118 protein-coding genes and 6 tRNA genes (1 of these 124 running past the window's edge) are annotated in these 115,343 nt (G+C 35.3%); 51 read left to right on the forward strand and 73 right to left on the reverse strand.

Annotated features, from left to right (window positions below):
• The 8 genes from ACMAYS_RS13785 to lpxC all read right to left on the reverse strand — a co-directional run.
• Window positions 1-77 (reverse strand): hypothetical protein (locus ACMAYS_RS13785; protein ID WP_392861555.1); only part of this gene is annotated, 77 nt, incomplete at its 3' end.
• 245 nt (window positions 78-322) lie between these two features.
• Window positions 323-397, reverse strand: a tRNA-Thr gene (locus tag ACMAYS_RS13790).
• Between the two features lie 80 nt (window positions 398-477).
• Window positions 478-553, reverse strand: a tRNA-Gly gene (locus tag ACMAYS_RS13795).
• 57 nt (window positions 554-610) lie between these two features.
• Window positions 611-696: transfer RNA gene (locus ACMAYS_RS13800), tRNA-Tyr, on the reverse strand.
• Between the two features lie 18 nt (window positions 697-714).
• Window positions 715-791: transfer RNA gene (locus tag ACMAYS_RS13805), tRNA-Thr, on the reverse strand.
• 64 nt (window positions 792-855) lie between these two features.
• Window positions 856-1,617, reverse strand: a complete 762-nt coding sequence (locus tag ACMAYS_RS13810; protein WP_392994142.1) for a TrmH family RNA methyltransferase — start codon at window positions 1,615-1,617, stop codon at window positions 856-858.
• Entirely contained in the window at window positions 1,617-3,335 is a 1,719-nt protein-coding gene (locus ACMAYS_RS13815) for a proline--tRNA ligase (RefSeq protein ID WP_412463475.1), read from the reverse strand. The genes ACMAYS_RS13810 and ACMAYS_RS13815 overlap by 1 nt, the downstream gene beginning before the upstream one ends.
• Window positions 3,336-3,428: 93 nt before the next feature.
• Window positions 3,429-4,346, reverse strand: coding sequence for a UDP-3-O-acyl-N-acetylglucosamine deacetylase (lpxC, locus tag ACMAYS_RS13820; RefSeq protein WP_103218704.1), 918 nt, complete (start codon window positions 4,344-4,346; stop codon window positions 3,429-3,431).
• Window positions 4,347-4,571: 225 nt separating this feature from the next.
• On the opposite strand from lpxC, the gene ACMAYS_RS13825 reads away from it, so the two are divergent.
• A complete protein-coding gene (locus ACMAYS_RS13825; RefSeq protein WP_103218703.1) occupies window positions 4,572-4,994 on the forward strand; it encodes a hotdog fold thioesterase in 423 nt (140 codons plus the stop codon).
• A 4-nt stretch (window positions 4,995-4,998) separates the two neighbouring features.
• Here ACMAYS_RS13825 and ACMAYS_RS13830 read toward each other — a convergent pair whose 3' ends face one another.
• From ACMAYS_RS13830 to ACMAYS_RS13855, 6 genes are read right to left on the reverse strand one after another with little or no spacing between them, the layout of a single operon-like run.
• Entirely contained in the window at window positions 4,999-6,222 is a 1,224-nt protein-coding gene (locus ACMAYS_RS13830) for an amidohydrolase family protein (protein ID WP_412463476.1), read from the reverse strand.
• Window positions 6,222-6,971: a hypothetical protein gene (locus ACMAYS_RS13835; protein ID WP_412463477.1), complete on the reverse strand. Its 750-nt coding sequence runs from the start codon at window positions 6,969-6,971 to the stop codon at window positions 6,222-6,224. Before ACMAYS_RS13835 ends, ACMAYS_RS13830 begins: the two co-directional genes overlap by 1 nt.
• A complete protein-coding gene (ruvB, locus tag ACMAYS_RS13840) occupies window positions 6,961-7,953 on the reverse strand; it encodes a Holliday junction branch migration DNA helicase RuvB (RefSeq protein WP_103218700.1) in 993 nt (330 codons plus the stop codon). The genes ACMAYS_RS13835 and ruvB overlap by 11 nt, the downstream gene beginning before the upstream one ends.
• Window positions 7,954-8,607 carry a Holliday junction branch migration protein RuvA gene (ruvA, locus tag ACMAYS_RS13845; RefSeq protein WP_412463478.1) on the reverse strand — a complete coding sequence of 218 codons (654 nt, stop codon included), beginning with the start codon at window positions 8,605-8,607 and terminating at the stop codon, window positions 7,954-7,956. It lies immediately after the preceding gene.
• A 5-nt stretch (window positions 8,608-8,612) separates the two neighbouring features.
• Window positions 8,613-9,158: a crossover junction endodeoxyribonuclease RuvC gene (gene ruvC / locus ACMAYS_RS13850; protein ID WP_392994133.1), complete on the reverse strand. Its 546-nt coding sequence runs from the start codon at window positions 9,156-9,158 to the stop codon at window positions 8,613-8,615.
• Between the two features lie 28 nt (window positions 9,159-9,186).
• Complete coding sequence (locus ACMAYS_RS13855; RefSeq protein WP_021267658.1) at window positions 9,187-9,360, reverse strand: hypothetical protein; 174 nt, start codon at window positions 9,358-9,360, stop codon at window positions 9,187-9,189.
• Between the two features lie 63 nt (window positions 9,361-9,423).
• Between ACMAYS_RS13855 and ACMAYS_RS13860 the strand changes: the two genes are divergently transcribed.
• The 4 genes from ACMAYS_RS13860 to ACMAYS_RS13875 all read left to right on the forward strand — a co-directional run bounded on the left by ACMAYS_RS13860 (window position 9,424) and on the right by ACMAYS_RS13875 (window position 12,235).
• On the forward strand, window positions 9,424-10,287 hold the full coding sequence (locus ACMAYS_RS13860) for a bifunctional 5,10-methylenetetrahydrofolate dehydrogenase/5,10-methenyltetrahydrofolate cyclohydrolase (protein ID WP_412463479.1): 864 nt from the start codon (window positions 9,424-9,426) through the stop codon (window positions 10,285-10,287).
• A gap of 16 nt (window positions 10,288-10,303) precedes the next feature.
• Window positions 10,304-11,374: a glycine cleavage system aminomethyltransferase GcvT gene (gene gcvT / locus ACMAYS_RS13865; RefSeq protein WP_392994128.1), complete on the forward strand. Its 1,071-nt coding sequence runs from the start codon at window positions 10,304-10,306 to the stop codon at window positions 11,372-11,374.
• A complete protein-coding gene (gcvH, locus tag ACMAYS_RS13870) occupies window positions 11,374-11,754 on the forward strand; it encodes a glycine cleavage system protein GcvH (protein ID WP_103218695.1) in 381 nt (126 codons plus the stop codon). Before gcvT ends, gcvH begins: the two co-directional genes overlap by 1 nt.
• 187 nt (window positions 11,755-11,941) lie before the next feature.
• Window positions 11,942-12,235, forward strand: a complete 294-nt coding sequence (locus ACMAYS_RS13875; RefSeq protein WP_021267699.1) for a hypothetical protein — start codon at window positions 11,942-11,944, stop codon at window positions 12,233-12,235.
• Between the two features lie 3 nt (window positions 12,236-12,238).
• Here the strand turns inward: ACMAYS_RS13875 and ACMAYS_RS13880 are convergent, their stop codons facing one another.
• The 4 genes from ACMAYS_RS13880 to xseB form a co-directional block, all read right to left on the reverse strand.
• Complete coding sequence (locus ACMAYS_RS13880) at window positions 12,239-13,129, reverse strand: energy transducer TonB (protein ID WP_103218694.1); 891 nt, start codon at window positions 13,127-13,129, stop codon at window positions 12,239-12,241.
• Between the two features lie 72 nt (window positions 13,130-13,201).
• On the reverse strand, window positions 13,202-15,943 hold the full coding sequence (locus ACMAYS_RS13885) for a penicillin-binding protein 1A (protein WP_103218693.1): 2,742 nt from the start codon (window positions 15,941-15,943) through the stop codon (window positions 13,202-13,204).
• Window positions 15,940-16,719 (reverse strand): hypothetical protein, encoded by a 780-nt coding sequence (locus ACMAYS_RS13890; protein WP_103218692.1) that lies wholly within the window; start codon window positions 16,717-16,719, stop codon window positions 15,940-15,942. Before ACMAYS_RS13890 ends, ACMAYS_RS13885 begins: the two co-directional genes overlap by 4 nt.
• A complete protein-coding gene (gene xseB / locus ACMAYS_RS13895) occupies window positions 16,712-16,921 on the reverse strand; it encodes an exodeoxyribonuclease VII small subunit (RefSeq protein WP_199177562.1) in 210 nt (69 codons plus the stop codon). Before xseB ends, ACMAYS_RS13890 begins: the two co-directional genes overlap by 8 nt.
• A 182-nt stretch (window positions 16,922-17,103) precedes the next feature.
• Here xseB and flgF point away from each other — a divergent pair, with 182 nt between their 5' ends.
• The 12 genes from flgF to fliW all read left to right on the forward strand — a co-directional run bounded on the left by flgF (window position 17,104) and on the right by fliW (window position 26,270).
• Entirely contained in the window at window positions 17,104-17,889 is a 786-nt protein-coding gene (gene flgF / locus ACMAYS_RS13900) for a flagellar basal-body rod protein FlgF (protein ID WP_103218691.1), read from the forward strand.
• 6 nt (window positions 17,890-17,895) lie between these two features.
• Entirely contained in the window at window positions 17,896-18,741 is an 846-nt protein-coding gene (flgG, locus tag ACMAYS_RS13905; RefSeq protein ID WP_233189729.1) for a flagellar basal-body rod protein FlgG, read from the forward strand.
• 17 nt (window positions 18,742-18,758) lie between these two features.
• Window positions 18,759-19,601: a flagellar basal body P-ring formation chaperone FlgA gene (flgA, locus tag ACMAYS_RS13910; RefSeq protein ID WP_103218690.1), complete on the forward strand. Its 843-nt coding sequence runs from the start codon at window positions 18,759-18,761 to the stop codon at window positions 19,599-19,601.
• A complete protein-coding gene (locus ACMAYS_RS13915) occupies window positions 19,598-20,347 on the forward strand; it encodes a flagellar basal body L-ring protein FlgH (RefSeq protein WP_103218689.1) in 750 nt (249 codons plus the stop codon). Before flgA ends, ACMAYS_RS13915 begins: the two co-directional genes overlap by 4 nt.
• A gap of 3 nt (window positions 20,348-20,350) precedes the next feature.
• On the forward strand, window positions 20,351-21,355 hold the full coding sequence (locus ACMAYS_RS13920) for a flagellar basal body P-ring protein FlgI (RefSeq protein ID WP_103218688.1): 1,005 nt from the start codon (window positions 20,351-20,353) through the stop codon (window positions 21,353-21,355).
• A gap of 129 nt (window positions 21,356-21,484) precedes the next feature.
• Window positions 21,485-21,928: a hypothetical protein gene (locus ACMAYS_RS13925; protein WP_103218687.1), complete on the forward strand. Its 444-nt coding sequence runs from the start codon at window positions 21,485-21,487 to the stop codon at window positions 21,926-21,928.
• On the forward strand, window positions 21,921-22,253 hold the full coding sequence (gene flgM / locus ACMAYS_RS13930) for a flagellar biosynthesis anti-sigma factor FlgM (RefSeq protein ID WP_103218686.1): 333 nt from the start codon (window positions 21,921-21,923) through the stop codon (window positions 22,251-22,253). Before ACMAYS_RS13925 ends, flgM begins: the two co-directional genes overlap by 8 nt.
• Window positions 22,253-22,756: a flagellar protein FlgN gene (locus ACMAYS_RS13935; RefSeq protein ID WP_103218685.1), complete on the forward strand. Its 504-nt coding sequence runs from the start codon at window positions 22,253-22,255 to the stop codon at window positions 22,754-22,756. The genes flgM and ACMAYS_RS13935 overlap by 1 nt, the downstream gene beginning before the upstream one ends.
• Before the next feature lie 11 nt (window positions 22,757-22,767).
• Window positions 22,768-24,234, forward strand: coding sequence for a flagellar hook-associated protein FlgK (gene flgK, locus ACMAYS_RS13940; RefSeq protein WP_158246917.1), 1,467 nt, complete (start codon window positions 22,768-22,770; stop codon window positions 24,232-24,234).
• 16 nt (window positions 24,235-24,250) lie between these two features.
• On the forward strand, window positions 24,251-25,288 hold the full coding sequence (gene flgL, locus ACMAYS_RS13945; RefSeq protein ID WP_103218683.1) for a flagellar hook-associated protein FlgL: 1,038 nt from the start codon (window positions 24,251-24,253) through the stop codon (window positions 25,286-25,288).
• Between the two features lie 116 nt (window positions 25,289-25,404).
• Window positions 25,405-25,638: a carbon storage regulator CsrA gene (csrA, locus tag ACMAYS_RS13950; RefSeq protein WP_021267493.1), complete on the forward strand. Its 234-nt coding sequence runs from the start codon at window positions 25,405-25,407 to the stop codon at window positions 25,636-25,638.
• Between the two features lie 77 nt (window positions 25,639-25,715).
• Window positions 25,716-26,270, forward strand: coding sequence for a flagellar assembly protein FliW (fliW, locus tag ACMAYS_RS13955; protein WP_103218682.1), 555 nt, complete (start codon window positions 25,716-25,718; stop codon window positions 26,268-26,270).
• Window positions 26,271-26,349: 79 nt separating this feature from the next.
• Here the strand turns inward: fliW and ACMAYS_RS13960 are convergent, their stop codons facing one another.
• From ACMAYS_RS13960 to ACMAYS_RS13980, 5 genes are read right to left on the reverse strand one after another with little or no spacing between them, the layout of a single operon-like run.
• Window positions 26,350-27,081, reverse strand: coding sequence for a tetratricopeptide repeat protein (locus tag ACMAYS_RS13960; protein ID WP_103218681.1), 732 nt, complete (start codon window positions 27,079-27,081; stop codon window positions 26,350-26,352).
• Between the two features lie 12 nt (window positions 27,082-27,093).
• Window positions 27,094-27,831 carry an outer membrane protein assembly factor BamD gene (gene bamD / locus ACMAYS_RS13965; protein ID WP_103218680.1) on the reverse strand — a complete coding sequence of 246 codons (738 nt, stop codon included), beginning with the start codon at window positions 27,829-27,831 and terminating at the stop codon, window positions 27,094-27,096.
• Window positions 27,832-27,882: 51 nt separating this feature from the next.
• Window positions 27,883-28,914, reverse strand: a complete 1,032-nt coding sequence (locus ACMAYS_RS13970) for an AI-2E family transporter (RefSeq protein WP_392994112.1) — start codon at window positions 28,912-28,914, stop codon at window positions 27,883-27,885.
• Window positions 28,907-29,506 carry a cyclic nucleotide-binding domain-containing protein gene (locus tag ACMAYS_RS13975; protein ID WP_103218678.1) on the reverse strand — a complete coding sequence of 200 codons (600 nt, stop codon included), beginning with the start codon at window positions 29,504-29,506 and terminating at the stop codon, window positions 28,907-28,909. The genes ACMAYS_RS13970 and ACMAYS_RS13975 overlap by 8 nt, the downstream gene beginning before the upstream one ends.
• Before the next feature lie 9 nt (window positions 29,507-29,515).
• Window positions 29,516-30,163 (reverse strand): tetratricopeptide repeat protein, encoded by a 648-nt coding sequence (locus ACMAYS_RS13980; protein ID WP_103218677.1) that lies wholly within the window; start codon window positions 30,161-30,163, stop codon window positions 29,516-29,518.
• A gap of 72 nt (window positions 30,164-30,235) precedes the next feature.
• On the opposite strand from ACMAYS_RS13980, the gene ACMAYS_RS13985 reads away from it, so the two are divergent.
• From ACMAYS_RS13985 to ACMAYS_RS13995, 3 genes are read left to right on the forward strand one after another with little or no spacing between them, the layout of a single operon-like run.
• Window positions 30,236-31,603 carry an aminotransferase class III-fold pyridoxal phosphate-dependent enzyme gene (locus ACMAYS_RS13985; protein WP_103218676.1) on the forward strand — a complete coding sequence of 456 codons (1,368 nt, stop codon included), beginning with the start codon at window positions 30,236-30,238 and terminating at the stop codon, window positions 31,601-31,603.
• Between the two features lie 19 nt (window positions 31,604-31,622).
• Entirely contained in the window at window positions 31,623-32,624 is a 1,002-nt protein-coding gene (locus tag ACMAYS_RS13990; protein WP_392994107.1) for an arginine N-succinyltransferase, read from the forward strand.
• Between the two features lie 8 nt (window positions 32,625-32,632).
• The gene (locus ACMAYS_RS13995) at window positions 32,633-34,144 is read left to right on the forward strand and encodes an aldehyde dehydrogenase family protein (RefSeq protein ID WP_412463480.1); all 1,512 of its coding nucleotides are present in this window, start codon (window positions 32,633-32,635) and stop codon (window positions 34,142-34,144) included.
• Here ACMAYS_RS13995 and ACMAYS_RS14000 read toward each other — a convergent pair.
• Window positions 34,141-34,659 carry a hypothetical protein gene (locus ACMAYS_RS14000; protein WP_103218673.1) on the reverse strand — a complete coding sequence of 173 codons (519 nt, stop codon included), beginning with the start codon at window positions 34,657-34,659 and terminating at the stop codon, window positions 34,141-34,143. The genes ACMAYS_RS13995 and ACMAYS_RS14000 overlap by 4 nt on opposite strands.
• A gap of 179 nt (window positions 34,660-34,838) precedes the next feature.
• Here ACMAYS_RS14000 and ACMAYS_RS14005 point away from each other — a divergent pair.
• Both ACMAYS_RS14005 and ACMAYS_RS14010 read left to right on the forward strand, forming a co-directional pair.
• Window positions 34,839-34,913 (forward strand) — tRNA-Asn (locus tag ACMAYS_RS14005).
• A 120-nt stretch (window positions 34,914-35,033) separates the two neighbouring features.
• Window positions 35,034-36,338, forward strand: coding sequence for an aKG-HExxH-type peptide beta-hydroxylase (locus tag ACMAYS_RS14010; RefSeq protein ID WP_412463481.1), 1,305 nt, complete (start codon window positions 35,034-35,036; stop codon window positions 36,336-36,338).
• Here the strand turns inward: ACMAYS_RS14010 and ACMAYS_RS14015 are convergent, their stop codons facing one another.
• Both ACMAYS_RS14015 and ACMAYS_RS14020 read right to left on the reverse strand, forming a co-directional pair.
• Window positions 36,339-37,847, reverse strand: coding sequence for a CDC27 family protein (locus ACMAYS_RS14015; protein ID WP_412463482.1), 1,509 nt, complete (start codon window positions 37,845-37,847; stop codon window positions 36,339-36,341). It lies immediately after the preceding gene.
• A gap of 3 nt (window positions 37,848-37,850) precedes the next feature.
• Window positions 37,851-38,186, reverse strand: a complete 336-nt coding sequence (locus ACMAYS_RS14020; protein ID WP_392994099.1) for a HesB/IscA family protein — start codon at window positions 38,184-38,186, stop codon at window positions 37,851-37,853.
• 87 nt (window positions 38,187-38,273) lie between these two features.
• Between ACMAYS_RS14020 and ACMAYS_RS14025 the strand changes: the two genes are divergently transcribed.
• Window positions 38,274-38,828, forward strand: a complete 555-nt coding sequence (locus ACMAYS_RS14025; RefSeq protein WP_392994097.1) for an FHA domain-containing protein — start codon at window positions 38,274-38,276, stop codon at window positions 38,826-38,828.
• Between the two features lie 6 nt (window positions 38,829-38,834).
• Here ACMAYS_RS14025 and ACMAYS_RS14030 read toward each other — a convergent pair whose 3' ends face one another.
• Window positions 38,835-39,389 carry a cob(I)yrinic acid a,c-diamide adenosyltransferase gene (locus ACMAYS_RS14030; RefSeq protein ID WP_103218668.1) on the reverse strand — a complete coding sequence of 185 codons (555 nt, stop codon included), beginning with the start codon at window positions 39,387-39,389 and terminating at the stop codon, window positions 38,835-38,837.
• Window positions 39,389-42,538: a fused isobutyryl-CoA mutase/GTPase IcmF gene (gene icmF / locus ACMAYS_RS14035; RefSeq protein WP_412463483.1), complete on the reverse strand. Its 3,150-nt coding sequence runs from the start codon at window positions 42,536-42,538 to the stop codon at window positions 39,389-39,391. Before icmF ends, ACMAYS_RS14030 begins: the two co-directional genes overlap by 1 nt.
• Window positions 42,539-42,709: 171 nt before the next feature.
• Here icmF and ACMAYS_RS14040 point away from each other — a divergent pair, with 171 nt between their 5' ends.
• The gene (locus ACMAYS_RS14040; RefSeq protein ID WP_103218667.1) at window positions 42,710-43,150 is read left to right on the forward strand and encodes an indolepyruvate ferredoxin oxidoreductase subunit alpha; all 441 of its coding nucleotides are present in this window, start codon (window positions 42,710-42,712) and stop codon (window positions 43,148-43,150) included.
• Window positions 43,151-43,152: 2 nt separating this feature from the next.
• On the opposite strand, the gene lspA is transcribed toward ACMAYS_RS14040, so the two are convergent.
• The 4 genes from lspA to ACMAYS_RS14060 are packed head-to-tail and all read right to left on the reverse strand — an operon-like array spanning window position 43,153 to window position 47,526.
• The gene (gene lspA, locus ACMAYS_RS14045; protein WP_103218666.1) at window positions 43,153-43,653 is read right to left on the reverse strand and encodes a signal peptidase II; all 501 of its coding nucleotides are present in this window, start codon (window positions 43,651-43,653) and stop codon (window positions 43,153-43,155) included.
• Window positions 43,650-45,152, reverse strand: coding sequence for a sigma-54-dependent transcriptional regulator (locus ACMAYS_RS14050; protein ID WP_103218665.1), 1,503 nt, complete (start codon window positions 45,150-45,152; stop codon window positions 43,650-43,652). The genes lspA and ACMAYS_RS14050 overlap by 4 nt, the downstream gene beginning before the upstream one ends.
• 11 nt (window positions 45,153-45,163) lie before the next feature.
• Window positions 45,164-47,041 carry an ATP-binding protein gene (locus tag ACMAYS_RS14055; protein WP_103218664.1) on the reverse strand — a complete coding sequence of 626 codons (1,878 nt, stop codon included), beginning with the start codon at window positions 47,039-47,041 and terminating at the stop codon, window positions 45,164-45,166.
• Window positions 47,038-47,526 (reverse strand): hypothetical protein, encoded by a 489-nt coding sequence (locus ACMAYS_RS14060; RefSeq protein ID WP_392994085.1) that lies wholly within the window; start codon window positions 47,524-47,526, stop codon window positions 47,038-47,040. The genes ACMAYS_RS14055 and ACMAYS_RS14060 overlap by 4 nt, the downstream gene beginning before the upstream one ends.
• Before the next feature lie 478 nt (window positions 47,527-48,004).
• Between ACMAYS_RS14060 and ACMAYS_RS14065 the strand changes: the two genes are divergently transcribed.
• Window positions 48,005-48,838 (forward strand): TIM barrel protein, encoded by an 834-nt coding sequence (locus ACMAYS_RS14065; RefSeq protein WP_103218662.1) that lies wholly within the window; start codon window positions 48,005-48,007, stop codon window positions 48,836-48,838.
• 13 nt (window positions 48,839-48,851) lie between these two features.
• Here ACMAYS_RS14065 and ACMAYS_RS14070 read toward each other — a convergent pair whose 3' ends face one another.
• From ACMAYS_RS14070 to ACMAYS_RS14080, 3 genes are read right to left on the reverse strand one after another with little or no spacing between them, the layout of a single operon-like run.
• Window positions 48,852-49,196, reverse strand: coding sequence for a hypothetical protein (locus ACMAYS_RS14070; protein WP_412463484.1), 345 nt, complete (start codon window positions 49,194-49,196; stop codon window positions 48,852-48,854).
• Window positions 49,197-49,226: 30 nt separating this feature from the next.
• Complete coding sequence (locus tag ACMAYS_RS14075) at window positions 49,227-49,664, reverse strand: hypothetical protein (protein WP_103218660.1); 438 nt, start codon at window positions 49,662-49,664, stop codon at window positions 49,227-49,229.
• 18 nt (window positions 49,665-49,682) lie between these two features.
• The gene (locus ACMAYS_RS14080; protein WP_392994079.1) at window positions 49,683-50,339 is read right to left on the reverse strand and encodes a hypothetical protein; all 657 of its coding nucleotides are present in this window, start codon (window positions 50,337-50,339) and stop codon (window positions 49,683-49,685) included.
• A gap of 86 nt (window positions 50,340-50,425) precedes the next feature.
• On the opposite strand from ACMAYS_RS14080, the gene ACMAYS_RS14085 reads away from it, so the two are divergent.
• Window positions 50,426-50,614, forward strand: coding sequence for a DUF362 domain-containing protein (locus ACMAYS_RS14085; protein WP_103218658.1), 189 nt, complete (start codon window positions 50,426-50,428; stop codon window positions 50,612-50,614).
• Here the strand turns inward: ACMAYS_RS14085 and ACMAYS_RS14090 are convergent.
• From ACMAYS_RS14090 to ACMAYS_RS14105, 4 genes are all read right to left on the reverse strand, one after another.
• Window positions 50,602-51,429 (reverse strand): sugar phosphate nucleotidyltransferase, encoded by an 828-nt coding sequence (locus tag ACMAYS_RS14090; RefSeq protein WP_412463485.1) that lies wholly within the window; start codon window positions 51,427-51,429, stop codon window positions 50,602-50,604. The genes ACMAYS_RS14085 and ACMAYS_RS14090 overlap by 13 nt on opposite strands.
• Window positions 51,422-52,363: a phosphotransferase gene (locus ACMAYS_RS14095; protein WP_412463486.1), complete on the reverse strand. Its 942-nt coding sequence runs from the start codon at window positions 52,361-52,363 to the stop codon at window positions 51,422-51,424. The genes ACMAYS_RS14090 and ACMAYS_RS14095 overlap by 8 nt, the downstream gene beginning before the upstream one ends.
• A 12-nt stretch (window positions 52,364-52,375) precedes the next feature.
• Window positions 52,376-53,128 (reverse strand): hypothetical protein, encoded by a 753-nt coding sequence (locus tag ACMAYS_RS14100; protein ID WP_103218655.1) that lies wholly within the window; start codon window positions 53,126-53,128, stop codon window positions 52,376-52,378.
• Between the two features lie 70 nt (window positions 53,129-53,198).
• Complete coding sequence (locus ACMAYS_RS14105) at window positions 53,199-53,858, reverse strand: LysM peptidoglycan-binding domain-containing protein (RefSeq protein WP_103218654.1); 660 nt, start codon at window positions 53,856-53,858, stop codon at window positions 53,199-53,201.
• Between the two features lie 120 nt (window positions 53,859-53,978).
• Between ACMAYS_RS14105 and ACMAYS_RS14110 the strand changes: the two genes are divergently transcribed.
• From ACMAYS_RS14110 to ACMAYS_RS14135, 6 genes are all read left to right on the forward strand, one after another.
• A complete protein-coding gene (locus ACMAYS_RS14110) occupies window positions 53,979-54,926 on the forward strand; it encodes a hypothetical protein (RefSeq protein ID WP_412463487.1) in 948 nt (315 codons plus the stop codon).
• A complete protein-coding gene (locus ACMAYS_RS14115; protein ID WP_158246916.1) occupies window positions 54,916-55,113 on the forward strand; it encodes a hypothetical protein in 198 nt (65 codons plus the stop codon). Before ACMAYS_RS14110 ends, ACMAYS_RS14115 begins: the two co-directional genes overlap by 11 nt.
• Window positions 55,113-55,580: a 2-amino-4-hydroxy-6-hydroxymethyldihydropteridine diphosphokinase gene (gene folK, locus ACMAYS_RS14120; protein WP_103218651.1), complete on the forward strand. Its 468-nt coding sequence runs from the start codon at window positions 55,113-55,115 to the stop codon at window positions 55,578-55,580. The genes ACMAYS_RS14115 and folK overlap by 1 nt, the downstream gene beginning before the upstream one ends.
• Before the next feature lie 111 nt (window positions 55,581-55,691).
• The gene (locus ACMAYS_RS14125; protein WP_368667188.1) at window positions 55,692-56,834 is read left to right on the forward strand and encodes an acyl-CoA dehydrogenase family protein; all 1,143 of its coding nucleotides are present in this window, start codon (window positions 55,692-55,694) and stop codon (window positions 56,832-56,834) included.
• A gap of 2 nt (window positions 56,835-56,836) precedes the next feature.
• On the forward strand, window positions 56,837-57,625 hold the full coding sequence (locus ACMAYS_RS14130) for an electron transfer flavoprotein subunit beta/FixA family protein (RefSeq protein ID WP_103218649.1): 789 nt from the start codon (window positions 56,837-56,839) through the stop codon (window positions 57,623-57,625).
• 13 nt (window positions 57,626-57,638) lie between these two features.
• Complete coding sequence (locus ACMAYS_RS14135) at window positions 57,639-58,592, forward strand: electron transfer flavoprotein subunit alpha/FixB family protein (protein WP_103218648.1); 954 nt, start codon at window positions 57,639-57,641, stop codon at window positions 58,590-58,592.
• Window positions 58,593-58,966: 374 nt separating this feature from the next.
• On the opposite strand, the gene ACMAYS_RS14140 is transcribed toward ACMAYS_RS14135, so the two are convergent.
• The 4 genes from ACMAYS_RS14140 to ACMAYS_RS14155 all read right to left on the reverse strand — a co-directional run bounded on the left by ACMAYS_RS14140 (window position 58,967) and on the right by ACMAYS_RS14155 (window position 62,209).
• On the reverse strand, window positions 58,967-60,121 hold the full coding sequence (locus ACMAYS_RS14140) for a hypothetical protein (protein WP_412463488.1): 1,155 nt from the start codon (window positions 60,119-60,121) through the stop codon (window positions 58,967-58,969).
• Window positions 60,122-60,325: 204 nt separating this feature from the next.
• Window positions 60,326-60,517 carry a hypothetical protein gene (locus ACMAYS_RS14145; RefSeq protein ID WP_021267727.1) on the reverse strand — a complete coding sequence of 64 codons (192 nt, stop codon included), beginning with the start codon at window positions 60,515-60,517 and terminating at the stop codon, window positions 60,326-60,328.
• 9 nt (window positions 60,518-60,526) lie between these two features.
• Window positions 60,527-61,060 carry a hypothetical protein gene (locus tag ACMAYS_RS14150; protein ID WP_103218646.1) on the reverse strand — a complete coding sequence of 178 codons (534 nt, stop codon included), beginning with the start codon at window positions 61,058-61,060 and terminating at the stop codon, window positions 60,527-60,529.
• Window positions 61,061-61,063: 3 nt separating this feature from the next.
• Entirely contained in the window at window positions 61,064-62,209 is a 1,146-nt protein-coding gene (locus tag ACMAYS_RS14155; protein ID WP_412463489.1) for an Mrp/NBP35 family ATP-binding protein, read from the reverse strand.
• A 149-nt stretch (window positions 62,210-62,358) separates the two neighbouring features.
• Between ACMAYS_RS14155 and ACMAYS_RS14160 the strand changes: the two genes are divergently transcribed.
• Together ACMAYS_RS14160 and ACMAYS_RS14165 are read left to right on the forward strand one after the other, a co-directional pair.
• The gene (locus ACMAYS_RS14160; protein ID WP_103218644.1) at window positions 62,359-62,922 is read left to right on the forward strand and encodes a hypothetical protein; all 564 of its coding nucleotides are present in this window, start codon (window positions 62,359-62,361) and stop codon (window positions 62,920-62,922) included.
• Entirely contained in the window at window positions 62,906-64,963 is a 2,058-nt protein-coding gene (locus ACMAYS_RS14165; protein ID WP_103218643.1) for a lytic transglycosylase domain-containing protein, read from the forward strand. Before ACMAYS_RS14160 ends, ACMAYS_RS14165 begins: the two co-directional genes overlap by 17 nt.
• Before the next feature lie 158 nt (window positions 64,964-65,121).
• On the opposite strand, the gene ychF is transcribed toward ACMAYS_RS14165, so the two are convergent.
• The 5 genes from ychF to ACMAYS_RS14190 form a co-directional block, all read right to left on the reverse strand.
• Window positions 65,122-66,231 carry a redox-regulated ATPase YchF gene (gene ychF, locus ACMAYS_RS14170; RefSeq protein ID WP_103218642.1) on the reverse strand — a complete coding sequence of 370 codons (1,110 nt, stop codon included), beginning with the start codon at window positions 66,229-66,231 and terminating at the stop codon, window positions 65,122-65,124.
• A 16-nt stretch (window positions 66,232-66,247) separates the two neighbouring features.
• On the reverse strand, window positions 66,248-66,829 hold the full coding sequence (gene pth / locus ACMAYS_RS14175; protein ID WP_392994059.1) for an aminoacyl-tRNA hydrolase: 582 nt from the start codon (window positions 66,827-66,829) through the stop codon (window positions 66,248-66,250).
• Between the two features lie 11 nt (window positions 66,830-66,840).
• The gene (locus tag ACMAYS_RS14180) at window positions 66,841-67,788 is read right to left on the reverse strand and encodes a ribose-phosphate diphosphokinase (RefSeq protein WP_368667187.1); all 948 of its coding nucleotides are present in this window, start codon (window positions 67,786-67,788) and stop codon (window positions 66,841-66,843) included.
• Window positions 67,789-67,817: 29 nt separating this feature from the next.
• Window positions 67,818-67,893, reverse strand: a tRNA-Gln gene (locus tag ACMAYS_RS14185).
• Window positions 67,894-67,964: 71 nt separating this feature from the next.
• Window positions 67,965-69,767: a transglycosylase domain-containing protein gene (locus ACMAYS_RS14190; protein ID WP_103218639.1), complete on the reverse strand. Its 1,803-nt coding sequence runs from the start codon at window positions 69,765-69,767 to the stop codon at window positions 67,965-67,967.
• A 127-nt stretch (window positions 69,768-69,894) separates the two neighbouring features.
• Here ACMAYS_RS14190 and ACMAYS_RS14195 point away from each other — a divergent pair, with 127 nt between their 5' ends.
• Entirely contained in the window at window positions 69,895-71,355 is a 1,461-nt protein-coding gene (locus ACMAYS_RS14195; RefSeq protein WP_412463490.1) for a hypothetical protein, read from the forward strand.
• A 36-nt stretch (window positions 71,356-71,391) separates the two neighbouring features.
• Here ACMAYS_RS14195 and ACMAYS_RS14200 read toward each other — a convergent pair whose 3' ends face one another.
• Window positions 71,392-73,377 carry a hypothetical protein gene (locus tag ACMAYS_RS14200; protein WP_103218637.1) on the reverse strand — a complete coding sequence of 662 codons (1,986 nt, stop codon included), beginning with the start codon at window positions 73,375-73,377 and terminating at the stop codon, window positions 71,392-71,394.
• 96 nt (window positions 73,378-73,473) lie between these two features.
• Complete coding sequence (locus ACMAYS_RS14205) at window positions 73,474-74,499, reverse strand: hypothetical protein (RefSeq protein WP_103218636.1); 1,026 nt, start codon at window positions 74,497-74,499, stop codon at window positions 73,474-73,476.
• 140 nt (window positions 74,500-74,639) lie between these two features.
• Here ACMAYS_RS14205 and ACMAYS_RS14210 point away from each other — a divergent pair, with 140 nt between their 5' ends.
• The 8 genes from ACMAYS_RS14210 to hutI are packed head-to-tail and all read left to right on the forward strand — an operon-like array spanning window position 74,640 to window position 82,388.
• Window positions 74,640-75,518, forward strand: a complete 879-nt coding sequence (locus tag ACMAYS_RS14210; protein WP_103218635.1) for a hypothetical protein — start codon at window positions 74,640-74,642, stop codon at window positions 75,516-75,518.
• Window positions 75,519-75,528: 10 nt separating this feature from the next.
• Complete coding sequence (locus ACMAYS_RS14215) at window positions 75,529-76,236, forward strand: hypothetical protein (RefSeq protein ID WP_412463491.1); 708 nt, start codon at window positions 75,529-75,531, stop codon at window positions 76,234-76,236.
• A complete protein-coding gene (locus ACMAYS_RS14220) occupies window positions 76,233-77,339 on the forward strand; it encodes an LptF/LptG family permease (protein WP_103218633.1) in 1,107 nt (368 codons plus the stop codon). The genes ACMAYS_RS14215 and ACMAYS_RS14220 overlap by 4 nt, the downstream gene beginning before the upstream one ends.
• 55 nt (window positions 77,340-77,394) lie before the next feature.
• Window positions 77,395-77,985 (forward strand): peptide deformylase, encoded by a 591-nt coding sequence (def, locus tag ACMAYS_RS14225; RefSeq protein WP_103218632.1) that lies wholly within the window; start codon window positions 77,395-77,397, stop codon window positions 77,983-77,985.
• The gene (gene fmt, locus ACMAYS_RS14230; RefSeq protein ID WP_158246915.1) at window positions 77,985-78,929 is read left to right on the forward strand and encodes a methionyl-tRNA formyltransferase; all 945 of its coding nucleotides are present in this window, start codon (window positions 77,985-77,987) and stop codon (window positions 78,927-78,929) included. The genes def and fmt overlap by 1 nt, the downstream gene beginning before the upstream one ends.
• 23 nt (window positions 78,930-78,952) lie before the next feature.
• Entirely contained in the window at window positions 78,953-79,606 is a 654-nt protein-coding gene (gene rpe / locus ACMAYS_RS14235) for a ribulose-phosphate 3-epimerase (RefSeq protein WP_412463492.1), read from the forward strand.
• Window positions 79,607-79,623: 17 nt separating this feature from the next.
• Window positions 79,624-81,162 (forward strand): histidine ammonia-lyase, encoded by a 1,539-nt coding sequence (hutH, locus tag ACMAYS_RS14240; protein WP_103218629.1) that lies wholly within the window; start codon window positions 79,624-79,626, stop codon window positions 81,160-81,162.
• Window positions 81,162-82,388 carry an imidazolonepropionase gene (gene hutI, locus ACMAYS_RS14245; RefSeq protein WP_412463493.1) on the forward strand — a complete coding sequence of 409 codons (1,227 nt, stop codon included), beginning with the start codon at window positions 81,162-81,164 and terminating at the stop codon, window positions 82,386-82,388. The genes hutH and hutI overlap by 1 nt, the downstream gene beginning before the upstream one ends.
• Here hutI and ACMAYS_RS14250 read toward each other — a convergent pair.
• Complete coding sequence (locus ACMAYS_RS14250) at window positions 82,381-82,944, reverse strand: TlpA family protein disulfide reductase (RefSeq protein WP_103218627.1); 564 nt, start codon at window positions 82,942-82,944, stop codon at window positions 82,381-82,383. The two genes, hutI and ACMAYS_RS14250, sit on opposite strands and share 8 nt — an antisense overlap.
• Window positions 82,945-82,997: 53 nt before the next feature.
• Between ACMAYS_RS14250 and ACMAYS_RS14255 the strand changes: the two genes are divergently transcribed.
• Both ACMAYS_RS14255 and glpK read left to right on the forward strand, forming a co-directional pair.
• Window positions 82,998-83,216 (forward strand): hypothetical protein, encoded by a 219-nt coding sequence (locus ACMAYS_RS14255; RefSeq protein ID WP_103218626.1) that lies wholly within the window; start codon window positions 82,998-83,000, stop codon window positions 83,214-83,216.
• 38 nt (window positions 83,217-83,254) lie between these two features.
• Complete coding sequence (gene glpK / locus ACMAYS_RS14260; RefSeq protein ID WP_103218625.1) at window positions 83,255-84,733, forward strand: glycerol kinase GlpK; 1,479 nt, start codon at window positions 83,255-83,257, stop codon at window positions 84,731-84,733.
• Window positions 84,734-84,744: 11 nt separating this feature from the next.
• Here the strand turns inward: glpK and radA are convergent, their stop codons facing one another.
• The 4 genes from radA to ACMAYS_RS14280 are packed head-to-tail and all read right to left on the reverse strand — an operon-like array spanning window position 84,745 to window position 89,796.
• Window positions 84,745-86,115 (reverse strand): DNA repair protein RadA, encoded by a 1,371-nt coding sequence (gene radA / locus ACMAYS_RS14265; protein WP_103218624.1) that lies wholly within the window; start codon window positions 86,113-86,115, stop codon window positions 84,745-84,747.
• Window positions 86,115-87,992 carry an NAD-dependent DNA ligase LigA gene (gene ligA / locus ACMAYS_RS14270; RefSeq protein WP_412463494.1) on the reverse strand — a complete coding sequence of 626 codons (1,878 nt, stop codon included), beginning with the start codon at window positions 87,990-87,992 and terminating at the stop codon, window positions 86,115-86,117. Before ligA ends, radA begins: the two co-directional genes overlap by 1 nt.
• A gap of 30 nt (window positions 87,993-88,022) precedes the next feature.
• Window positions 88,023-89,510: a hypothetical protein gene (locus ACMAYS_RS14275; protein WP_103218622.1), complete on the reverse strand. Its 1,488-nt coding sequence runs from the start codon at window positions 89,508-89,510 to the stop codon at window positions 88,023-88,025.
• Entirely contained in the window at window positions 89,482-89,796 is a 315-nt protein-coding gene (locus ACMAYS_RS14280; RefSeq protein ID WP_146037886.1) for a hypothetical protein, read from the reverse strand. The genes ACMAYS_RS14275 and ACMAYS_RS14280 overlap by 29 nt, the downstream gene beginning before the upstream one ends.
• 78 nt (window positions 89,797-89,874) lie before the next feature.
• Between ACMAYS_RS14280 and ACMAYS_RS14285 the strand changes: the two genes are divergently transcribed.
• Window positions 89,875-91,053 carry a patatin-like phospholipase family protein gene (locus ACMAYS_RS14285; protein WP_103218621.1) on the forward strand — a complete coding sequence of 393 codons (1,179 nt, stop codon included), beginning with the start codon at window positions 89,875-89,877 and terminating at the stop codon, window positions 91,051-91,053.
• Between the two features lie 63 nt (window positions 91,054-91,116).
• On the opposite strand, the gene ACMAYS_RS14290 is transcribed toward ACMAYS_RS14285, so the two are convergent.
• From ACMAYS_RS14290 to rpmH, 18 genes are all read right to left on the reverse strand, one after another.
• Complete coding sequence (locus ACMAYS_RS14290) at window positions 91,117-91,620, reverse strand: outer membrane beta-barrel protein (RefSeq protein WP_103218620.1); 504 nt, start codon at window positions 91,618-91,620, stop codon at window positions 91,117-91,119.
• Between the two features lie 41 nt (window positions 91,621-91,661).
• Window positions 91,662-93,218, reverse strand: a complete 1,557-nt coding sequence (locus ACMAYS_RS14295; RefSeq protein WP_412463495.1) for a hypothetical protein — start codon at window positions 93,216-93,218, stop codon at window positions 91,662-91,664.
• Between the two features lie 99 nt (window positions 93,219-93,317).
• Complete coding sequence (atpC, locus tag ACMAYS_RS14300; protein ID WP_158246914.1) at window positions 93,318-93,728, reverse strand: ATP synthase F1 subunit epsilon; 411 nt, start codon at window positions 93,726-93,728, stop codon at window positions 93,318-93,320.
• Between the two features lie 52 nt (window positions 93,729-93,780).
• On the reverse strand, window positions 93,781-95,199 hold the full coding sequence (atpD, locus tag ACMAYS_RS14305) for a F0F1 ATP synthase subunit beta (protein ID WP_103218617.1): 1,419 nt from the start codon (window positions 95,197-95,199) through the stop codon (window positions 93,781-93,783).
• A 10-nt stretch (window positions 95,200-95,209) separates the two neighbouring features.
• Window positions 95,210-96,082 (reverse strand): ATP synthase F1 subunit gamma, encoded by an 873-nt coding sequence (gene atpG / locus ACMAYS_RS14310; RefSeq protein ID WP_412463496.1) that lies wholly within the window; start codon window positions 96,080-96,082, stop codon window positions 95,210-95,212.
• A 17-nt stretch (window positions 96,083-96,099) separates the two neighbouring features.
• Complete coding sequence (gene atpA / locus ACMAYS_RS14315) at window positions 96,100-97,608, reverse strand: F0F1 ATP synthase subunit alpha (protein WP_103218615.1); 1,509 nt, start codon at window positions 97,606-97,608, stop codon at window positions 96,100-96,102.
• Window positions 97,609-97,633: 25 nt separating this feature from the next.
• Entirely contained in the window at window positions 97,634-98,173 is a 540-nt protein-coding gene (atpH, locus tag ACMAYS_RS14320; RefSeq protein ID WP_103218614.1) for an ATP synthase F1 subunit delta, read from the reverse strand.
• A gap of 16 nt (window positions 98,174-98,189) precedes the next feature.
• Window positions 98,190-98,717, reverse strand: coding sequence for an ATP synthase F0 subunit B (locus ACMAYS_RS14325; protein ID WP_103218613.1), 528 nt, complete (start codon window positions 98,715-98,717; stop codon window positions 98,190-98,192).
• Between the two features lie 24 nt (window positions 98,718-98,741).
• Window positions 98,742-99,185 carry a hypothetical protein gene (locus ACMAYS_RS14330; protein WP_103218612.1) on the reverse strand — a complete coding sequence of 148 codons (444 nt, stop codon included), beginning with the start codon at window positions 99,183-99,185 and terminating at the stop codon, window positions 98,742-98,744.
• A 144-nt stretch (window positions 99,186-99,329) separates the two neighbouring features.
• On the reverse strand, window positions 99,330-99,662 hold the full coding sequence (locus tag ACMAYS_RS14335; RefSeq protein WP_103218611.1) for a bactofilin family protein: 333 nt from the start codon (window positions 99,660-99,662) through the stop codon (window positions 99,330-99,332).
• A 104-nt stretch (window positions 99,663-99,766) separates the two neighbouring features.
• On the reverse strand, window positions 99,767-100,732 hold the full coding sequence (locus ACMAYS_RS14340; RefSeq protein WP_103218610.1) for a ParB/RepB/Spo0J family partition protein: 966 nt from the start codon (window positions 100,730-100,732) through the stop codon (window positions 99,767-99,769).
• A 16-nt stretch (window positions 100,733-100,748) separates the two neighbouring features.
• Window positions 100,749-101,600, reverse strand: a complete 852-nt coding sequence (locus ACMAYS_RS14345) for a ParA family protein (protein ID WP_103218609.1) — start codon at window positions 101,598-101,600, stop codon at window positions 100,749-100,751.
• A 36-nt stretch (window positions 101,601-101,636) separates the two neighbouring features.
• Window positions 101,637-102,302, reverse strand: coding sequence for a 16S rRNA (guanine(527)-N(7))-methyltransferase RsmG (locus ACMAYS_RS14350; protein WP_412463497.1), 666 nt, complete (start codon window positions 102,300-102,302; stop codon window positions 101,637-101,639).
• Window positions 102,299-104,140 (reverse strand): tRNA uridine-5-carboxymethylaminomethyl(34) synthesis enzyme MnmG, encoded by a 1,842-nt coding sequence (mnmG, locus tag ACMAYS_RS14355; RefSeq protein WP_412463498.1) that lies wholly within the window; start codon window positions 104,138-104,140, stop codon window positions 102,299-102,301. Before mnmG ends, ACMAYS_RS14350 begins: the two co-directional genes overlap by 4 nt.
• 134 nt (window positions 104,141-104,274) lie before the next feature.
• Entirely contained in the window at window positions 104,275-105,771 is a 1,497-nt protein-coding gene (locus tag ACMAYS_RS14360) for a tRNA modification GTPase (RefSeq protein WP_412463499.1), read from the reverse strand.
• A 6-nt stretch (window positions 105,772-105,777) separates the two neighbouring features.
• On the reverse strand, window positions 105,778-107,238 hold the full coding sequence (gene yidC, locus ACMAYS_RS14365; RefSeq protein WP_103218605.1) for a membrane protein insertase YidC: 1,461 nt from the start codon (window positions 107,236-107,238) through the stop codon (window positions 105,778-105,780).
• 81 nt (window positions 107,239-107,319) lie between these two features.
• Complete coding sequence (gene rnpA / locus ACMAYS_RS14370; RefSeq protein ID WP_103218604.1) at window positions 107,320-107,679, reverse strand: ribonuclease P protein component; 360 nt, start codon at window positions 107,677-107,679, stop codon at window positions 107,320-107,322.
• Entirely contained in the window at window positions 107,679-107,831 is a 153-nt protein-coding gene (rpmH, locus tag ACMAYS_RS14375) for a 50S ribosomal protein L34 (protein WP_103218603.1), read from the reverse strand. The genes rnpA and rpmH overlap by 1 nt, the downstream gene beginning before the upstream one ends.
• A gap of 243 nt (window positions 107,832-108,074) precedes the next feature.
• Here rpmH and dnaA point away from each other — a divergent pair, with 243 nt between their 5' ends.
• The 5 genes from dnaA to gyrA form a co-directional block, all read left to right on the forward strand.
• A complete protein-coding gene (gene dnaA / locus ACMAYS_RS14380; RefSeq protein ID WP_392994010.1) occupies window positions 108,075-109,703 on the forward strand; it encodes a chromosomal replication initiator protein DnaA in 1,629 nt (542 codons plus the stop codon).
• Window positions 109,704-110,482: 779 nt separating this feature from the next.
• Complete coding sequence (dnaN, locus tag ACMAYS_RS14385; RefSeq protein WP_103218601.1) at window positions 110,483-111,595, forward strand: DNA polymerase III subunit beta; 1,113 nt, start codon at window positions 110,483-110,485, stop codon at window positions 111,593-111,595.
• 12 nt (window positions 111,596-111,607) lie between these two features.
• Complete coding sequence (gene recF, locus ACMAYS_RS14390; protein WP_103218600.1) at window positions 111,608-112,690, forward strand: DNA replication/repair protein RecF; 1,083 nt, start codon at window positions 111,608-111,610, stop codon at window positions 112,688-112,690.
• A 64-nt stretch (window positions 112,691-112,754) separates the two neighbouring features.
• Window positions 112,755-115,217, forward strand: a complete 2,463-nt coding sequence (gene gyrB, locus ACMAYS_RS14395; RefSeq protein ID WP_103218599.1) for a DNA topoisomerase (ATP-hydrolyzing) subunit B — start codon at window positions 112,755-112,757, stop codon at window positions 115,215-115,217.
• Between the two features lie 9 nt (window positions 115,218-115,226).
• A protein-coding gene (gene gyrA / locus ACMAYS_RS14400) for a DNA gyrase subunit A (protein ID WP_233189727.1) crosses the window boundary here: on the forward strand, window positions 115,227-115,343 show its 5' portion. The gene runs 2,397 nt beyond the window's last position; the window shows 117 of its 2,514 coding nt (coding positions 1-117); its start codon is at window positions 115,227-115,229; its stop codon lies off the right edge, out of view.

Below are 115,343 nucleotides of genomic sequence, written 5' to 3' on the forward strand. Positions count from 1 at the left end.
GTCTTACCGTGGTCAACGTGCCCGATCGTACCAATGTTTACGTGGGGCTTACTTCTGTCAAAAGATTCTTTTGCCATGACTTAAGTCTCCTTAAAAAAGTTAAACAAAACATTATGTTTGTCTTAATAACTATATACCTAAAAGCTAATTTGAGTTGTAAGTATCGACTATATTCATCTTAGATTCAACATAAAAAAAATGCCATCCAAGCTAAAATCTAACCCACAAATTACATAGTGCCATTTTGATAACATAAAAAACTTGAATTGCCAGTAAAATCTATACTTAAGGGCACAAAAAAGTTTATTAATAGAAAACAAAATGGAGCTCACGACGGGATTTGAACCCGTGACCTCTTCCTTACCAAGGAAGTACTCTACCCCTGAGCCACGCGAGCAAAAAAATAAGATTAGTGTATTTTAATAATGAGTTTGGATTTTTGGCAAAAAAAAAGATCCTCTAAGAGGATCTTTTTAATGGAGCGGGCGACAAGGTTCGAACTTGCGACATTCAGCTTGGAAGGCTGACACTCTACCAACTGAGTTACGCCCGCATAAGATTTAATTTTTATAACCTTTCAAAAACAATCTGTAAAGATTTATTTTTAAAATGGTGGCGAGAGATGGATTCGAACCATCGAAGGGATACCCCGACAGATTTACAGTCTGTTGCCTTTGGCCACTCGGCAACCTCGCCACAACCGCTGTAAAAAAATGGAGCTGGCAATAGGACTCGAACCTACGACCTGCGGTTTACAAAACCGCTGCTCTAGCCAACTGAGCTATGCCAGCAAACATTCTTGCGATGGAAATAAGTTATAAAGTAGAATTAAAAACCTGGCAAGCTTTTTTTAACTTATTTTTTAGAAAAAACTTTTTCCATTGCAATTGCCGCAGCAACCGATACATTCAGAGACTCAATTTTACCCATTGGCTCTAAACGGATTTTCTTTTCCAGTAGACGAACTGTTGCATGTGACAGTCCTCTATCTTCTGCCCCAAGTACAAGGCACTTAATTCCATTAATTTCACCAAGCTCATTATCATCAGTATGTTCTGTAAGCCCTATAGGAGTTACATTACGCTTAATTAGTGCAGATAAAAACTTAGGTAAAGAATTGCATTTAACGATGTCAATATACTCAAGAGCACCAGAAGCAATACGGGCCATCGAAGGTCCAATATTGAAATTATTTTTTACTGCAAAAACAATATGAGTAACATTGTAAAACGCTGCTGTACGCATGATTGCACCAGCGTTGTGGACATCTGTTACTCCATCTAGACATAAGATTTTAACTTCTTCACCATTATCAATAGAATCAAATAATGGCTTTGTTTCTAAAATTTCTTTTTGACTTGTTAACAAGAAAACACCTGACGGAACTCTTGAGTATTGAAATTCCTGCTCAGTATAAAGTTCCTTAGCAAGCTCTTGAACTTTGTGAGAAGAAACTAATTTAACTTTGATTCCATCAAGTTCTTGTTTCTTAATCCCACCCATTTTGTATAGCTTATCAATTCCCTCTTCACAGGCAACAAGCTCAATTGTTTTACGTTTAGGATTACGAATTGCATGTACAATCGAATGTACTCCTACAATGATATCTTGTTCCATTACAGGTCCTTTAAAAGCTCATTAACTTTCGAAATAAGTTGGTCTTGAGCTACTTTTATTTTTTCACCAGTACGTCTAACTCTGATTTCTAGAAGGCCATCTTCTTTGTGATCTCTTTCTCCAAGTACAACTTGAAGAGGTAACCCTAGAAGATCTGCATCCTTAAATTTGAATCCAGGTCCAGCCTTTCTATCATCATAAATAACTTCTAACCCTGCTGATATAAGCTCTTTATGAAGTTCATCAGCTTTGGCTTTGTATTCATCAGACTTAGTAATTGCAACGAAAGATAAATTATAAGGAGCAATTGCTGCTGGCCATATGATTCCATTTTCATCATGGTTTTGCTCAATCGCTGCTGCAACTAAACGAGTTACACCAATACCGTAACAACCCATTAAAGGTGTCGCAGCTTTTCCATTTTGATCGAGAATAGTTACCCCCATTCCCTTCGTATACTTGTCACCAAGTTGGAAAATGTGCCCTACTTCAATTCCTCTTTTAAGCTCAACTTGGTGTTTTCCATCAAGAGTATAATCACCAGAACAGGCAAGTCTAAGATCAGCAATCTTAATATCTTTAAGCTGCTCATTTGCGACAAAATTCTCTAAGTGCATATCAACTTTATTTGCACCTACGATGTAAGCCGCGTCTAAATCGATCTGTGCATCAAATACAATTTCTAAGTTATCGATCCCAACTGGACCAATGAAACCTTTCTCAAGACCTAATGTCTTTAGTTCATTATCAGTAGCAGCGATTAAGTCACGACCTGGATAAACTTTTTCTAGTTTTAGTTCGTTTAACTCATCATCACCTAATAGAAGTGCTAGTACAAAAATTTCATCTTCTTCATTCTTTGCTTTATAAACTAGAGACTTAATTGAATGAAATTCTTTCTTTCCTAAGAAATCACAAACGTCTTTTATCGTTGCTTTACCAGGTGTTGCAACTTCGGCCATATCACCTGTTCTAGCTGCACTTTCGACTTTTCTTAAAGTTTTTGCCGTTTCAATATTTGCTGCATATCCTGCTTCATTTGAATAAATAATTGCATCTTCACCTGCATCTGCGATCACTTGAAACTCGTGTGTTTTCGCTTCACCATCGGCCATTGCCCCACCATCTGCAACAACAGCGGAGAATTCAAGACCTAAACGATTGAAGACATTTTCATATGCTCGATAGAGGTTGTCATAGACTTCATCAAGACACTCTTTTGTCGCATGAAATGAATATGCATCCTTCATGATAAATTCGCGTCCACGCATCAGTCCAAAGCGAGGTCTAATCTCATCACGAAATTTTGTATTTATCTGATATACCGTTAAAGGTAGATCTTTGTATGATTTGATTGTTTTTCTAAAAACATCAGTGATGGCCTCTTCATTTGTCGGCGAAATACAAAGATCACGATCTGCCTTATCCTTAAACTTAAGCATCTCGCCACCCATCTTGTCCCAGCGCCCAGTTTCTTGCCAAAGCTCTCCTGGAGTTACAACAGACATTAGCATTTCATAACATCCGGCCTTATCCATTTCTTCGCGAACAATTTGTTCTACTTTGCGAATTGAACGATAACCCATTGGTAGATAATTATATAGTCCAGCTGCTGACTTATGAATTAAACCTGCTCTCATCATTAGCTGGTGTGATGCAATTGTTGCATCCGCTGGCACTTCTTTATAAGTTTGCCAAAATCCCTTTGATAGAATCATAGTATTCTCTCTCTTTTATAACGCGTGAAAATCCATACCATTGTACACGCTGTAATTCACACAATAAATGTTAAATATTTTTATATCGACTGATTAAAATGACGGCGCAAGGGCCATGGGCAGATCAAACGCTTGAACTGCTTCTTTCTCAAGTGATGTTGCCGATACAATTTCATATGCATCAGGTGTCTCAAGAAGCTTGCGGCAAAGAACGTTGTGAACGTGGTGTCCAGACATGTAAGTTGTGATTTTTCCGGCAATTTCATAACCTAGAAGGCTGATATCACCTACAGTATCAAGAATCTTATGTCTTACGAATTCATCATCAAAACGTAATCCATCTGGATTCATAACTTTAAAATCATCTAGAACAATTGCATTATCAAGAGATCCACCCTTAATTAGGCCTTTTCTCTTTAACATATCAACATCTCTTAATAGACCAAACGTACGCGCTCGACCAATTTCAGCGATGTAATTCTCGCAAGTAAATTCAAATACTTTACGTTGAGTTTTAATAATAGGGTGCTTAAAAACGATAGTAGAATCGATCACTAGCTTTTCACAAGGTTCAATTCTCGCCCATTTTTCGCCAACTTTTACTTCTACTGCTTTAGTAACTACTAGAAATTTCTTAGTTTTATGAAGTTGTTGGATTCCGGTCTCTTTAATAACATAAAGAAATGAAGCGCCTGAACCGTCCATAATTGGAACCTCTGGCCCATCAATTTCAATATAACAATTATTAATTCCGAAACCATAAAGAACAGATAGAAGGTGTTCAACAGTATGAACTGCACCTGGACCTGAGCCAATTGCTGTATTGTTCTCAGTAGCTCCTACAGTATCTGCAGTAGCCTTTAGCACTTGTGAATCTTTAATGTCAGTTCTCTTAAACTGGATACCAGAATCTGCTTCTGAAGGATGTAGAGTCATTGTCACCTTCTTTCCAGAATGGATCCCAATTCCTGTAATCATCACTTTTTTCGCTATAGTTCTTTGGTTTAACATTAAAAATCACCTAATTTTAAGTACTTTCTGTAATTTTAAACTGAGCAGCAATATATAGCAAGTATCGTCATACATGAGCAAAATATTACTGAATTTCCTGTCCTAGAGGCTTTTGTAACAAAATTTAACCAACCCTTCCACTCTTTTAATAATAACCGTAAAATAAATGCAGATGTTAAAACAACGTTAATTTAAATTCATGAATACGTTAAAGAAGGTTTATTGATGGAAAATTTATTTAATAATCTCGATCTAAATGAGGTGAATAAGTTCAATGCTGGCTGCTGTGTTGAGCACCTTGATATAAAAATTACTGAAGCAGGAAACGACTACTTAGTTGCGACGATGCCTGTAGATGAAAGAACAAGACAGCCATACGGCGTTCTTCATGGAGGAGCAAGTTGTGTCCTTGCGGAATCAGTTGGATCAATCGCTTCAAATATTATTTTAGATTCTTCAAAATTCTATGCTGCTGGTTTGGAGATAAATGCAAATCATGTGCGTCCAGTTCAATCAGGAATTGTTACTGCAAAAGCAACGGCCATCCATCTTGGAAAATCGACACACATCTGGGATATCCGCATCACAGACGAGAAAGACAAATTAGTTTGTATCTCTCGCCTGACGATGGCAGTTATTAAGAAATAAATTTTTATTTTTTAAGAAGTCGAGCTGGCATCTCAAAGGCTTCGTTAGTGAGTTTCTCACCAGTCTTTGGGTGCCTAACAGTTCTCAGTGCTACGAAGTGAAAAAGAAGTGGATTGATTGAGTAGATCTCATTTAAGATCTCTCTTTCTTCCTCTGTAATAAATCCTTTCTCTACAAGATCAGTCGTACGGTAAATCCAGTTAATTGCAGGAAGAGGATAATCTGATCCATACATTACACGTGAGTGAAATTGTTTATTTTCAATCATTTCAATTAGAGGCTCACTAAGTCTTTCATAAATGATAAGTGCCGATAGATCTGTGAAGAGGTTTTTCTCATATTTCTTTTCTTTGAAAAGTCTCCAAAATAAATCAGAACACTCTGCTTGTACTCCACCATTATCTAGATCCTCACATTTTCCACGTGAAGCGGCGTGAGAGATAATTACATCAACACCAAGATCAAGTGCATGACGTAGGCGAAGTGGATTTCCTAACTCTTGAAACTTATCACCCTCTACAGCTTTCTCTTCACCGGCATGTGTAATAAGAGTCATATTATATTTCTTAAGCGCTTTATAAAATGGAATAACTTTTTTATTTGCAGGATCGATACCCATTGCATTTGGTAACCATTTTACAAACTTCACACCACGAGCGGCCCATTTTTCTAATTCTTGAATTGCATCTTTACGGTAAGGATGTACTGAAGCAACCATTTTAAAATTCACAGGATGTTCTTGTGATAACTTCCAAATATATTCATTAGGCACATGAAATTCTGAATGCGTAAGATCTTTTGTACCATCTAACTTATAATGATAATCAAAAGCAAGTGCATAGGCTGGAATAAAGTGTGGCTGGTAAGTCATCAGTTCAACGAGACGGGCCACATATTGCTCATCTGCTTGTGACTTATCATCAACTCCAGAAGCGGAAATATAAACATTAAAACGATTATATTTTGATAAGTGATTATACCAATCTTGCATATCTGGGTTTACCCAAATACCACTTCCACTATTCCCAAGTCCCACGATATGTAAGTGAGTATCTCTTAATTTCTTTAGATCAATTCCATCGTAAGATTTTTCAACAAAGTCTTTTACATGTTTCGGAAGTTTTTCATATTCATTTGGTTTGTAATCAAAATCGCCACCAAGTTTTCCATAGAGGAGAGAACACGATGACAATAGCATTGCGAGAGTAATAAATAATAAATTTTTCATTAAAATAACCTTAGACCTTTTTTATAGTCGTATTTAACTTGTAGAAGCACACTGAAGTGATCATGATCATCACGGTCGTGATTTACCCCTAAGATAGTATCGTAAGTCCACTTATCTTTTTTAAACTGATTTAACATTCCAACATAAGCAGTATCTTGCTTACTTTTTTCTGACCAAGAACGAAAGTGAAGAACTCCAAATGTATATGTATCGCTATACTGGTAAGCGATGATATTTCTCATAACATTCACAATATCATTCGTATCTATTTCCATTGAATGAAGAGCATTTACAACAAGTCCTGAGTAGCCGCTGTACTTAAAAAACTCTCTCTGATAATCGTTTATTGTGACAAACTTTTTATAAGCTAGAACATTTTCTATTCTTAAATACGAACGTGTACCGTCTGCATCACATATCTGTGTTTCACAATCAAAAGTTGAAAGCTCCTTCGATGAACGCCAAACTTGTTCAGTTCCGGCAGTGAAGCCTAAAATTGAAACTGGAAAAAAATCGATACGGCCACCAACGGAATTGATCGAACCACTTGTATTGAAATAAGCAGACTCACGAATGAAGCCATAAATTTGTTCGTTATATCGCCACATCTCCTGACTGACTCCAGCATCAACTCTTGCCGCTGCTCCTAGGATATAAGAACGATACCCAGCTGATGCGGATAAATCATATGTTGCTTGAATGTTAAACGTAATAAGACATAAACACAGAAATAAAAACTTATTCTTCATTAATCAACTCTTTTGCAATTTGTGAGATCTCACGACCTCTTGGCGTACGTATTAAAAAACCTTCTTTTAAAAGAAAGGGTTCATAAACATCTTCAATCGTAGAGCGGTCTTCAGCAAGAGTTGCACAAAGTGCTTCTATACCTACAGGACCTCCCCCATAATACTGTTGAATAACAGAAAGGATGCGTCTATCCATACGATCCAACCCGTGTTCATCAATTTCCATCATTTCTAGAGATTTTTTCACATCATTAATATTAACGTGAGAAGAATCACGAACAATAGCGAAGTCACGCACGCGACGAAGAACACGATTAGCGATTCTTGGAGTACCTCGAGCACATCTTGCCATTAAGTGCTCTGCATCTTCGTCTATTTGAATTCCGATTTTCTTAGCGTTATTAGAAATAATTTTTGCTAGTTCATCAGCTTTATAAAAATCAAAATGAAAATGTGCCATAAAACGATCACGAAGAGGATTTGACAATAACCCTGATCTTGTCGTGGCACCAATTAATGTAAATGGAGCAATTTCAATTTGCATAGTTCTTGCAGCGGCACCATCACCAATAACAATATCGAGGCGATAATCTTCCATTGCTGAATAAAGAATTTCTTCAACAGAAATATGCATGCGATGAATTTCATCGATAAAAAGAACATCACGAGGCTCTAAATTCGTAAGAATCGCCGCAAGATCACCCTTCTTCTCAATGGCCGGTCCCGATATAACATGAAGCTGGCTTCCGAGCGCATTAGCAATAATCATGGCAAGAGATGTCTTTCCTAGTCCAGGAGGACCTGAAAGTAGTGCATGGTCCATAGACTGTTTTCTTTTAACAGCGGAAGTAACCATCACATCAATATTTTGTACGATTTTTTTCTGACCTATATATTCAGAAAAATCTTTCGGCCTTAAAACAATTTCTTTTCTTGTTTCTTCTTCATCAAGTGTTGGATCAAAAAAACGTCCTTCAGACATTTACACCTCTTTTAAAACAAGGTGAACTAATTGTTCGGCCCTTGTAATTTGGTTTTCATCTAAAATTCTTTTTGCAAGTGGCATCACTTTATCTTCAGTAAAACCAAGTTCTTTACAGGCCATGATTGCATCATTCATTAGTGCCGACTCATGATTAACAACTTCTGATACACTTTCTTCAAATAGCTCAAGATTTAGAGGTGCTTGAGAGATTGATTGTGCTGTCTGATTCGCAGAAGCAGAAGCCTTAGAATACATTTTTATTTTTTGTGCTTTTCCACTTAAATCAAGAATGATCTGTGAAGCAGCTTTCGCTCCCACACCTGGTGCCTTTTGTAGTGTTTTCTTATTATCAAAAGTAATAGCATCAATTATGTTATCCACACCAATACTTGTCACAAGAGCAAATGCTCCTTTAGGACCAACACCTTTTACACTTAAAAGTAATTCAAATGTTTTCTTCTCTCTCAAAGATCGGAAACCAAAAAGTTCTTCACTTGCCTCTTTCACAATATGTGAGATGAAGATTGCAGCAACTGAGCCCTCTGGTAAAACATGTTGAAAATAAATTTGGTGACCTACCCCAGAAGGAGTAAAAAGAATTAATTCGTTTCCATCGCTGAAAACAACTTCGCCTTGTAATAGACCAATCATATAACCTACTTAGAAAATACTTCTTTTAATGTACGTGCTTTTGTACGAGTATGAGACGATTTTCCCTTTATTTTTGCCCTTTGTCCACGATTCAACGCGTGACAAAGCGCTATAGCAAGGGCATCCGACTCATCATGTGACTTGAAATCTAGCTTACCAAAAATCATATTTAGAGATCGATCAACACTTTCTTTTGAAGCAAGACCATGTCCAGTAACACTAGATTTTATTAAGTTCGGTGAATACTCTGTGATTTTACCTTGATACTTATCAGATAAACCTGCAATTAGTGCTCCCCTCGCTTGAGCAAGTTTTGATAATGCGGGAATACTTTTTACGTAAATCAAAGCCTCAACTGAAATCTCATCAGGTTTATACATTGAGACAATATCTTTAATTGAAGAAGAAATCGTTGCTAAACGATCAAGAAACTCCGGTATCTTATCAAATTTTAAAACACCCGAATCGACATATTTAAATTTTCGACCTTCAACTTCGATAACCGCCCAACCAGTGGTACGAGATCCCGGGTCAATTCCTAGAATATACATAGATTTAGTATAAACGAAAAATTCGAATTTACGAGCGATCTACGCCTTTTATCATGTGGCCAATATAAAAAACTGCAGATCCACCAATAAATTGATAGAGCTCAAGCATTTCATAGTCACCTTTTTGTAAACCTACAAAAAGACAAAGCCCAACTGACGCGAAACCGATTAATTGTAATGCAAGTCCTAACCAAAAAAACATATCAATTGAATACGACTTAATTCTGAAATTGCCAATACCAAGCTATAAAGATAATATGTGATAATGCAAAATGAGACAAAATTACTATATGCGCAACCCGTCATAGAAAGGCAGGTTGAACTTCTTAAAGAAGAGTGTAGCTCCCTAAAAAGTATGGGTACGACACCTTGTTTAAAAGTAATTCTTGTAGGTAATAATCCCGCAAGCGTTATTTATACAAATAGTAAGAAGAAGTTTGCAGAAAAAATTGGTGCAAGTTGCGAAATCGTTAATCTAGAAGATTCGATTAGTGAAGAAGAATTCCTCAAAATCGTAAACCAATTTAATAAAGATCCATCAGTTCACGGGATCCTGATACAACTTCCACTACCAAAATCGCTCTCTCAAGTAGATACAACAGACCTTGTTGTTCCTCATAAAGATGTTGATGGTTTTCACTACGAAAATGTTGCTAAGCTTTACCGTGGGCAACTTGGTGAAACATCAATGATTCCTTGTACGCCAAAAGGTATTGTTACAATGGCCAAGTACTACGGAATTGATTTTACAGGAAAGAATGTTGTCATCGTTGGAAGAAGTCTTATCGTTGGGAAACCACTTTCACTTCTCCTAACAAATTTAAATGCAACTGTTACACTTGCACACTCTAAAACTCAAAACTTAAAAGAGCTAACTCAATCAGCCGATATTATTGTGACAGCAATTGGTTCACCAAAGCTCTTTACTAAAGAATATTTCAGAGATGATCAGACACAAGTTGTCTTCGATGTCGGTATTAATCGAAGTATTGATGGCAAACTTTGCGGTGACTGCGACTTTGACAATATAAAAGATCAACTTGCGGCAATTACTCCAGTTCCTAAAGGAATTGGCCCAATGACAATCTTCAGTGTCTCTCAAAATTTAATTAGCGCAGCTAAAAAATAAAAACCTAAGGAAATTTATGAAACAAACATCACTTACACAGGCGCATCGCGACCTTAAGGCAAAAATGGCAGACTTTGCAGGTTATGAAATGCCTATTCAGTACGCTGGAGTAAAAGCAGAAGTTGAAGCGGTAAGAAGCAACATCGGTGTTTTCGATGTTTCACATATGGGTGAATTCTTTGTAACTGGTCCAGATGCTGTAGCCTTCGTTGACTATGTTATCACTAACGATTTTACTAATGCGGAAACAGGAAAAGCTGTTTACTCGCCACTTTGCCGTGAGAATGGAACAGTAATTGATGACCTTATTGCATATAAACTTGAAGAACAAAAAGTTTTAATTTGTGTAAATGCGGCCAATATTGAAAAAGATTGGAATTGGATATCTTCGAAAACTGAAGGTTTTGATATTGAACTAACGAATCAGTCTGATGACTATTCTCTTCTTGCGATTCAAGGTCCTAAAACTGAAGAAGTACTTTCTAAACTAGGTTTTGATTCAGTTAAAAATGCTGCTTACTACTCTGCTTATGAAAGTAATTGGAATGGTGCTGCAGTAATCATGGCAAGAACAGGATACACAGGTGAAGATGGATTCGAAGTATTTGGTTCACATGAAACAATACAGAAACTATGGTCGGATCTTTTAAGTGCACAAGTTACACCTTGTGGCCTAGCATCACGTGATGTTCTTAGACTTGAAGTTTGTTATCCACTATATGGCCATGAGCTCAATGACGAATTAACTCCACTCGATGCTGCTCTAAAGTGGACTGTTAAACTAAATAAAGAAAAATTTATTGGAAAAGAAGCACTGTTAGAAGCCGCTGCAAACTATAGACTAGTTAAACTTTCTATTGATAAAGGTATTCCAAGAGAAGGTTACGAGATTCTAAATGACCAAGATCAAGTTATCGGTAAAGTAACAAGTGGTACGATGTCAGTAACTAACTCTCAAGGGATTTGCCTAGGGCTAGTTAAGCGTGATTTATTTCCTGAAAATAAGAAATTTAGAATACAAATTCGAAAGAATGTAATAGATTCAAACTATCATACAAAACCATTTGTTACCGGAGGGCACAAATAATGACTAATATTCCAACTGATCTTAAATATACAAAAGAGCACGAATGGGCAAAGATTGAAGGTGATATCGTAACTGTAGGTATTACAGATTTCGCTCAAAACTCTTTAGGTGATATTGTTTTTGTTGAGCTACCAGAAGTAGGTCAAGAGTTCTCAAAAGACGACACTTTTGGTGTTGTTGAATCAATTAAATCGGCAAGTGATCTTTATATTCCGGTTTCAGGTGTTATCACTGAAATCAATGAAGAACTACCAGATTCACCAGATAATTTAAACTCTGAACCATATGAATCTTGGATGATAAAAGTTAAAATTACAGATCAAGAAGAGCTTTCTGAGTTACTTTCTAACGAAGAATACGAAAGCCTTTGTCAAGAATAAACAAAATAAAATCTATTTCAAATTCTTACATATGCCCTCGAAATGAGGGCATTTTTTTATTTCAGTAACTTACAAATTTATATCTTAAAAATATTTTCAATTGACCAACTTTTTCCTTTACGAAGTCCTACGAAGGCTTCATACTCGCAATCTCCAATGTTCATCATTAAATAGAGACAGGTATTAAATGCATAATCAAGAATCTATTCAGCTAATCAATACTGCAATCATCAAGGGTAAAGAGAAAAAGATCGATACTACTTATGAGGATAGATTAAACCAAGCTTGTAATTCGTCTGCTATTGCTGCAATCTCAAATGCCATTCAACAACTAGCAGAGACAGATCGTATCTCATACGATCAAGCCGCTATTAAAATCGTTGAAACGATTAAAGAATTAGATCAGGTTTGGACTGACTACGTTCTCATGGAAGGTATTAACAACATTAAGAAGATGCTTAAAGGAAATACAAAGCACTAAGACTTAGTTCTTTGTAACTGCAAAACCCCAATCAATATTTGCGTGACCATTTTTAACTAAACCAGATGGTGGGTTAGGAAATGGCCCGGCCTTATTGAAAGCTTCTACAGCGGCGTCATCTAATTCTTTAACTCCAGAAGTACCATTTACAATAACGTTAATAATCTTACCGTCATTATCTAAAACGACACGTACATTTGTGAGAAATTTTTCACCAGCTGGTCCACGACGATTTTGACGATATAAGGACTCCATCTTTTCTCGCAGAGTAGCGCCCCAATGTTGCTCTAACTGTTGCTTAATTCTGAAGTAGAAACCGTAGTATTTATATTCAACTGTATTTAGTTTAGTGAAATCACCTAATTTAACATCTTCAAGGTGATCATTTGAACTAGCAATACCTCTGTGGTTCTTGCTACCTGTCTTAGTACCTTTAACTAGGTTTTGATCCTTTTGGAGGGGAGAATTTTGTGCGACTGCAAAGTCTTCAAAACTGATTCGACCAGATTTTGACTTTGTCATTTTACGTTGCTCTTTCTTCTTTGTCTTTGAACCCTGTTTCTTTTGATCAATTTTTGAGTTACCGACACCACCGATGTTAAATGCAGCAACTTCCTTGGCCTTCGTTTCACGATCGACTTTATTATTTGTTTCACTCAAGTATTTTGCATCATCTGCGAGTTCTTGATTTGTCTTGGCCGCTGTCACGATCTGACGAGGCTTATCTCTATTAAGTCTTAGACGGATTCGCTCAGGTTCTTTTTCTTCTTGTGGTTTAGTTAATGACAAAGAAATTGAAGTTAGCTTTGAAGGCATCAAAGAGATATGTACAACTAGCGATAGAGCTATTGCTAGATATATATATGTCTTGTGATTTTTATGAACTAATTCCAAAGTGTCTCCGAGAAACTAAGTATTCTTTAGCCTTCTCGGAGAAAATATCGAAAAATTTACTACATATTTTGATTAATTGTTAAAGAAATCGTCATCTTCAAGAATTGCACCTGTTTCTTGACTATTTTCCTCTTTTTTAAAGAAGTTATTCTTAGAATTAGAGCCAGGTTCAGTTCCTTCAACAAAACTTTCCAAAAACTTTGATCCAGAGCCATTTGCTAACTCACCTGTCTTCTTATCGATCGAAACATTCACAATTCCTGGAGGCATTTGGAAGTCTCTTTCACCGTAGATCTGAATAGAACGTTGCATATATGATTTCCAAATTGGCATCGAAGCTCTTGTTCCTGTTTCCGGCCAACCCATAGTTTGGTTATCATCCATCCCCGTCCAAACACCTGTTACGATATTTTGAGAAAATCCTAAGAACCAAGCATCCACATAACTACTTGTTGTACCTGTTTTACCACCTAAGAATTGACTTACACTTAGAGCGCCTCGTCCTGTACCATTATGAACAACACCCTTTAAAAGGTTAGTCATAATAAATGCTAATCTTGGATCGTATACCTGTTCTTCATCTAAATTTAATAAATACGGATTGACTGCTTCTTTTTCAAACTCATTATGAGAATCACCTTCTTTCTCACGTACATTTTCAGTTTGATTTAGATTCTTTGACTCTTTAGCTAATTTTTCTAGCTCAAGTTTTGACTGAGTCGCAAAGTCATCTTGGAAGTAATACTCTTTTCCATTTCTATCTGTAATTGAAATAATTGATTTCGGCAGAACCTTCTTTCCTCCATTAGGGAAGATAGAGTATGCACGAATCATTTCTAGTAACGTTACACCAAAAGAGCCAAGAGAAATCGACATATCATTTGGCATATCTGCATGAAAATTGATTCGATCTAGATAGTTGAAAATTTTATCCATTCCAAGATCGAGAGCAATCTTAATTGTTGGAATATTTCGACTGTATTCAAGTGACTCTCTAAAAGTCATTGGACCTTTAAATTTACCATCATAATTTCTTGGTTTCCAATTAAGGGCCTGATTAGCTCCTCCAAGAGCTTCTGGAGTATCAAGAATGATTGTATTGGGTTGATAACCATTTTCTAAAGCAGCGGCAAACAGAAGCGGTTTAAAGGCAGAACCTGGTTGACGCTTAGATTGTAGTGCACGGTTAAATTCACTTTTATCGAAATCAACACCACCAACCATTGAAATCACTTCACCAGTAAATGGGTTCAAACTCATTAAAGCAGCTTGAACTTTAGGTTCTTGCTCAAGCGTACACTCTAAATACATTTGCTCTTCTAATGTTTTATAATCTTTTAGCTTTTTATAAGTATTGGCATATTGTGAATAGACATGTTCTGAAAACTTCGTGCTGAAATCTTTAATCTTTACATGAATAATATCCCCTTTCTTTAAAATATCATTAGGGTTCTTTATATATGGGAAATACTTACGTGCATCCGTATATTTTCTTTCGTGTGCCCAACGAAATGATTCATAAGGGATTACTCCAGTAATACCACCTACAGAAATAATAATATTTCTCATACGGCCATCAAGACGAAGCACTACTGCTTTATACAACTTATCCTTTTCAAGTTGACCTAATAACTGATCATCAGCATTATAACCAGGATAGAATCTCGAAGAGTAGAGCTTTGACATATGCTCTTGTGTGAACTCCTTAAGTACTGCGAGCTCATCTTCTTTTAATTGCAGTTCATATTCCCTTTCATTATTTTCAGAAAGTGTAAAATAATTAGACTTATCTTTGTAAAGCTCAACTCGAAACTCTTCAATATACTTATCAAGTTCTTCTAGTTCGATATGACCGATTGGTCCTTGGAAACCTTGGCGTTTATCAATTTCTTCTGCACCGATCTTGATATTTTCTTCAGCAGTCTTTTGAAGGTCATAATTAAGAGTTGTCTGAACGGTGAAGCCTTCAGTTAAAAACTTCTCTTCTCCAACAATATCAATTGCCTGTCTACGTACCCAGTCAGTGAAATATCCCGCAAGGAATGGACTATTCTTTCTAAGCTGATACTTGATTTTTTCTTTTAGGGCAGCTTGATATTCTTCTTTAGTAATTTTCTTATTCGCAAACATACGGCCAAGAACATATGCCTGTCTCGTTTTTGCATGTTGTGGATTACGATAAGGAGAATACTTACCAGGAGCAACAAGTAGCCCTGCAATTAGTGCTGACTCAGCAACGGTTGCTTCATTTAATTCCTTATTAAAGTAGCCACGAAATGCAGACTTTACTCCATAGTATCCACCACCAAGATAAACTTGGTTTAGATAAAGAAATAAAATCTCTTCCTTATTAAATCTTTTTTCAATTTTTTGAGCTAAAAGAAAGTCTTTAATCTTTCTTGTAATTGATCTTTCTGATGAAAGTAAAAGTGACTTAGCTACCTGTTGCGTAATTGTTGAACCACCCTGAACAACACGACCCGCTTTCAAGTTAGCGACTAGAGCTCTTAGTACTCCAAAGTAATCAACACCATCATGATTGTAGAAATTTGAATCTTCCGCAGATAAGAAGGAATCAACAATTCGCGGAGGTATCTCATTAAACTCAACGACTTCTCTATTCTCTTTTCCAATGTCATATAAAACAACACCATCTTTTGAAAGAATTTTCGATTTAATTGGTGGATTATAATCTGCAAGACTACTAATTTTTGGTAACGTAAAAGAAAAGTATACTAGTATTGAAAAAACAAATAATCCTCCAAATAAAACCAAGAAGGACATTAATACTAATAATCTTTTTAAATGTTTCATAAATTCTCTTTTATAATTTCACACTTCTTCATTAAGCTAAAATTTTGCTTAGGCATATTGATTTGAATCATTTTACCATTTATCTGATTTTTCGAAACCGATAAGTTTTTCTCATATGAAAACACGAACACTCTCTGGGCAATTAAACGAGCGATATCTTCATTTGTTATTTCAATTTGAGCGGCCAGTATTTTCTTATTATTTTCAATATTATTTTTTAAGCCTTCGACAATATTCCCCTTCGTCATAAAAGTGATATTACCGTTCACTCCTACTGTTGTTAAGTAGTAGGCGATACTAGACTTCTTTATTGTCCTAGCATCTAGCTCTAAATTTTCTACAATTTCTTGTGCATTCGTACGTTCTTTCAATCTAAAGAACTTCCACTTAACAAGTTCAGGCTTCTTTGTTTGAGCTAACATTGCTGCTATTGCCGAAGAACTACCAATACCAGCAACAAAATTAATTTTCACATCATTTTTAAGCAGGCATGAAACATAGTCCATAACATCAGTATCAAAATCTGAACTTGCACCAATAATGATTCCTACTGTATTGATTTTTTCAGAAGTTTGTAACGCTTGTGTATTTGGATTGACCTGACCAGGCCCATACTCAGTATAAGATGACTGCTCATCGACAGAAGGAATAATATTTGTTTCCTCTGCATCGACTGAGATTGTGACCACTCTTTGTTCTTCTTCAGGTTGTTTTTGGCAAGTATTACTTAAGAAGACAAAAACAAAAAATATAAGAATGAAATTTAGCTTATTCAATTTCTTTTTCTTCTAACTTATCTGTTAATTCTAGAACTTTCTTTTCAACTTTTTCTAAGTAGCCCTTACTATCAGTATATAGCTTAACCCCTTCTTCAAAGTTTTTTAAACTATCGTCTAGAGTAAGTTCTCCCGACTCAAGTCCGTGAACTAGTTCTTCTAATCTCTTTAAATTTTGTTCAATATCAATTTTCTTGGCCATATCTCACCGTGTCATAAATTCAACATTAATAATTCCAATGTGAACTAATATTCCCATACTTTGCATATTCTTTAAATAAAAAGGTGTGATAATCACTACTTACATCATGGGTCATTTTTACCTATGTAGGTAATTTGGCACCCCGATTGGTATAGTTAAAGAAGAATTTGCCAGGAGGGCAGATGAAAGAATTATGGGTACCGCTATCCGGTGCAATCGCACAACAACAGAAAGTTGATACAATTGCCAATAATGTTGCAAACGCAAACACGCCTGGATTTAAAAAAGATCAACTCGCTTTCAAAGAATACTTAACAGCACTAGATAAAGGTGTTGAAGATATTGATTTACCTAATAAGGAATGGGCCCCTGAAGACTTCTATCGAAGCTATGGAGCAGAGCATGCCATGGTTAAGGTAGATGGGTCATTCACAAATTTTACGCAAGGTACATTATCTCCTACTAGCAATCCATTAGATATTGGACTTCGTGGAAATGGATTTCTCGCCATTGAAACACCTAAGGGTGTGCGCTACACAAGGCGCGGAACTCTTTCTCTACGTCAAGATGGTGTTATCACAACACAGCAAGGCTATCCTGTTTTAAACAGAGAAGATAACCAACCAATATCAGTTCCACCAGGAACGAGAAATATCACATTTGCTCTAGATGGTGCAGTCTACGCTAATAACAACCAAGTTGGTTCACTAAATATTGCTGAATTCAATGATATGCATGCACTAAGAAAAGAAGGCAATTCACTTTATATCAATAATAATGAAGGTAATCTGAAAGAACAGATTAATACATCAGTCCACCAAGGCTTTATTGAACAATCAAATGTAAATGCCGTGTCTGAGATGTCTGAGCTAATTAAAGCTCACCGTCATTTTGAATCAATACAAAAAGCAATTAAAACTTATGATCAAATTAGCTCTAAGTCAGTTAATGAAATGATCAAATTTTGAGGTAGTATGAAAAATATTGTTCTTTTTATTACATTCTTACTCATGGCCCGTTATTCATTTGGAATGATGAAGGCCCTTAATATTGCAGCAACAGGGATGGCCACTCAGGAGATGCACGTTAACACAATCTCTAACAACGTCGCTAACTTAAATACAATTGGGTACAAGAAGCAAAGAGCTGAATCTGAAGATCTTATGTATGAAACAATTACAGAAGCTGGATCACGTTCGGATGCAAACTCAAATTACACAGTAGGTGTACAAGTAGGTTCAGGATCGAAAATTAGTGGTGTCAGAAAAGTATTTTCGGCCGGAGCACCAAAAATCACAAATAACCCATTTGATCTAATGATCAATGGTGATGGCTTCTTTGGAATCATTAAACCAAATGGACAAATTGTTTATACAAGAGATGGTGCATTCAATGTAAATGCACAAGGACAACTTGTTTCTAAACAGGGTTACCAAGTATTTCCAGGAATTACATTTCCACCAGGTGTAGCATCTGTGAGTATCGGAAACGATGGAAACGTTGAAGCATACTTCAATGGTCAAGTTGAACCACAAGTTGTTGGTCAAATTCCAGTATTCACATTTGTAAATAACCCAGGCCTACACAATGATGGTGGGAACTTCTATCGTCAAACAACAGCAAGTGGACAACCAATTCAAGGAATTGCAGGAACAAATAATGCAGGTTCAATGCAACAAGGTGCACTTGAAATGGCAAATGTTAGTCTTATGAATGAAATGACAGATCTTATCAAGGCCCAAAGGGCATATGAAATGAACTCAAAAGTAATGGGAGTAGCAGATCAAATGCTACAAACAGTAAACAATATTACAAGATAATAGGAAGTTGAGAGAGAGTGTTTAAACTAATTCTTCTAACATTTATAACAAGCTTTTCTTATGCGAACTCTTGCGAGATTTCTCTGGCACAAAAGAATTATCGTGTCGAAAACTCTGAGATTCCATATGAATCACAAAATTGTAACCGTTCTCAACTAGAGATCTTAAACGAAATGCTTATCTCTGCACGTGGAAACTTCTATTTGAATCACAGCAGAGACCTAAAGCAGAATGACATAAATCTACTGACAAAAGATTCCGTCATTATCGATTTGGAAGATATTGTAAAAACTCAGTTTACAATTCAAGACGATTGGAAAGTTAATTTCAAATCACGATCTCCTATTAAAACTCTTCAAACAGATAACCTTACAACAATTGAGCTCATGTGCAATGAGTGTAACAAGCTTGGTCATAATAAACTTAAAGTATCTGTTGATGGCGTAGCTAAGTGGTTTGAAATAATTGTTCAAAAGCCTATTAAAGCTATTGTTGCAAAAAATGAAATTGGTCTTAACTTTAAATCAATCAACACAAATAATGTTGAAGAGAAGACAATTTATACAACAGATGAAAAAGCTGTATTCAAAAACTTAGAAGAGATAGCATTTTATAAATCTAATAAAATTATCTCTCCGGGTGAAACAATTAATAAGAGAGACTTATCCCCTATTAACCTAGTCTCTTTTGGCGTTCCAGTGAAAGTCATACTTAACACCAATGGTATCAAACTGACAGGACAAGCTCTTCCAATGTCAACAGGCAAGCTACAAGATTTTATCAAAGTGAAAAACATAAAAACAAATAAAGTATTCACAGCGAAAGTAATTGGACTCAATGAAGTGAAGGTAGATTTATGAGAAAAATTTTATTTTTAACATTAGCACTATTAACAACATCTTGTGCTAACTACATTAACAAAATGTACAACGAGCTTGACGGGGTTAACCAAAGAGAGCTTGAACAAAAAAGAGCAAATGTTGATAATACATTTGACCAATATCGAAACTCTTACCCTGACAGAAGGAAGACTTCTTCAAATACGCCAAATATGACACCTCAGGTGCAAAGAAAGTACAACAACAATCAAATAGCAGCACAACCAAAAAGAGTAACCGCTAATAGCTTCCATGATCAAGGAAACACCGGTAGCCTTTGGGCCGGAAACGGAAATGAGAACTATCTATTTACTAAAAACAAGTGGAAGAGAAATGGTGATATTATTTTAGTAAATGTGCAAACTCGTCTTAAAAATGACATCACGATGGAACTAAAAAGAGCTTTCCCTCCAGTACCTTCTCTTGGTGGACAAACTCCAGAAAGTACAACACAGACTACAACACCAGGTCAGGCCCAAGCTAACACAACTGCTGAAGAGGGCGAAGACATGAGTGCATCTAACAAAGTTCACGACAAAATCTCAGGAGTAATTGTCGAAGAGATTAGCCGTGACCACTTACTTGTTCGCGGTCAAAAAAATGTTTTATTTAAAAATCGTAAACACCTTGTTGAGTTACAAGCATTAATATCGCGTAAAGATATTAATGAAGACGACACAATTGATTCAACAAAATTCTTAGAAAGCTCTGTAACGGTATTGAGGTAATTGATGTTTAAAAAGTTAATCTTTGGTCTTATTCTTCTATCTTTTGGAACACATATTGAAGCCAAAATGAGCCGTTTAAAAGATCTTGTCGATGTTAAAGGCGTCCGAAACAATCCGATCGTTGGCTACGGTTTAGTCGTAGGATTAAATGGAACCGGTGATGGTGGTGGTGAAGTAACTAATACATCTCTAAAGCGTATGTTCCAAAAACTTGGACTTAACCCACAAAATGAAATTAGTTCAAAGAATGTAGCTGCCGTAATTGTTACAGCTGAACTTCCGTCTTTTAGTAGAGTTGGTCAAAAAATGGATGTTAAAGTTTCATCTATTGGTGATGCTTCTTCATTAGCAGGTGGAACACTTCTTATTACTCCTCTTAAAGGTGGTGATGGAAACGTATATGCTGTAGCGAATGGATCAATTTCAATTGGTGGTTTAGAAAACGGTAAAAAATTTGCTACGACAGGACTTATTCCTCAAGGAGCAATTGTTGAACGCGAGCTACAATTAGATTTTGATAAGAAGAAATCACTGCGATTAGCACTGAAAAGTCCAGACTTCACAACAGCTGCTAGAATTGAGAAAACAATTAATCAAGAGCTAGGTGGAAAATATGCCATAGCAAAGGACTCAAATACTGTTGATATTATTGTACCAATACAGTACCAAAGAAAAATTGTACAACTTCTAGCAATCATCGAAAACTTTAAAGTTCATACGGATCGCATTGCGAAGATTATCATCAACGAGAGAACTGGTACAATTGTAGCTGGTGGAGATATTGCAGTTAAAGCTGTTGCAATTTCTCATGGTGGTTTAAATATTCAAGTAAATGACAAAAAGAAAGATACGAGTGAAGGAAATGTACGACTAGTTGACAAGACTACTACACTAAATGATCTCGTTAAAAGCTTGAATGCATTAGGGGCCACACCTGAAGATCTGATTTCGATTTTTCAAGCACTTAAGAGAAACGGTGCCCTAGTTGGAGAAATTGAGCTAATTTAACTTTCAATGTCAAATAGCATTTTTTACCATTTTTTTAGGCTAGGTATAAAAAAACTAAAAAAAATGTTAAAATATTAATGATAATGGGCTTTTCAAGGATTGAGCGGCCAGAAACTCAGGATGAGTATTATGAATGAAATCAAAATTCATAGACCACAAATTCAAAACAGAAATGCACAAAATTCTGTTCGTCCTGTAAATTCTGAAAACTATATTCCTGAAGAGATCAAAGGTGCTGCCCAAGGGCTTGAAGCACAATTTAACGAGTTAATGGTTAAAGAAATGACTAAGTCACTTAACAGTGGCGTACAAAGTACAGCAGGTAATTTCTATAACGGTCTAATAACAAGTGAACGTGCTAAAGCACTTGTTAAAGAAGACAGCCAAATACAGAAGATGATTTTGAATGAGATTTATCCAAAGCATATGAGGAATGAACAAAATTATCAGAATTATTTGGACAATAAAAATAAGTATGCACAGAACCAAATTCGCATTGAAGAGGGACCAACTCAACCTTCTCAAGGAATAGCAATGAAGCAGGCAAAACAAATTGGAGTAAAGTATGAGTAGTGTAACAAATACGAGATCAAGTTTCTTTCCAAATGCTAAGACTACGGCCGATAGATCGCAAGAGATCCAAAAGCAAGCTCCAGTTCAAAGAAATACGATCGCTCAAAAAGCTTACATCGATAACCAAACAAGAAATGATGCCAGAGTTTCTATTCCAGATGCTGTAAAAGACTTTGCTCACATCAAGAAAGCTGTTGATGCAGCTCCCGAGATTGATAACTCTGCAAAAATTGCTGCACTTAAAGCGCAAATCCAAGGTGGTAACTACAAAATGGATTACGACAAAATGGCAGACAAAATTCTTGGGGAAGAGTTCGGAGTATAATGAAAACGCAACTAGCTACATATTACTTTCAAATCACAGATATCTGGAAGTCACAGTGTGAACTTCACTACAAGCTATTTGACTTAACTTGTGATGAATACGCTCTCCTACTTGATAGCAAGATAGATGAACTAGAAGAAAAGGTTGCTGAAAAGTCAGGAATCATTTCAAAAATAGAAGTAAATGAAAAAGCAAGAAATCAAATTCTTGCAAATATTCAAAGGGATTATAAAGAATTAAAAATTAATTCGATTACAGATCTTATTGATTTTTTCTCAAAGTTTGAAGCTGAAAAAGAAGGAAAACATCTTTTTCGATTCAATGGTCTTTTGGTTGATATCATTGAAAAAATTCAAACTCAAAACAAGAAGAACCAATTATTTATTAACAAAGCGCTAAACTCTCTTCGCGAGATTAGAGAAAGTGCAATGGGTACTAAGACAGTATCTACATATAATGCCAAGGGTATCACTCAGCAAAGATCGCTTGAGCGAAATCCTTAATTGGAGCTTATTTGTCTACACGTCTGTTAAATATTGCGAATACAGGACTTAACGCCTCTAAAAAATCACTAGAGGTGACGTCGCATAATATTTCCAATGCAAATACAGAAGGCTACTCTCGTCAACGTGTTCACCAACAATCAAATATGCCACTGATCAAAGATGGTTTAATTACTGGTAGTGGTACAAGAATTAAAAGTATTAATCGTGTTCACGATAAATTCGTTGAAAGAAAATTACGAGATAGTCAAAGTAGTGAATCGTACTACAATAACAGAGCTGAACAAATGAGTCGCGTTGAAGATATCTTTAACGAAATCGATAATGAAGGATTAAATCAAATCCTTAACAATTTCTTCAACTCTTTTCGTGATCTTGCGAATCAACCAGAAAACGAAACAGTACGTTCCGTTGTACGTGACAAAGCTCAACTAATCGTAAAAGACTTTAGAAGAATTGCAGAGACTCTAGATGAAATATCTAAGAGTATTGATGATAAAATTGCAATCTCTGTTAAGGATGCAAATCAACATATTGATTCGATTGCACTTCTAAACAGAAAAATTAGAGAACTTGAAGCAACGGGTGATGAAACTGGAGATCTTCGAGATCAGCGAGATGTATCTGTAAAAGAACTATCGAAAATTATTAAAATTCATACTTATCAAGATGAGCGTGGAAATTATAACGTACAATCTCCAGGGGTTGGTACACTTGTTACTGCTGCCCAAGCACAAAAACTTGGAACATATGTATTTGGTAAAGATGAGTCAACAAATGGCCAAGATGGTTCAATGGAAATCTTCTGGGAAAGCCGCTCAGGTCAACAGATCACAGAAAAGTTCCAAGGTGGATCTCTAGGTGCAGTTATTAAAGTTCGTAATAACGACATCAAGCAATTAAAAGAAAAACTAGATCAGACAGCTTATGATTTCATGAATTATGTTAATGCTATCCATAGAAGAGGATATGTGAATCGTGAAATTCAAACTGATGCTAATGGAAACCCAGCTGCAATGGATAATAAAGGTCCAACAACTGGTAATAACTTTTTCTCTACACCAATGAAAATAGAAGGTGCTGCACTTAACATTGATTTAAGTGATGCTATTAAATCAGATATATCTAATATCGCAACGGCACTATCACCAAATAGCCCCGGGGATAACCGTGTTGCCATTGCAATTTCTAAGCTACAACACGAAAGATTAATGGCCGGTGGAACAGCAACATTAGAAGAAGATTATCTTAAAACTGTTGGTAGTGTCGGACTTGAAACTGGTAAGGCAAAACTCGATGCTGAACAATCTGAGGGACTTCTTGCACAAGCGAATTCTATTCGCGAAAGAATTAGTGGTGTTTCAATCGATGAAGAAGCGGCAAATATGATTAAGTACCAGCACGCGTACGAAGCTGCTGCTAAAGTAATGAAAACTGCAAATGAAATGTTTGATACTGTTTTATCAATTAAGCAGTAATTAGGATTATTGAAAAATGACTAGAGTGTCAGAAAATTCAACGACTCTTTCAATTAGGCATACGCTTAACAAGCACAAGTCTAAGATGGAAGACCTGCAAATGAAGGGAACGACTCTTAAGAGTATGCGTAAACCTTCAGATAATCCTGCAGCAAATATTGAAGCACTTCAAATCTCAAGTGTTACTAAAGATAATTCTCAATTTAAGCGAAATGCAGACTTTGCACTTCTTCAATTAAATATCACAGAGAAAGCTCTCGAAAATTTAACAGATATTCTTGGAAAGGCCAAAGAGATTGCAATTGCACAGTCTTCAGATATTTATAATGAAGATGTGAGAAATAACGTTGCAAACGAAGTACACCAACTTCGAAACCTTGCCCTATCGATTGCTAACAAACGAGTAGGACAGCGCTATATTTTCTCTGGCTTTAAAACTCTCGATACTCCATTTAATGAAAATGGTGAGTACAAGGGAGATAATGGTCATATCACTCTTGAAGTGGGTAAAGACTTCTTCGTTCAGGTTAACCTGCACGGCAAGGAAGTTTTCATGGCCGAATCAGAAACAGATTCACAAGTTAAGCATCCTCTGGAGAAATTTCCCGAGATGGCAGATTCACGAGAAAAAAGTAAAAATCGTGAAATTATGTCCGATGAAAATAACCGAGAGATTGCATCAGCACCAATCAGTGAAGATGCTGGAAAATATAAAGAATCGGCCAATATTTTTGGACTACTCGATTCTCTAGCTATCTCTCTAGAAAATAATGACCCTGATCAAATTCAAAATCTTTTAGAAAAATTTGATACAGCGGTAACACGTCTCGTTACATTGCGAACACGTGTAGGTTCAGTTGCAAGTTCAGTTATGGCCAACGTGAACTCGATTGAAGCAAATAATATCGACAATATGGAAAGAAAGAGCAAGCTCGTCGATGCAGATGTAACTGAGTTATTCTCAGACATCACGCGTCAACAAGAGATCTTAAAAACAGCGTACAAAACTTCCGAGGGGCTCTTAAACAAGAACCTATTGGACTTTCTACGCTAACACGCTGCTGCTACTTTTTTTTTATTTAGTTGATTTTTTACTTGATTTTTAAAGTTATGAATAATATATGAACCATTACCTGATGAATCAGGACGGTTCAAAATTGAGGATGTGAAATGCTGGTTTTAACAAGGAAGCTAGGGGAAAGTATAGCGATCGACGATCATATTAAGATTGTCGTTGTGCAAATTAAAGGCAAACAAGTTCGTCTTGGTATAAAGGCCCCAAAAGAAACGAAAATTCACCGCGAAGAAGTCTATAAAGCTATCCAGGAACAAAATTACGAAGCTTCCCAAGCTGGCCCAGAAAGTCTGAGTGACTTAACGGATGCGTTGCGCAACAAGAAATAAATTCCGCTTGCTCTTTTGCCCCTACGACTGCTAAAATCTGTTATCAAGTTCTTTAACTTGAATTCGGAGGAACGACAGTGAAAGTAAGCACAACACGATTTGGGGAATTAGAAGTAAACAATAAAGATATCATCAAGTTCGAAGAAGGTATTCTTGGTTTTGAAAACCTTAAGGATTTCTTTGTTGTTGATCCAGGCGATCAAACTCTAATCCTATGGCTACAATCAACTGATGACGGTGCAACAGCATTCCCAATCATTGAGCCAAAAATTTTTAAAGATGATTATTCAATAAGCCTACTACCGGCTGAGCTAAATAGCCTAAAACTAGAAAACCTTTCTAATGCAAGCGTTTATACAATCCTAACGATTCCTACGGATGTAACTCAAATGTCTGCAAACCTTAAGGCACCAATCATTATTAACAATGATTCACATAAAGCTCGTCAAATTGTTCTTCAAGACAACAAGCTTGAAGTTAAATTTGAAATGTACAATGCATTAAAAAAGTCGATCATGAATTTCCACTCTGATGATTCAGTTCGTACAAATGTAAGTGTTGCTACTGAGCCAACTGTTGTTGAGCAATCTTCTTCAACAGAAACTTCAGTTGATCACTCAGCAGAAGCTTAATTCAATTTCCCAAAAAAAAATCATATAAAAGAAAAGCACCAGTAATGGTGCTTTTTTTATTTTTAAATTTTAGATAATTTTAAAGAGTTGTTTCAGTTGCGTTCTTTGCAAAGTTTAAATACATTTGCGCTTCGCTATTAAGAGGATCAACAGAAATTACTTTTTCCCATTCACTTGTCGCACTTAGGATATCCCCTTTACCATAGTGTAGAACACCTAGAGCAATTCTACCTGGAAGATAGTCAGGTCTTTCATTCTTTAGATTTGATAGCTCTTCAAAAGATTTATTAACGAAGCCTTTCTTCGCATAAACCTTGGCCATCTTTACTCTAGCTTCTAGATTTGAAGGATCGAGCTTAAGAACCTTTCCATATTCAAATAATGCTTCATCGTAGCGATTATAAGTTAAATATAGATCAGCAAGTTCATAGTGCTTAATAGCAAATTTCCTATCGATATGATTATCGTTAAGTTCAGCACTCTTCGAGTTTACTTTAACTTTCTGAGAAGCAATCTGAAAAATCTTACTCGCCTCTTCATATTGACCAATATCATTGTAGAGAACTGATAAACTTACTGCCGCATCTGTATGATCCGGTCTTACTTCTAAAACCTTTTTAAAAGCTTTTATTGCTTTTGATATCTCACCTGTTAAGTGAAAAATATTAGCGATATTAAAAAGTGCATCAGCATCTTTAGCATCAATTTCTAAAAGCTCGTTATAGATTGAAATCGCTTTATTATATTCACGATTTTCAAAAGCGACTTTTGCCTTCTTTGATAATTTTTCTTGTTCAAAAGATTTCATCATGGTGAAAGTCCCCTATTCTAAACACTTTTTAACATCTTTCTTTAAATTAGAAAGATCTTTGTCTTTGTATAAGTAGCGATAATTTTTAAAAACTAATTCACATAGGTCTGGTCTAATACCTTTTAGACCAATAGTCACAAGGCGATCACTCGCAAGTCTTTTCACTTCATCATCGTTAAACTGTGCAAGTAATTGTTCATAACGGAAAGAAGCCGATTGCCAGTCTTTAGTTTTGTAATAAAAATTAGCAATATATAATTCTTTGTCCTTAATCATTTTATAACATTCATCAATCTTTTCTCTGGCATCTTTTAGATATTCGGATTGTGGATATAGGCTTCTTAATTCATTGAAGTACTTAATTGCTTGTTTCGCTGGAGTTAGGTCACGATCAAAAGTTGATGGCTTTTGCTTGTAATATGCTTCTGCAATTTTGAAAGTCACATAATCCATTTTAGGGTGCTTAGGATGGAAATCCTTAAACAATAAGTAAGCGGCTGCAGCTTCTTCATAATTTTCTTGTTTATAAAGAATATCTGCCTGCATTAGTTCTGCAGAAGTTGCATAGTAACTATATGGGTATTGAGATTTGATTTTATTAAGTTTTTCTAGCGCCATGATATAGCGTTCAGATTTTACTAATCTCTCTGCTTCTTTGTAGAGAACCTCTGCTTCAGTACTTCCTTGCGGACGATTAACTGCGCATGATGTCATCAGTAGAATAAATATGATTGAAATGAGTTTGTGCACATTGCCCCCTATAGAGGCAATTCTAGCACTTTCTAGCAAGGCCCGTCAAAGCTAATAACGCTCTTCGTATACGTCCTTAAGCATCTGATTTATAAGTAATTTTACTGCTGCCGCAAGAGGTATTGAAATGATCATTCCTGTGATCCCTAATAACTGTGAACCAAGGATAACACTAACAACAACAAGTACTGGGTGTAGGTCTACAATCTTCGATACTAGAAGTGGAAATACAATCGCAATATCAATAACGTTAGCGACTAAATAAAGGATAAGGGCTCCACCAAAGTGAGTTCCCATTCCATATTCAGCTGCGATGAAAATAAATGCAGGAATAGCACCAAATACTGGCCCTAAATAAGGAATAATATTTGTTACCGCAGCCAGTAAGCCGAATAAAAGAGAAAATCTAATATCGAGAAAAAATAAGCCCGTAAAAATTATTATTCCAAGAATACTGGCCTCAATTACTTTTGCTAAAATATAATCACCAATCTGGCGATTAAATTGAAACGATAGGTGATAAAGTTTTTCAAAGTACTTGTTTGGCAGAAGCCTTGTTATACGCTCTCTAAAATTTCTCATATCCTTCAATGTGAAAAATAAAAATAAAGGAACGATGAAAATCAACTCTAAAGCCGAGCCTAGATACTTTGGTACAAGTAGAACAAAAGCACTGAATTCATCTTTTATAAAATTCATTGATTGAAGAAGATATCCACTACTTAAGTGGTAGCCTGTTCGCTCCGCTACAAATGCCTGTAGTTGCGAATAGAGTGACTTAAGAAAGCTTTCTACTTTTGGAATATATACTTCTAGATTATTAACTTCGCTAACCATTAAAGGTGTTACCTTTACAATTGGATAGATTGTTAAAAAAAGAAGTAAAATAACAACAAGTGCTGACGATGCAGTTCGATTAATTCCAAACCTTTCAAAAAACAACAGAAGTGGATTTAGAATTAAGGTAAGTACATAACAAACTAAAAGTGGCGTTGCGACTCGCGGAAATACAAAGAAAAGTATCATCGAAAAGATGACAAATAATCCAAAAATAATGGCCCTTAGGCGATCATTACTAGTCATTCTTCGCGATCTCTTCTTTTAAATTAACAACTTCATCTTTAAGATGAGAATTTTCAACTTTAAGTTTTCTAATCTCACGGGCCAGGATATGAAGCTTCTTAACAACAAGCTCACTCATTGCTTGTAAAAATTTTGAAGACAATGCAGGTCTCTCAGAAATCATTAATTGAACATCAGGTTTAAAAATTCCTAGTAGCTCTAATGGTTCTACCGCAGTGGCCGTAACAGATCTCTTATGGCCATCTTCAAGTAGGCCAATCTCACCCATGTAATCTTTACGATCAAGATTCGTTACATGAAATTTCTTTCCGTTTCTCTCAGTTGATAGCTCAACTCGCCCTGAAACAATAATATAAAAACCTATACCGAAGTCACCTTCCTTGAAGATAACTTCACCTTTTTCATATGTTCTTCTGTGAAAATATTTGGCCAACTGGAATAATTCAAACTCCCCTAAACTTCTTAGGATAACAGTATCTCTTAATAAGTAAGGTATCGTTACCTTGTTACTTTTGATGAGAGGATTGATTGACCACAAAAACTTAATGAGATTAATATCGATGCGATCTTCTTTTGAATACTTTTCAGTCATATCCGGCCTTTAATAGAATTCAATATTTTCAGCTTTCACCCAGCCCTTAGCTTCGCTCGGCCAATAGATAAAAAACCAACTGTCATTTTTCTTTGAAGTGATGACTCTAAGTCCTTCCTTTGCAATTTGATTATGTTCAAATATTGAAGATGGCCCTTCATAGACATCAGTGTTCTTCATTACAATGGCATTTTTATAACTACCTTTCAAATACACATTGTTAAAAATTATTGGAGTTAATGCGATAAGAAAGCAGATAAAAATAATGGCCTTATGCAGCTTTGTCTTAAGATTCATTATTAAAGTAACAATCAAAAGAACCAACGATAAACTTACAAAATAAGTGCCAGGAATATCCATTGCTTTTGCAATGAAGTTACTATCCTGACTCACAAGGTCATATTGCGATTTAATATAATTGATATTATTAGTGACTAGTTTGTCTTGTTGACCTAGTTGATATGATTTTTCCAAGTTTAAACGGGCCGCACCAATATCTTCTAACTTGAGATATGCAGTGCCCAAATTATAGAAATATTGTGCGTCGACAAATAAATCTTTGTTCTTAATCAACAAATTCTTATAGCCCTCATAATCTTTATTTTTATAAAGGTCTTCTAATTCTTTTAGTGGATTTCCTGTGCTAGTATCTGACATAAACTTATTATCTAATTGGCTTGTAGCGTTTGCAAGTGAGTGATAATTCTACCACATAAAAAGAGGTTGGATATGGAATACGGCGTAAGAAATAACGAAATAAATGATCAGTTTGATAAACTATTTTCTTCAATTCTTAAAGAACAAAAAAACTTCATGGAAGTTCGTGGACCAGAAGAAGGTAAAAAGCACTTAGTTGAAGATACTTTAAAAATATATAATCAAGAAAGAGGGAAAGGTATTTACTTTAATTACGTTTCATCTGGACGTGGACATGGCCCTTTCTCAGAACTTATTGATGGTTCAGTTAAATATGATTTAATTGGTGGAATTGGACCGAATCTTCTTGGTCACTCTCACCCTATTTATATTAAAGCTCACCTAGAAGCAGCTCTTGGTGACACGGTAATGTGTGGAAACCTTCAACCATATCCACAGGCCATTGAGTTAACAAGTAATCTACTTAAAGCTGTAGAAGGTAGTAAGTTAAAGCATTTTTGGTTTACTGGTTCTGGAAGTTTTGCAAACGATCTTGCTCTTAAACTAGTTTGGCAAAAGAAAGACCCTGCTTACAGAGTAATTGCTTTTACTAAAGCATTTGCAGGACGTTCTGTAGCAACGCAAGATATCACTCATAATGCTAGTTACCGCCAAGGTATGCCAAAATCTCTTGATGTTGATCATGTTCCACACTTTGATCAAAACAACCCAGAAGAATCATTAAAAAATACTTTAGCTGCACTTGAAGAAGTAACAACAAAATACCCAAATCAACACTGTGCACTTATGTTAGAGATTATTCAGGGTGAAGGTGGATTTATCTTCGGTCCTAAAGAATATTATGAAGAGATTTTTAAATGGGCCAAAAAGAAAGGTATTTATATTTGGGTCGACGAAGTTCAAACTTTTGGGCGTACTCACGAGCTATTTGCTTTCCAAACAATGGGACTAGATCAATATGTTGATATTGTTTCTGTTGGTAAGGCCCTACAAGTATGTGGAGTACTTTTCAGTGAAGAACTAAACCCTAAACCAGGATTAATTGCTGGAACGTTTAACGGATCGGTTTCAGCGCTTTCAACTGGAAGTCGATTGATTAAATATTTAACTGAAGGAAATTTCTACGGTGAAAATGGAAGAATTAAAGAGCTTGAACATAAATTCATTTCTAAGCTTACTCACCTAATGAAAAATTCGTGCCAAGATAAAATTACTTATGTTGGTGGTATTGGAACAATGATCGCATTTGAAGTTGGTGACTCATCAACTGAAACAGTATCAAACTTCGTTAAAAAATTATTTGATAACGGAATAATTGCATTTATGGCAGGAAAAGAGCCAACTAGAGTTCGTTTACTACTGCCTCTAGCAATGACTGATGAACATATTGATGACATTATTACAATTATTGAATCAACCATACTTGAACAAATTAAATAGAAATAAATAGGAAGACTAGATGTTTAAGATTAGACCCGTAAGAGCAGATGACTTAGAAGACTTGTATGACCTTTCAGGTCTCTACACATTTATTAACCTTCCCCCAGACAAAGAAATTATCAGTTCAAAAATTGATAGTTCACTAAGATCTTTCAAACAAAAAAGCGATAATCTTTCTAAAGATCATTATATTTTTGTTCTGGAAGATCTTGAATCACAACGTGTCATTGGATGTTCTATGATTCACGCAAGACACGGTGATGAAGAAGAGCCACACTTCTACTTAAAAGTGGGACAAGAAAATAAGTTTTCAGAATCAATCAATACTGGCTTTATTCACGGTACCTTAAAGCTTGGATATGATACAGATGGGCCGACTGAAATTGGAGGCTTAATCCTAGATCCAACTTATCGTGGAAATCCTTTTAAACTAGGTAAAGTTCTTTCTTTCTGTCGCTTTCTTTATATGGGTCTTAATAGAGATCGATTTAAAGAAACAATACATTCGGAACTAATGCCACCGTTTGACGCTGACGGAAAGTCACCACTTTGGGAAGCGATTGGAAGACGCTTTCTAAACATGGAGTATCATGACGCTGATGTTCTTAGTAGAAAGAACAAAGAGTTTATTCTAAGCCTATTTCCTTCTGGAACAATCTACGAAACACTCTTACCTATTGAAGCAAGAGATGCTGTAGGTAAAGTTGGTGCAGACACTGAACCTGTTAAAAGAATGCTTGAATCAATAGGATTTAAATACACTCATGAAGTCGACCCATTCGATGGGGGCCCTCACTATCGTTGTCAACTCGACGACATCAAACCAGTAAGAACAATTCAACAAGCGCAAATCAAGAAAGGTAAAACAAGTTCACCTAAGTTTTACTTAGTCCTTTTGGACAATGAAGAATTTGAAGTTGTTTGTCTAAAAGGTAGTTTAAATAATGATATACTAACTGTAGAAGAACCATCTTCATTTGGATTAGATGATGGTGCAGTTAAAACAATAATGGCGATCTAGGAGAAAAAATGTTTCAACTAAAAGGATCTTTTTATAATAACGAATTTGTTAAGTTTGATGACTCGGCAAATTTGAGAAATGACAGAACTATTTCACGTGAATGTCCAAGTGATACTACGAAAACACTTTGGAACTTAAACGTAAATTATGCACATATTGATGAGCTTATTGATTCTGCTCACAAAGGATTTCAAACTTGGAGAAATACTTCAATTGAAGAAAGGATTGAAGCTCTAAGAAGATATCAGGAAGTTCTTAAAACGAAACAAGAACAAATTGCGACAGCAATTGCACTTGAAGTAGGCAAGCCACTCTGGGAAGCAAGAACTGAAGCTGCTGCTTTAATTGCAAAAGTAGATGTTACGATATCAGCATCTCTTCCTAGAATCGAAACTAAAAATATGGAAGGAATTGCACCTGGTACAAATGCACATATTTACTTCAAGCCAGTTGGACCAAGCTTCATCATCGGTCCTTTTAACTTTCCATGTCACTTAGCAAACGGACAAATTACAGCAAACTTAATCTCTGGTAACTCAATTATTTTTAAGCCAAGTGAGAAGACATGCTACTCAGCACAATTAATGTTTGAGTGTCTTGCTGAAGCGAAGTTTCCAATGGGTGTCGTAAACCTTGTACAAGGTGACGGAGAAGTAGCCAGAAGAATTATCAAAGATAAAAGAATTAAGGGTATCTTCTTTACTGGTTCAAAAGAAGTTGGTCAAAAGATTCTTGAAACAACTCATACTGATCTTTCTAAGTTAGTGTCACTTGAGCTCGGTGGAAAAAATACATCTATTATCGATGAAACAGCTGACCTTGATTATGCTATTGAAGAGCTACTTACAGGATCATACTTAACAGCTGGACAGCGTTGTACTTCAACTGGACTAGTTGCAATTCATGATTCAATCAAAGATGAATTCGTCTCTCGCTTTCATGATCTAGCAAAGAGAATTATTGTCGACCACCCAATTGACCACAAGGTTGAACCATTTATGGGCCCTCTAATCGATCAAGCTTCACTAGATCAGTATCTACTATTTATGGGCATGGCAAAAAGAGAAGGCTTACAAGAAGTAATGCGTGGAAAGCAATTAGAGAGAGAAACTCCAGGTTACTATGTTTCTCCGTCAATACACTATGCTGATAAGTTAATTCCAAAGAGTCACTTCCTTGCAAATGAGATCTTTGGTCCTAACGTTACATTTGTTGGTTATAGTGATTTTGATGAAGCGATTAATATTGCAAACTCAACAGAGTATGGACTAGCCGCTTCAGTATTCACGAAAGATCATGCACGTTTTAAACACGCTGTTAATAACATTGATGCTGGTTTAGTAAACCTTAATCGCGCAACAGTTGGAGCACACTCTAAACTTCCATTTGGTGGTGTAAAAAACTCTGGGAACTATCGTCCAGCAGCAGTTGCTACTGTTGATCACTGTGTATACCAACTTGCTACACTCGAGATTGATTCTCCAAGTGCAAGCGGGAATATTAAAGGCCTAGCTGATTAATAATGTTTCTTATTAACGAGGACGCCTGTCGAAGAATTCTTTGACAGGTCTCTTCGGTTCTTTCTTTCTTGCTCAAGATCGACTACCGAATTCTTTGCATATAAATCTAAAACTTCACGACTCTTTAATCTCGTATATACGGCCTTAAATTTCTCTTTCTGATCAAGAATAAAAGTACTCGTTTCAACAGGCTTAGCACCAGGATGCACTTTTCCTGCTTCAAATTTAACCTTAGTCACAAATTGATTAATAAACTGATCAACACGAGGACCAGTAACAATCTCTTCATCAGCTTGAATTGAAGGGGTATCAGAAGCTTCAAAGCGCTCAGGAAAGGGAATAACCTTAGCAAGGCCATGTGGTGAATAAGAAATTTTATCACCGCGATTATGACCTAGTAATAAATCCGTAAGTGCATCTTTTGCAGACGCATCACCAAGAGTCGTTAAATCAGAGACCTCCTCTGGTGTTAACACTCTTAATAAATTACGAATAAGGTTATTTTGAGTCATCATAGTCGTTATTTTACCTCAATATCTGAGTATGCTTGTCGGTTTTTGAAAAAAAAAATTTAGTAATTTTAATTGAGATTCAATAAATTCAAGCACTTACTAAAAACTAAATATTTTTCCCATAAAAGAAAATATTTACAATTTGAAAAAACGAGTTTATAAAATTAACTACTTAAGATTGCTGGGATGTGGCGCAGCGGTAGCGCAGTAGACTGTTAATCTATTGGTCGCGAGTTCGAATCTCGCCATCCCAGCCATTCTTTTGTATCCGCTTTAAATCCCCCAAATATTCATATTAAACGAATTAACATCATAAGAATTTATCTTATCTTGATATAGTGTTATATCTGTAATGAATTTTTACTTACGGATTTATTATGAACACTTTTAATCATTTCATTGAAAACAACAATGCCTTTAAAGAATCATACCTAGAAGGTTTAGCACTATATCGTGAAGATGCTTCTGCGAACGAAGATGAAAATGAGCTTCTCTCACAAAGGTTTCAAAGCTTTTATAAAGAGGCCATCTTTTCGGATAAGCTTAATGACTACTCCAACCTTAATTTCTATTGGTTCAATCTAATAGAGGCACTTATTGAGATCATTTCTTATCATAGCGAATTTGAAGTTGGTGGTGAATTCGAAATGAGTGAATCTGAAGATGCAATTTTTAACTTCTGGCATGACAGTAACTTGGCCAAAGTTTTTTTAAATTCATTAAATGATTCAAAAGACCTGTTAGCTGAGTCCAAAAAACTAGTAACAATTTTAGAAGAGAATATTATTGCTTTCTTCAAGATTCACATTGATGAGAATATTGACAGCGAATTAACTTATTTGAATGTACCTGAACTCGGTGATGATAATTTATCAGCTTATCAAAATGGTCAAAGAATTATTTTTGATAATTTAGAAGATAAGGTTTTGGCAAAGCTGAATAGCTCATCACAAAAGAAGCCAGCAATTATTTCTAAAATAGATGATTTAAATATAATTTTCTATTCCGAATTAGAAGAAACAGCTCAGGAGATGACGATAAAAATTGAAAAAGCTTATCGTCGCCTTCAAAAATACACACCAGAGCTTTTTGAAGTATTCAAAGAGTTTACACAAAACATTATTCCAATTCGAGAAAAAGGAATAGTTAGCTACTCAATGCAAACTCTTCCTGGATACTCGTCAATTAACACATATGATCGCGATGATATGGACTTAATGGATGATCTACTTCATGAAAATGGTCACCACGTTTTAAACAGCTATCTTAATCAAGAGGAGCTTTTAGAAGAGCTTGAAGAAAAAATATACTACAGTCCATGGAGACGCGCCCTAAGGCCTATTAGGGGCATTTATCACGCTTATATGACGTTTTATTGGGCCCTTGAACTATTCTCATCACTTTCACGACTTGAAGAACATGATTTCTCTAATGCTGAGTTTAGCAAGATTCAAGAACGTGCTATTGAAGAATACTATATGCTTCAATTCTGTGAACTAGATCTAGAGAAAGCCTACAGAGAAGAGATCATCTCTCCTGAAGGATATGAAGTATATTTACAATTCAAATCAATGGTTAATTCTCACAGGGATCATATATTTGCTCTACAGAAGAGCTTAAATTCTAGTGCTGTAGAAGAACTTAAAAATGAACTTCTAACAGCACGAAATGAATATTATTAATTATAATTTTGAAATTTTTGATTTTAGTGCCTGCATCTCATTTGCGGGCATTAACTCACCTTGAGAAGTTGCTATTGGCATCCCCTTCTCAATAACACTTAAACAATCATCATATTTTTTTTGTTTAAATAAAATCTTTGATTTAAGAAGATACGCAACTGAGTACTTAGGATTTTCATTTAAGACAATCTCAATATGCCCCATGGCCTTATCAAACTTATCATTACTAAAATGAATATCGGCTAGGCCATAGTTGGCAACGACATCATTTTCGTCAATGGCCAAAACTTTATTAAACATATCAAAACGTCGAGCTCTGTCTTCTTTTTCCGCACGCTCACGCTCTTCCTGTTCTTTCTTAAATTTAGCCTCATCACCAAATCGCTTGAATGAAGCAACTGTCGCAAGAGACTTCTCTTCCTCAGCTTCTTCAATCTTACCTAACTTCATCAGATAGAGAGACTTGTTTGTGTGGGCCATAACAGAATTTTCATCAACTTTTAGGAGTTGATCCATTACATCAATGGCCTTCTGATGATCACCACTATTACCTAAAATAACGCCCTTTGATTCATAGGCATCAGCATAATGGGGATTGAAGCTTATTACCATATCAAGTAATTCGATAGCTTTTTCGACTTCTTTCTTATGGTATAGACTTACCGCCTTATTAAAAAACACTTCACTTAAACCATCCGCAGATAAATTCTCTATCGGATATGTTTTGATCTTCATGTTAGAATCGATATCAAGATCATTGATTAAGAAATCACGAGGTGCTTTAACACTATAAAAGAACATACCTTGCTCTTCATATGAACTAAGAATTTTTAACTTTTTTCCTTCTGCACTTAACTCATCACCCTCAAGTTTGATTCTTGATTCAACTAAAACAGGAAAGCGAGCAGCTCCACGACGAGATTCTATTTTAGCAGCAGTTTCCTGTCCTAAAAAACAACCTTTCTTATAGCTTACAGCGTACTCATTCAATCTCGTTTCATTCACGAGATCCTTTTGAGTAATATTTAAGTTAAAAGTTGGCCAAGCTGATAATGTAATAAGCTTATCTAATATTTCTTTAGAAATAGTTGATTCAACTGCCTTATCAGTTAAACCAATATAAGCCTGTCCATCAAATATAGTTATTGGGACAAAGTCGTCTTTCTTATGTGTTGAAATAGTTGCGACTTTGTTTACTTCTTTAATTTCGATGTCTTCCATAATGATGAACTTCTCAAGCTCTTCTATCGTGGCCTGAGCAAGATCATTATTAACAACAAGGTAGTATCTATCTGCATTATTAATTAAGTAGAAAAAAGAATAAACTCGACCTGTACGATCTAAGCGACAGGCCAGAGAGGCCCTATTTACAACTTCATTTAAGTCAACAGTTAACTGACGCTGAAGATAGTCCTTCGTCTCGTTACCAATAAATGCATAGACCTTATGATCTTCAAATGAAAATTGATTATCATAAAAAAAGAAATTAGTTAAAACTTGAGCGGTCATTAACTAAACACTAAAGCTTTCACCACAACCACAAGTATTCTTTGCATTTGGGTTTTCAAAAACAAAACCTTTACCATTAAGGCCGTCTTTAAAATCTAAAGTAATACCACTTAAGTAGATCGATGACTTTGGATCCACGAGAATCTTTACACCATCTAGTTCAATAATATTGTCTGACTCTTTAGGAGCATCAAAATCAATATTATAAGAAAGACCTGAACAACCTCCACCAATAACTCCAAGGCGTAAGCCGAAGTCTTGAGTCGATCGATCCTCACTTTTGAAAATATTTTTTATTTGCGCAACTGCTTTTGGCGTCACATTTAATAACTCGTTCATATAAACCTCTAATATTACGTAGGTAATAATGACCAATAACTGAATTATATCACATTGATGATATACTTTATATAGGAGCAAGAAACAATGTCTATCTCATTGATTATTAAGAGCGGTGAAAATAAAGCAAAGGTTCTTATTAAACCTAAATTAAGCTTTGGACGCTCTAAGTCGTCTGTTGATATTTCAATCGATGACTCTAAAATTTCATCAAAACATCTAGAAATTACTTATCAAAATAAGGAAATAATTGTTAAGGATCTAGGATCGACAAACGGTACCTATATTAACAATAAAAAATTAATAGATGAGCAGCGTCTCTATATTTATGAAACGGTACGTATTGGAAATTGTATCATCTGTATTGATCTAAACGACTTAACTGATATTGAGTATAAATTTCTAACAAAGCCAGTAGACGCTAATGAGATCTCTCATGATAGTACTCAAACATCTACTGTGCTATCTGATCAAACCGGATTTTTGGCCCTAAACCAATTATCTCTTGAAAAACAGAAGTTAAGGGCCGAAATTAATAAGAAACAGCCTATTCAAAAAATTAGAAAGAAAGTCGCAAAAAAGAAAAAACCTGAGCCAGAAGACAAAACTGTCATGACTAAGATTTTAAAATTCTTTAAGTAAACCTTCTTAATCTTTTTTTGGTACCCAAGGAATATCTTGAATATTTTCATGCTTGTTTAAAAATCTAGCAACGATAAAGAAATAATCCGATAGTCGATTTAGATACTCTAAATCTATTGGATCTACATCCCCAAGCTCCACGGCCTCCCTTTCAACTTGGCGTGTTTTTGTGCGACAAATATGAACATTAGAGGCAGCAACACTTCCACCAGGAAGTATGAAATATTTTAAAGGATCTACTACAGAATCAAAATAATCGATTTCTCCTTCTAAATGAAGGATATCTTCAATACTTAATTTCGGTAATTTAAAATTATCTCGGTCCTCTCTAAGCGTTGCGAAGTTAGAACCGAGAACAAAAAGATTTTCTTGAATTGATTTAAAAGTATTTTTTACTCTCGAAACATCGATGTAACAGAGCGATAGACCTACATAGCTATTAAGCTCATCAAGATTTCCATAAAGATTTATACGAGCACTTGCTTTAGATACTCGTTGACCACCAACAAGACTAGTCTCACCTTTATCACCTGTACGAGTGTAGATCTTCGACTTCTTCATTACATATTCCTTCTGTACTTCCCACCAATTTCATAAAGAAGATTAGTGATTTGTCCAAGAGAACAATAATTAACTGTTTCAATAAGTTCAGCAAAAATATTTCCACCAGATAAAGCAACTGCTCTTAGTTTATTTAGTGCTTCATCAGATTTGTCAGCATTTCTAGATTTAAAATCATTTAAACGTGAAATCTGACCTTTCTTTTCTTCGTCACTACAACGTGAAAGTTCAATTTCTTGGTTTAACTGCTCATCAATATTGTCTGCAATATAAGTATTAACACCAATGATTGGAAGTTCACCAGTATCTTTTAGTGTCTCATAGTATAGAGACTCTTCTTGAATTTTTGATCTTTGATACATACTTTCCATTGCACCAAGAACACCACCCTTATCAGAAATTCTCTCAAATTCTGCTAAGATAGCTTCTTCAACAAGATCGGCTAACTCTTCAATTACGTAAGCTCCCTGCATAGGGTTGTCAGATTTATTTAAACCAAACTCGCGGTTAATAATCATCTGAATTGCCATTGCACGTCTTACAGACTCTTCAGTTGGTGTCGTAATCGCTTCATCATAAGCATTTGTATGTAGAGAGTTACAATTATCAGAAAGTGCAAGGTAAGCTTGTAGAGTCGTTCTAATATCATTGAAATCAATTTCTTGAGCGTGTAAAGAACGCCCTGAAGTTTGAATGTGATATTTAAATTTTTGAGACTTGTCATTTGCACCATATTTATCGCGCATTGTGATCGCCCAAATCTTTCTAGCAACACGTCCGATCACTGAGTATTCAGGATCAAGACCATTAGAGAAGAAGAAAGATAAGTTTTGAGAGAACTCATCAATATTTAATCCACGAGCTAAGTAGTACTCAACAAAAGTGAAACCGTTAGCAAGAGTGAAAGCAACTTGAGTAATTGGGTTCGCGCCAGCTTCTGCAATATGGTATCCCGAAATTGAAACCGTATAGTAATTTTTAATTTTCTGCTGACAGAAATACTCTTGAACATCTCCCATCATCTTAAGTGCAAACTCAAGAGAGAAGATACATGTGTTCTGTGCCTGATCTTCTTTTAGGATATCTGCTTGTACAGTACCTCTAATTTGTTGAAGAATTGCTAGGCGTTTTTCATTATCGTAATAATCCTCACCTTTTAACTTTTGTCTTAAAGCAGTGTTTAAGTAGAAAGCTAACATAATTGGTGCAGGGCCATTAATTGTCATTGATACAGATGTATATGGATCAGATAGATCAAAGCCATCAAATAGTAATTCCATATCTTCAACTGTCGCAATCGAAACTCCGGCTTCACCAATTTTACCAAAGATATCTGGACGAAGATCTGGATCTTCTCCGTAAAGAGTTACAGAGTCAAAAGCAGTTGAAAGACGTTTCGCTTTGTCATCTTTTGAAAGGTAGTGAAAACGCTTATTCGTTCTCGCTGGGCCACCTTCTCCTGCAAACATTCTCTTTGGATCTTCATCAGTACGCTTAAATGGAAAAATCCCTGCGCCGAATGGAAAGAAGCCTGGCATATTTACATCTCTAATGAAACGGTACTGATCAACTTTAGAAGAGAATCTTGGAGTTCCTACTTTTTGAATTTCTAATCCAGAAAGTGAAGTATATTTAGTTGCAACTTTAAACTCTCGATCACGTACGTGATAAGTGAAAGTTCCGTCTTGGTATTGCTTTAAAACTGATTGAAATTGTTCAATCTCTTTTTCAACATCTTCACCAAGCTCTGCTTTAAGCTCAGCAAGCTTTGCATCAACTTCGTTACTTGGAACAATTATACTTGTGATCTCAAGTGCTTCGATGTCACGAAGTTTTTCCATTCTAATTTCAGTTTCGTTATTATAGTCACGAGAAGCCTTAGCAATCTCTCTTAGGTATAATGATCTCTCTGCAGGAATAATTCTCGTCTTATCATTACTTGCACGATTTGCGATGATTCCTTCTAGAGGTGCTTGATCAAAGTCAAATGTTTGAGCAATGGCCTGAAATAAAGCATTTACACCAACATCATTAAACTTAGATGCCATTGTTCCAAAAATTGGTAGCTCTTCATCCGTCGGAGAACCTGGATGACCAGCAAACAGTTGATGATTGCGGCGATATTGCTTTCTAATATCTCTCATTGAATCTTCTGAACGAGGCTTTTCAAACTTGTTTAGAACTACAAAGTCAGCCTGTTCAAGCATCTCAATTTTTTCAAGTTGAGTTGCAGCACCATACTCAGGAGTCATTACATATACACACTTATCTGAGATCTTTGTAATCTCATCAGAAGCCTGACCAATACCTGAAGTTTCAACGATAATTAAATCGAAATCTTGTTCCTTTAAAAAGTTAACAGTCTTTTTAATTTGAGGAGAAAGCTCTGTACCAGAGTCACGAGTTGCCAGTGATCTAATATAGAAGTTTTCAAAATTAGCAGAACCAAGTCTAATACGGTCACCTAAAAGAGCACCTTGAGTTTTCTTCTTAGTTGGGTCAACTGAAATAAGTGCAACTTTCTTTTCTGGATAAAAGCGGTGAAATCTTAAAAGTGTTTCATCAATTAAAGATGACTTACCAGCACCACCTGTCCCCGTGATACCAAGAACTGGAATATTTTTATTTGAAGAAGGAATTTCAATATCGGCCCCATCTTCAATAGCAGTAATTACTTTTGCTAATTGAGTCTTTGGTAGATCCTTTGCTTTTGCATCAAGAGTGAAGCCATCAAGTGTTGAGTGAGTAGCTCTCTCAATCATATCGTCAATAATTCCCTCAAGCCCTAATTTCATCCCGTCTTCAGGAGAATAGATTCTTGTGATACCTTTTTCGTGCAGGGCCTTAATTTCTTTTGGAGTGATTACACCACCACCGCCGCCAAAAATACGAACGTTAGTTGCCCCAGCTTCATCTAAAAGCTCACGTACATAAGCAAAGTATTCATTATGCCCACCTTGATAAGAACTCAAGGCAACAGCATTTGCGTCTTCGTGTAAAACAGCATCAACAACCTCTTGTGCAGAACGGTTGTGTCCAAGGTGAATAACTTCCACACCTTTTGACTGAAGAAGCCTTCTCATAATATTTATTGATACATCATGGCCATCAAATAAACTGGCCGCTGTGACAAATCTTAATTTTCTCACTCTAAACCTCTGAAATCACGTCAGGTAAAAACAATTATTTACCCAAGCTTTTTATCATTCAATATTGCTAAAGGACTATACCTAATGTATTTTAATCAGGCAAAAATCCCTTTTATGATGCGTTGAAATACGTTAAAATACTGCTAATTAACTTAGTATTAGGAATTGCTAATGAGCGAAGATGTTAAATTTTTAGTGGAGAATCCTTACCACTCGGCACGCTTTAAGCCAGCGAGAAAAGGTAAGAAGGGCCCTAAGCTACTAGCTGTTGTTCACCAGTCAGGATGTACAGGATGTGAAATCTGTATCCAAGGTTGTCCAGTAGACTCAATTGAACTAGTACCTGGTCCAAATCCAAATAACCCACAATTCAATCAAACAGTTGAGATCGACCTAGCTAGATGTATTGGTTGTCAAAACTGCTCTCAAGACTGTCCTTGGGAAACGATTACAATGTATGAGCACAATGATGCTTTTGCAATTTGGGGACGTGAAACTCTTAAGTCAGAACTCTATGTTTCAGAAGAGTCTCTTAACGAGCTACACAGCGAATTTGGAATTACAAAAGAAAAACCAAGTGAAGAAACAAATACAGAAGAAGAGAGTGCTTAGGCCTAGGCTTTAGCACTCTTTTTATTTCCACGAACTTCAGTTAAAAAATAATCAACAATATATATACCTGCTGCTACAGATATTGAAGCATCTGCCACGTTGAAAGCAGCAAAGTGCCATCCCTTATAATAGAAATCAAACATATCGACGACGTAATCTAATGAGATACGATCAATAAGATTTCCAACAGCTCCAGCGAAGATCATTGAATAAGCTAAACAAAGCATATAACTTTTCTTTCTTGAGTCCCAGATTAAATAAACAAACCAAAGACATGCAATTACCGGCAGGATTTTAAAAAGAATCATTCTAACTACGTCAGGAAACTCACTCCCCATTCCAAAAGCTACACCAGGATTCTTCACATAAGTAAGATTAAAGAAGCCAGGAATAACTGTTAATGTTTCCCCTAGCTTAAAACTAGATTGAATTGCTCCCTTAGAAAATTGATCCAAGAAAAGAATTCCAACAATAAGTAATGTCATTTGCCAAATTCGATTCATTTATAAAATTCCTTAGGGTTAATCTCGTACTTTTCAATCTTTCTAAGAAGTGTCTTCTTAGGAATATTTGCTTTCAATGCTGTTTGATTAATCTTTCCATTATTAATTTTTAAAGCCTGGATGATAAATTCTTTTTCAAAAATATCTTTAGCTTGTGAAAAATTAAGCCTTAGCTCACCGTCAACTTCATTAGTTGCAAAAACAAATTGATAACCTTGTGCACTTGCAATTAATTGTTCATCTTGTCCCGCATCTGTAAGAACAGAGTCCTTAATTTCATCGTAATCAATAATAGCTTGAGATTCTTCGACAAGATTTTCAACTGTAACTGATTTTCTTATCTTATCTGGTAAAGAGCTGGCTTTGATAATATCGCCACTTTCAATAATGAAAGCATGCTCGATAACATTTCTAAGCTCACGAATATTACCTGGCCAATCATGACCTTGCATAATCTTCATTGCTTCTTCATCAAGTCCACTAATTTCTAGATTATGAACATTATTAAAATACTTAACGTAGTATTCAACAAGATGAGGAATATCTGAGTTTCTCTCTCTTAACGGAGGAAGATATACTGGAAGAACATTTAAACGGTAGAATAAGTCTTCTCTAAATGTTCCTTCTTCAATCATCTTTTCAAATGGTTTGTGTGAAGCTGCAATTACACGAACATCAGCTTTAATCTCTCTATTTGAACCTACAGGAGTGAAGGTACCTTCTTGAAGAACGCGAAGTAGTTTAACTTGCATCGTTGGTGAAACATCACCGATCTCATCTAAGAAAAGAGTTCCACCATCAGCAAATTGAAACTTACCGATTTTTCTTTCGTTAGCACCAGTAAACGCACCTTTTTCGTGACCAAATAATTCTGACTCTATTAAGTTTTCAGGAATAGCTGCCAAGTTAATCGTTACAAATTTTTCATCTTTTCTTGGACCATTATAGTGAATTGCACGAGCAACAAGCTCTTTACCTGTACCAGACTCACCTCGAATTAAAACCGGAGTGTTTACTTGCGCAAGCTTTCCAATAACATTGAAAACCTTCTGCATAACATCTGATTCACCAACAAATTTATTTTTTGTATCACCAAGTGATAAAACTGGAGCCGAGAAACCAACTGTTTCAACAAGTGATCTTGCTTTAAGGGCACGCTTAATCAATGAAACAAGATTGTCTGAGCTGATCGGCTTTTCAAGGTAATTATAAGCGCCTTCTTTTACGACCTTTACTGCATCAGTAACATTTGAATACGCAGTTAAGATAATAACAATTACTGAAGGATCATGTTTCTTAATCTCTGTTAACGCTTCAATACCATCCATTTCAGGCATGTTCACGTCCATAACAACTAGATCATACTTAGTCTTATAAACAGCACTTAACGCCTCTTTCCCGTTGTCGGCAACATCAACTGCAAAGTGATGAAATTCCAACGCCTCTCTTACTGAGGTTTGTAAAACTTTATCATCATCGACAACTAAAACCTTATGCATATGCACTCCATTTATTTATTCAAAAATTTAATTAGAAAACTTGTTCCTTCTCCAAGTGATGAAGTTACAGAAATCTCACCACCATGAAGTTCTACGAAATATTTTACCAGATAAAGACCTAGACCGCTCCCCTTAATAATATGGGACGCATCATTTTTAACCCGATAAAACTTCTCAAATATATTATCGACATCGTCTTGGCCCATACCAACACCATTGTCTGAAATTTCAATATAGACCCAAGTATCATCGTCCCAAGTCTTTATATTAATTGTCTTACCTTCACCAGCATATTTAATCGAGTTTTCAACAATATTAGAAACAATACGATTAACGAGACTAACATCAATCTCAATTGGAAATAGTGGTCCGAGCTCTGTCTCAATTGACATCTCTTTTGAACGCGCCAGGTACATTAAGCTATTTACGCAATCTTCAATAATTTTATTAACATCCTTACTTTGAAGATTAAGAGAAATATTTCGAGACTCAACTTTTGTAAGGTCTAAAATTGAAGTGATAAAATTATTAAGTTCTTTTGTTGAATCAATAATAGTTTTTAGTCCATCGTGCATGTAGGTTTCACCACCACGATTTCTTTGCAGCATATTATCAGCAACACCTGCAATTTTGGCCACCGGTGTCTTCAGGTCGTGACTCATTAACGAGATAAAGTTTTGCTTTAAGTTTTCAACTCTCTTAAGTAGCTTTGTTTCTTCTTGAATCTTATAACGACGTTGATACTCACCAATCGCCCTAAATGGTACCCAAATATAGTAAACGACAAACACTGTTAATAAGATATGCGTAATATAAAGCCAAAGTCCAAAGAGTAAAAAGATTAAATATGAAAAGAGAACTGTTCCAACAATAATCCCAAACGTAATAAGAAGTCCTTTAGCTGGCTGAATTCTAGATATAACAATTGAAAGAATGACACCAATTAACATCGAAAGAATTTTAGTCACCCAAAGAGGTATTGAATAAATTAATTGATTCTCCATTAATGCTTTTGTCATATTGGCATGGATTTCTAATTTCGACGTTCTCTTCTGATCTTTATCAAATGGAGTCTTTGCATAATGTCTCAAATTCGAAATATAGGCAGGACCAATTAAAACAACTTTTCCATTAAAGTAGCCACTTGGAATATTTCCAACAACAACTCTGTGCACAGGTAGTTTTTCTAAGTGCTCTAGTGTTCGTAATGGATAACGAAATAAGCTGAAGCTAGCATCAGCTTCTGGCATATAGTAAGCACTCTTTAGCTTATTTAAAACAAGAGGTTCTTCATTATTAATTATTCGCCATTCATTAGCAGTCCAAAAATCAAGAGTTTCTTCTCCTGAAATATTCAGAACCATTCTTCTTACGACATCATCTTTAGCAAATAGCTTACTATCAATATTCACAACTGCTGGAGAATATCCTAAGTCTCTTAATTCTTGTGGAGGAAGACGCTCTCCCCAAGAATCTAATTCTGTCCCATAACGATAAAGTCCACCTTGCTTCATATAATCTTTAATTTCATCATGAAGCAATTGAAGAGACGCTGCCTCTCTTTCATTTAATGGAGCAGAGAGATCTCCAAAGAAATTTATAATTGCTGGTTTATCCTTTAAGACTTTCCTAAAAAGCTTTAGATAAGTTGTATAGGTATAAGGATAACTTTCGCCAAGAAACTCATCACTCTCTTCATCAATCTTAATGAGAACGATATTATCATCGTGAACTAGAGTCATATCTAACTTTAGTCTTAAATCATAAAAGATTGCTTCAATAGATTGAAACTTATACTGAAATAAAACAGACAAGAAGACGACTGTAAAAAGCGCTGGGTAATATTTTGTAAAATCTAATTCTCTGAAGTACTTAAAAAAGTTCTTCATAGTAACTCACTTTGATGAAATCGCTCATCCATAGCATCTGGAGTACGTAGAATTGACCACATTGTTGTTGAGGCGACATTAAAATGCACAACATTAATCATCGCATTCTCAAGGTAAATTACCTTCTGAGCAACTCCTCTCATATCGACACTCTCATTCTTTTTAAAGTGATATTCTTTAAAACTATTTGAAAGGCGATTAAATAATCTTCGAGGTACGACAAACATATAACGGAAAACGGCTTCAGCTCTTGCCAACTTGAACACCCAATTAAAAATCGTACGCCAAAATAAAAGAACCACTAAGATGTGAGTTAGTATCTTTGCATTAATTGTCTCATTGAAACTAAGTTCAGCCTCAAGATACTTATCCATTTCAGATGGCGATAAATTCTTTATGATAGCTGAGTTGATGATCACATAACCAGAACCAAGCAAGCTTCCCATCATAAAGAAAGGAGCATTTTTACTCTCAAAAAACTTCAATCTTCCCTTATTGCCCCTAAAGTGAAGTCCATTTATTTTATTAAAAATAGCCACATGTTCTTTGTTATCTAATCTTATTGGGTTTAGCTTAGACAGCACAATGGAAGGTATGATGTAAGTAAACGAAATTACATAGATTAATGTTGCCAATGCTACCGAACTCGAAATGTGGAGATTTGTACTGAAGACAATGAATCCACCGGCCAGGAAAAATACCTGAATAAAGACGATAAAAAGACTTAATAAATATGAAATTAATACACTAAACAAAATTTTGTCCCTATTTTTTTTACAAGATATTCTCTAATTATAGACCCAAATCCAAAATACGGCTATAAGTCATCTGAATCACAGATAGACAAAAGCAGATATATATGAAGCGATTGATATATAATTTCGCAGCGCACCTATTGTGGATTCCGTAATTGTGATACACAAGGCATTAACGTTTTAAATATAAGCAGAAGGGGTATTTTGAATGCATACTAAGCTACTTTTTGGTACAGCAGGTGTTCCTAATTCTACAGTTAAAAAGAACAATCCAGTAGAAGGTGTTAAAAGAATTCACGAACTTGGACTTGATTGTATGCAACTCGAGTTTGCACACGGCGTAAGAATGAAGGAAGAAGTTTCTTCAAATCTAAGAAAAGTATCATATGAGCTAGGCGTTCCATTAACTTCTCACGGCCCATACTATATCAATCTAAATGCTAGAGAGCAGGATAAAATTGATTCTTCTGTTGAAAGAATCATCCAAACAGCTAAGATTTCTGACCTTTGTGGTGCAGAATCAATGACTTTCCACGCAGCTTTCTACATGAAAGATTCTCCATATGATGTTTTCGACCTAGTTGAAAAGTCGATGAATGTAATCGAAGAAAGATTAAGCAGACTTGATATTGAGATTGAGCTTCGTCCAGAGCTTACAGGAAAGACTTCACAGTTTGGTTCTTTAGAAGAGCTTATCAGCCTAACTAAGAACGTAGACTCTTGTCGCCCATGTATGGACTTCTCTCACTTATATGCACGTACTAACCAGTACAACTCGGAAGAAGAGTTTGATGAAGTAATCAACAAACTTAAAGAAGAACTTGGTGAAGATTCAGTTAAAAATATGCACATCCATATTTCAGGTATTAGCACTAACTCTAAAGGTGATCTTAAACACCTTAACCTAGAGAAATCTGACTTTAACTGGAAAGATCTTTTAAAGTCTCTTAAGAAGAATGGTTGTGGTGGATACATGATCTGTAACTCACCAAACCTAGAAGACGATGCATTAATGCTTAAAAATTACTACAATTCACTATAAAAAAAAGCGGCTTTTAAGCCGCTTTTTTTATCTCTTCATAATCTTTAGTTTCGATATAAATATTTTCATCCATCATATAAACAACTAAGTCATCATGTGTTTGAAGAACTTCTTTTAGGCCATCATTAAGAGCCTTATCATAAAGTTTAAGTTCAAGAAAACTGCTTATTTTCAAGTCATTAATAAATGAAAGTCCTTGTGGAAAATCTATGAAAGTACCACCGATCCAGAGACGATAAGACTTTATTTCTGAAATATAATTTAGTTGATGAGCATTAGAGTTGGCACTTTCAGTTAAGTTGAAAGTTTCACCAACCAGTTTATCAAAAGAAAGATCTAATATTTTGCTACTTTTCACGACTTACTTATCGGTAAGTTCGAAGATATCTTAACGAGCGTCTGTTTCTTTAAACTCGTAAAAAGACTTCACATCACTGATATCTGAAATCAACCACTTATCATCCTTCTTAATAATAAGAGCAATCTTCTTAACAGAGATCGAAACATCTTGTTTTGTCTTACCATCAGTGGCCTCATCATCATAGGCCACTGAATAAGTGATTGAACACTCATCGCCCGAGCAGTTCTTATAGACAATCGAAAGTCTAGATTTCTTGAAATTAGACATTTCATTGAGCTTCTTCGCGTCCTCAGTTAGTGCCTGAGTATATTCTTCAAGTAATGTACCAGTAAGGTAATCTTTAAGCTCATCAACTTTAATTTCATCATTCAGTCTTTTCTCGATAAATGCAGTTAGCACTCCTTCAGGAGACTTATTTGAGTTACATGAAATAAAAAGTAATGCAATGATTAGATACTTAAACATTTAGAGTTCCTTCCTAGATTATAATGAAACAATTCCTCTTCGTTTCAGAATATTATAAAGTGTAATCCAGTTGTAATTATTATTTTCTGACTTTGATAATAATTTTAATCCATAGCCGTTAGGGTAAACGAGCTCAACACAAAAGTTATCAACAAATTTTCTACCTTCATATTCTAACTCAAATTCTAACTTTTCACCCTTAGATATTTTTTCACTCGTGTAGATTACAATTCCTTTATCATCACAGTTAGAAATTTTAACAGGTAAACAAGAGCCTGACGAAAGATATACATTTCCTTCAAGAGAACAAAAGCCGTCGAAATTAAAATTTTCTTTTGTAAAAATTGGTTTGAAGATTGCTTGTCCAAGCTCTTCCTTCAAAAGAAGAATCATATTATATGAAACTAATAAAAAGATTACCGCCATCAAAAGAATAATCTTGTCGTACTCCACTAGGAATAATGAAAATACCTTATAAAAGATATTTAAAACAAAGACCGACAAAACCACTATAGTAAGTTCTCCCATGTAGAGAATCTTAAAAATTAAAAATATAGCTAAGGCAGTTGTAATTTTATAGGTCGTAACAATTCCGATAAAACGATTCAAGTCAATTGCTGAAACATCTGCATCAAGTGAATAACACGTATGTAGGAAAAACAGCGAAAATACCACAAACAGAATATTTAGCAATTTGAATGTCAGAGTGTCAGAATTGTGCACTTATTACCTTAAATTTTAAAATTTGTTATAATTAATATATGGATTATTATCTCGAAATTTCTTCACGTTGTATAGAGTGTGATAACTGCAGGCTTATCTGTCCAGAAAAGGCAATTTTTATGGATAAAGGTAAGTACACAATAGAACCTTGGGCCTGTACGTTGTGTAACGCATGTATACTTGTTTGCCCTGTCGACTGTATAAAAGAAGTTACTCAGAAAGAATAATCTTTTTCCTTATAAGTAATAATTCTCGAATCGAAATCAAATCGAACACCAAGCCAATCCATTATCGATGTCGATCTAAAATCAGTTCCTTCAAGTTCCTCGATAGAGGCAACAAATTTTTTAACCACAGCTGGAAGCTTTTCAAGGTCTGAAATTACATCAATATACTTGTCCAGTGTACCCAAGTCGAGAAACACTGGGTTTTTAGGAAGGCTCATATGGACTGTTTTATTATTATAGTCCGCTACCGTTTTGAAGAAAGATGATTCACCTTCAACCAGTGGAATCTTTCTTAAATCTAATATACCAACACCTGAGTAAGTTAAATAATTACTATCAGCATCATGAGGTGAAATACTTGTAAGCTTTCCATCAATAACTTTAGTCTCGTTGTAAGAAGCATCTTTATCAACTTCAATTGCATATAAGTGAGCAATCGCATTAGCAGATAACATTCGTTCAACATCATTTTGAATCTGCTCAAAATCAAAAAAATAAAATTGATCAGAATTAATAATGAATATAACCTCATCATCAATATGCTTCTTCAAATTATGAATACAGCCACCGCTACCTAAGATATCTGGTTCATGTAGTAAGACAACATCCTTACCTTTTGCCCAAACTAGCATTTCGTCATGACAATGGTGAGAATTTATATAGATATTATTACAACCTAACATTTTTGCATAAGCTACTTGTAAATCCAGCAAACGTAGATTGAAAAATGGCCATAAAGGTTTAGGTATTATTTTTCCTAGATTTCCCATGCGTGTGCCAAAACCAGCACTAGCAATAAAGCAAGTTTTAATCATTCAAACCTCGCTCTAAAATTTTTGCGAAATCATTAAACTTTTCAATTGTACTCGTTTTACAAGTATTAATGAGCTTCTCTAAGTTTACAGGGATGAATTGTAGGTAATTATCTTTCTTTTTATCGATATTTAAATAGGCGAAACTTCCAAGGGCCTTAAAAGTTCTTTGAATTTGCACAATATGATAATCATTTTTGTACTTATTATAAAAGTCATTATCATAACTTAATAATAACTTCTCTTTCTCGGCGTCAGAGAAATTAATATAACAGTCGTCCACAAGTGAAACTAAATCATACATTTTTGGGCCAACCCTCATGTCTTGATAGTCAATATGGAATAGAACACCATCCTTAACATAAAGATTATTTGAATGATAATCGCGATGACAAACAACTTCCTTATGAGATTCATAATAGTTAATGATGTATTCTCTCACTTCTTTTAGAAGTAAACTTTCATCATTATTTAGTTCAACTCCTAAATGTTGCTGTAGAAAATAATTGCATGCTAAATCAAATTCAAAACCAATTTTTTCACGATCAAAGTCTCTTCCCATGCAAAACTCAAGTGGCATATTTTGATATTTTTTAATATCGCCTACAGCTTCTACATGCTTAGAAAGTCCTGAAGAAAGATAAAAATCCTTTAACGAAATACTTCCAATATCTTCTAGAATAAGGATTGAAAACTCTGGATCGTAGAATAAAATCTTAGGTGTTTTAATATCACTTAAAATATTATTTGTGACAGTGTTGAAGTCACAACTTTGTTGGCCATTTGAAATCTCAACACACACTACATATGTATTATTCTCGTGATTTAAACGATAGTACTCACGGCTAGAAGCATCACCTGACAATTTCTGCAGATTGCTATCTTTAGTATAATAACCAACATTTTCTAGCTTATTTACAATTGATTCTTTATTCATCCTATTTACTCTTTAGATACTTTCTTTGAAATAATAGAATAGACGAGATGAGTTTTTTTCAAAAATTAAATTCTCATCCTCTCCACTATTCACCATATAATTTTTAAGTAAAAATTCTTCTTTCGAAAGCTCATGTGAGTGTACACCTTGCACACTAAAACTAATCGATTGACGGTTTAGAGTCTGGAGCCAAAGAAGTCGTGCCTCTGGATCGTATCCAGATTTGATCAATACTTCGTAGACCAAGTTATTTAAGTCTCTTTTAGCATTCAAGTCTAAATTATTAATACGAATCATATCATCGATAGTGTAAGAATTTAGTGGAATCAGTTTTTTCTTCTCATAGATGCCAATTTTACTTCTTATCAATTCTCCTAAGAGAACGGCCACGAAAATATTCTCACTATTCATATAATTTTTAAGTAAACCACGAGACATAAAAACGTTATTTTTTGGAAGGGAGAAGTAGAAATTCCTATTGTCATCAACAATATAAAAATTGATACCAAAATCGTCTTTTTGAAAGAGCCCTTGATTATTTAAATAAAGTTCTTTTGCAATTGTATTCAAGTAACGCAGAGATCTTCTATTTGGTTTTCTTACCTTATTATTTTTGATGAAAAGTTCTGCTATTCCTTCAAGGTGCGTCAGATAATCTTGAGATGTAAACGTATCCTGATAGTTGTATGGATAATCATTATCTTTTTTATAAAGATAAGTACAAGACGTGAAACTAAATAGTGTTAGTAGAATTAAAATTTTCATCTTCTATTAGGTAAAAAATAAAAAAGCTCTCGTTATGAGAGCTTTATATAATTAATCTATTATACATGAATTACATAGACTCGGAAGCAACATCTCTTTCCTCAGGAACATAATAAAGAGTAAAACCTGCAAAGATTAGATTTGGGTCTTTAATCATATCTCTATTATTATCCCAGATTGATCTCCACTTGGCCGGTGTTCCATACTTATCTTGAGAAATAACACCAAGTGTTTCTCCTCTTCTAATTAAGTGAGGTAGTCCAACTGGGTTCCAGTTAAATTGTCCACTTTGATATTTGATTTTATCTCCTGCTTGAAGACCATCGGCCAAAGCTTCTTGATTCATCGCTTGGATATCACGCCACTTTCTATAGTCACCATATAGCTTAAAAGCAATCCACATTAGTGTTTCACCTTTTTGAACTTCATAGTAATCAGATGCAGTTACAATAACATCTTTTTCTAAAGCTACATTTTCTTCAAGAAGAATTTCATCTGTTGGTGATGGTGCTTCACTTCCAAGAACAGCAACTGATTCATCAGTCGGTTGCATTGTTGCTTCTTCTAGTTGATTTAGATCTTCATTCGCATCAACAACGAAGTCAGAATCATCAATTGAAATCTCTTCAGATTGTTCAGCCGCTGCTACTTCCCCTTCTTTCTTTTCATTGTTTGAACATGAAGTGAAAGTTAGTGCCGAAACTAATAATAATAAGAATATCTTCTTCATGGTATATTACCCCTTTTAAATAGTAACAATTATATGTAATTCCCTTCGGTTACTTTTAAATAGATATTTAAATTTTAACCGCCTAGACTAATTTCTTCATGCGATGTACAATTTTTCCGTATGAAGAATATAATGATCCTATTCTTACTATTTTTATCAACTACTGCTCTTTCTCAAAGTGCAGTTAATGATTTCTCAAATGCAGCTAATTTTGAACTAGCTAATGAAAAGCTATTGAAAATTTCTGGAACCAAAAGAATTATTCTTGTCAGTAATAGTCAAGATAGCTTCGCAAAAGGTGACTACATTACTATCTTAATAAATAAGGTACCTGTTGCACGTGGAGTTGTTCCAAAACAAGAAGAGAATCAAGCTGCTGTTAAAGTCACAAAAGTGTACGATGAAGAATTATTTAAAAATTTCTTTGTAAACCAAGATGTTCAAATCTTACGTGGCGATGACTCAGCTTACGGTAAGCCCGCTGACAATCAAGATGATCAATTTAAAATCACTGATTCAGAATCTCTTTATGATGATACGACATTACTAGAGGAAGACTTGTATGGTGATGAAAGTCAACAAACAGGTGTCATTAAAAATGATAATATCGCCTCTGTTGGTATCGGTCTTGTGGATGGGTTTAACACTGCCGGAAAGCAAGATACAAATACTCAATATAATGCCGCATGGTCTTTTCAAGTTGAAAAAAATATTTGGGTCGAAGGCTTTATCGGTCGTCATCTTATTCGTGCTTTCCCTGCAGATGATATAGATACAGCAGTAAATCAGTATATCTTCAGAGCAAAGTACTCATTTGAAGGTCCTTTATACACCGTGTTTATGCCATATGTTGGATATAAATTTGCAACTGCTGATAGTCCTGGTGCTGGTGACGTTTCTAAAGTTGGTTCAGACCAAGCCCAAAGAGAACTTGACCTCGTTGCAAGTGTTGAACAAGATGAGTTTGTTTTTGGTGCAACAGGATTTAAAAGATTAGTACCTGGATGGTTTTTAAGGGTTGATATTGGAACAGATGTAATGGGAGTAGGTCTTGCACTTGAGTTCTAAGTTTTTATTATTTTTTACTACTTTTGCACTAACTTCTTGTGGTGTAAAAACTGCTCCCAAGCCAAAGAATGATAACTTTCCTTCATTCATTGAGCAAAATAAAAAAGTACTAAGACCTAAGTCACAGCTTAAATCTAAAAGCTCAGATGAAGATTCAAAAAAAGAATCTAAAAAGTCTTCGAACTAATGAAAATAATCTTCAGTCTCGGCTCAAATTTAAATAATAAAGAAGAGATTCTTCTTAGCGCAACTAAAGAAATCGAATTGGCCCTAGATGCCAAATCATTTATTAGTAGGATTTTCGAAACCCCACCATACGGGCCACAAGATCAGCCAAATTTTTATAATATTGCTCTTGAAATTGAGACATCCCAAAACATAGAGCCAGAAGCTCTTTTGCACATAGCAAAAGAAATTGAAAATAAACTTGGTCGCAAACGACGCTATCACTGGGGCCCTAGAGAGATTGATATCGATATTATTTTTATTGATAAATTAAAATATGAATCAAAGAACTTAATTATACCCCATAAAGAATTTAGAAATAGAAGCTTTGTGCTCGAGCCCTTGAAGGATTTACCGAGCTATAGCGAATACAAATCATATTTTGAAATTGCTGAATTGAAGCATAATGATGCAACACCACTCAAATAGTACCAAGGTGTTTTATTACACTATCTTAAGCCTTTATTACCTATTTACTAAATACTGAAAAACTATCTATAATAATGTCACATTATCTTTAGAACAATAGGTTCCATCATGATCAACTTTGAATTAACTTCCGAGCAAAAAGAAATTCGTGAACTTGCAATGAAATTTGCAAAAAATGAGATGATGCCTAAAGCTGGCGAATATGATGAAAAGGCACAGATGCCTTTAGACATTCTTCGCAAAGCTTGGGAGCTTGGTTTAGTTAATACTTGTATTCCAGCTGAATATGGTGGTGCAGGTTTTTCTACTATTGATTCAATGATCATTACTGAAGCTCTTGCCTATGGCTGTCTAGGAATGAATACCGCAATCATGGCAAATGATCTTGCACTTCTACCAATTGTTATTGGTGGGAATGAAGAACAAAAAAAGAGATTTTTAACTCCTTTTACTGAAGATTATAAAATTGCAGCTTTCTGCTTAACAGAACCAGGCTATGGATCAGATGCAGCGGGTATCAAAACAACTATAAAAGAAAGTGGAGATCACTACTTATTAAATGGAAATAAGATGTGGATCACAAATGCAGGATATGCAGATCTTTTTGTTGTCTATGCAACAACTGATACAACACTTAAGCACAAAGGTATTACGGCACTTGTTATTGATGGAAAGTCCGAGGGAATTGAGCTTGGTGAAAAAGAAAATAAAATGGGACATCGTTGTTCTGATACTAGAGCAGTGACTTTTACAAACGTAAAAGTTCCAAAAGAGAATATTTTAGGTGGTCTTGGTCAAGGTTGGCCAATTGCAATGGCAACATTAAATCACTCTAGACCTATGGTTGCGAGTTCCGCAGTAGGTGGAGCTCAATGTGCTATGGATCATGCGGTTAAGTATGCTGGGGAGAGAGTACAATTTGGTGTTCCACTATCTCGTCATCAGGCCATTCAAATGATGATCGCCGACATGGGAATTGAAATTGAAGCAGCTCGACTACTTGTTCAAAAGGCTGCGTGGTCAATTGATAATGGAAAACCAAATCCAGAACTTTCATCATACTCAAAAGCTAAAGCCGCTGATATGTTTATGAAAGTAGCAACTGATGCTGTACAAGTATTTGGTGGCTACGGTTATAGTAAAGAATATCCAGTTGAAAAAATAATGAGAGACGCCAAACTCATTCAAATATATGAAGGCACTTCACAAATACAAAGATTAGTTATTGCTAAAGAAATTTTTACAAGGAGCTAAAATTGAACATTTTTGTATGTATTAAACAAGTTCCAGACACGGAAACTAAAATTACTCCAAATGGTGATGGATCTTATATCGAAACAAGTTCTATCAAGTGGATCATGAATCCATATGATGAATTTGCAGTAGAGCAAGCTCTATTAACTAAAGCTGCAAACAGTGGTTCTACTGTTACTGTAGTAAGAGTTGGTGGTGTTAAAGACACTGAAGCTCTAAGAACTGCCCTAGCAATGGGTGCTGACGATGCAATCCTAGTTGAAGCTGATGACAACTTAGATTCATATATGACAGCTAAAGCACTTAAAGGTGCTATTGAAAAATCTGGAAAAACTCCAGATGTTATCTTCACTGGAAAACAAGCAATTGATGACGACTGTCTTCAAGTTCCACAACTTCTAGCTCAAATGCTAGGAATGCCTTCAGTAACTGTTGTAGACGGTTGTGAAGAAGCAGGTGGTTCATATACTCTTAAAAGAGAAGTTGAAGGTGGAGCACTAGAAGTTTACGAAGTAACTGCTCCAGTATTAATTGCGGCCAACAAAGGTCTAAACAGCCCACGTTATGCTTCTCTTCCAGGGATTATGAAAGCTAAGAGAAAGCCTCTTGCTCAACATTCACTTTCAGATGTAGGTGTATCTGCTGACGATCGTCGTGTTAAGTATTCTGGTTTCCAACTTCCACCAGAAAAACCAGCTGGGAAGAAGTTTGATGCAATGGACGAAGCTGCTCAAGCAGGTGTTGTAGCTGAAGTTGTTAAGCTTTTAAGAGAAGAAGCTAAAGTTATCTAAGGAGATTATTAAAATGGCAAAGATATTAGTATTTTCTGAAACAAGTGGTGAAACAGTTAAGTCTGTTACATTTGAAATCTTAGGAAAACTTGCTGGTCACACTGTTGACGTAGCAATCGTTGGTGACATGGGTGCTAATGCAACTGCAGATCTTGCAAAGTATGGTGCTGCTAATGTTCACAACCTAAAAGGTGCAAACCTAGATAAGTATTCTCCAGAAGGATACGCTAATGCACTTAAAGAATTTATCGGTTCAAACTACGATTACGTATTTGCTGGTGCAACTTCTCTAGCAAAAGACCTTATGCCAAGACTAGCTGGTATGTTTGATGCAGGTATGGCATCAGAAGTTACAAATTTTGTAATGGAAGGTGACAACTTTGCAGGAACAAGACCACTATTTGCTGGTAAAGTTCTAGCTAAAGTAGAACTAGACGGACCTAAGCCAGGTTTCGTAACTGTAAGACCTAACGCTCTTGGTATGCCAGAAGCTCCAACTGCTGGTGCAGGTGCTGCAAATGAAGTTGCTGCTAACGCTGGTGACATCAAAGCTGCAATCAAAGAAATCGTTAAGGGTGCTTCTGAGAAGCTAGACCTGACAGAAGCAAATGTCATCGTATCTGGTGGTCGTGCTATGAAATCTGCAGAAAACTTCAAGATCCTTGAAGAACTAGCAGAAGTTCTTGGTGCAACAGTTGGTGCTTCACGTGCTGCTGTAGACTCAGGATATGCTCCACACGCAATGCAAGTTGGTCAAACTGGTAAAACAGTTGCTCCATCTCTTTACATCGCTTGTGGTATTTCAGGTGCTATTCAGCACTTAGCTGGGATGAGAACATCTAAGGTTATCGTTGCAATCAACACTGACCCAGATGCGCCAATCTTTACTAAAGCTGACTACGGAATTGTTGGAGATCTTTTCCAAATCGTTCCAATTCTTAAAGAAGAACTTAAAAAAGTTCTTTAAGCATCCGCAGCATTGTTTGCCCAAAGGCAAACTATTGGCTGCGGTGCTAGGCCTCAGTGCAATGAAATGAATTACATATTCAACAAGCCGGGTTCAAGCCCGGCTTTGTTGTCTCTAGGCCTATGGGAAAGTTTGTACAATAATCAATCTACTCCCTGCGGTGCTAGCTCCCCATGCAAGGAGCAGATTCTGATCGAGAGCGAGGGTTCAGTCTGCTTCGGCTCCTGCCTCTAGCAGACATACAGGTCATCGTAACCATAAAGCCCGAGCGGTTCGTCTCAGGAGCAAAAAAACTTCGCATATATAATACATAAAAAAGGCCCTCAATTTTGAGGGCCTTTGTTTTTCTTCTCTTCTCTCTTTATATTTATGGATTAGAATCCGTAACCTTGTCTGTCTAATTCTTCTTGTCTTTCGTATTCAAGTTCTTTTTGCTCTTCAAATCTTTCAGCTGGATCGTCTACAAGAACTTCTTCTTCGTATCTTTCTTCTTCAACTTCTTCCACATTTTGTTTTTCATTATTTTCAGCGCTAACATTACCTTGAGCTAAGTTAATATCGTTTTCAAATGACCCTTCTTCTGTCAGAGATCTTTCAAAACGTGACTCTTCTTTTGCTCTTTCCATGCTTTCGAATTCAGCATTTACTCTTTCTAGCTCATCGTAAGTTACAAAGTTAATTAACCCACCAGCATATGGACCAGTTGTAAATCTTAGACGGTATCCATTTTCACCATTTCTAGCAAATACTCCGTGTGAAAGTTGTCCCTGAAGTTCAACTTCAAATGCACTTCCATCTTTAAGTTTAATATCACCAAGTACTTCATTAATATCTTTATCGAATACGTTGAAGTAAAGACCTTGAACACCATTTGGTCCAACTGTAACACTTCCTTCAATCTTATCTTCACCACGAATTAGCTCGTTATTTAATTGAGGAAGAACTACTCTTTCGATAATAAATTCTTTTCTCTCATTTTCATTAATGATTGCTGCTTCTTCTAAAGCTTCATCAACAATAACTTCTTGAGTAGCTACTTCATTATTTGCTTCTAAAACTCTTCTTGCTTCAATTAATTCAAATCCATCTTCATAAGCTCTAAAGATTGAGATATTTTTATTATTCTCGTGTAGGAAAGAAACATCAAAAGTGTACTCATTATTATCGTTAAGTTGAACAAGACCAGTTCCAATTAACTTCATATCAACTACTCTTTTAGAGTTTGCTTTCTTCTCATTAAAAATTTCATTTCCTTCGTGATTCTCTACTCTTACAATTTCCCATTTACCGTCGATAATTTGTGCATACTCTGCAACAGGTAAGTATTGTACAGATACTTTTTCACGATCAGATGAAGCTACGATACGATCAACGCTCTCATCAACTCTCTTTTCAAAAGAAATATCTTTCTGTTGCATAAATGAGTTATCAGTTACTGAAATCCCTTGATAGATGCCACCGAATACAAGGAATGATCCTGATAGTACTGATGCGATAATGAATTTCTTGTAAATAGCTGTTGCTTTCATACAGTGCTCCTAAAACCTATATGCATATATAGAAGCAACACTCATGCCAAATTGAACAAATACGTATATTTGCTAACTTACTGAAAACGCGTTCGTATTTAATGGAATTTATTGAATTGTTTAGGTATTAGACTGTTAAACTTTTAACACTGTAGAAAAAGTAAACACACCCCAGGGGTGTGCCTACTCTAATATGAATAAGAATTAATCAACTTGGAAAGTCTTCTTCTCATAGTCACTATGAGAAGCTCTAAAGCGCTTTAGAGCGACTACAATAAGCTCTTCAAGCTCAATCCCAGTATTCTGAGACATTAACTCAAAAGAGGTAACAACGTTTTCTTCGATCATAACTTTAAGCTCTTTAAGATTGCCTTGGTTATGCGTTTGATCTTTCATTTAAAACTCCTACTTTACGACCTTCAAGGCGCCCATTTTTCTTAGATTTACTAATGCTTGGGTGACTTCAAAATCAAATAATTCGCAATTGCTATAAATATCTTTAACCTTGCTGTATTCAGCTATAGTTTTTAATAGTAAAAATTCATTTGCACCAGTCTTTTTTCCATTTTTTATGAACACAGGATTGATCAAAATGTGAATATTTTCTGGTGGACGAAGGGACTTAGCCTTTAAATGCTGAGAATAAGCATTTTCAATATTCGACTTTAACTCACTAAATTTTAGTTTGAATTCGTAGTCACTCTCAGAAACAACTTCTGGCTCGGCCACAAGAGTGAACTCCTCGATATGATCCATTTCAAAAATTACTAACGAGTATAAGGCCTTAAGGCCTGTCTTCTTAGAAAACTGGGCCGCAACAACAATTCCCTCGCTAATATATATAACGCCTAGGAACTGACGATCGGCCCTTTTAAGAATATTGATTCTGCCTGTGAAATTAAAAGAGCATTGCTCCTCTATTTTCTGTATGATGGACATTTTCTACCTTTTGAAAATTTTTGAGAAAAAACCTTTCCCCTCACCATCATTATTTTCTATTTCAATGATCTTTTTTGCAATACCGGAATATGCTTTCCATACTGGTCTACTTTCGTATGAATTATTAGACATGTAAGGCACACCATTATCGCAAGATTCACGTAAAGCAATTTCAATAGGGATTTCACCTAAGAATGGAAAACCAAGCTCATTTGCGATATCAGCTCCACCCTTTTCACCGAAAATATAGTATTTCTTCTCAGGCATATCATCTGGTGCGAAGTAGCTCATATTTTCAATAAGTCCTAAAACAGGAATATTGACCTGTTCAAACATATTGAAGCCTTTTCTAGAATCAAGTAGAGCAACATCCTGTGGTGTTGATACACCAACAATCCCACTTAGATTTAAAGTTTGAGCAATTGATAACTGAACATCACCAGTTCCTGGAGGCAGATCTAATACTAGGTAATCAAGCTCACCCCAATCAACATCAAAAAGAAATTGATTTAGAACCCCACCAAGCATAGGCCCACGCCAGATTACAGCGTCTTTTTCTTCAATAAATAAACCGAAGCTAATGAATTTAATTCCATGTGCTTCTATAGGGGCAATTTTCTTATCATCAGTTGCAAGAGGCTTCGCATCTCTTTGACCCAGAAGCATCGGAATAGATGGCCCATAAATATCGGCATCTAGTAGACCTACTTTCTTTCCTTGGTTTTTAAGAGATAGAGCTAAGTTTACAGAAACTGTACTTTTCCCAACACCACCCTTTCCAGATGAAACAGCGATAATCTTCTTCACGCCCGGAATATCACGTTTTTGAGGTGCAGCCTTAGCGTGACCGACTTCTAACTTCGCACCTTGTTGTTGGGGCTTTTGCTGTTGCTGAGCTGGCATTTCTTGAGTAGAAATAGTTTTAATGAAGAGGTCATCTTCACTAACAATAGCTGAAAGAGAATTAACAATTGAATCCTCAATATCTCGTTTTTGTGCAGGAGTAATGCCATCACGATTATAAACAATCGTAAGCTTCTTATCTTCGATTGCAATATCCTTGAAACGATTCTCATCTAATAGGGATTTTCCAGTGTTTGGGTTATTAACCTCAACTAATTTACTTTTAACTATTTCAATATTTAGCATACTAATTCTCTCAGTTTTTTATCGTTTTATGCGTGAATTCTATTAAATATTGGGCACTTATTCAATGAGTAAAGCAAATTTTTGCCCTACAACAAAATTCATAAGATGTTATAATTACTAAAGAAACTAAATTAAAGTTTGGAGAAATTGTGTCTAAGCCATATAAGCGTTCCATAATCATAGTCGACTCTAAATTTCAGCTGAGATTCAGTGCATTAATTTGTATTGTAATTCTAGTACTAAGTGCATTCTATCCACTTGTTATTTACCAAGTGCTAACTAATATTTCAGAAAAATTTCCACAATCTGCTGAGCATATTGCAACAATGAAGAGTGATCTTTTAAACTTTCTCATTTTATGCCAAGCATTTTTTGGGATCCTCATCTTTGTAGTTTGTATTTTCTTTACTCACAAAGTTGCAGGCCCACTTTATAAATTAAAACAATATCTTGCTGGACTAAGACACACAGGGTTTGAAAGAAAGCTTTCATTTAGAGAAGGTGATTACTTTCAAGATGTCGCAGATGAAGTTAATTTAACAGTTGAGTACTTCCAAACTCATTTTAAGGAAGACACTGTTTATATTGATGAAATCTGTAACTATTTAAAGAACCTACAACAAGTTGTACCTGACGATAAAAAATTAATCTTAAGTGATGTAGTCACTAAGTTAAAAAGTATGGAAGGTCGTTTCAATGAGTTTATTGGGTAAGAAGTTTATTCTTTTATCGTTAACGGCAAGCTTGTCATTTACAAGCTTTGCTAAAGATTCTCGTTCTCTTAAAGACAAAGAGCTTACAGCTGCACGTCACATCTCAGAAATTGAACGCATTTTAAAAAGAAAGAAATTACCTAATCATAAAATCAATAATGCAATTAAGGCCATTAAAGATGGTGGTATCTTTAAAAATTATCTCACTCACTTGGAGTTTTTAAGTGATCTAAAAACATCACTAAAAAAAGATAAGTATTTTTCATGTAATATTAAAAGTCACAGAACAAATCGCGTTGAGGATGAATTTGTTTCAAATATTAGAAATTACTGTTTTCACACTGTTAATTATTTAATTAACGATAAGTATTACAATGATATTATTGCTGATGATGAAAACTTCTCTAAGGCCATTCAATATCTTGCAACATCTCGAAACTCACTTTTCATTAGTAAACTAGAAGAAGTTGATAAAGAATCTAAAATTTATCAACATATTAAAAAACAGCTTATCGAAATAACTTTGATCAATGGGCTAAAGATTGATTCTAAGCTTTATTCACATATAGATTTTGATAAAGATATCACTCTTTTATTCCAAAATAATCTACATAGAATTAAGAAGAACAAATTAACCATTACGAACGAATTTATAAAACAATATCGCCAATTAAAAAATCTAGTAAAAAATAATGAGAAAAAGAAAGCAAATATCAATGAACAACTTTCAAAATTTTTAACTTTTGAAAAGGCCAATGAAGACTATATTTATAAAAAATCTTCATGGAAACGTGTTCGCTATATTGGAAAACTCCTTTTAAATAATGATGATATTGCCAATGCCAATCGTTACTTTGCTCGCTCATATGAGATTAGTTATGATGATGAATCAAAAAATGAATCACTCTTCCTTCTACTTTGGAATTCAATAAAAAATGAAAACTATAAGGAAAGTATCGTAACAGTACAAAACTATAAATTAATAGATGAGTTTTCCAATCTATACACTAAGACAAAATTTTGGATTGCTTATAGTTATATGAAAGATGGGAATGAATCCCTTGCAAAACACTTATTCAAATTAATGATTAATGGAAACCCATTAAGCTTCTATTCAATTATTGCCCAGGACTATCTTCCTGAGTTTGATAAGAATTATGTTAAATCACTTTATTTCCATAAGAATACAGTTAATCTTCCCAAACTAGAATTAGCGGACTTCACCCAGGCCAAACAAAGAAATATTAAAGAATCAAATATTTGGCATGAGTTAAAATTTGTCGGAAAGGTTGATAAATTAATTTATGAATTTATCCGTTTCAATCCTGAAACTGATATTATCAATAGGGCCAAGTTAGACTCTCTTCCATTAGAAGAACAACGTGTGGCTATATTTAATTACTTTCTTCATCATTTCAAAGAAAGTGGTGATTTTTTATCGAGTTTCAAACTCGTCTCAAGGACAATTGACTTAAATCTCATAAGGCCTTCAAAAATTGATATTACGACTCTCTTTCCGGTTCTACATCTTGATAAGATTAAAGATGTAAATGCTGAAATTGACCCGCTTCTAGTTTTATCGATTATCAGACAAGAAAGCGCATTCAATCCAAACGCACGTTCAGCAGTAGGCGCACTAGGACTAATGCAACTTATGCCAGCTACGGCAAGACAGATGACTAATTTTAGAAAAACAGACGAGATCTTAATTCCACATAGAAATATCGATGCTGGTGTACGCTACTTTAAATCACTACTTAATAAGTTTGATGGAAATATAATCTATGCATTATCTTCATATAATGCAGGTCCACACAAGGTAACAAAGTGGGCAAAGAATCTTATGGATGTAGAAGATCCTATTTTTCAAATTGAACAAATTCCATATAAAGAAACGAGACTATACGTTAAACTTATCTATCGTAATTTCTTCTTCTATAATTTAATGAAGGATAATTATATTTTAGAAAAAAGTGTGGCATCGACATTTAATGCATTTCCTAAGAAGGAAGCGAAACGAGAAATTTCATCTCAGTTGTAAACAATATAAAAGTAAGTTCTTATGCAAAGATTTTTTGCTCCAGAGACAACAAAGCCGGGCTTGAACCCGGCTTGTTGAATATATTTCTCTAGCTAAAGTATTGGGGAGCTAGCACCGCGAACAATAGACTGGCTTTGGCCAGTCAATTTCGCGGGTGCTTAAACATTAAAACGGAAGTGAATAATATCACCGTCTTTTACGATGTACTCTTTACCTTCCATACGAAGCTTTCCGGCTTCCTTAACCTTCGCCTCTGATCCATTAGCAATTAAGTCATCATAGTGATAAATCTCTGCCTTAATGAATCCTCTTTCAAAGTCTGAGTGAATTACACCTGCAGCTTCAGGAGCTTTAGCTCCTTCTTTGAAAGTCCAAGCACGAACTTCTTTAACACCGGCCGTAAAATATGTACGAAGACCAAGCATATTATATGCTTCATGAGTAAGCGTTTCTAAACCAGAAATTTCAATTCCAGCAGCTTCCATAAAGTCTTTCTTATCTGCTTCATCTTCTAGTGCCGCAATTTCAGACTCTAGCTTTCCACAAATCTTAATTGCACGAGAACCTTCTTTCTGTGCAAATTCTTTTACTGCTTTTACATAGTCATTATCTTCATCAACACTCTCTTCATCTACGTTACATAGATAAAGAGTTGGCTTAAGAGTAATTAGGTTAAGATCACGAGTTAACTCGATATCTTCCTTATCCATCTCAAGAGTACGTGCAGCAAAACCTTGCTCTAAATGAGCAGTAAGTTTTTCTAGAACAGGTACAAGCATCTTTGCTTTTGATGCAATTTCTTTATTTTGGTTTTTCATTAACTTAGGAAGGTTTGCTTGCTTTCTTTGAACAACTTCAAGGTCAGCTAGAGCAAGTTCCATATTAATTGTTTCAATATCATCAACTGGATTAACTTCACCGTGAACGTGGATAACATTAGTGTCATCAAAACAACGTACAACGTGAACAATTGCATTTACTTGACGAATATTTCCAAGGAATTGGTTACCAAGACCTTCACCTTTTGAAGCACCCTTTACAAGACCTGCAATATCAACAAATTCAACAATAGTTGGAATAACTTTTTGTGGCCCAATGATTTCCGCAATTTTTTGCATACGAATATCACCAACGTTTACAATCCCAATATTTGGTTCGATTGTACAAAATGGAAAGTTAGCTGCTTCAGCTGGAGCCGAAGTTAGAGCCTGAAAAATCGTTGATTTACCAACGTTTGGAAGTCCTACAATCCCACAATTTAGGGCCATTATTTTCTCCTGATATCTATTTACTTAAATCTAGTAATTGTTTCTTTTTATATCTTTGAATCGCTGTTTTAAAGCCACTTTTTACATAACATTCAACGGCTTTTGAAGCTTTTTCTAAGTAATCGTCAATAAAGTCAGCCTCCGAACCAAAATAGCGGCCCAAAACCCAATCAGATACACTTCCATGTTGTGGACGTCCAATCCCCATACGTAAGCGCTTAAAATTGTTATGACCTAATTGTCCTGCAATTGACTTAAGACCATTGTGACCCGCAAGGCCACCACCATCTTTAAAGGCAATAGTTCCCCACGGTAAATCTAATTCATCGTGAATAACTAAAATATTTTCTGGTTCGATTTTGAAGTATTGAGCAAAAGGAATAACACTCTCACCACTTAGATTCATATAAGTTTGAGGCATTAACACGTAGAACTTATCTTCATCCGTTTCAAACGAAGACCAAATTCCTTTAAATTTCTCTTTAAAAGGCAAGTCCTTGATTGGCTTGATAAAATTCATTACGTCCCAGCCAATATTATGTCTGGTACCTTTATATTCTGAACCTGGATTTCCAAGTCCAACAATTAAATAATTCATAGGTTACCCGTTTATAAAAATAATGAACTAACTGAGTCGTTATTAAACGTGCGATGAATCGACTTGGCCAATATTTCAGCGGCCGAGACAGAAATTATTTTTCCACTCTCACGCGCCTCTTTACTCAGAGGAATTGTATTTGTCACAAGAACCTTATTTAAAGATTCTGCTTTATTGATGCGCTCAATAGCAGGCCCAGAAAATACAGGGTGCGTAGCACATGCCACAACACTTCTTGCACCATTATCTTTTAGAGCATTACAAGCTTCGATAAGTGTTCCTGCAGTATCAATCATATCATCTAAGATGATACAGTCCTTACCGTTTACATCACCCACAATATTCATGGCCTTTGCAACGTTCTTTCCCGTACGACGCTTATCGATCATAGCGATATCGCACTTACACTTTTTAGCGTAATGGCGAGCACGCTCAACTCCACCAGCATCTGGTGAAACGAAGATCGTATTTTCTGTCACAAGTTCTCTTTTAATATGACTAAGAAGAACAGGAGAAGCAAAAATATTATCGAATGGAATATTAAAGAAACCTTGAACCTGTCCAGAGTGAAGGTCCATTGTAATAACACGACTAGCGCCTGCAACTGTAATAAGATCGGCAACCAGCTTTGCTGAAATAGGAGTTCTCGGCGATGCCTTTCTATCCTGACGACAGTATCCGTAATGAGGAATAACTGCTGTAATCGAAGACGCTGACGCTCTCTTAAGAGCATCGATCATAATCAGAAGCTCCATTAAATTATCATTTACCGGCGCACATGTTGATTGAATAATGAAGACATCAGCACCACGAACGTTTTGTTCGATTTCACAAAATGTTTCACCATTGGCAAATTTAATAACTTGGGGGTCAACTAACGGAACATCTAAGATTTTCGAGATATCGGAAGAAAGCTTTGGATTTGACGTGCCTGATACGAGAACGATCCTTTTCATGATCTTATTCCTTTCTCTGATCCGTGAGAAAATGGCTGGGGTAGAAGGACTCGAACCTTCGAATGGCAGAATCAAAATCTGCTGACTTAGCCACTTGTCGATACCCCAGCAATGTAGATTTGTATGTAATATATAAGCTAGTTTCTTATTTTTGACAAGAAATTTTTAAATTTGCCTACTTATTCGCATGCCAAAGACGCAATTCGTTGGCCTGAATACAGAATAATCTCCTGATAAAGTCTGAAAGCTGTCGTACTTCCGTATAATCTTAAACCTTTCTTATTTGTACGAACACCTTCATAACCGACCCAGATCGTAAAAAGATCATGTCCATCATAACCGACAAAGAGATTATCAAAACCATTATTAGATGTTCCTGTTTTCCCGAAGAAATGTTGTTGCTTAAGCGCTGGCTTTACCATTCTTCTAATTGTCGTTTGATTTGGATCTGCAAGAGACTCGTACACTCCGGCCCCTACTCGACATTGCGCAAGCATAAAGTCTTCATATAATTGATAGAGCTCATCAACTGATAATTCAATGGCACCAAGAAGCTGGGCAGGATATTGGGCCAACGGTGTTTTAAGATGTTTAATCTTATCCTTCAATATAACTTCAACTTTTTCAAAACCAATATCATGGGCCAGTCTAACAACTGGATTGTTTAAGGACTCTTGTAAAGCTTGAGAAATAGGGTACTCACTCGCAGAAGGTGTATGAGATTCCGAGGGTGTCCACTTTCCACTAACAAGATCTAAAGTTATCGGCTCCGTTGAAACTAAATCATCTATTTTATGGCCCTGCTCAAGGTATATTTGAAACAGGATTGGCTTTAGTGTTGAACCTACACCATGACGTTCCTCTTTGAAGGCCTTATCAACATTTCTTTCAAATTTAGAATAGTAGAAACTTTTATGCTTTGGATTTCCAAAAGCAATTTTAACCGCCAAGTTCTCTTCGATCCCTTTCAGATCTCTTAAAAGATTTTTAGAAGCTAAGACTGTTTTAAAAAATCGAAATTCACTAAGCATTGGATCTTTATTAACTCGAGTCGATGTCAAATATATCGCTTCATAAAATGAGTCATCTTGAAAAACAGATAATTGTTTTTTCCAATTTTCCCACTTCTCATCAGACCACTGATAATCTGTGTTTTGATCAAAAAGATCTAAGCTTTGTAATTTATTAAAAATAAAGTCAGCACGCCCTCTAAGACGATCTGTACGATAGATAGGATGATAATAACTTGGCCCTTTTAACATTGAGACCAATATAGCTGATTCATAAGGATCTAACTCAGAAATAGGTTTATTAAAATATAAAACAGCTGCTGTGTTCACACCTTTTATTCTAATTCCACCAAGACTTCCCCAATACACTTCGTTGAAATAAGCTTCTAGAATTGCTGACTTATCGAATTTAAAATCAATATAAACGGCCAGGATAGCTTCTTTAATCTTTCTGCTAAATGACTTCTCATTTGTAAAATAGATATTCTTTACTAGTTGTTGTGTCAGTGTTGATCCACCTTGTACAAGAGCACCAGCTTTAATATCTGCAATTATCGCACGAATGATAGAAATATAATCAATACCTATGTGATCAAGAAAACGAAAATCTTCAATACCAATAAGACCTTTAGATAAGATAATAGGAATATTATAAAAGTTAATTTTATATTGAAGACAGCGGTTGTAATTACAATCATTACTTCTAATAGAATTTAACTCGAAGCTTTCTTTCACACTTAGAATTGACCTCTTTTCATCGTCAAACTTCTCAAAAAAGACAGAGTTAAATCTCTCATCACGTGAATTGGCCTTAAAAAATAAGAAGTCACGTTTCTTAACAAAACTTCCCTCTTCAAAAAGAATGGTTTTCGAATTCGTATCAGGTGTTTTAGGAGTAATAATTCTAGTTAAGTCTGCGTCATTGATTGTATTTATGGAATAAATGACACACAAGCCAAATAATCCAACCATCAAGAATAATAATATCTTTATTCGTTTATTAAGCACCTTTGAATACACCTATTTTTTTGACGTTATATAAAGTCATCTTATATTATTTCAGTACAATTTTGTTAAATTATAAAAGGAATAACAACTTATGTTAAACAACTTAAATAAGGCCGCAATTCTTGCCACTTTAGCTACTTCTACTCTGGCACTACCAATTGACTGGCATGGTGAACTACAAACAGACCTACATTCTTTAGGTGATTATAATCGTTCAGTTCAGCAAGGTGCTGGACCACTTGATAATGGTGACCAAGCATTTGATATGACAGATGCTGATCCTGACTCATCAAACTTTCAAACTTATATTTTTAAGCTTCAGCCAACAATCATTGTAAATGACTCAACAACGATTAATGCTGAACTAACTTCAGGTTATGGATACGGTGGAAATTTTGGTGATTCTTCAAATGATGGAAGAACAAAGACTCAAGATCCATTAAACTCATATGCAAATGCTCGCTACTCTTTCAATACAGTAACAAGTAATCCTGTGAACCTAACTCAGGCCAATGCAGTATTTTATTCTGATACAGCAACTTATACAGTAGGTCGCCAAAAGTTTAACTGGGGTATGGGTGCAATTTATAATGATGGAAATGCTCCAGGATCAAGATTTGCTTCAATGAGAGATGGGATTACAATTGATTTCAAGATCGGTAACTTTAAGTTCTCTCCTTACTACTCAAAAATCAAAGCAAATAACCTTACAAAAACTGGTCGTGTTAAAGAGATGGGGATTTCATTACTATATGAAAACCTAGATAAAGAATTCACTTTCGGAGCTCTTTACAACAAGAATACTTCTGGAGCTGCATCTGGAATTGAAACTGATGTAGATGGTGACACTATTGCTACAAACCTTGGTGCAACTAGTGTGACAATGATCGACCTTTACCTTAAGAAGACTTTCGGCAAATACACTGTTGAAGCTGAAATTCCATTAATGACTGGTGATATGGGTGAAATCTACCCTGGTGTTACTGATACTGAAGTTGATGCAAAAGCATTCCTACTTAATAACACTTATAAGTTAAACACAAATCACTCATTCCATCTTGATTTTGGTATGGTTTCAGGTTCAGATGCAGATAACCAAACTTATGGAGCAATGTATCTTAACCCTAACTTTCAAATTGCAAATATCATGTTTCGCTATAACTTAGCGGCCATTGCAAATACTGATCTAAACGTATTTAATTCGGGTATTGCAAATACTTCTTATGCAAAATTTGCTCACAGATATGATTCAGGAACTTGGTCTTGGACTAACTCTGTTGTTTGGGCAAAGGCCGATAAAGTTGCTGAAGCTGGTTCAGATGCAATTAACCATGAGAAGAACAAGAGATTTACTGCGGCAGCAGATCAAGCAGATGATCTAGGATTTGAAATTGATTCAAACTTCTCTTACAAGTGGAATACTTCAGTAACACTAAATGCAAACCTAGGTTATTTCTTCGTTGGCGACTACTACGCATTCTCAAATACTGCGACTCCTAACGAAACAAATGATACTTACCTAATTTATCTTGGTGCAGATATTAAGTTTTAAGAAATAAAAAAGGCTTCCGATTGGAAGCCTTTTTTTTTATCGATATGGATTAGTCCATGTTGAACTGCTAGGTGTTCTTTGTTGTGGTTGCATTAAGTTAAAATTATTATTCCAACCATTATTATTGTTAAAGTTTCCACCAGCGGCCCCATTGAAATCAAAATTCAATCCAGGAATACCAGAAGAATAAGAAGTGTCAGCTCCTGTCCATAAATCAAACGGACTACTCGCTGTTGCTCCTGCTAATTGGTTTTGCATAGCATTTAACTTGTAATTACTATAAAGACCATTAAAGCGACTTAGTATGCTTTTCTGCTCATTATAGGCAGCTCCGTATTTTGCATTATAAGATTGGTTATAATCTTGATAAGAGTTTTGCTTCCATGAACTATACTGGTTATAGATGTATGGAAGATAAGTACTTCTAACAGTCATACAATCTTCATAGCTACCACCTGATGTACAATAACTACTAGCAAGATCTTGAGCATACTGTTGGATGTAATCATCATAAGCATTTAGCTTAGTCATATAATTTTGACGATCTTTAGAAGCTCTTTGTTGAATACCTTTAAGAATTTGCTGACGTCTCTTAATTGGAGAATTGTCACCGGCCCTGATTAGAGCTTCGTCACCCCAATCAGCAAGCGTACCTTGCTTAAGACGAGCAATACTTCTCTCACTATTATTTTCAGCTTCTTCAACATTTCTTTTATTAGTCCCTTCAAGTTTTACATGTGAAAACTCTTGAGCAAGAATAATTCCAGATAAAATCTTTCTACCTGAAGTTTGCATATTGCCTTCACGAAGTGCTTCAACAACTTTCTTATATTCAGCACCATTTTCATTTTGACGATTAAACTTAGCAATAACGTCATTAATCTTTTCAATTGATTCATTAATTTGATCTTTACGTCTTTCATCTGCCTCGCTATCACCTAGCTCTGCATATTCTTCCATTAAATGCTTTAATTCTTCTTTCATAGCTGGAAGTAATTCTTTAGAAAACTTATTCATGTGATTTGCGTATTCCTGAAGAAGCTTCTTTCTCGCTTCTTTGCTTACACCAAACTTATCACCTTCTTTAACATCTTCAACAGAAGGAGAAATATCACTTTCAATTTGCTCCATTCTTGAAACCATTTGTTCAACTTCTTCATTGATAAGTTGATGTTGAATACCAGAAAGAATTCTAGTTAGATCATCATAGTTTCCACCTGAGTCACTTCTAAGCTTCTTAAGACTTTTCGAAATATCAGTAAGATTTTTTCCGTTACAAGCAGCAATAGCCTCTTCACGAAGTTCATATTCATTAGTTTTATTTGCCATTACTTTTTGTTCAGCAGGCTTTGCATAATCCATACAATTGAATGACGGATCACTAAAAGATGTATGTTGCGCAACATTTGCTAATCCAAACGGCATATCATTTTTATAATCGAAATCTTTATTCGTAGAGGCGATAACTAATTCAGAATTTCTATTAGTATCAATATCAGGAAGATCTGTATCAAGTGTTACAGGTGATGCAAGATAACCTTTTTCTCTTAGTTTATCGACAGTATAAAATGAAGAGTCTCCACCAGCTAAGTGGGCCATACATTTTTCATATTCTTTTTCGATTGATTGAGTACCAGCAGGATATTGGCTAGAATCAATTTTCACATTGAACTTCAAGTAAACATTATTATCAACAGGGTTTGTAATAGCTTGCGCACTTATGTCTTTAATACACGCTGAAACTCTAGTTGGTAGATTTACCAATATTTTTCCATTTGCAATTGTATAACTTGGAGTATCTCCTAAAAGGAGTGTTTTCATAAACCCATATGAAACCGCATCATCTCTACGACATTCAATCGTAGTTGACTGACTCGATGATGAAACTGTAACTGTTCCGGCCGTTGATTGATTTGTACTACGAGTTCCACTTGAACCCATTCCTGAAAATACTACCTTGGCCTGTGTAGAAGCCAGAGCTAGTGTACAAATTAAAAACTTTAATTGATTTGCCTTTTTCATATATTACCCTACTTAAAGTATCGCTTAAGTCATATCGGATAATTTTATAAATACTTAAAGGCTATTAGTTACTTGTCTGTAATTACAGATACTTAACTAGAATAATAAATTAATATTTTCCTGAATTTCTTGTCCCTCGATATTAACTTGAGTACCTTGTCTTTGTTGATTTCGCTCAAGATACTTTACGTATTCACGATTTCGATCGGCAATCGTCTTATTTGTCGAGTTTAGAAGATAGTATGTTGGTATTTCTATTTCGTAACGGTAATCAGATGTCGTAACTTCAATGTACTTTGGTAAAGTATACTGACCATTGTAAGTAACAAAACTTTTTGGAACAATTGAATAACTTCCATTATCTGTATTTAGATCTAAATAAATTAATTGATGGTTTTCATTTTTAAACTCACCTTTGATATTATCAAGCTGAATTGCCCAAACAAATTCTCTATTGCGTTTAACAAGTTTTAAATTATTACTTCCCTTATATAAAGAAGAGTTCATGATACTTTTTAACTGTGCTTGTTTTTGATCATTATCAGACTCAAGTGGTGACACAGGGGCTTCGCCAACAGACTCTTCATACTCTTTGGCTTTTTTCTCATAGTCTTTCTTTTTAACAAGAAACGTTTTGTAATCTTCAATTAAAGAAGCCTTTTCCTTATTAATCAAATCAGAGTTAGATTTATAACTTGGCTCTATTGCCTTAAAAACTTTATTAAAACCAAATGAACTATTGAATGTGTAGCTAAGGATTGAACTTTGAAGAATATCTTTTGTCGTGTCTTTACCAAACAGACTATCAAGATTTTCATATGCAGTTACATTAGAAACCCCCGATACTTGATAAGAAGAATCATCATATCTAATAACTAATGATTTCTTATAATCTTTTTCGTTTTCTGCAGTAATAAACATGTATTTAAAATAATTCGTAACCACATTTTCACTCGTTGCAAATTCTTCATCTGCTGCGACTCGTTTTACAACAACGTGAGCAACAACTAGTTCTTTATCTAATTCCTTATTTGAAGAGTTTCTCATTAATCCTTCTAAAGATGGAATTGCTGCGAAAACATTTAAACTTAATACAGTTGCCAATATAGTTATTACTTTCATAAATCTCCTAAATTACCACCTTATAATACCAAAAAATATTCTCGTCGTAACAACTAAAACATTGAGTATTTTAGTCAATCACTAATAAATGACGAATTTCGAAAATATGATTATAATTAGACTATAAATAAGGATATTACATGACTAAAATACTTTCATTAATTGTAACTTTATTAGTAATTCAATTTAATACATCTGCAAAAATAATGGACTATAAAACAACACGATTAAAGTCCACAGGTGGAGCTGGTGTTGCTTCTTTATTAATGGATGAAGCTACAGTATTAAATCCTGCACCAATAGCCTTTTTCAATATGTCTTCATTATATCTTGAACAAACAAAAGCAGATAATACCGATATGAACGACTCGCCTCTAGGAGACTCAACTAATTACGCAGTTATTGCTTCTGATAGTTCAAAAGCTCTAAAGGGCTCAATCTCTTATGTAAAAGCAAAGAGTGGAGATGAAAACTATAAACAACTCTCGACTTCTTTCGCCTCTACTATCGGTCGAAAGTCTGCACTAGGTTTCACATACCAGGATATGAAACGTGAAGATGTATATCTAGGAGTGAAGGAAAAGATTGAGTATCAACAATTAAATATTGGTGTTTTCCACGCTATTACACAAAACTTTTCACTTGGACTTGTAGCAATGGATCCATTTGAAAAATCTCCAAATAACACGAAAGCAGTGCTTGGTATGCAATACCAGTTTCAACAATACATCTCACTTATGCTTGATGCTGGTGCAAACTATAATGAGGAGATCTCAGAGCATTCTCTTTGGCGCGCGGCAATTCAATTCAAAGTACTTAGTGACTTTTACTTACGTGCAGGAATGTATGACGATAAAATTGCAATGGAGTCTGGATCAGGTTTTGGCTTAAGCTGGATTCAACCAAAACTTACACTAAATTTCGCGATTAGAAATATTAGTTTAGAAGATTCAATTGAGCTAAAACAAGTAGCACAAGACATCAAAGAAACATCTTTTTCCGTATCATATCGCTTCTAGGGGTAAAATAATGGCAACAAAGAAGCCCCAAAACAAACCTAAAGATGGTGATGAAGAGCTTAATGAAGGTGTTAAGAATGCTTATACTGAGCGTTTGAAAACTTTAAAACAAGCTCTCGACTTTGTTGCAAAAAATGATATTCCACACAGTGTAGAGAAATTTAATCATTATCTTGGGATTTTAGCAGCATATAATCGAACAACTGAAAGGCATCTAACTCCAAAGATGTTTGATCCTCAAAAGGATATTTCTGAACTACTTTTGATAAGCCAAGCTTATTGGAATCTTGCTAAGTCATATGATAAAAGCCCGAAACTTCGCGGTGAATCTCTTCGATGTCTACAGCAATTTATTGCATTTTCTATTGGATACAAATATCAACATGCAAATGCTCAAATCGTTAGGAAATTTTTAAGATCAGGACAGGCCCATAATAAGAAGGCCTTTCAACAGGCATATGATAAGATTAATGTACGTTCAAAAAATTGTTATTTAGCTACTCATGCATATCCACATAATGAAGATCTACTTGATACACTTAGAGGATTGAAGCCAGGAATAGCAAGTTATAAACTTGGACAAGTATTCATTAATCGTTACTATGAAATATCACCACATATAGTTAGCTTATTTCAAAAGAATAAAACTTTAGATTTCACTTTTAATAAGTTATTAATTAAACCTCTAATTTATTTAATTTATATAATCGTAAAATGAGCGTAGTAAGAAACTTAATTACAAGAGAATGGCTAAAATTTTTTGCTGCTTCGGCAGTTGTTCTTCTCCTATTGCTTTCTTTGGGAAATTTAATTACTGGATTTTTACGCGAAAATATTACAGCTAAAGAAGTACTACTAAGTTATTTCATCCAACTTCCTAGTTTTCTCATAAAGGTAATTCCAATTTCATGTCTGATAGGAAGTTTATTTTCAATCAATAAACTAAAAAGTAGAAATGAACTGGTTGCAATTTTTGCTGGTGGATACTCTCGTCAGAATTACTTGAAAGATATACTGCTAACATCGATCTATATTGCAATTTTTCAATTTATTCTAAGTGCTTACATTAGTCCTTATATTAACTCGAGAAGATTTAGTATCTTAGACAGTCCAGATGAAAAATTTAGAGTTTTCAAAAAGAAAGGACTTTCATCATCAACAATTAAATCAGGAAAGATTTGGTACAAGTCACCTAAATACTACTTTGCATTTTCAAGCTTTGATAAGAAAACTAATACTTTAAACGAGGTAACGATTTATCACTATAGTGAAAATCGTGAACTTACGAAAATTGATACTTATAAAATGTTAAGTTATGACTCTCGAACTGAGAGATGGTGGCCAACAAATGGAACTAGTTTTGACGAGCTTGAAACGCCATCATTTCCAAAAATTGGAATCGAAGAATTACCAATCACCTTGAATGAAAGTATTGAAGAGTTCGCTAAAATTGAAGCAGATATCTCAACACTCACATTTTTAAGACTTTATGATTATATTTCTCAGCTAAATAATAATGGAATCAATGTAAACGAATATCTTGTTATGTTCTACATGCATATTTCGGAAGGACTAATTTGCATTATCTTTGCCTTAATTGCGGCCACGAGTATATTCAATCCAAATAGACGTAATAGTTCATTTGGTCGAAGCGTTGCATTTATTTTTGCGTTCACAATTATGTATTGGTTAGTGCAATCATATTTTATTGAGCTAGGTAAAAACTTGAAAATTAGTCCGTTCTTAGCAACATTCTCTGTTCCCTTTATATTCACCTTAGTCATCGGACTTATCTTCTTTAAAAACAGACGTTTAACGTAAATGAAAAATAGAGGAAAGCTGGACTTGTGCGCCGCACACATGCTATAAGAATTCCATGAATAAATCAGAAGAATTTTTAAAAGATTACACTCTAGAAGGTGAAAAACTAGAGATTTATACTTACCCTGCGCCTGTTCTTAAGAAGGTGGCATCTCCAGTTGAAAAGTTTGACGACGAGCTAAAGAAGCTTTGTAAGGATATGCTTTTTACAATGTACCATGCCCCTGGAATTGGTTTAGCTGCACCACAAATTGGTGTTTCAGATCGCATCTTTGTCATGGATATTGATTTTCATAGCAAAGAAATTACTCGTGCTGATGGTACGAAAGATCAAGAATTATCAAACTTCAATCCGAGAATTTTTATCAATCCTAAAATTGAAAAACTTCAGGGTGAAATTCTTTATGAAGAAGGATGCCTTTCAGTTCCTGGGATTTATGAAGAAGTAAAACGTTCAGAACAAATTCGAGTAACTTATCAAGATATCGAAGGTAATGAGCAAGTGCTAGAAGTAGATGGACTGCTATCAGTATGTATTCAACACGAAAATGATCACCTCGATGGAATTGTTTTTCTTGAAAGGCTTTCAACTCTTAAAAGAAACTTCTTAACGAAGAGATATATGAAAAGGGTTAAGGGTAGATAGTGAAAAAACTTAAGGCAGTTTTCTTTGGTACACCAGACTTCTCATGCCCAAGTTTAGAACTTCTGGCCAATCATCCACAAATTGATCTGAAACTTGTCATTAGTATGCCAGATAGACCTGCAGGAAGAGGACAAAAACTTCAATCCCCTCCTGTTATTACTTATTGCAAAGAAAATAGAATCAATTTCTATCAAACAGAAAATATAAACAAGGATGAAGAGCTTCTTAAACTTTTAGATGAAGTTGATGCAGACTTTTATCTCGTATTAGCTTTTGCCCAATTCCTTGGATCAAAAGTTTTAAATAAACCTAAAATTGGTTGTTTCAATATCCACACTTCTCTCCTACCAAAATATAGAGGAGCAGCTCCTATTCAATATGCGCTTTTAAACGGTGATACTGAAACAGGTGTTTCAATTCAAAGAATGGTTAAGAAAATGGATGCGGGCGATATTGTCAAAGAATCAAAAATCAATATTGCTTTTGAAGAGACTGGTGGACAACTTTATACTCGTCTAAAGTTTGCAGCATCATTAACACTTAACGACTTCATCGTAGATATGTTAGATGACAAAGTGACTTCATATGAGCAAGATGAAGCAAAAGTAAGCTTTGCACCTACTCTAAAAAAAGAAGACGGCCATATTAAATTTAATGAATGTGACTTTAATACAATTCACAATCAAGTAAGAGCACTTAAACCTTGGCCAGGTACTTACTGCTTCTTGAATGAAAAACGTCTAAAAGTCATTGAAATTTCTAAATATGATAATTTGGGACTTCAAGCTGGTGAAGTTAAAGTTGCAGACAACAAGATCTTAGTTGGATGTAAAGACGCAACAATCAGACTAGATGTAATTCAACTTGAAGGTAAGAAAGCATGCCGTGATACAGATGCTGTCAACGGACTTACTAACAAATACGATAGTTTCAAAATTTCTTAACGATATTTGCTAAGGAGATTTAGATGCAAACAATCATCTCACCAAGCATTTTAGCAGCTGATTTTACAAACCTAATATCTGATATCTCAGTAATAGAAGATGTTAAGGATCTTTGGCTGCATTTAGATGTAATGGATGGTCACTTTGTACCAAATTTAACATTTGGAATTCCAGTGATTAAACAAATTAAGAAAATTACAAATATCCCGCTCGATGTACATTTAATGGTAACAAATCCAGCTTTTCATTTTGAAGCGTTAAAAGATTCAGGCATTGAGAATATAACTTATCACTACGAAATCGAATGTGATCATTTTGAAATGATCAAAAAATATCGCGATAACTACAAGAGTATTGGTCTTTCCCTAAAACCAGCAACAGATATTGAGTCAATACCTTTAGAACTGCTGAAGGAAATTGATTTATTACTTGTTATGTCAGTAGAGCCAGGATTTGGTGGCCAAAGCTTTATGCCAAACTCACTTGATAAAATTGCGTACCTTAAAAGAATGAAAGAAGAACATAACCTGAAATTACAAATCCAAGTCGATGGTGGAATCAACCAAGACACTGCAAAGCTTTGTCTTGATAAAGGTGCCGACAACCTCGTTGCTGGATCATATATTTTTGGCAAAGAAAAAAACCAATATCAAACACAAATAGAATCATTAAGATAAGAGACAGGAATAAAAAGATGAAAGAAATTATTATTGATGGACACAGCTTAAGCGTAGACGATATTTACGAAGTATCATTTGCAAAAAAAGATACTGTTAAAGTTAAACTAAGTGATATAGCTCGTGAAAATATGGTTAAGTCAAAAGCCTACGTACAAAATATTGTCGATAAAGCAAAGCCTGTTTATGGAATTAACACTGGTTTTGGTGCTTTATCAGATAAGTATATTGAAAAGGAAGACCTAGCTCAACTTCAAGTAAACTTAATTCGCTCACACTGTACTGGTGTAGGAAAACCTTTTTCAAAAGAAATCACAAAAGCAATCATGCTTCTTAGAGCAAATTGTCTTGCATCAGGTTTTTCTGGTGTCTCAATTGAAGCTGTCGATATGTTAATCGCATTTTTAAATAATGACATTATTCCAGTTGTTCCAGAAAAAGGTTCAGTTGGTGCATCAGGTGACCTTGCTCCATTATCACATATTGCACTTGCATTAATTGGAGAAGGAGAAGTTATATACGGTGGCAAAGAAGTTCGCTCAGACTTTGCTATTAGAGATATTGGGAAAGAGCCTGTAGTTCTTGGACCAAAAGATGGCCTTGCTCTTATAAATGGTACAGCTGTTATGGCGGCACTTGGTGCGCTAGCAATTAAGAAAACTGAAAACCTTGTTCGTATTGCTGATATTTGTGCAGCAACAACTCTTGATGGTGTTCGTGGAACACTTAGAGCATATGACCATAAAATTCATGGTTTAAAACCACACCCAGGTCAGCTTGCAAGTGCCATTAACGTAAATAATATTATCGCTGGAAGTGAAATTCTAGATTCACACGTTGATTGTGGAAAGGTTCAAGATCCATATTCTCTAAGATGTGTACCTCAGGTCCACGGTGCTTCTAGACAAACTCTTTCTCATGCAAAAGAAGTTTTAGGAATTGAACTTAATGCTGTTACAGATAATCCACTTATCTTTCTAGGTGAAGATGAAGTTATTTCAGGTGGAAACTTTCATGGTGAAGCAATCGCAATGGCCATGGATTATCTAGCAATTGGTGTAGCAGAACTTTGTAATATCAGTGAAAGACGTGTTGAGAAAATGATGAACCCAACTTTCTCTGATCTACCAGCTTTCTTAACTCCTGAATCAGGACTTAATAGTGGGTTAATGATTGCTCACGTTACAGCAGCAGCATTAACATCAGAAAATAAATACCTATGTCATCCTGCAAGTGTGGACTCTGTTCCAACTTCAACAGATAAAGAAGATCATGTTTCAATGGGTGTAACTTCAGGACGTAAGCTTCATGAAGTTATTGAGAATGCTACGAAATGTTTAGCAATTGAACTACTTTGTAACTCGCAAGCTATTGAATTTCATCGCCCTCTTAAATCTTCACCTGCAATTGAAGAGTTAATTTCACATATCAGAAAGTCTGTTGATAAAATTGTTGAAGATAGAGTTTTCTATCGCGATATCAATAATATCGAAGCGCTTATTGCAAATGGTGAATTACTACGTGCAGTTGAGAAGCATACAGGAAAATTACAATAATGATCATCTACAAGAATATTAACGAAATCCTAACTCTTGAAGCGGCCCAAAAAAAAGACGGCCGCAATCTTCTAGCTGAAGATATCTCAATACTTCAGCATGGTGCAATTGTATTTGAAGAAGATGAAATCGTATGGGTTGGAGATAGCGAAAATATTCCTGTAGAGTATCTAAAGAAAGCGAAGACAGTAAAAGACCTTGAAGGTTATGTTGTTACTCCCGAGATAGTCGATTCACATACTCATTTAATTTTTGGTGGTAATCGTGCCAATGAATACCAAATGAGACTTAATGGTGCTGACTACGAAGAAATTGCTAAGGCCGGTGGTGGTATTGTTGCGACTTCAAATGGGACAAATAATACAAGTGATGAGCAACTTCTTGATAGTTGTCGAGAAAGAATCAAACGAATCGCTAGTTACGGTGTAGGTACAATTGAAGTAAAATCTGGTTATTCACTTTCATTTGAAGGTGAATTAAGAATGACTAAGTTAATTGCAAAACTAAAAGAAGAATTTTCACCTGATATACAAATCTTTAATACATTCATGCCTGCACATGCTCTTCCTAAGAGTTACGATTCAACACAAAAATACATGGATGAAATCGTAATTCCTTTACTTCATGAAGTAGCACCTCTTAATATTATTGATTGTGTTGATATCTTTCATGAGCAAGGCTATTTCGATTCTGAAGATGTGAAAAAACTTGCACTTGTTGCACAAGAGTACGGAATACCATTAAAGACTCATGCCGATGAATTTAATGATAATAAAGGGGCTATACTTGCTTGCGAACTAGGTGCTCTGAGTACGGATCACCTTCTATGTACAACCGAAGATGGAATTAAAAAATTAGCTGAATCAAAAACAGTTGCAACAGTACTTCCTGGAACAGGAATTTTCTTAGGAAAACCTAAAGCTGATGCAAAGCAATTAGCAGATGGTGGGTGTAAGTTGGCAATTGCATCTGATTATAATCCAGGATCTTGCCATTGCGATAACCTACTACTATTAGCTTCAATTTGTGCACCAATGTACAAAATTAACATGACTCAAATGTGGGCCGGAATTACTTTAAATGCTGCAGCTGCAGTTGGAAAGTATGATCAAGGTGCAATCATAAAAAGATTTAAGCCTCGTTTTAGTATATTTAAAACAAATACGATTTCTGAAATTACTTATAATTGGGGACGAAATCTAGCGGTAGATAAGAATTCTATTTAAGCCATTCGCGAATTTTTTCTTTGAATTCTTCCGAATTGAAGTCTTTAGAACCCTTTGCAACTTCAACGACACGGCCATCTTTGTAAACAATAGAAACAGGGATGGCAGATACCATAAATGCATCTGTTAACTTACCTTGACCATCTTTTACAACATCAAAGTTAACTTTATACTTTTTAACGACATCTTTAATTTTCTTAAGCTGCTTTTGACCTTCGTCTGAATTAATTGCAATGATCTTTAGCTTAGGGTCTTTGATCTCAGAACGTAGGCTAACTAAACTTGGAAATTCTTCAAGACATGGAGTACACCAACTTGCCCAAAAGTTCAGGATAACAACACCTTTAGAAAGTTCTTCTTTCTTAAAAGTTTTGCCTTCAGTTGATTTTAGATCTGGTCGAACGAGCATCGATTCATAATGTTGAATCTTTTTAACATCCACACCTGCAACTTTAGCAGTCGTAAAACTGTCATCAGTTACAAATAACGATCCTAGAACCAGTACACAAGCTACCAGAATGATCTTATATGGAAATTTTTTTCTTTGTATACTCAACTCTTAACCCCAGTTAGAATGGTATTATACACTTAATTAGGTAAGATTGCACTATGCAAAAAACACAAGACAAAGAGCTAGAGAAAAATATTCTTAATCAAGCTGGGCAAACCTTTGTCGAGTTCATCTTTTTACTTGTTATCTTAATCGGTCTATCGGTTTCACTTCTAAAGGGTAGTAACTCATTTTTAGCAAAACAATGGGAAATTGCTGTTAACAGCATCGTGCGTAATTACCCAGGCCACAACCCCGGTGTAAAATTAACTGAATAGCTTTTTACTATTATTTAACTCTTTATACTGGAGTAAAAATGTATATTTTATCATTAGACCAAGGTACTACTGGTACCACTGCTACTATTATCGACGCCAAAACTTTCAAATTTGTTGATAAAGAAAATCAAGAATTTAAACAGTACTTTCCTAACACTGGTTGGGTTGAACACGATCTTGATGAAATCTGGAAGAGCGTTAAGAGTACAGTTCAAACTGTTCTTAAAAGAAATAATATTGATCCAAATAACATTGCTTCTATTGGAATTACAAATCAACGTGAAACAACATGTGCATTCAATCGAAAAGGTGAAGCACTTGCAAAGGCCATTGTCTGGCAAGATCGTCGTACCGCAGATTTTTGCGATTCTATGAAGACACACGAAGACAGTTTTAAGAAAATCACTGGCCTGCCTCTCGACCCATATTTTTCTGGAACTAAGATTCATTGGTTATTAAATAATAATCAATACGTAAAAGAAGCACATAAGAATCACGACCTTCGTTTTGGGACTATTGATACTTTCTTACTTTACCGTTTAACTAATGGTGACTCATTTAAAACAGATGTATCTAACGCTTCTAGAACTCTTCTGATGTCTTTAGATACATGTGACTGGGATACTAACCTTTGTGAAATTTTAGGCGTTGCTAAAAATGACTTACCAGAAATATGTGAATCAATATGTGATTTTGGAACAACAAAAGGTTTAGATTTTCTGCCAGATGGTATTTCAATAAATGGAATATTAGGTGATCAACAAGCTGCTTTATTTGGACAAGCATGTTTCACAAAAGGAACAGGAAAATGTACATATGGTACAGGTGCCTTCATGCTAGTTAACACTGGGGAAGAAAAGAAGTACTCTGAACATGGCCTATTAACTACTGTTGCCTATAAGTATCAAGGTAAGACATATTACGCTCTTGAAGGTTCATGTTATATAGCTGGAGCCTGTGTACAATGGTTACGTGACAATCTCCAAATTATCGATAATGCAGCTCAGACAGAAGATAAGGCGAATGCAGTCAAAGACTTAAATCAAATCAGAGATCTCATTCTTCTTCCATTTTTCACAGGAATTGGATCTCCATACTGGAAACCACATGCAAAAGCTGCATTAATTGGAATGACTCGTGCAACTGACACTAACGATATCTGTCGAGCGGCCCTTGAAGGAATCGCTTTAAGTATCAATGATCTTATCAAAGCAATGAAAAGCGACATGGGTAGTAACCTCGAAGAATTTAAGGTTGATGGCGGTGCCGTAGCAAATAATCTTCTAATGCAAATCCAAGCCGATATTTCAGGAGTAAATGTTACAAGACCAAAAGTTATTGAAACAACTTCTTACGGAGCGGCCCTCGCGGCTGCAATTGGTGCAGGTCTTATGACAATCGATGATGTTAGTAAACAATGGGAAAAAGAATCATTCTTCGAATCTTCTTCAGCTAACAGCGAATACTTCGACTACAAGAAGAAACTTTGGGATAAATATATTCAAATTAATTTTTAAAATACTAGGGGCTAGTCCCCTAGTACTTTAAATATATCTGTAACTTTTCTTACGGGAATAATTTTCAATTTTGATTTTTGAGCAAAGTCTTTTGCTACTTTCGGTGAAGCAACCAACGTTTTATAATTAAGTTGTTCCATTTCTTTAATTCGCATTTCCATATGAGGAACAGTCCTAACTTCACCAGTAAGACCAACCTCCCCTAAAAAGACAGTATCTTTTGGAATTGGTTTTGATTTATAAGAACTTAGTAATGCTGCGATAATACTTAAGTCTGACTCACGTGTTGTAAGCTTCATGCTACCAACAACATTCACATAGATATCATTCATTCCCATTGGAATATTTGCATATTTTTCAATAATTGCAACCATCATTGCTACTCGATTATTATCTAGTCCCTGTGTCGTACGACGGCCACTACCAAATTTATTTTCTGCAACTAAGGCTTGAACTTCTACAAATAAAGGTCTTGTTCCTTCTTTGATACAAGTTAAACTTTTTCCAAAACTATCCTCAAGATCATCATCCAAGAAAAACTGTGATGGGTTTTTTACTTCATTAAGCCCATCTTCTTGCATTTCAAAAATACCTACTTCATTTGTATTTCCAAAACGATTCTTGATTGCTCTAAGCATTCTATAATGACCAAATTGATCACCTTCAAAATAGATAACTGTATCCACCATATGCTCAAGAATCTTTGGCCCTGCAATAGCACCGTCTTTAGTAATATGACCTACAATAAAACAAGTTATCCCTGTAGCTTTGACATGATTCATTAACTCATAGGTAACTTCTCGAATTTGAGAAACAGTACCTGGAGGCGATTGTAGCTCACTAGAAGTAGTCGTTTGGATTGAATCAAGAACCATAAAACGTGGTTTAATTTTTTTAATTTGATTTAAAATATTTTGCCAGTTTGTTTCATTATAAATATAAAACGAATCATTTTTAAGGCCCATGCGTTTAGCACGTCCAGCAACCTGTCCTTCACTTTCTTCACCACTCACATAAAGAAAGCTCTGATCACTTTGTTGTCCTGAAAGCTTAGATAACATTTCAGTCAGTAAAGTCGATTTCCCAATACCAGGCTCTCCTCCAATGAGAATAAGTGATCCTGGAACAAGTCCTCCACCGACAACTCTATCAAATTCACCAATACCAGTACTAACTCGATTATAAGTTTCAACTTCAATTTCTTTGAGTTTCTTTGGTGCTGTTTCACCTACGGCCTTTACTTTTATACTCTCTTGTACTGGAGTAAATGTTTCTTCGACAAAACTATTCCACTCACCACAGTCAGTACAACGACCCATCCACTTTGCAGTTTGAAATCCACAATTCGAACATTCAAAAACTTTTTTACTTTTCTTGGCCATTAGCTAATCATTCCCATGACTTCATCTTCAGTTTTAATTGAAATACCTAAATCTAATGCCTTTTTATACTTAGAAGATTTAGCTTCTGTTTCATTTGTAAGAAGAATATCTGTATTCTTACTAACTGAACCAACTGGTGTACCACCAGCTGCTTTAATATCTTTTTCGATATCGCTACGTTTACGTGATAGAGAACCAGTAATACAAATTTTTAAACCAGCCAATCCTGTACCAACTTCTTCTTCAATTACTTCAAATGTGAAACCTAATTCTTGCAAATTATAAATTAAATCTCTCTTCTCTTGTAGTGAGTTTACAAAAGTTGTTGCAGATTTTTCTGCAAACCCTTCTAAAGTTGCAAGTTCATCTGCATTCATATTTAAAAGTTTTTCAATTGAATCAAACCCACCATGTACAACTTTTTCACACTTATTATAGGCTCCGCCAGTAATACCGAGAGCTGATATAAATGTAATCAAATCAGCTTTCTTTGATCCTTCAATACTTGTTAGAAGTTTAGTTGCTAACTTATCTTTTACTTTATCCAAAGTTAAAAGCTGATCCATCTCTAACTTATAGAGATCTTCGATTGTCATAACTAATTTCTTACGAATCATCTCTTCAAGACGCTTTGAGCTTAAATCATCGATTCCAATTTTTTGAATAAAATTTAAGATCGCTTCTTTTACTTGAGCGGGACATGCAGGATTCTTACAAAACAAGCGAATATCTTCGATAATTACTTTTGACTCACAACTAGGACAACATTCTGGAATAGTGAAATCATTTTCAGATTCTTCGATAGTTTGTAAAAACTTTGGAATTACCTCTCCACTCCTAATAATTTCAATTTTATCTCCGGCCTTTAAATTATGTTGTTTTACCATTCCATAATTATGTAATGTCACACGGGATATAACTGCTCCACTAATTGAAACAGGTTCAACTTCACCAACAGGTGTTAAGATTCCATTTCTAGAAACTTGCCACGTTATCGATTTAAGAATTGTTTGTACTGTTTCCCCTTCAAATTTAAATGCCATTTTATAGCGAGGGTGATGAGCAGTTTCTCCAAGTTCATCATGAAGTTTAATTTCATTATATACAAAGACTAGTCCATCAATAAGATATTCACCATTGGCCATGAAATCTTTTGCGTCTTCAATTGCAGACTCGTAATCTTTCTTTGTATGCATAAGTGTATATTCTAGAATATCGAAATCTTCTTTTTTAAGAGTCTCGTACTTTTGACTTTCTTTAGCGAAATCTATGCCGATTAAATCAAATGCTTTAAAATTTATAAAAGAACAAAGACTAATATTTTCTTTACGTCCTACAAGCCCAGCTACGATATTGCGTTGAGAAGAAGGCCTTTCTAATCCCTGAGCAACCATCGTTTCAGAAAGGTGAAAGAATGATTCTTCATCACAATACATCTCACCTCTAATTTCTATTCTTTCTTTAATAGAGATGGATCCAGGAACACCCTTCATCCATTGAACTTTTTGAGTGATATTCTCACCATAAGTTCCATCACCTCTAGTCTTTGCTAAAACTAGATGACCATCTTCATAGATAAGCGAACAAGAAACACCATCAACCTTATAGATTCCTAAAACTTCGTATTCCTTTGCCCAAGAAATAAGTTCTTCCATCTTATAAGTCTTACCAAGTGATAACATTTTCTTATCATGTTTCACTTTATCAAGTGACGTTATAGTTGAGCCTACTAAATTAAGTACAGAGTTCTCGGGATCAAGTTCTCTTAACTCATCTTCTAATTTGTCATATTCACTATCAGAAATTTCTGGTTTACCAGCATAGTATAATGCCTTATGGATCTTTATTTGATCTGCTAATTCTTTTATACGCTTCATTTTATTCTCGTCTAATTTTAGAAAGTCTTTTTAGAACGCAAACTTCACTCCGCCCTTTAAGGCCGTGTTTTTAACAGTTACTTTCGTACCATCGCTTGCAAATTCAGCTTTATCACTTAGGTAGTCAATTCCACCATAGAGATTAATATTTGGTCCGTACTTATACTCGACACCTGCAGCTACGTGAAAGTTACTCGTATCTTTTGCACTACCAAAGATCGAAACATCTTCTTCGTATCCAGGATCAAGCATGAAGTCGAATTGAAAATATACACGTACACCGCGAATAAGAGGCATACTTGCTCTTGCACCAACTAATAGGCCACTAAAATTTATTTCTGTGAAACCATCTGCAACTTGATTATCAAAACCATGAGTATATGATCCATAACCAAAAAAGACATCGACTTGTGGCCCATAGAAAAAGCCCATCGGTAGGTATTTATATCCAAATAGAAGTCTAAAACGAGAAGAATCCATTGAATTAGAATCTGAAACAAGATTTCCAGCATCCTTAGAATACTTTCCAAAACCTTTTTCTAACTCTAAGCCCACCCAGTAATTTCTCGTTACCCAAAGTTCACCGTCAAAGGCAATTGCAAAGTCCACACCATTAATTGATTTTGTACCATTTGAAATTGATGAGTTATTATTTGAGCCTGTCCCAATTTTTAGAGCAAGACCAAATTCCCCTAATCTTCCAAAAGAAGAAGTACGATCATTTCCTTCGACTGGATCATACTTTAAGTCTCTTTTTTCAGAATCTTTTGTATTCTTAGAAATTAATACCCAATCTTCAGCTTGAATTAAGCTTTTATCTTCATAACGTAAAACTTTTACTTGTGATAAAGATTCACCTACGTGAATAATTCTTCCAGTTGCTATTGTTTTCGTTTCCCAATCAACAACCTCTTGTAAAAGAGGGTGCTTGCGACGGCGCATTGGACGAACAACTTTTACTTCATAATCAGTAAAAATTCCTGCATCTTTACCGAGATCAATTGAAAATTGCTGACCTAAAACACCTAAGACTCGGGCATCATATGGGATTTGTTTTTCATATTGATCAAGCCAATTATTTGCAGTTTGTGCAATTAGTCCTGGATCATCACTATTAAGCTCAATCTTTTCATTGAAGTAGATATCTTTTCCATTGGCCCCAAAGATTTGCATATTTACTGCAACACCTTTTGGAAGACTTTCTATTTTAACCTTGATTAATGAACCTGCATTTGTTTTTTCAGAAACAAGTTTTAAAACCTTTGGGTTCTCTAAAGCTGCATCAAGATTTTTTTTATAATTTGATAAGATATTTATAATTTCAGAGTTGTACTGGTAGTAACACCAACGAGAAGATTTCAAATAACCTTCTATTTTAGCAAAGACTTCATAACCAAGAGCGCCACCGACAGAATCTCTAACAGGTAGGATCATACAACGACGAGCACTTGGAGCAGCTAAAGTATCAACTGCTAAAATGAGAAGTAAACTAGTTATAAGTAATTTGATTGTTTTCATTGAGACGACCTTCGTAGAGATCTACGAGCATTTTATATTCATTATTTTCTTGCTTGGTTTTAATTAATTCTTTTTTAAGAAGTTCATGTTCTTCTTGTAAACGCTTTAGGTATACGATGGCGTTCGATGCACTTAGTGAATCGTTATATTCCCACTCGTTCATTTGAATCAGATATTTACCCTGATCAAATTTCCAAATTAATTTATCTCTTTTTATGTAGCGACGAATTGTTGATATTGAGATTCCCTTCAACAATGAATAGTCATTTATGTCCATCCAAATCATTTCTTAATTTTAACCAACTTGACGTGCTTTGCCAAAAATTATCAATACATAAATTCGTATTTCGAGTATAATTTTTTTATGAACAGAGTTGATATAGAAAACTTCAGGAATAAAAAGACTGCCTTAGTTCTCTCTGGCGGTGTCGTAAAGGCTGCCGCATGGCACCTTGGAGTAAGCTGGGCCCTTCACGATCTTGGTTTCACATTTAAGCACAATCATTCGGATGTAAATCCAGATTACGAAATATCAACATATGTTGGCTCAAGTGCAGGTGCTCTAATTAGTCTCTTCTTAGCCTCGGGTCACTCACCACTTGAAGTTATTGAAGCTTTTATTCAAAAAAACAAAACAGGTTTGAAACCAATTACATATAAGGACATGCTCTCTTTAAAGAGACCTAGTCTAAAGCCTCACCATCCGAATCTCTACGATCCACTGGATGGTTTTCCACTTGTTATCAAAAGTCTTTTGAAACCAATCATGACAGTCTCAGGACTATTTTCCACAACAGGACTGCACGACTACATAATTGAAAACGTAATAAAATCGAACAATTTCGATGACTATGATGCGGATCTTTTTATCATTGCAACACAATTAGATAATTCGCGAAAGACAATATTTTCTCGCTATAATTACCCTAATCCTAGCCATGATCCGACGGCACACTACTATACTGATATACCAATTGCTGAGGCTGCAACTGCTTCAATGAGTGTACCGCCATTCTATACGCCTTATCCAATTCATAACACTGTTACAGATACGACAGATTTCTATATTGATGGTGAAATTCGTGAAACACTTTCAACTCACGTTGCCGTTGATAATAGTTGTGAATATATCATTTCAAGCTGGACCCATACGCCTTATCACTATCAAGATGAAATTGGCTCCCTTGCTAACTATGGCCTTCCTGCCATTTGTACGCAGGCTATTTACTTAATGATTCAAAAGAAAATTGTTGATTCAAGAGCAAGACGTATAGCCGCACAGGATATTATTGATACTGTAAATCAGTATATGCTCAATGAAAAATTTAGTAATGAACAACGTCGTCATATAACATCAATTATTGAGCGAAAACTAAACTTTAATCCTGATGTAAAACTCATCGATATCTTTCCTAAGCATGATGACTACAACCTCTTCTTCGCTGATATCTTCAGCTTAAATCCAAAGAAGATGACTAAGATGCTTGAAGCTGGCTACAAGCGAACGATGGAAATATTTAATAATAAAGAATACGAATCTTAAAAATTCAATGAAATAAAAAAAGGCCCACTAATGTGGGCCTTCATATTTAAAATCTTTTATTAATTAAAGATCAAGTGGTAGTGAAACACCAACTAAGATTTCTTTTCCATCAAAGTCTGGGAAACCACCAGCACCATCGTAACTCATAGCACGGTACTCTAAGTTAAGTGAAACAAATGGAAGCATTGTAAAACCAACACCAACAGCAATTCCCGAACCATCAAAGCTTGCTCCTGATGCTTCAATATCAGAAGAGAAGTAATAACTTGCATATCCTCTTAAAAGAATTGGAAGATCAACAGCAACGAAAACACCTAGATTAGTAGTATCAGCATCAACATCACCTGTTGCACCATCAATAGTATATGAACCCATATTGTAATCAAGTCCAAAACTTACCAGCATAGGAAGTGAATAACCTAGGCGGCCACCAATATTTGTACCAGTTGTATCTTCACCATCAGTATCACCTAGAATATTATACGCTAGGTACGGCTCAACATAAATTCCAGCTTGCGCTTGGAAACCAGCAATCATAATCATCATTGCAACTAAAATCTTTTTCATACAATCTCCTCATAAGATAAATCTAGTAATATTCTCTCAAACTAGATATTTTCAATAATATATAAACCTTCAGTACAGAAACTTTGCGTGTATTGAATACTTCCTTCCCCAGAATCTATTTTCGTATTCAAAATTCCATAATCATGAGAAATAATAAAAACCTTCTCCGTTAAGCCTGTAATTTCAGCACTAACTGTTCCATCTTTATCCATATAATAAAAATCATATGATCCTGATGGACTTATCGAAGAAATATAAGCTTCAAAACTAACGAGTGGCTTATTCAAATTAACTTGAATAACACAAGCTCCATTATCCGCCCGGTTTTGAAATAGCTCCTTCAAATAATCGATATATTCAATAGAAGGTATCACCACCTTCTTAATGTCATTAAAGCCAACAAAGACCGAAGTTTCTTTGCCAACTTCAATATAGTGTTTAAAACTAGCGTCCCGCAATGGGGTAAGAATTTTATAGCGATTTAGTCCTACCTTAGAAGCAGTAATCTCACGATTAAAATAGCGAATATCGCTATCGTTCAAGTTCATTGATTGTAAGGTCTTGGCCGCCAAATTTTCTTCATAAATAGAAAAATTAATGGCCTTTGCATCTAATAAATATGGCGCTTCGTAAGTAATTTCATCTTGAACAAGATGAATAATTTTTTGCGCAACTTTGCCTTTGAAATCCATATACTTAATTAAGTGATTACCCAATTCAACATCAAGATAGAGTTCATAAACAAATGAATCCCCAGGATCAACTTCTTTGAAATTTCGATCGAGATATACTTTTTTCTTAAAGGATCCCATAAAGGTGGAAGTATCTATTTTATCACCTAAATCAACTAGAATATGTGCACCACTATGCTCTTTTACTTTGTTTCTCTCTAAGATCTTACGTAGATAATCAGAATTGATTACAGGGATATCGAAGGTGGTTTCGCTTCGAGCACTAAGTTCAAAATTTGTTCTAATTATATCTCTGGCAGCAATAGAGCCCCTAAATGTAGAAAAACTATCGTCACTAGATATCGGAATTAGAACTTCTCCAGTTCCAGAATCAGTAAATAATTCATTTAAATTATATGTAGGTACTAAATCAAAATCTGTAAGATTATTTTTCGAAATACCCTTCTCGCCAAACTCACGCAACTTAACTTTAAAATTAGAAACCGCTTTCTTTTTACGAGCAGCTGACTGAATAAAGCTTGAGAAATCAATTACAGGCTTATAATTCTTTGGCCCTAAAACCTGTTTAGATACACCTTTAACTATTGGTGCTTTAAACTGTGGAGTTTTTGCAGTTGCATCTTTCTTAGCGTCTTGAGCACCATAGGAAAAAAAGACGAGATCATCACTCTCTTTAATATTGCCACTTACCTTAGCGCCTTTTTGTACTCCTGAGCTTGCTAATACAATCTCATCTGTTTCCACCTCACCCTGATAAGCAATAGGAGGAACAAATTTTTTGTGAAGTTCAAATGTTTCTCTAAGGTCAAATTTCTTTGGCTTAAGAGTAACTATATCTCCGCCTGTTAATGCATAAGCATTAGCTACTAATAAAGAAATAAAGATACAAATAAACCTAATAATCATTAGCTCTATTTTCGCATCATTAGGTTATTTAGAACTTAGGTGGCAGATTTTGCCGAGTGAAGTAGAAAAAGAAAGGCCCTGTTTCCAGGGCCTAATCTATTATTTCGAAATTTGCTTAACTAGTTGTAACCTAAGTTGCGCTCTATCAAGCTTACGACGGAATTTAACTAGATCTTCATCAGTTAAAGTACCTTTCAGCTTCTCACGAGCGTAAATTAGTGCATTTGTAGCTCTTTCCTCATCAATTTGACAATCTTCTTCAGAAGTCATTGATAGGATAGTAATTTGGTCGTTTAAAACCTTTACGATACCGTTAGTAACAGTGAAAAATCTTTCCGAATCATCACCATGTACAGCAACGCTACCAGTAGCTAGCTTCTCAACAATGTGAGTGTGACCTGCAAGAACTTCGATTTCACCCTTTAGAGTAGGAACGAAAACAGAGTCTGCTGGTACGTTCTTCGCAACAACTGAGCTAGGCGTTAGAATATTTACAACAAAGTTACTCATCATTTAATCCTTTGCGTAGTTCCATGGGTTACCCCATGGAACTTGCTACTTATTAAGCATCCTTCTTAAGTTGTTCCCACTTTTCATATACCATGTTTAGGTTACCAACAAGGTAGAAAGCTTGCTCAGGAACTTCATCACACTCACCAGCTAGGATAGCTTTGAATGCTTTGATCGTATCGTTGATATCAACGAATTGACCTGGGATACCTGTAAACTGCTCAGCAACGAAGAATGGTTGAGAAAGGAATTTCTCAATCTTTCTTGCACGACCAACTAGAATTTTATCTTCTTCAGAAAGTTCGTCCATACCAAGAATCGCGATGATATCTTGAAGCTCTTTATATCTTTGAAGGATCTGTTGAACTGAACGAGCAGTATCATAGTGATCGTCACCAAGGATAGCTGGAGATAGAATTGTTGAAGATGATGTTAGTGGGTCTACCGCTGGGTAGATACCTTTTTCAGCAATTGAACGTGAAAGTTCAGTAGTCGCATCTAAGTGAGCGAATGTAGTTGCTGGAGCCGGGTCAGTATAGTCATCGGCAGGTACGTATACAGCTTGGATAGAAGTAATCGAACCATCTTTAGTTGAAGTAATACGCTCCTGCATAGCACCCATCTCAGTACCAAGAGTTGGTTGGTAACCTACGGCAGATGGAATACGTCCAAGTAGTGCAGATACCTCTGAACCAGCTTGAGTAAAACGGAAGATATTATCAACGAAGAATAGTACGTCTTGTTTTTCTTCATCACGGAAGTATTCCGCTAGAGAAAGACCAGTAAGAGCAACACGAGCACGTGCACCTGGTGGCTCGTTCATCTGACCGTATACCAGTGCAGTTTTATCGATAACCCCAGACTCTTTCATTTCTTCGTAAAGGTCGTTTCCTTCACGAGTTCTTTCACCAACACCAGCGAATACAGAGAAACCACCGTGTTGAGTAGCAATGTTGTTGATAAGTTCCATAATAAGAACTGTTTTACCAACACCAGCACCACCGAATAGACCAATCTTTCCACCTTTTAAGTATGGAGCAAGAAGGTCAATAACTTTAATACCAGTAAAGAATGGCTCAAGTTTTGTTGATTGATTTTCAAATGATGGAGCTTCTCTGTGGATTGAGTAAGATTTTTTATTACCTAATTCACCAGCTTCATCAATCGCTTCACCAACTACGTTGATGATACGACCAAGACATTCACGACCTACAGGTGCTTGAATTGGAGCACCAGTGTCAGATACAACTAAACCTCTTGATAGACCTTCAGTTTGGTCCATAGCGATCGTTCTAACAACGTTATCACCTAGGTGAGTTGCAACTTCAAGAACAAGGTTATTTTCTTTGTCGTTGATTGTTGAGTTTGTAACTAAAAGGGCGTTATAGATTTCCGGTAAATTTCCATCAGCAAATTCAACGTCTACAACAGGACCCATAACTTGACGAATAACACCTTTTGCTTGTGACATTCTACGCTCCTTAACCATTGAGGGACTCAGCACCAGATACAACTTCAATAAGTTCAGTTGTAATCGCCGCTTGTCTCAATTTATTCATTTTAATAGTTAGTGTTCTAATTGCATCTTTACAGTTTCCAACGGCACTATCCATTGCTGACATACGTGATCCGTGCTCTGCTGCTGTAGCATCTAATACTGCAGTCCACATTGCACTCGTGTACGCCTCTGGGATTAGGCCATCTAAAATACTTTCCGCACCAGGGTTGTATCTGAAATCAAACGGATACTTTTCCTTTAGCTCATCTCTTTCAGATGAATCAAGAGTCATTGGAAGTACTTGTTTAACTGTTGGCTCGATTTGAATTGCAGAATGGAAAATGTTGTAAGCAACACTTACCTTTCCTACTTCACCAGTTGCAAAAAGTTCTGAAAGCTTATTAGCAATCGCTTGAACTTCATGAAATTGTGGTTCAGTTCTTTCAAAACCGTATGATTCACCAGCGTTAACAAGTTTCACAACAAGTTCTTTTACCTTAGTACCAATAAAGTGCACTTCAAGGTTGTTTGTATCTTCATGGTTTGCAATATAAGCCTTAACAGCTTTTGCAAGACCAGAGTTATAACCACCACAAAGACCTTTATTTGAAGAGATTACAAGAAGTACTTCTTTCTTAGATTCGTTATTATTTAAGAAAGAGTGATTGTAACCTTCTACTAAAGCAGAAATTGTTTTAATTGAATCTTCTAATTCATTTGCATAAGGACGCGCATTCAGAATAGCATTCTGAGCCTTGTTTAGCTTTGCAGCTGAAACAAGTTTCATAGCTTCCGTAATCTTTAAAGTACCCTTAGTACTTTTGATTTTCTTTTTAAGATCCTTAATATTTGCCATTATGGCTCCTCAATTAATTAGTAGTTCTTACTTGCAATAAATTCTTTAATTGCAGTTGCTAATTTACCATCATTCTCACCAGAGATTTGTTTCTCTGATCTTAGTGAACTCATAAGATCTGAGTGAGAAGTATTTAGGTGATCTAGAAGATCTTTTTCAGCATCTCTTACTCTATCAACAGGTACTGAATCGAACATACCTTTTGTACCAGCGTATACAGATACAGTTTGATCGATAACATCAAATGGAGAATATTGTGCTTGCTTAAGTAGCTCAACAAGTCTCTCACCTTTTGAAAGTTGTTTTTGAGTAGCTTCGTCTAGATCTGAACCGAAAGCCGCGAAAGCTTGAAGTTCACGGTACTGAGCAAGATCAAGTCTTAATGTACCAGCAACTTTTTTCATTGCTTTAATCTGAGCAGAACCACCAACACGTGATACCGAAATACCAACGTTAACAGCTGGACGGATACCTGAGTTGAAAAGGTCACCTTCTAGGAAGATCTGACCATCTGTAATCGAGATTACGTTTGTTGGAATATATGCAGAAACGTCACCTTCTTGAGTTTCAATAACTGGAAGTGCAGTTAGTGAACCAGCTCCTAGGTCATCAGATAGTTTCGCCGCACGCTCAAGTAGTCTTGAGTGACAGTAGAAAACGTCCCCTGGGAATGCTTCACGTCCTGGTGGACGTCTAAGAAGTAGTGAAAGCTGACGATATGCTTGTGCTTGCTTTGTTAAATCATCATAAACGATTAGTGCGTGTTTACCGCTATCTCTGTAGTACTCACCCATTGTACAACCAGTATATGGTGCTAGGTACTGAAGAGGTGCAGAGTTAGAAGCAGTAGCAGATACGATGATTGTATAATCAAGAGCACCAGCTTCTTTTAGTTTTTGTTGTACTTGACGTACTGTTGAGTTCTTTTGACCAATAGCTACGTAGATACATACAACATCTTTACCTTTTTGGTTGATGATTGTATCGATTGCAACAGCAGTTTTACCTGTCTTTCTGTCACCAATGATAAGCTCACGTTGACCACGTCCGATTGGGATCATAGCGTCGATAGCTTTAATACCTGTTTGAAGTGGCTCATGTACAGATTTTCTACCTAGAATACCTGGAGCTTTAATTTCAACACGTCTTGAGTGTTCAGAAACGATTTCACCTTGTCCGTCGATTGGATTACCAATAGCATCAACAACACGACCTAAAAGAGCGTCACCTACTGGTACTTCAACGATCTTTTGAGTTCTTTTAACTGTTGAACCTTCTGTGATTTTTGGATCATCACCAAGAATAGCAACACCAACGTTGTTAGTTTCTAGGTTTAGAACCATACCTTTTGTACCTGTAGCAAATTCTACAAGCTCTCCGGCCATTACGTTTTTAAGACCGAAAACTCTAGCAACACCATCACCAACAGTAAGAACTGTACCTACTTCGTCTACTTGAAGTTTAGTTTCGAAGTTAGCAATTCTGTCTTTGATAATGCTCGTAATTTCTTCTGGATTCATTGACATCATTTACCTCTACAATAATTGGCCATTAGCCATTTATAATTGATTCTTTTAAAGTATTAAGTTGTTTATCTACAGATGCATCGATTTGATAGTCTTCAACTGTCACACGAACACCTGCTGTAATTTTTTCGTTTTTTGTATAAGTTAACTCAGGCTCTGATCCAAGTTGTGACTTAATAAAAGATTTAATCTTATTAAGTGACTCTGTATCAATTGAATCTGCATTACCTTCAATTGTTCCTCTCATGAAACCTCTTTCATGATCATCCATAACGATTACTTCTTTAAAGATGAGTGGAAGAATTCCAATTCTCTTTTCTTGAAGTAGGAAATTAATAAATGATTTTACAACTTGAGAAAGCCCTAACTTTGTTAATACGTCACTTATAACAGAAGCTTTTTCCTCAACAGTAAATACATCTAAAAACATTACGTTTTCTAGATCATTACTTGCATTGATTACTTCTGTAAGAGCAGTAAGCTCTTGTGCTGTATTAATATTAGACTCTTTACCTAGGCTGAAAATCGCTTTTGCATACGCTTTGGCTACATTCTTTTCTTTCATCTTACTAACCCTAGAACTATAGTCTTGAAATTAAATTGCTTGTTGCTTTATTTGATAATGAACTATCAGAATGAATTTTAGTTTTCGTTTTAGAAATAACTTCATCTAATAGCGATTCATTAAGTTGTTTAAGCATCATCTTCTTTTCAGATTCTAACTTGTGTGCAGAATCTACTTCCATTTTTTCCATTGATGCTTTGATTTCTTGAACATAAGTTTCTTCGAACTTTTCACCATCTTTTTTTGCATTAGTGATGATTTGTTCTTTCTCACCTTCGATATTATCTAGCTTAGCTTTTGAAGCTGATAATACTTTTTCTGCTTTTGCATCTTTTTCAGCTGCATACTCAACAAGATCCTTAATAGAATCTGCTTTTTCTACAAATGAATTTTTCATGAATGGAATAATCTTCCATGCCATAAAACCAAATACAATTGTGAAGTTAATTGCAGGAACAAGTAGGTCAGATAAGTGACCACCGTGGTATTCACCACCAGCTGCAAATACGATATTACTAAAAACTAGAGCTAATAATAATTTCATTTATTATCCTTATAATTTTAATGACTACTGTACAATTTTATCAACTAGAAGTGATGAAAGTTCATCAGCATCTTTCATGATTGCAACTTTCTTCTCTTCTAACTCTTGAGAGTATTTTGCCTTTTCAGAATTAGCTTCAGCTTCAAGCTTATTAGCAAGTTCTTTAACTTTAACAGCTTCACGCTTAGTAACTTCTTCTTTTCTATTTTGAATTAAATTAAAAGCTTCAGATTGTGCGCCTTCAATTTTAGACTTGTATTCTTTCTCTAATTCAGTTGCAAGACGAGTTTTTTCATCAGCACCTGATTCCATTTTAGTAGTTTTTGCTTCACGGTTTTCAAGAACTTCTTGAAGTTTAGACCAGATTAAGTTTCTTGTTACAAAATAAAGAACTGTAACGATGGCCAATTGAATGAAAAATGTAGAGTTGATACCTAGAGAGTTTAATACTGTATTGATAGTATCCATTAGTGACTACCCCAAATTGTGTAATAAGATTGGTTAAAAGTTCACTAATAATTAAACTTTATCTGGCCTATCGTCAAGCTAAACAGCTTTTTTCTGAATGTTTGTTAACATTTAATTAAGTTGTAAATAATCAAATTTATTTAATTATTTCTCGTCATGCATCTTCGTTGTACCATGGAAAATAACGCCGTCTTCCACAATAAGCGAAGGTGTAGTGATAGTCCCCTCGAAGCGAGCAGGCTTGATAATTTCGACGCGAGAAGTCGCTTTGATGTCGCCCTTAACGATTCCACTAATCATAATTACGTCAGCAATAATGTCTGCATTAATTACAGCGGCCTCGGAAATAATTACCGTGTCATTTGAAAAAATAGTTCCGTTCACAATTCCCGCAATACGCCCTACACCGTTCAGTGTAATATTTCCTTCGAGCTTACAACCATCTTCGATAATCGCTGCCATTGTTCCTTGTGTCATAAATCTACCCTTTCCGTGGCTGGTTCTATAGGACCATATTTGATTTGAAAAATGGTTCTATAGGACCGGCCATAAAGACTGGTCCCATAGGACCAATAAAAACATTATCTATTTAAAAGTAAGTATTCAAAAATATCATTAAATTCGGCTTCATTAGAGAATTTCAGTACAACTTCTCCACCACCGTTTTTATTTGTTTTAATCCCGAAATGATAACCAGTTTTTTGTTCTAACTTTTCTCTATATTGAGACATTTTTCCATTAAAAAAGTCGAAGTTATCATCTTCTTTGCCAACTTTTGTTGGTCTCTTAGCTGCTTTAATTAATTTTTCAGTTTCACGAACAGATAGATTATCAAGAGCTGCTTTATTTGCAATACGAATACAATCTTCTCTCTCTTTGATACTAGCAAGAATTTTTGCATGACCAAATGAAAGCTGATCCTTTTGGATTAATTCTACTACATCACGTGGAAGCTTAAGAATACGAAGGAAGTTAGCAATTGTAGATCTTTCCTTACCAACTTTTTTTGCAACTTCTTCTTGAGTTAAGTTGAAGTCTTCCATTAGTGCAAAGTAAGCAAGAGCTTCTTCTACACAGTTAAGATCTGATCTTTGTACGTTTTCAATGATCGACATAACCATTTTTTCACGATCAGTTGCTCTCTTTATTACGACAGGAACTTGAGTAAGACCTGCTAGTTTAGAAGCACGAAGTCTTCTTTCACCTGCAACAAGTTCATATCCATTATCGGCCTTAACAACGATTAGTGGTTGAATAACACCATTTTCTTTAATTGAGTTTGAAAGCTCGTGAAGCTCTTCTTCTTTAAAGATTTTTCTTGGTTGGTTTGGGTTTGCATGAATTACAGTAATATCAAGCATTGAAGGATTCGTTTCTACTTGTACAGCAGGAGTTGTATTAAGTGCTGGTTTAGCTGCTGCCGGATTATCTGCTGCAACTTTTTGTAGATCAGAAAAAGCTGCTTGAGCTTTTGATACTTGAGAAGAATTTTGTGTTCCTCCAAGTAAAGATCCCATTCCTTTTCCTAATGCCATTTTCTTAGCCATTCTCTCTTCCCCTTACCTATTGAATGTTACCAGCTAAAGTATTATCGATTTCATTAACCGATGGAACTTGTGGTAGCTCATTTTGAATTTCTACTGATTGTGCACGATCTTTAATTATAAGTTCCTTAGCTAGTGATAAGTAAGCTTCAGAACCTTTTGATTCAATATCGTAAAGGATAATTGGTTTACCAAAAGATGGACACTCGGCGAGTTTTACATTTCTAGGTATTACCGATTGAAATACTTTTTCGCCAAAGTGCCTTCTAATCTCTTCTGCAACTTGCTTGTGAAGAGACGCTCTTCCATCAAACATAGTAAGGACGATTCCGTCCATTTCTAATGTAGGATTTAAATTCGCTTTAATTAATTTTACAGTGTTTACTAGTTGGGCCAGACCTTCCATTGCAAGGTATTCAGTTTGCATCGGTACGATAAAGCTATGAGCAGCATTTAATGCGTTCACAGTTAAAAGACCAAGAGAAGGTGGACAATCAATTAGAATATAATCGTAAGCGTCCATAACAGGCATGAATGCAGTCTTTAATTTCGACTCTCTTGCAAATTCACTTACTAGTTCAATCTCTGCTCCCGATAAATTGTTATCAGAAGGACAGATATGTAGATTAGGTAATTCTGTTTCGTAAATACATTCACGAATATCTGTTTTACCAATCATTGCATGATAGATATTGCTTCCATTATGCTGCGCTGAATCAAGTCCTAAACTCACACTACCATTACCCTGAGGGTCTAAGTCAATTACCAGAGTTTTTTTCTCGGCTACTGCAAGGCAGGCAGCAAGGTTAATTGTAGTTGTTGTTTTACCAACACCACCCTTCTGATTCATGAGTGCAATAATTTTAGCCATTTATGTCTCCCAAAAGATATAGTTGTTACTATATTTTTAAAGAAATGAAGACAAAGTGACAAGTTGTTTATTTTTATTTTTTCTAAAACTAGTGATTTCTGTTCCACGTAGAACATTCTTATTACGAAGAGCAATCATCATACGCCCCTCAGTATTAGGAATATCGATCAATGTTTCTTCTACTATCTCCCACTTGTTACCAAGCCAGTCCAGGTCTTCTAATTCGTAGAAGTTTGGACCCTTATAAAAGATCACATTTACAGTCTTATCTGTAACAATAAGAGGAAGAAGGTTTTGTATTGTTGAAACAGCTTTGAATGTTATCGTACAGTCACGATCAAAATATACATGCTCAAATCTTTGATGGTATGTCTTCACATTATCAAGACCAATTGCTTCTGCAATTTGATTAACTACTTTGGACTTCTTACCTCTTGCTTCAAAACCAATATATTTCTTATCAGGATTCAAGCTTGCTAATGGTAACAAAGGAAATCCTCCACCGAAACCAATGTCTACATGTATCTTAGTTTGATCATAGATCTTCTTTAAAGAAGGAATGTCTTCAATAGGTTTAACACTGTCTACATATTGCTTATCGAAGAACTCTTCTGCTGTATTAATTCTTGTAAGGTTAATTCCAGCAAACGGGCCATTGATTTGCTCAAGGTAGCGTTCACAAAATACTGTATCTTTCATCATAATATATTTCCTGCTACATATGCTAAGGTAGCTGGCCTAATTCCTACTATTCTTTGTAACTGCCCAAAACTTTCAGGCTTTATTTCTGTAATACGTTGTCTGCACTCAAATGAGATATTCTCACTAGCTACTAGCTTTTGCCAATCCACAGGCTTCTTACTAAGTCTGTTGATTTTAGCATTTTCAACTAGAGCACGATCAATATAACCTTCGTACTTTAGTGAGATAGCTACTGTACGAATAACATTTAAATCAAAATGAAGATTATTCTCAGCTAACTCTGCCTCTAAGACATCCACTGGATTCAAGTGTGCTCTCTTAGACAATTCGGCCAAGGTAATATTTGAACTTAGTGGTCCATAGCCCTTCGAATCAAAGTATTCCTTATTCTTTGGATTAGCTTTATATGTATAATTCTTAGCGATATGCCAGATAATATTAAAGCCCTGCTCATAGCTGTCTTGATAGCGATCAATATCTGCATACAAACCTAATTCTTGGCGATATTTCTTCATACGTAGAATAGTATTATCCTCACGTACATAAAGACGGTTTTCGTTACGTGCAGTAAATAATCGATAAGGCTCATCTCTCTTATTCGAGACAAGATCTTCTACCATTACACCAATATATGAATCATCGCGATCCAATATAAACTTATCTGCGCCAATAGCAGATCGAGCTGCATTTATACCAGCTATTAAACCTTGTCCTGCAGCTTCTTCATAACCTGAAGTACCGTTTACCTGACCAGCAAAATATAATCCAGGCATTTCCTTCGATTGTAATGTTCTATCCAAGCATGTTGTATCGACAACATCGTATTCAACAGCGTAACCATATACTGCAATCTCTGCCTTTTCTAATCCTTCAATAGTGCGGATAAAGTCTAGCTGTATCTCACGTGGAAGTGATGTAGATATACCATTTGGATAAAATGTATCCAGCTCCAGTGATTCTGGTTCAACAAATACGTGGTGCACGTCCTTATCTTCATAGCGATAAGCTTTATCTTCAATAGATGGACAATATCTAGGCCCAACACCCTTAATCTGTCCGTTAAATATAGGGCTTCTCTCTTTATTGTCGCGAATAATTCCAAGAGTCTTTTCATTGGTCTTAGTAAGGTGACATGAAACCTGATCCACAAATCGTTCAGTTAATCCGTGATTAAAATGAAAGTTTACTGCTGTAGGATCACTTTCCTGCTCCACCATTTTAGAAAAATCGATGGTATCTCTCTTTAAACGAGCAGGAGTTCCTGTTTTAAATCTAGTTTTAAGTGCTGTTACACCTACAAAGATATTCTCAAGAGAATCAGCTTTAAGACAATCTACACGACCACCGTCAGATTGTTCTTCTCCAGTGTGCATCTTACCTGCTAAAAAAGTACCAGTAGTAACTACAATCTTCTTTGAGAGATACTCGCCTTCAGTTGTCTTAATGAGAAAAGAGTCCTGATCTTTACTTACTCTCTCCACCATTTCACGAATAACAGTAATATTATCGTTAGCAGCTACTTCCGCCTCTGCATTTCTAGCATATACTTCTTTATCAATCTGTACACGAGTTGACTGTACAGCATAACCTTTAGATTCATTAAGAGTTCGATATTGAATAGCGCTTCTGTCAGCAAGCTTCCCCATGATACCACCTAAGGCATCTATCTCTCTTACAACCTGACCCTTACCCACTCCACCAACTGCTGGATTACATGGAGCTGATGCTATACTTACACCAGGCATAGTAACTATTGCTACTTTTAGGTCAAACTGAGCGGCGGCCCAAGCAGCTTCTAGTCCAGCATGTCCCCCACCAATAATTGTTACATCAAACATATGTTTCTCATTTTGTTCCACGTGGAACTTTCTGCGATTAATGTTCCATGTGGAACAATTGTGCGCAATTGTAATAATAATGTTCTACGTGGAACATTTAAGCTAATTTTTCAGAAAAATCAATGGTTTATATATTATTTACCTATGCAGAAGTTGGTAAAGATATGTGTAAGTGTATCGTCAGGGCTAATGATTCCGATTAGTTCTGCAGTTTTCTTTTCTAGGATAGAAACTTCGGATGAAATGATAGCTATATCATCTAAATGCTTGATATTATTAGAAAAATCAGTAAATTTCCCATAAATATCATTGATTACGACACGATGTCTTTCAATAGAAATGGGGTCACTGTTACGTAATTTCATATACTTAGATAAAATATCCTGAGTAATTAAGTCAGTTATATGAACTGGTTCTATAGGACCATTTTCAAGACTTGCCCCCATAGGACCAAGTTTTGATTCTTGTGGTTCTATAGAACCACTTTCTGAATCTGGTCCGATAGGACCACTTATTTCAACAAGACTTCCCTCACCTTTTGAAGTGTCTGCACTATAGTATTTAATAGCTTTTGGAAGATTCTCTTGTAAATCTTTTAAGTTAATCTCACCATTAAATTCATCAAAATGAGTAAAGATTAAAGCATCAAAAAGTGTCTCTTTAATATCGTGGTATTGGTATTTTTCAACTTCATTAATATTGATCAGAAGAATTTTATAGAATGCACCTTCTATTAAATTGCGACTTCTTTTGATCCCTTCTTCTTCAATTACATCTGTCGTATTACGTAGACCTGCTGTATCAACGAGTTTGAAGGTTTCATTACCTAGACTAATATATTCTGAGATATAATCGCGAGTTGTTCCTGCTATGTCTGAAACTATTGAGCGTGATTCATTTAAGAATAAATTAAAGAGAGAACTCTTACCTGCATTAGGTTCACCACAAAGAACAATATCTGGAGACATTAAGCTCTTAGCATTAACACTTGCACTTTTATGAAGTGAAGTTATATGGCCACTGATATCTGCAAAAGCATCATCAAGTAATTTCTGAGATTGCTCCTCCCCTACGTCTTCTGCAAAATCAATATTGATTTCAACAGCAGCTTTTAGTTTTAAAAACTTGTCGTAGAGATCAGTGTATTTTTGATAAAGGCTACCATTTAATAGTTTAAGTCCTTCATCAAGCATTAGAGAAGAAGAAGCATTTAAAAGTGCATCAAGTCCTTCGACCTGTGCAAGGGAAAGCTTCTTATTCTTTAGTGCTCGATAAGTGAATTCACCATTCTTTGCTAAACGAAACTGACCAGAGTTAATGAATGCATTCATAATACGCTTTAAATTGAGCGTATTACCGTGTGCTGCAATCTCTAGTATATTTTCACCATTATAACTATGAGGGCCCTTAAAATAAGTAATAACGACCTCATCGAGGAAGTTTCCATCCTGGTCGTATAACTTTGTAAAAGTGGCCTTGCGAATTTCGAGATTTGATAAATCTTTTTTGAAAAATGGTCCTATAGAACCAATGTCGGAAAAACCAGATAAACGGATAACCCCTATGGCCGTATTCTCATTTAGGCCAGTCGAGCAAGCGACAATAGGAAGGTCATCCGTTTCGTATATCATGGTTTATTAAGCTTCTGCTGTTTTATAAACGTAAAGTTGTTGTGCAATTCCCAGGATGTTTGAAACTGTAAAATACAGATTTAAACCTGCTGGAAGATCTTTCATAATAAAAATGAAAACGATCGGCATAATATACATAATCTTCTGTTGATTAGGATCAGCAGATGTTGAAGGATTTAGCTTAGTTTGCACTAGCATTGTAATCCCCATAATTGCTGGAAGAATATAGTATGGATCTTTTGCACTAAGGTCAGTTAACCAAAAGTAAAATGGAGAACCAACTAACTCAACAGAGTTTGAAATAGCTTGGTAAAAAGCAATAAAGATTGGAATTTGAAGAACCATTGGAAGACATCCACCTAAAGGTGAAGCACCTGATCTTTTAAATAATTCCATTGTTTCTTTTTGTTGCTTCATTGGATCGTCAGCATACTTTTCTTTTAGCTTTGCAATCTCTGGTTGAAGAACTTGCATCTTCTTCATTGATCTAAAAGACTTAGCTTGTAATGGATAAGTTGCAAGACGAATTACAATTGTTAAAAGAATAATTGCAACACCGTAGTTACCTACATATGTGTAGAGAACTTGCATTGCTTTTAGAATTGGAACTGCAAAAATTCCAAAGATACCAAAGTCGATTGATAGATCTAATTGATTATCAAATCCTAATAGGTAATCATAATTTTTAAGAGCATAAAGAATATAACCATTATAGTTTTTCTTTCCATTAACAGCTTGAAAGAAGATCTCTCCGCCTTCAGTGGCCATATAATTGATTGTTTGCTTATCATTAAAAACGTTGAAGAAAACGTGATGATTGAAATCAAGAGCAACCCATTTTAAGTTCCCCTCACCTTTCTCATCTGATTCTAAGTTATAACGATCAGTATCCATACCTTGAACAACATACTGACGATAAGTTCTGTTATCAGATTGCTTTTCAGTAGCTGCCATATTGTATGAAAGTCTAAAATCCTGAGCTCCATTTAATTCATAAGTTAAACGGCCATCATTTTCTAATTTTAAACGAATCGAAATTTGCTTATTAAGATCATTACCTACTACTTCGTTTTCAACTGTTTGTTCATCGAATACAAAGTTAAAGTTTTGTAGATTATTATTAGTATCAATTAACTTGAAATTAAAAAAGTTATCCTTGTCTGAAAGCTCTTTTAAAGTCATTGAAGTTTTATTACCAGCTGCTTCACTAAAAGAAAGATCACTATTAACTGTATAGAAAAATGATCCTGCTTTAAGAGTAACAGACGTCAGGTTTGTTGCTTTATTCGAGTGTGTTGCAATTGGCTTCGTTTCAGATGAATTAGAAGATGCGTTTTGTGTTTGTACTTGTTCTTGTTTTACTGGTTGTTGTACAGGTTGGTTTGAACTGAAAAGTGCTTGCCATGTGAAAACAATAACACCAGTAAGAACAAACGCTAAAACAGTGCGTTTTTGATCATTATTCATTCTTTAATACTCCTAAAGTGTATTTTCTTAAGTCTTTAAGTATGGAGATTTTTAACACGCTATAAAGGAGTTGTTAATCTTTTATTGAATTTTTGCAAAGGCGTTCACAAGGGAATTTCGAAGATCTTCTTTTGGATTTTGTGAACTTTTAAAAAGTCGATTAGAAACCACAATCATAAAATCCTTACCGTTGTTACGGTACGAACTTGTACGAAAGAATTCTCTAATAATTCTCTTACAAAGATTACGCTTATTAGCTTTACCGACTTTTTTAGTTACAGAAAAACCTACTCTTGAAACTTCAGAGTTAAGACGTGATGGCTTGTAATAAATACGAAGCCAACGATCAGTGATTACTTGAGAATTTTTTCTTAAATAAGAAAAATCTTCAGTTGATAGCAGTCTTGAACTTTTATCAAAAGTGCTATCAACTGATGTCATTATTTCTTACCGTGAGAAACTGTAAGTTGCTTACGTCCCTTAGCTCTACGAGCTTTGATAACGTTGCGACCACCAGCTGTTTCCATTCTTTTAAGGAAACCGTGTACTCTCATTCTTTTCTTTCTTTTTGGCTGCCAAGTTCTTTTAGACATCTTCAACCTACCTAACTATAACTGTTTAACTAAAAATTAATATTGTAAGGGCTAGTATTATACCATTTCGCATCACTGGTCAATGGCCCTGTACATAGTGCAGGCCAAAATATTTGATTTATTTGGCCATGCGTAAAAAACCCATTTTTTTATTGGCCTAGGATTTTGGGCCATGATACAAATTCTCCCCACAACACGTAATTAAAGAAAAATTGACGAGTAAACCACTCAAGGGAATGGATCATGCAGGGAAATTTTCCTTTTAATGAATTTTTGAAGAATTCTAACCCAACAACAAATAAAATCAACAATATAGAAGATCTTGCCAATAAGAATATCATTGAAGATCCATTTAATATTAAACAAAGCCTAAACCAGTCTTATAATACATCTAGCCTATCTGATGATTTCTTCAGCGCAGATGAATTAGATATGATGAATAATGAGATTCATAACTCATTAAAATCATTAGTAAATCCACAAAAATATGCTTCTTTTTTCCAAGGAGACTTTTTTCGTCTTAAGAATATTGACGGTGAAAGAGCGATATTTTCGACAACGACTAACTTTATTAAGTCATTTATCGAGAAGAATTTAAACCAAATCAGCCAAAGTATTGTAAATACGTTAGGTAAATCGTATCAAATCGAGATTATTGCTAATAATAACAATAACTTATCTCAACCTAGCCTATCTCAACACTTAAATAATGGTCCTATAGAACCAAGTCATGCGAAACCTAGGTCTGCAAATGAAATCTCATTTTCGCTCGATCTAGAGCCTGTACAAGAAGACCTACTTTCACAAGTTGAGTCTAAGTATATTGATCACGTAAGTGATGACTACAATAATATCGTCATTGATAAGTCTAAAACGTTTAAAAATTATGTTATTGGACCATCAAATAATATGGCCTACGCTGCTTCAGTAGCGATTGCTAAAAGTCCTGGTAAAGCTGGTAAATATCCGTCGCTTTATATTCATTCTAATTCAGGACTTGGTAAGACTCACCTCTTACATGCGATGGCCAACGGTATTCACAATCAATACCCTCACTATGTTATCTGCTTAATTACAGCACGTGATTTCATGAAGGAAATGATTGAATCGATTCGCAATAAACAGCTTCCAGAGTTTCGTCAAAAATATTCTGATAAAGTTGATGTTCTAATGATTGATGATGTTCATGAACTTAAAGGTAAAGAAGGAACGCAAAGAGAATTCTTCCATATCTTTAATGAGCTATATCAAAAAGGAAAACAGCTAATCTTCACTTCTGATAAAACTCCACAAGAGATCAATGGACTTGAAGAAAGAATTAAGACTCGCCTTCAATGGGGTCTTGTCGTTGATATTCAAAAACCAGATATTGAAACTCGTGTTGCAATCATTAATGCTAAGGCTGATGATCTCGACCTATTCCTTTCTGAAGACATTGTGAACCTGATTGCATGTAATGTTAAAAACTCGATTAGAGAGCTTGAGGGTGCTCTAATTAAGCTTTCAGCCTACTCTGATATCATGAAGGTTGATATCGAATTAGAAATGGTTAAAGAGGTTCTAGGACTTAGAGATTACGAAGACGAAAAGAAAATTACAATTGAAGGAATTGCTAAGCAGACTTCACAATACTTTAAAATTCCAGTTGCTGATCTTAAGTCTAAATCACGTGTAAAAGATATCGCTAATGCACGCTTTGTTGCCATGTACTTATGTCGCAAACTTGCAAGCTTAACACATGAAGAAATTGGACAGTTCTTTGGTGGACGTGATCACAGCTCTGTTGTTCACGCTGAACAAAAGATTTCAAAACAATTGTCTCAAGATCCAATGCTTTCTAAGACAATTATGACGATTGAAAATTCGTTATAATCCCCTACTAAATTACTGACTAGTCAACTGACTAACCAATACATAGGCCGTGTTATTCACGGCCTTTCTTATATATTTTCACATCCTCAATATTGGCCGGCCATTTGGCCAGTCGGCCGTGGATTATTGAGTGGCCAATCCCCTAGACTATTCACTAAAAATTTGTGGAATGTTAATAATCTGACTAGTCATTAGGCCGACAAATTCACACCAGTATTTGACTAGTCAGTTTTGGTCCTACGAAATGTTAGTTATTCACGGCCAACGACGGCCAATCCACGGCCAAGAAAATTAATTGTGGATTAATAAATACTGTAATAATAGTAACTTATACATTATTTCTAAACTTATTCACGGCCGTTAATAATATTATCGACACAAATTAAGGCCGTGGATAAAAAAGTTATCAACATGTTTGTAAATTGTGAGTAAATGACTGGCCAATTTAACGAAATTTAAAGAAATTTTCTTGGCCAAAAAATTATCCACAATAGGCCGTGAGCAAAAAACTAATAACACCACATATTTGTTACGTTTTAAGTAATATACGAATAAATGCAAGGCACAAAAAAAAGTAGTCAACGATTGCTAACAATGGCCAAATTGAGAAAAGACGCTGTTAAAAGGGGAGTTGCCACTTATGAACTTATCCACAGGATTATATATAATATATATATAAATATATATAATAAGAAGAACACTTAAATGCTCTAGACAGCCTTGCTAACTAGTGTTTTCCATTATACAACAATACAAATAATTTTCTGATAGGAATAAAGATGAAGCTTAGGGTTGATACAGATAACTTAAGAGATGCATTAAATAAAATTTTAACTGTAATTGATAAGAAGAATTCAAGACCAATATTAACATATACGTTACTAACTGTTAGCAATGATAAAATATATCTTTCAGCAACAGATCTTGAGGTATCAGCAAAGTATTCAATTAATGCATCAACTGAAGGAACAGCTTCATTTTGTATAAACGCTAAGAATCTATTTGATATATTAAAAGAACTTCCTAACACAGATATCAACATCGAGTTAGAAGATGGTGAAAATCTACTAAAAATAAATTGTGAAGAAATTCATTATTCACTTTTAATTTACGAAGCAGATGAATTTCCAAAGCTTCACTTTGGAAGCGAAAATACTTTCACACTAAATTCAGATGATCTTTTAAATCTAATTACTAAAACTTCATATGCAATCTCAAATGATGAAACAAGACTTCACTTTAACGGAATCTATTTCCAAGAAGTAGAAGGAAAGCTAAGAGCTGTTTCAACTGATGGACATCGTTTATCTCTAATCGAAAATGATATTGCTGAACAAAATAATGAAGCTCTAATTAATGGAATTATTATTCCTAAGAAGGGTGTAGCTGAACTTAGAAAAATCGCTGAAACATATCCAGGTGCAAATCTGTTTATTTCTGTTGATGACTCATATTTATATGTAACAGCTAATGAGCAATACCAATTAGGTATTCGTTTAATTGCTAGAGAGTATCCTAAGTATCAAGCTGTAATTCCAGCTAAGACTACTTACTCTCTAACAGCTGATAAAGAAGTAATTCAAAACGCTATTAGACGTATTAAAATTATGTCTAATGAGAAATCAAATGCAGTAAAGCTTAAGCTAACTGAAAACCATATGACGATCTCTGCAAACCATCCTTCACTTGGTGATGCTAAAGAGACGATTCCAGTTGATTACGAAGGTAAGGAAATTGAAATTGGTTTTAACGCTCGTTTCTTATTAGATTCAATTGCAATTTTAAATACTGAAAATGTAACTTTCGAATTTAACAATGAATTTTCAGCGGTAATCGTTAGATCAAATGATATCCAAAATTATCTTGGAATTATCATGCCACTTAGAATCTAGTACTGAGACGCTTTGAAACTTGTAAAACTTCAGGTAACAAATTTTCGAAATCTAGAACCAGATATAATTTCTTTCAATGGAAATATTAATTGTATCCTAGGTGAAAACGGAAATGGAAAAACAAATATATTAGAAGCTCTACACGTTCTAGTGACGAGAAAATCTTTTCGTAAAAATACAACTTTTCCACAGCTATTAAGTATTGATGGGGATAACCCTGAGATATTATTTTCATCTCTATTTCTCGATGATGGCGATAACGTAACTTTTAGTGGAAAGATGAATCCTCAAGGATCTACCTGGGCACTTAATGGGAAGAATACGAAAAAGAAGCTTGATGCAAAGTTAGTTTTTATCAATCCATTTGATTCTTATTCATTTTCAAATATTCCAAGTTTTAGAAGAAAGTGGTTTGATGATCATTTATCAATGCTTAGTCGCGATTATAAGAAAGTATTAAATCAGTACAATTCCGCGCTTAAGTTTAGAAATATTCTTCTATCTAAGAAACCATCACAATTTCGTGAGCAGTTAAATGTAATTGATCGCCAAATGGCCGATTATGCTTATGAGCTAGTTGCCATGAGAAATCAATTCGTAACTGAACTAATTCCGTTTTGTGAAAATACATATCGTGACATCTTTTCAGAAGATCATTCACTTAAAATTGAAGTTGATTCTCGTTTTCATGGATTTTCGCCAGAGATGATCTTTGATTATATGCAACAAAGGCTAGAAAAGGACCTAATTGTAGGTCATACGACTTATCAAGTTCACAAAGATGACTACGTGCTTCTTTTTGATGGAATGAATGCTTACGAATTTTGTTCTTTAGGCCAACAAAAAATGTCTTATTTGAGCCTCTTATTTGCCTATATAGAGCTATTTAGGTATAACTTTAACACCTATCCAATTGTACTTATCGACGACGTCTCAGGGGAATTAGACAAGGCGAGATGGGGTAGGCTGGTTAAATTTTTGGAACAACGAGAGTTCCAAGTTTTAATCACGACGGCAAATGAAAAATTTAAGGAAGAATTAGAAAAAATTAATGGCGCAAATAAGATCTATATTTCGAACGGTTCCGTTAACTAGTCTTCCAAAAAATTATATTTTTAAAACAACACACTGACACAAGAAATTGGAAGAGAGGTTCCTTTTGGAAAATCAAGAAAATCAAGCAGGAAGTATTGGTAAGGTCGGACAGGAATATGGTGCAAGCCAGATTAGTGTTCTTGAAGGACTAGAGGCCGTAAGAAAAAGACCAGGGATGTATATTGGTGATACTGCCAATCGTGGTCTACATCACTGTGTATATGAAATTGTAGATAACGCAGTCGATGAAGCACTTGCAGGTTATTGTAGCGAAATTAAAGTTATTATTCACGTTGATAACTCTGTAACAGTTATCGATGATGGGCGAGGGATCCCAGTTGATATTCACCCGAAAGAAGGTGTATCGGCCGCGGAACTTGTATATACAAAACTTCACGCAGGTGGAAAGTTTAACGAAGAAGGTGGAGCTTATAAAGTTTCAGGTGGTCTACACGGTGTAGGTGCTTCTGTTGTAAACGCACTATCTAAGTGGGTTAAAGTTGAAATTAAAAAGCATGGAAAGATTCACCAAGTTGAATTTAACCATGGTGTAACTAAAGAGCCACTAAAAGTTGTTGGTGAATTAGAAGATAAAAGTCAAACAGGTACATCTGTTACTTTCAAACCAGATAATGAAATTTTTGAAGTTCACGAATTTAATTACGATACATTAACAAATCGTTTTAGAGAGATGGCCTTCCTTAACAAAGGTCTTAAGATCGTTGTTAAAGATGAGAGAACAGATAAGAATGAAACTTTCCACTACGAGGGTGGTCTTATTCAGTTCGTAGAATATCTAAACAGAGCTAAAACAGTAGTACACAAAGATCCAATCTATATTGCAGAATCAAGAGAAGATTACGAAGTCGAAATCTCAATGCAATGGACTGATTCATACTCAGAAGTTCTTTCTGGTTATGCCAACGCAATTACAACTCCAGGTGGGGGGACTCACATCTCTGGATTTAAAACTGCACTTACTCGTGTTCTAAATGCATATGCAAAAGATAATAACCTGCTTAAAGGAATTAAAACGAATTTAACAGGTGATGATATGAGAGAAGGTTTAACAGCGATTATTTCTGTTAAACTTCCTGAGCTTCAATTCGAAGGTCAAACAAAAGATAAGCTAGGTAACTCTGAAGTAGAAGGTATCGTTAACTCTCTAGTAGGGGATGCACTTAAGAGATATTTAGAAGAAAACCCACAAACTGCAAAAACAATTATTAGAAAGTCTGTTGATGCAGCTGCAGCTCGTGAAGCCGCAAGACGTGCTCGTGAATTAACTAGAAGAAAGTCAGTTCTAGATATGGGTGGTCTTCCAGGTAAAATGGCAGACTGTCAGGAAAAAGATCCAGCTCTTTCTGAAATCTACATCGTAGAGGGTGACTCTGCCGGTGGTTCTGCAAAGCAGGGACGTGATCGTAAGTATCAAGCAGTTCTTCCTCTTAAAGGTAAGATCCTTAACGTTGAAAAAGCTCGTTATGATAAAATGCTTGGTAACGCCGAAATTAAGATGATCGTTCAAGCGATGGGTACAGGTATTGGTAAAGGTAACTTTGATATTTCAAAACTTCGTTACCACAAACTAGTTATCATGACAGATGCCGACGTCGATGGTTCTCACATTAGAACACTTATTTTAACTCTTCTTTATCGTCAGTTCCCTGAGCTGATTGAGCAAGGTTATGTTTATATCGCTCAACCACCTTTATATAAATACAAGAAAGGTAAGAAAGAGATTTATCTAAAAGACGAAAAAGCACTTGAGACATTCCTTGTTGCAAACGCAATTGAAGGAACTTCAATTAACTTCAATGGTGAAATGATTGAAGAAGAGACAGCTAAAGGTCTTATTAATAAATTCACTCAATACGACAAAACTCTTAAGTCTTACGATATTCACTTTGATACGTTCTTACTAAGACACTTAATTGAAGAAATTGGTATCACTGCAGCTGATCTTAAAGATCGCTCAAAACTTGATGGTATTGTTTCTAAACTTGATGAACACTTTAAAACTCAAGAGTCTGAAACATTAAGAAATTACTCATTCTCAATTGAAGAAGACAAAGAGCATGCATCAAATCTTATTCGTATCAATGTTAAAACAACAGCACGTACGAAGAAATTTAAACTTAGCTCATACTTCCTGGAGTCTTCAGAATACGCAGATCTTATGAACCTTTACGATGGTATCAATAAATTTAAAATTGGTAAGTTCATTGTTAAAGGTGAAAAAGGTGATGCAAAAGAATTCGAATCACTAAGAGGTTTTGCTTCTTATATTATCGATGATGCTAAACAAGGCGCGTACATCCAACGTTATAAGGGTCTTGGAGAAATGAACCCTGAACAACTTTGGGAAACAACAATGAATCCAGAAAATAGAACTCTTCTTCAAGTAAAGATTGAAGATACTATTGAAGCAGATTCAGTATTCTCTGTTCTAATGGGTGACCAAGTAGAACCAAGAAGACAATTTGTTGAAGAAAACGCACTTAATGTAAGAAATCTGGACGTATAGGACTAATTTATGACTGATGAAACAAATATCACAAATGAAAATGATAATGGTGATGGTGGAAACCATAACCACGGGAATATTCAACAAATTGGTATTCGCGATGAAATGAAAAACTGTTACCTCGAT

The organism is Halobacteriovorax sp. RT-2-6 (assembly GCF_047085025.1).
Classification (GTDB): Bacteria; Bdellovibrionota; Bacteriovoracia; order Bacteriovoracales; family Bacteriovoracaceae; genus Halobacteriovorax_A.

Coding starts and splice junctions, on each gene's coding strand:
- ACMAYS_RS13810 (WP_392994142.1), bottom strand. CDS start 1,617: ATGGAACAAGATATCATTGTAGGAGTACATTCGATTGTACATGCAATT.
- ACMAYS_RS13815 (WP_412463475.1), bottom strand. CDS start 3,335: ATGATTCTATCAAAGGGATTTTGGCAAACTTATAAAGAAGTGCCAGCG.
- lpxC (WP_103218704.1), bottom strand. CDS start 4,346: ATGTTAAACCAAAGAACTATAGCGAAAAAAGTGATGATTACAGGAATT.
- ACMAYS_RS13825 (WP_103218703.1), top strand. CDS start 4,572: ATGGAAAATTTATTTAATAATCTCGATCTAAATGAGGTGAATAAGTTC.
- ACMAYS_RS13830 (WP_412463476.1), bottom strand. CDS start 6,222: ATGAAAAATTTATTATTTATTACTCTCGCAATGCTATTGTCATCGTGT.
- ACMAYS_RS13835 (WP_412463477.1), bottom strand. CDS start 6,971: ATGAAGAATAAGTTTTTATTTCTGTGTTTATGTCTTATTACGTTTAAC.
- ruvB (WP_103218700.1), bottom strand. CDS start 7,953: ATGTCTGAAGGACGTTTTTTTGATCCAACACTTGATGAAGAAGAAACA.
- ruvA (WP_412463478.1), bottom strand. CDS start 8,607: ATGATTGGTCTATTACAAGGCGAAGTTGTTTTCAGCGATGGAAACGAA.
- ruvC (WP_392994133.1), bottom strand. CDS start 9,158: ATGTATATTCTAGGAATTGACCCGGGATCTCGTACCACTGGTTGGGCG.
- ACMAYS_RS13855 (WP_021267658.1), bottom strand. CDS start 9,360: ATGTTTTTTTGGTTAGGACTTGCATTACAATTAATCGGTTTCGCGTCA.
- ACMAYS_RS13860 (WP_412463479.1), top strand. CDS start 9,424: ATGCAAAATGAGACAAAATTACTATATGCGCAACCCGTCATAGAAAGG.
- gcvT (WP_392994128.1), top strand. CDS start 10,304: ATGAAACAAACATCACTTACACAGGCGCATCGCGACCTTAAGGCAAAA.
- gcvH (WP_103218695.1), top strand. CDS start 11,374: ATGACTAATATTCCAACTGATCTTAAATATACAAAAGAGCACGAATGG.
- ACMAYS_RS13875 (WP_021267699.1), top strand. CDS start 11,942: ATGCATAATCAAGAATCTATTCAGCTAATCAATACTGCAATCATCAAG.
- ACMAYS_RS13885 (WP_103218693.1), bottom strand. CDS start 15,943: ATGAAACATTTAAAAAGATTATTAGTATTAATGTCCTTCTTGGTTTTA.
- xseB (WP_199177562.1), bottom strand. CDS start 16,921: ATGGCCAAGAAAATTGATATTGAACAAAATTTAAAGAGATTAGAAGAA.
- flgF (WP_103218691.1), top strand. CDS start 17,104: ATGAAAGAATTATGGGTACCGCTATCCGGTGCAATCGCACAACAACAG.
- flgG (WP_233189729.1), top strand. CDS start 17,896: ATGAAAAATATTGTTCTTTTTATTACATTCTTACTCATGGCCCGTTAT.
- ACMAYS_RS13915 (WP_103218689.1), top strand. CDS start 19,598: ATGAGAAAAATTTTATTTTTAACATTAGCACTATTAACAACATCTTGT.
- ACMAYS_RS13920 (WP_103218688.1), top strand. CDS start 20,351: ATGTTTAAAAAGTTAATCTTTGGTCTTATTCTTCTATCTTTTGGAACA.
- ACMAYS_RS13925 (WP_103218687.1), top strand. CDS start 21,485: ATGAATGAAATCAAAATTCATAGACCACAAATTCAAAACAGAAATGCA.
- flgM (WP_103218686.1), top strand. CDS start 21,921: ATGAGTAGTGTAACAAATACGAGATCAAGTTTCTTTCCAAATGCTAAG.
- ACMAYS_RS13935 (WP_103218685.1), top strand. CDS start 22,253: ATGAAAACGCAACTAGCTACATATTACTTTCAAATCACAGATATCTGG.
- flgL (WP_103218683.1), top strand. CDS start 24,251: ATGACTAGAGTGTCAGAAAATTCAACGACTCTTTCAATTAGGCATACG.
- csrA (WP_021267493.1), top strand. CDS start 25,405: ATGCTGGTTTTAACAAGGAAGCTAGGGGAAAGTATAGCGATCGACGAT.
- ACMAYS_RS13960 (WP_103218681.1), bottom strand. CDS start 27,081: ATGATGAAATCTTTTGAACAAGAAAAATTATCAAAGAAGGCAAAAGTC.
- ACMAYS_RS13970 (WP_392994112.1), bottom strand. CDS start 28,914: ATGACTAGTAATGATCGCCTAAGGGCCATTATTTTTGGATTATTTGTC.
- ACMAYS_RS13975 (WP_103218678.1), bottom strand. CDS start 29,506: ATGACTGAAAAGTATTCAAAAGAAGATCGCATCGATATTAATCTCATT.
- ACMAYS_RS13980 (WP_103218677.1), bottom strand. CDS start 30,163: ATGTCAGATACTAGCACAGGAAATCCACTAAAAGAATTAGAAGACCTT.
- ACMAYS_RS13985 (WP_103218676.1), top strand. CDS start 30,236: ATGGAATACGGCGTAAGAAATAACGAAATAAATGATCAGTTTGATAAA.
- ACMAYS_RS13990 (WP_392994107.1), top strand. CDS start 31,623: ATGTTTAAGATTAGACCCGTAAGAGCAGATGACTTAGAAGACTTGTAT.
- ACMAYS_RS13995 (WP_412463480.1), top strand. CDS start 32,633: ATGTTTCAACTAAAAGGATCTTTTTATAATAACGAATTTGTTAAGTTT.
- ACMAYS_RS14000 (WP_103218673.1), bottom strand. CDS start 34,659: ATGATGACTCAAAATAACCTTATTCGTAATTTATTAAGAGTGTTAACA.
- ACMAYS_RS14010 (WP_412463481.1), top strand. CDS start 35,034: ATGAACACTTTTAATCATTTCATTGAAAACAACAATGCCTTTAAAGAA.
- ACMAYS_RS14015 (WP_412463482.1), bottom strand. CDS start 37,847: ATGACCGCTCAAGTTTTAACTAATTTCTTTTTTTATGATAATCAATTT.
- ACMAYS_RS14020 (WP_392994099.1), bottom strand. CDS start 38,186: ATGAACGAGTTATTAAATGTGACGCCAAAAGCAGTTGCGCAAATAAAA.
- ACMAYS_RS14025 (WP_392994097.1), top strand. CDS start 38,274: ATGTCTATCTCATTGATTATTAAGAGCGGTGAAAATAAAGCAAAGGTT.
- ACMAYS_RS14030 (WP_103218668.1), bottom strand. CDS start 39,389: ATGAAGAAGTCGAAGATCTACACTCGTACAGGTGATAAAGGTGAGACT.
- ACMAYS_RS14040 (WP_103218667.1), top strand. CDS start 42,710: ATGAGCGAAGATGTTAAATTTTTAGTGGAGAATCCTTACCACTCGGCA.
- lspA (WP_103218666.1), bottom strand. CDS start 43,653: ATGAATCGAATTTGGCAAATGACATTACTTATTGTTGGAATTCTTTTC.
- ACMAYS_RS14050 (WP_103218665.1), bottom strand. CDS start 45,152: ATGCATAAGGTTTTAGTTGTCGATGATGATAAAGTTTTACAAACCTCA.
- ACMAYS_RS14055 (WP_103218664.1), bottom strand. CDS start 47,041: ATGAAGAACTTTTTTAAGTACTTCAGAGAATTAGATTTTACAAAATAT.
- ACMAYS_RS14065 (WP_103218662.1), top strand. CDS start 48,005: ATGCATACTAAGCTACTTTTTGGTACAGCAGGTGTTCCTAATTCTACA.
- ACMAYS_RS14075 (WP_103218660.1), bottom strand. CDS start 49,664: ATGTTTAAGTATCTAATCATTGCATTACTTTTTATTTCATGTAACTCA.
- ACMAYS_RS14085 (WP_103218658.1), top strand. CDS start 50,426: ATGGATTATTATCTCGAAATTTCTTCACGTTGTATAGAGTGTGATAAC.
- ACMAYS_RS14090 (WP_412463485.1), bottom strand. CDS start 51,429: ATGATTAAAACTTGCTTTATTGCTAGTGCTGGTTTTGGCACACGCATG.
- ACMAYS_RS14095 (WP_412463486.1), bottom strand. CDS start 52,363: ATGAATAAAGAATCAATTGTAAATAAGCTAGAAAATGTTGGTTATTAT.
- ACMAYS_RS14100 (WP_103218655.1), bottom strand. CDS start 53,128: ATGAAAATTTTAATTCTACTAACACTATTTAGTTTCACGTCTTGTACT.
- ACMAYS_RS14105 (WP_103218654.1), bottom strand. CDS start 53,858: ATGAAGAAGATATTCTTATTATTATTAGTTTCGGCACTAACTTTCACT.
- ACMAYS_RS14110 (WP_412463487.1), top strand. CDS start 53,979: ATGAAGAATATAATGATCCTATTCTTACTATTTTTATCAACTACTGCT.
- folK (WP_103218651.1), top strand. CDS start 55,113: ATGAAAATAATCTTCAGTCTCGGCTCAAATTTAAATAATAAAGAAGAG.
- ACMAYS_RS14135 (WP_103218648.1), top strand. CDS start 57,639: ATGGCAAAGATATTAGTATTTTCTGAAACAAGTGGTGAAACAGTTAAG.
- ACMAYS_RS14140 (WP_412463488.1), bottom strand. CDS start 60,121: ATGAAAGCAACAGCTATTTACAAGAAATTCATTATCGCATCAGTACTA.
- ACMAYS_RS14145 (WP_021267727.1), bottom strand. CDS start 60,517: ATGAAAGATCAAACGCATAACCAAGGCAATCTTAAAGAGCTTAAAGTT.
- ACMAYS_RS14150 (WP_103218646.1), bottom strand. CDS start 61,060: ATGTCCATCATACAGAAAATAGAGGAGCAATGCTCTTTTAATTTCACA.
- ACMAYS_RS14155 (WP_412463489.1), bottom strand. CDS start 62,209: ATGCTAAATATTGAAATAGTTAAAAGTAAATTAGTTGAGGTTAATAAC.
- ACMAYS_RS14165 (WP_103218643.1), top strand. CDS start 62,906: ATGAGTTTATTGGGTAAGAAGTTTATTCTTTTATCGTTAACGGCAAGC.
- ychF (WP_103218642.1), bottom strand. CDS start 66,231: ATGGCCCTAAATTGTGGGATTGTAGGACTTCCAAACGTTGGTAAATCA.
- pth (WP_392994059.1), bottom strand. CDS start 66,829: ATGAATTATTTAATTGTTGGACTTGGAAATCCAGGTTCAGAATATAAA.
- ACMAYS_RS14190 (WP_103218639.1), bottom strand. CDS start 69,767: ATGGTTGGATTATTTGGCTTGTGTGTCATTTATTCCATAAATACAATC.
- ACMAYS_RS14195 (WP_412463490.1), top strand. CDS start 69,895: ATGTTAAACAACTTAAATAAGGCCGCAATTCTTGCCACTTTAGCTACT.
- ACMAYS_RS14200 (WP_103218637.1), bottom strand. CDS start 73,377: ATGAAAAAGGCAAATCAATTAAAGTTTTTAATTTGTACACTAGCTCTG.
- ACMAYS_RS14205 (WP_103218636.1), bottom strand. CDS start 74,499: ATGAAAGTAATAACTATATTGGCAACTGTATTAAGTTTAAATGTTTTC.
- ACMAYS_RS14210 (WP_103218635.1), top strand. CDS start 74,640: ATGACTAAAATACTTTCATTAATTGTAACTTTATTAGTAATTCAATTT.
- ACMAYS_RS14215 (WP_412463491.1), top strand. CDS start 75,529: ATGGCAACAAAGAAGCCCCAAAACAAACCTAAAGATGGTGATGAAGAG.
- ACMAYS_RS14220 (WP_103218633.1), top strand. CDS start 76,233: ATGAGCGTAGTAAGAAACTTAATTACAAGAGAATGGCTAAAATTTTTT.
- def (WP_103218632.1), top strand. CDS start 77,395: ATGAATAAATCAGAAGAATTTTTAAAAGATTACACTCTAGAAGGTGAA.
- rpe (WP_412463492.1), top strand. CDS start 78,953: ATGCAAACAATCATCTCACCAAGCATTTTAGCAGCTGATTTTACAAAC.
- hutH (WP_103218629.1), top strand. CDS start 79,624: ATGAAAGAAATTATTATTGATGGACACAGCTTAAGCGTAGACGATATT.
- hutI (WP_412463493.1), top strand. CDS start 81,162: ATGATCATCTACAAGAATATTAACGAAATCCTAACTCTTGAAGCGGCC.
- ACMAYS_RS14255 (WP_103218626.1), top strand. CDS start 82,998: ATGCAAAAAACACAAGACAAAGAGCTAGAGAAAAATATTCTTAATCAA.
- glpK (WP_103218625.1), top strand. CDS start 83,255: ATGTATATTTTATCATTAGACCAAGGTACTACTGGTACCACTGCTACT.
- radA (WP_103218624.1), bottom strand. CDS start 86,115: ATGGCCAAGAAAAGTAAAAAAGTTTTTGAATGTTCGAATTGTGGATTT.
- ligA (WP_412463494.1), bottom strand. CDS start 87,992: ATGAAGCGTATAAAAGAATTAGCAGATCAAATAAAGATCCATAAGGCA.
- ACMAYS_RS14275 (WP_103218622.1), bottom strand. CDS start 89,510: ATGAAAACAATCAAATTACTTATAACTAGTTTACTTCTCATTTTAGCA.
- ACMAYS_RS14280 (WP_146037886.1), bottom strand. CDS start 89,796: ATGATTTGGATGGACATAAATGACTATTCATTGTTGAAGGGAATCTCA.
- ACMAYS_RS14285 (WP_103218621.1), top strand. CDS start 89,875: ATGAACAGAGTTGATATAGAAAACTTCAGGAATAAAAAGACTGCCTTA.
- ACMAYS_RS14290 (WP_103218620.1), bottom strand. CDS start 91,620: ATGAAAAAGATTTTAGTTGCAATGATGATTATGATTGCTGGTTTCCAA.
- ACMAYS_RS14295 (WP_412463495.1), bottom strand. CDS start 93,218: ATGATTATTAGGTTTATTTGTATCTTTATTTCTTTATTAGTAGCTAAT.
- atpC (WP_158246914.1), bottom strand. CDS start 93,728: ATGAGTAACTTTGTTGTAAATATTCTAACGCCTAGCTCAGTTGTTGCG.
- atpD (WP_103218617.1), bottom strand. CDS start 95,199: ATGTCACAAGCAAAAGGTGTTATTCGTCAAGTTATGGGTCCTGTTGTA.
- atpG (WP_412463496.1), bottom strand. CDS start 96,082: ATGGCAAATATTAAGGATCTTAAAAAGAAAATCAAAAGTACTAAGGGT.
- atpA (WP_103218615.1), bottom strand. CDS start 97,608: ATGTCAATGAATCCAGAAGAAATTACGAGCATTATCAAAGACAGAATT.
- atpH (WP_103218614.1), bottom strand. CDS start 98,173: ATGAAAGAAAAGAATGTAGCCAAAGCGTATGCAAAAGCGATTTTCAGC.
- ACMAYS_RS14325 (WP_103218613.1), bottom strand. CDS start 98,717: ATGAAATTATTATTAGCTCTAGTTTTTAGTAATATCGTATTTGCAGCT.
- ACMAYS_RS14330 (WP_103218612.1), bottom strand. CDS start 99,185: ATGGATACTATCAATACAGTATTAAACTCTCTAGGTATCAACTCTACA.
- ACMAYS_RS14335 (WP_103218611.1), bottom strand. CDS start 99,662: ATGACACAAGGAACAATGGCAGCGATTATCGAAGATGGTTGTAAGCTC.
- ACMAYS_RS14340 (WP_103218610.1), bottom strand. CDS start 100,732: ATGGCTAAGAAAATGGCATTAGGAAAAGGAATGGGATCTTTACTTGGA.
- ACMAYS_RS14345 (WP_103218609.1), bottom strand. CDS start 101,600: ATGGCTAAAATTATTGCACTCATGAATCAGAAGGGTGGTGTTGGTAAA.
- ACMAYS_RS14350 (WP_412463497.1), bottom strand. CDS start 102,302: ATGATGAAAGATACAGTATTTTGTGAACGCTACCTTGAGCAAATCAAT.
- mnmG (WP_412463498.1), bottom strand. CDS start 104,140: ATGTTTGATGTAACAATTATTGGTGGGGGACATGCTGGACTAGAAGCT.
- ACMAYS_RS14360 (WP_412463499.1), bottom strand. CDS start 105,771: ATGATATACGAAACGGATGACCTTCCTATTGTCGCTTGCTCGACTGGC.
- yidC (WP_103218605.1), bottom strand. CDS start 107,238: ATGAATAATGATCAAAAACGCACTGTTTTAGCGTTTGTTCTTACTGGT.
- rnpA (WP_103218604.1), bottom strand. CDS start 107,679: ATGACATCAGTTGATAGCACTTTTGATAAAAGTTCAAGACTGCTATCA.
- rpmH (WP_103218603.1), bottom strand. CDS start 107,831: ATGTCTAAAAGAACTTGGCAGCCAAAAAGAAAGAAAAGAATGAGAGTA.
- dnaA (WP_392994010.1), top strand. CDS start 108,075: ATGCAGGGAAATTTTCCTTTTAATGAATTTTTGAAGAATTCTAACCCA.
- dnaN (WP_103218601.1), top strand. CDS start 110,483: ATGAAGCTTAGGGTTGATACAGATAACTTAAGAGATGCATTAAATAAA.